This window comes from Eubacterium sp. An3, from assembly GCF_002159465.1.
Classification (GTDB): domain Bacteria; phylum Bacillota; class Clostridia; order Lachnospirales; family Lachnospiraceae; genus Anaerobutyricum; species Anaerobutyricum stercoris.
Map to the genome: position 1 here is coordinate 1 of NZ_NFIR01000002.1, position 115,343 is coordinate 115,343.

The following is a 115,343-nucleotide window of genomic DNA, read 5'->3' on the forward strand; positions in this document are numbered from 1 at the left end:
TACTGTGCTTACATAATCTAAAAGTGCTTTCATAGAAGAACTCCTATCCTTTTTTCTTTGAGTATACCAGAAAATCAGGATGGATGTTCACAATTTATTCATTCATGCGTTTGTCGTGCTTGTGAACTACCCAGTATCTGAAGCCAATAGAATTATGACATCCCTTTTTTAAAAAACTCTTGACATATCCTCTGTATGAATGTATTATTGTACTAAGTTATTAATACAATAACACACTCAATAATTTAAGGAGGTGAGCATATGCCTTGGAACCTTGATTCCAGCCGCCCAATCTACACACAGCTTGTGGAACGGATCCAGCTCGACATCCTCGCAGGCAAATATCAGCCCGGCGCAAGACTTCCGTCCGTCCGGGACCTGGCCTCGGAAGCCGGCGTGAATCCCAACACCATGCAGAAGGCGCTGGCAGAGCTTGAGAGAGAGAACCTTGTACATTCCGCAAGAACAAGCGGCAGATTTATTACAGAGGATACAGCCATGATTGAAAAAATGAGGGAGGAGCTGGCGACAGCTCAAATAAGAGAATTTTTTGAAAAAATGCAGCAGATGGGATTCAGCAGTCAAAAAACCATCGTGCTCATTGAGAAAATGATGAAAGAGGGGAAAGCATGAAAACGATTCTGGAATGTAAGAATTTAAGCAAACGATACGGCCGCACCCAGGCGCTCTCAGGCATTAATCTGTCTCTGAAATCCGGACGGATCATCGGCCTGCTGGGACCAAACGGCAGCGGCAAGACCACCTTGATCAAATTGATCAACGGCCTGCTGATGCCGACCGAGGGTGAGATTCTCATCGACGGCACGGCGCCCGGCGTCAGAAGCAAGTCCATCGTCTCCTATCTTCCGGAGCGCACGTATCTTGACGAATCCATGAGAATAGCGGAAGCCATTGATTATTTCGGGGATTTCTACCGGGACTTCGACCGGAACAAAGCGTTAAAAATGCTTAAGAAAGTAAATCTTGATCCTTCACTGCGCATCAAGACTTTATCGAAGGGCAACAAGGAAAAGGTACAGCTCATCCTGGTCATGAGCCGCCGGGCGAAGCTTTACTGTCTCGACGAACCCATCGCCGGCGTGGACCCGGCCGCCAGGGATTACATTTTAAGTACCATTATCAATAATTATGAACCGGACGCCACCATCCTGCTGTCCACCCATCTGATCAGTGATGTGGAAAATATTCTCGACGAAGTTGTCTTTATCCAGAACGGCCACATCCGGATGCAGGAAGAAGTGGAGACCATCCGCGACAAGGAAGGCAAATCCGTCGACGACTTATTCCGGGATGTGTTCAAATGTTAGGAAAATTATTTAAACACGAATGGATAGCAATATCCAAACTGCTTGTGGTTATCCACGGCTTCATCCTTATTTTTGCCATCCTCTCCCGCATCTTCTTTGAAGTAAGCGGCGGCGTTGATATGGCAATATCCGGGGAGGTCAATGATATCGTGGAAATCATTGCGGCACTGATTATTTTCGCCATCGTATTATTCATCTGCTGCGCCGCCATGTTTACCTCGGTATATATCGCTTACCGATTCTACAAAAATGTATTTACCGACCAGGGATACCTGACCAACACCCTGCCGGTGACACCGACGCAGATCATCGTCTCCAAAGGGCTGACCGCGCTCTTGTGGACCGTCATCGACCTGGCGGTTCTTGCCGTCGCTCTGCTGATCATGTTTGCAAACGGCGAATTTATGTCCGTGCTGCTTCCGGCTCTCGGCCGTGTGCTCTATTATATGGGCGGACTGCCGGCATTCTGCTGGATTCTTCTGGTCATGATCCTGCTGGCTCCGTTCCTGATGATCATCCACATGTACTTCTGTGTGGCCGTGGGCAGCCTCATTCCGAATCACAAGATTCTCGGAGCCATCGGCGTCTACATTGCAAGCTACATTATCATTCAGATCATCTCCACAATCGTGCTTGTGATAACAGGCTTAGGCTTCACGGCCGGCTCCATGGACACCACGGGAATGACCAGCGCAGAAGCATCCTACTATGTGGGAAGCATCCTGACACCGATGTTCCTTGTATCTGTTATATGTGAGATCATCGCAATACTGGTATTCTTCTTTGTGACAAAGTACATTATGACGAAAAAACTGAATCTGGAGTAAGAGAAATCACGCGAATCAGAGCGATGGAACGCTGCTCAGCAATAACAATATTCTTGCTGAGCAGAACGCAGCCTGGCAGTAATGTTATTTTTACAAAAATAAAATAATATAGAAGAAATCCCTGCAGAGATTCAATACATTTGAACTGCTGCAGGGATTTTCTTTTGTCTTATTCTTTATTTTCTTTTTGATATTCCAACGGCTTGCCAGCCGAACATCCTATGCCAGCTGCTCTTTTGCCAGCTCCACAGCTTTTGCCAGGGCGTCTTTGATGCCTGCCGGGTTCTTTCCGCCGGCCTGCGCCATGTTCGGACGTCCGCCGCCGCCACCGCCAACGAGGGCTGCTGCTTCTTTGATAATCTTGCCGGCATGGGCTCCTGCTTTTACTGCGTCGTCGGTGACGGTGACAATGAGGTTCACTTTGCCGCCCATGTCGGAGACAAGTACCACGACGCCGCTGCCGATTTTTTCTTTCAGGTCGTCGCCCAGAGTACGGAGAGCGTTCATGTCCACGTCTTTTACGGATACCGGAAGCACTTTGTATGCGCCGGCTTCCTCTACCTGGCTCATAACGTCTGCCACTTCGCTCTTGGCAATCTGATCTTTCAGTTTCTCGTTCTCAGAGGAGAGAGCTTTCACTTCGTCAAGCAGCGCATGGATTCTCTCGGTGAGTTTATGCGGATCTGCCTTAGCTGCTTTGGCAGCTTCCAGAAGCATCTGCTCCTCATCCTGGTAATACTTCAGCACGTTGTTGCCGGTAATGGCCTCGATACGGCGCACGCCGGCAGCTACGCCGGTCTCGGAGATAATCTTAAATGTCTTGATATCGCCGGTGTTGGATACGTGAGTACCTGCACAGAACTCTTTGGAGAAGTCGCCCATGCTGACCACGCGCACCTTCTCGCCGTATTTTTCACCAAAAAGCGCCATGGCTCCGGTCTGTTTTGCTTCTTCCACGGTCATGATCTGTGTCACAACAGGAAGCTGTGCAGCGATTTCTTTGTTGACAATCTCTTCCACCTGTGCGATCTCTTCCGGTGTCATAGCCTGGAAGTGGGAGAAGTCAAAACGCAGACGGTCTTTATCGTTGTAGGAACCGGCCTGCTCCACATGGCTTCCCAGCACGGTACGAAGTGCTTTCTGCAGCAGATGAGTTGCGCTGTGGTTCTTTCTCGTATCGTTTCTCTGCTCAGTGTTGATGGAAAGGGTTACCGTATCGCCGGTCTTGAACATACCCTTTGTCACACGTCCGATATGTCCGACCTTGTCTCCAAGCATCTTCACCGTATCTTCCACCACGAACTCTCCGTCCTTGCAGCGAATCACGCCGGTGTCGGCATGCTGTCCGCCGCCGGTGGCGTAAAATGGAGTCTCTTCCACGAAGATGGTTCCCACCTGTCCGTCGGTGAGGGCCTCGGTAATCTCCGTATCGGTGGTCATGACTGTGATCTTGGAATCATACTCGTCATGGTCGTAGCCCACAAATGTAGTGGTGATGGACGGATCGATGGACTCGTAAACGGTCACGTCAGCACCCATGTAGTTGGTGGTCTTTCTGGCGGATCTTGCTTTCACTCTCTGCTCTTCCATGCAGGCTTTGAAGCCTTCCTCATCGATGCTGTAGCCTTTCTCGCCGAGGATCTCCTTGGTCAGATCCAGAGGAAATCCGTAAGTATCATATAATTTGAACGCTTCCTCACCGGAAAGCTCTGTCTTACCGCTTTCTTTCAGTTCATTTTCCAGCTCACTTAAGATGCTAAGACCCTGATCGATGGTCTTGCTGAACTTGCTCTCTTCCTGAGTCAGCACATTAAAGATAAATTCCTTCTTCTCTTCCAGCTCCGGATAACCGTCTTTAGAACCTTCGATCACCGTCTTGCTGAGCTCTGCCAGGAACTGTCCGTCAATGCCAAGGATCTTTCCGTGGCGGGCTGCCCGGCGGATAATTCTACGAAGCACGTAGCCGCGACCTTCATTGCTCGGCATGATACCGTCAGAGATCATGAAGGTAGCGGAACGGATGTGATCGGTGATCAGACGGATGGAGATATCGTCCTCTTCTTTCTCTTTGTAAGTCTTATGAGCCATCTCGCAGACTTTGTCTCTCAGAGAGCGGATGGTGTCCACGTCAAAGATGGAATCCACGTCCTGCACAACCACTGCCAGACGCTCGAGGCCCATACCGGTATCGATGTTCTTCTGCTCCAGCAGAGTATAATTGTTATGTCCGTCATTTTCAAACTGGGTAAATACGTTGTTCCACACTTCCATGTACCGGTCGCAGTCGCAGCCTACTGTACAGGTGTCTTTGCCGCAGCCGTATTTCTCCCCGCGGTCATAGTAGATCTCGGAACATGGACCGCAAGGGCCTGCGCCGTGCTCCCAGAAGTTATCTTCTTTTCCAAACTTGTAAATGCGCTCCGGTGCGATGCCGATCTCGTCTCTCCAGATGGCGAACGCCTCATCATCCTCCAGATATACGGACGGATACAGACGATCCGGATCCAGTCCCACTATCTCTGTGAGAAACTCCCAGGACCAGGTAATGGCTTCCTTCTTAAAATAATCGCCGAAGGAGAAGTTACCCAGCATCTCAAAAAATGTACCGTGGCGGGCAGTTTTACCCACGTTCTCAATATCGCCGGTACGGATACATTTCTGGCAGGTTGCCACCCGTCTTCTCGGCGGGATCTCCTGTCCGGTAAAGTACGGCTTTAACGGCGCCATACCTGCGTTGATCAACAACAGACTGTTATCGTTATGCGGAACCAGTGAGAAGCTCTTCATCACCAGATGTTCCTTGGTCTCAAAATAGTCAAGAAACATTTTCCGCAGTTCATTTACACCATATTTTTTCAATGTCTTATCCTCCTACTTTTACGATATATCCCTGCATGCAGGGTAAAGGGTGCTGAATGAAACAATACCTTCTTTGTTTCCTCCAGCACCCGGAAATATCTATGGGACCGTCAGTCGGTTCTCAGCGCTCTGCCCGTCTCTTTTTTCTCTGCAGAAGCTTCTTTCCTGCAAAAATTCCAAGTCCGGCAATGGCGATATAATAAACCGCTGTTAATAAATACTGCATAAATGCCCCAAATACTGCCGACATACCAAAGCCCCCTTTACATTCTACGCTTTTGCCCCTGTCCGCTTATTCTCATTCAAAAGTATACGCGGACAGTACAATGCGGCAACTCTGTGCCTCATTAGTATTCGCAGATATTAACGATTATAGCACAATCGGGGAAAATGTGTAAATATATTTTTGTGATTTCTGTCTTCTATAAAGAATAAGATACCACAATGCATTTATTCCACTTCTTTCCCCTGGCCGCACTTTTTCGCCGCCACCAGAAGCATCATCGGCCGGCGCATTTCATCCTTCATGCCCTCCAGATTCATCATATCTTCCGGCGGCTGCGGCTCAATGACATGCCGGAGAGTAAAACCGTTTTGCAGCAAAGTCTCCAGATAGGTGGTCAGCGTTCGGTGATATTTTACCACATGCTCGCCCAGAAAAACGGCGTCCCGCTGTCCCTCATAGTAATAATTGTCCACCGGAAAATGCAGAATTCTGCCGTCGGCATCATAATACCAGTCCTGGGAGCCGTAAGCCGTGAATGTCGGATGCTCCACCGAAAAGACAAAGTCTCCGCCGGGCTTCAGCCAGCGCCCGATGCGCGCCACCAGCGCCGGAAAGTCCTTCACGTAATGAAAGGCCAGTGAACTGATAACGCAGTCAAAGTTCTGCTCCGGAAAACGCAGGTCTTCCATGGCAGAGAGCTGGTAGGTAATCCTGCTGTCGCTGTTCTTCTGCCGGGCCGTCTCCAGCATCCTGCGGGAAATATCCGTTCCCAGAACGGAAACCGCACCGTTGTCTGCGGCGTATTTACAGTGCCATCCATAACCACAGCCCAGATCCAGCACCTTTTTTCCACGAAAATCCGGGAGAATCTGCTTGAGCGCGTACCATTCACCTGCGCCGACAAGCCCATCCTTTGAGCGGGACATCTCGCTGTATTTTTTGAAAAACTGTTCATCATCGTATCGATTTTCTTTCATACCCTTGCTCCTCATTTATATGTCACTTTAATTATCTTTCGTCACCTTGCACAGCCCGTCTTCCGTCAGTTCATAGACCGTCTCGCACACTTCCTCAATATATTTCCTGTCATGGGAAATACTGATGATCGCGCCGCCAAAGTCCAGAAGTACCTGACGGATCACCGGGTTGGACAGCGGGGAAAAGTTGCGGGTTGGCTCGTCGAGAACCAGTACATTTGCTCCGGAAAGATTCATTTTCAGAAAAAATATCTTCGCTTTCTGTCCGCCGGACAGCTCCCGGATGGCATGCTGCATCTCGTCGGCGGTATATTTCATGGAACCAAGCCAGGTTCGAATTCTGGTGATCTCCTCCTTACCGCCGCTCTCTGACAGATAATCCACCGGCGTCTTGTCAAGCTCCAGCAGGTCCTCATAGTTTTGCGGCATATAGGCGGCGCGGATATCCTGCCGGGGCAGAAGCTCCTCAGCAATGCGTTTCAGCAGGGTGGTCTTTCCAACGCCATTTTTTCCGACGATACAGATTCTTTCCGGTCCCCGGACAAAAAGATGAATATTCCGGGCCAGCACACGGGACGGAGCGGGCTCTGTGCCTTCTCCCTTTTTCTCCTCCGCCAGTCCGGCCCGGCGAAAGTCTGGCTCTGTTTCCCCAGCTACCAGGGCATCCAGATGAAAGTCCAGCACAATCTTTCCGGCCGGCAGGCGGATATCCGGCGAAAATCGCAGCAGGATAGCCTCCTCTTCTTCCGGTCTTTCCGTCATCTGTCCCGCCGCCTTGTCGAAGCGTTTCTCCATGGATTTGACTGCTTTCATCTTCTTTTTGAGAAGCTGGCCGCCGTGGGGATTCTGGCGGGAGATGGCGCTCTGTTCGTGTTCCACCCGCTGCATGATCCGGTTCAGCTTCTCCCGGCGGATCCGCTCCTGCCGCCGCTCGTTAAGCGCTGCCTGCATCTGGTTGTCCATGACATTTTCCCGGTGGGAAAGATATTCCCGGTACGGCATCCGCGCCACGGTGTGGCGGCTCACGGTCTTCCTGCGAATCTGTTCCAGATGAATCACCACATTGGCCGTCCGCTCGATGAGGGTCTCATCATGGGAAATGTACAACACCGGTTGTTCGGATTCTCTGATAAATCGTTCCATCCACAGCAGCGTTGGAATATCAATATCGTTGGACGGCTCATCCAGCAAAAACACATCCGGCTCTCCCAGAAGAAGCCTTGCCATCTGCGCTTTCACCTTCTCGCCGCCTGACAGGGTGTACATTTGCTGTTCTCCGTAATAAAAATCGGTCGGCAGCCCCAGTTCCTGCGCCAATTTGCTAAGCTCCTTCGGACTCCACTGGAAAAACTGTTCTTCCTCACAGAAAAACTCATAGAGCGTCCGCTCTTTTTCTTCTGCGGGCAGCTCCTGAGGCAGATATCCGATTCTGGCGCCGCCCGTGATGCGCTCGCCCTCCGCTTCCACATAATCTTCCACCAGAGCCGGATTCACCAGCCACTTCAGGAGCGTGGACTTTCCATTGCCCTCTTCCCCGATGACGACCGCCTTATCGCCCGGGTTCAGCGCAAAGCTGAAATTCTCAAGAATCGGCCGCAGATCTTTTTTATGCATCAAATGCAGGTTCTTTACCTGTATCATGATAATCCCTCCTCACTGTTTTCCCTTTACAGTGAGTTCCCGGGAAAGAAAAAACGGCTGCCCGATACCGGACAGCCGATGAATGCACCAAAAGAAACCTGATGCAAAAAAACACAGGTTTCACGAAAATGCCATTCTTCTTATCCGGTATCACAAACAAATCCCCTCACTGTAAACGGGATCATTATCGTCTGTCTGTTACCAAATAAGATTATCTGAACATTTCCTCACCTACACATGAAAACATGTGCCTTTCTTTTTTATTCGGTCATAACTATATCATATCTTTGAAGAGGATGCAAGCGAATATATATAATCATTTTCCGCAAAGTCTAAATATGTGCTTCGTTTTTCCAAACATCAATCCCTTCCCTTCTGATGTCTTTATAATATAAATCCTCATTTTTTTCCCAGTCATTGCCTATGACAATATTCAAATCTATATCGGGCAAATCATCTTCCAGTGACGTAAGTTCTGATTTAAGCATATAAATATAGGCTCTGTGTGATTGTATTTCATCCGTATCCTTTAATACCAGCAACAAATCTATGTCATTGTTATAGGTCTGTTCTCCTCTTGCCGCACTTCCATATAATATCAGTTTTTCAACAAACGGCTCTATCCTGGATTTTTTTATAATAGAACAGGCTTTTTGTAAAGAGCGAATACTGCGTTCTTTATTGAACTTTCGAACCTCTTTTGAAGATTTTGATGCAATAATCACATTCATCATCCCCCATTTAAAATATTTGCTTTACTTTATTATATCGGACGAAAAATATATCTGCAAGAAAATCTTCAGGCTACTCTAATACAATGCCTCTCTAATACAGCGCCCGCGGATTCCTCTCTTCCGGTTCAAAGCCTGCGTTCCGCAGCGCCTGAATAATGCTTTTTTTATGTTCTTCGCCGAAGGCTTCCATGGTGATGATCAGCTCCACGGAGCTGTTCCGGTTCACGCTGATAAACTGGTTGTGCTCCAGCTTGATGACATTTCCTTTGGCGTCGGCAATGACTCCGGAGACTTTGTTGAGCTGTCCAGGAACATCCGGGAGCCGTACAGAGACAGTGAAGATTCTGGACCGCTGGATGAGACCGTTCTGTACAACGGAGGACAGGGTGATGATGTCCATGTTGCCGCCGCTTAAGATAGAAACCACCTTTTTGTTTTCCGCCGGCAGATGTTTCAGAGCTGCCACGGTGAGCAGACCGGAGTTCTCCACCAGCAGCTTGTGGTTTTCCAGCACATCAAGAAATGCGACGATGAGCTCGTCGTCCTCGATGGTGATAATGTCGTCAAGATTTTCCTGCAGATACGGGAAAATGTTCTCGCCCGGCGTCTTTACAGCCGTACCGTCGGCGATGGTATCCACCCTGTCAAGGGTCGTCACCGCTCCTGCCCGGAGAGACGCCTGCAGACAGTTTGCTCCCGCCGGCTCCACGCCGATAACGTGAATTTTCGGATTAAGCATTTTGGCCAGGGTGGAAACGCCGGTGGCAAGTCCGCCGCCGCCCACCGGGACAAGGATGGTGTCCACTGTCGGCAGTTCTTTTACAATCTCCATGGCGATGGAGCCCTGTCCGGTTGCCACATCCAGATCGTCAAAAGGATGTACAAATGTATAGCCGTGCTCTTCCGCCAATTCCAGCGCCTTATCACAGGCCTCGTCATAGACATTGCCGTGAAGAATCACTTCCGCGCCAAGACTCTTGGTGCGGTTCACCTTCAGAAGCGGGGTGGAAACCGGCATCACAATGGTCGCCGGAACTCCGAACTTGCGGGCGGCGTAGGCCACACCCTGGGCGTGGTTTCCTGCAGATGCGGTAATAAGACCTCTCTGCTTTTCTTCCTCGCTCAGAGTGCTGATCTTATAATAAGCGCCGCGGATTTTGTACGCGCCGGTGAGCTGAAGGTTTTCCGGTTTTAAATATACTTTATTGCCTGTTGTCTGTGAGAAGAAGTCGCTCTGAATTAAATTAGTCGGCAGGATCACTTCCTGCACCCGTTCATAGGCTTCTTCAAATTTATCAAGGGTCAACTGATTCATTTTTCTTCCTCCTCGGTCCCGCAGCCGTTCCGCCGTGCGGAAGGCTACTCAGTCTTTTCAAATAATGCGTCTACAAATGAATCGGAGTCAAACTTCTGTAAGTCTTCGATATGTTCGCCGATGCCGATGTATTTCACCGGAATTCCCATCTCCGCCTGAATGGCGATGGCGATACCGCCCTTGGCGGTTCCGTCCAGCTTGGTCAGGACGATGCCGGAAATATCGGTCACTTCCTTAAACTGTCTTGCTTGCACCAGCGCGTTCTGTCCTGTCGTTCCGTCCAGAACGATGAGGGTCTCCAGATAAGCCTCCGGGAACTCCCGTTCGATGACCCGGCGGATCTTGGACAGCTCGTTCATCAGGTTCTTTTTATTGTGGAGACGGCCCGCCGTATCACAAAGAAGCACATCGGCGTTTCTGGATTTGGCCGCCTGGCAGGCGTCGTATACCACCGCCGCCGGGTCGGAACCTTCCTGCTGGGCGATGATATCCACGCCCGCCCGGTGGGACCACTCGGTGAGCTGCTCGATGGCCGCCGCACGGAAAGTATCCGCCGCCGCCATGATGACCTTCTTATTCTGCGCCTTTAACTGGGCGGCAAGCTTACCGATGGTGGTGGTCTTGCCGACGCCGTTTACGCCGATGACCAGCACAACGGAAGTGCGGTTCTCGTATTCATAAGCGGTCTCATCCACCGCCATCTGCTCTTTGATAATATCAATAAGAAGCTGACGACACTCCACCGGCTCTTTGATCTTTTCTTCTTTTACTCTCTCCTGCAGATTCTCGATGATGTTCATGGTCGTGTCCACGCCCAGATCTCCCATGATGAGGATCTCTTCCAGCTCCTCGTAGAACTCGTCGTCAATCTTGGAAAATCCGCTGAAAATCGCGTCAAGTCCCGAGGCAATATTCTTTCTCGTCTTGGTCAGACCACTGACCAGACGACTAAAAAATCCTTTTTTCTCTCCCATTTTTATTCCCCTTTATTTATCGGTATAATATACGTCAGAAAAATCCCGTTGATGTCGGTGCATCCGCTCCTTATGAAATCTTCCTGCGCAGTCTGCCATCTTATGGACATCTTCCAGACCATTCCCCTGCGTTTATGCATCCAGCTGTTTGTCAATGAGATCCACGGAAATCAGCGTGGAAACACCTTTTTCCTGCATGGTGATGCCGTACAGCGCCTCCGCCGCGTTCATGGTTCCGCGCCGGTGGGTGATGACGATGAACTGCGTGTCGGCGGACAGTTTCTTGAGATACCTGGAAAAACGCACGATATTGGCGTCGTCAAGCGCCGCCTCGATCTCGTCAAGGAGACAGAACGGCGACGGTTTTAACTTCTGGATGGCAAACAGAAGAGCGATGGCTGTCAGCGCCCGCTCCCCACCGGATAAAAGCATGATGTTCTGCAGCTTCTTTCCCGGCGGCTGCGCCACAATGCGGATACCGCATTCCAGCATATTTTCATCATCCATCAGCTCCAGGTCGGCAGTACCGCCCTCAAACAGATCCCGAAAGACTGTAGTGAACATTTCCCGAATCTGGGCGAACTTCTCTGTAAACTGCTCCCGCATGGCGGCATTCAGCTCGTCGATCATGGTCAGAAGCTTCGCCTCCGCTTCCTTGATATCGTCATACTGTCCCCGCAGGAATTCATACCGTTCGCCGACGGTCTTATATTCCTCGATGGCGCCCACGTTGACAGGGCCGAGCTTTTTAATCTGCTGCCCGATCTCCTTTTTCTCCCTGCGGTACTGGGCCGCAACGTCTGCGCCGATCTCATAATGTTTCAGTTCCAGCGCATAATTATAAGTGAGTTCATACTGCTCCCACATGTAATCCACACGGCTCTCCAGGTCGCCTTCCAGCTTCTCCTTCCGGGCCGCAAGACGGGCGTTCTCCTTCTCAAGCAGCAGCATCCGGTCGTTTTGTTCTTCCAGTTCCCGGAAAATGACCGTATGCTTTCCGGATACCTCTTTCTGCTCCGCTTTCAGGGCGGTGAGTTTCTCCGTAATCTTCCAGAGCTCCTCTGCCAGAGTTTCAATTTCTCCGGAAATGTTTTGCTGTTCCTGTTTTGCTTCTTCATTCTGCCGGAGCAGTTCTTCCTTCTGAACACGATTACTCTCTACACTGCTGTCACAACCCCGGATCTCCTCCTCCAGACGCTCGCAGTCAGACCGGTAAAATTCCACCTGCTGCTTTGCCTGGGAAATCTGCAGAATCCGCTGATTCTCCTCAGTTTCCAGAGTACGTATCTTTTCCTCCAGAAGAGCAATCTCTTTCTCCAGACGCTCCATGGCGTCGCTGTTTTTCTCGTGTATCTTTTCGTGGCTCAGCTGACTTTCCGCCAGCACCTCTTTCTGTGCCCGGATCTCAAGGAGCTGATTCTGCAGAGATTTGTGGTCGTCCTTGAGACTCTCAATACTCTCTTTCAGCTCTTTTTCTTTTTCCAGAAGATCCGGAATCTGGTGGCCGAGATCGTGAAGAGCAAGCTGCAGGGAGGTAACATTGTCCTGTCTTTCCTCCAGACTGCTCTGATTTTCTGTCTTCTCCTTCTGAAGCTCTGCAAGCTTCTCCCGGATCTCACCGCAGGATGCTTTTGCCTGCGTCATCTTCTCCCGGCTTTCCTCCATCTCTCTTCTTCTTCCCAGCAGATTGCCGGAATGGCGGTAGGCACCGCCGGTGATGGAACCGCCGGGATTCAGCAGCTCGCCGCCGATGGTGACAACCCGGAGACTGTAATTATTTCTTCTGGATAAGAGCAATGCATTTTCTATGGTATCGACCACGATGGTACGCCCCAGCAAAAACTGTACCAGCGCCTCAAAGCGGCCGTCCACCTTCACCAGATCACTGGCGATGCCGATCACTCCCTCTTCCTCAAGAATAGACGGATGGATACTGTTATTCCGCCTTCGGATATTGGTCAGGGGCAGAAAAGTCGCCCGGCCGAACCGGTTCTGCTTAAGGAAGGCAATCATCTTCTTTGCCACCTGATCGTCCTCGGTGACCACGTTCTGGAGCGCTCCGCCCAGGGCAATCTCAATGGCGGTCTCATATTTTTTGTCAAGCTCCATGATGTCGGCCACCACGCCAATGATGCCCGGATTATTTTTCTTCTGCTCCATGATGTGCTTGATGGACTGATTGTATCCTTCATAGCGCTCTGTAAAGCCTGCCAGCGTCTCGTAGCGGGAACGGGCCCGCAGGAAATCCTGATTCTCCTGCTCAAGAGCCGTATTCAGCCGCTGCTCCTCCCCGGAAAGCATCCGTTCCTTTTCCTGCAGGGCTTCCAGCGCCGCCAGAGCCTCATCATATTCTTTCTGGGTCTCCTCCAGAGAAGTTTCCAGCCGGGCGGTCTTTCCGTTATATTCTTTCAGATCCGACTGAAGGGCAATGAGCCGGCTGTTATATTCCGCATTACGAATCAGAAGCTGCTCCTCCATGGTATCATAACGGCTTAGCTTTTCCTTGGTGTCGAGCTGGTCGTCCATCATGGAAAAAATAGCGTCCTTCTGAATGGACAGCTTCTCGGCTGCCAGCTGTTTCTGCCCGGTGAGCTGCTCTTTTTCCTCCGTCAGACGGGCCTTTTCCTCTTCCAGCGCGGAGATTTTCTCCTGCTGCCCGGCCAGCTGCTCCTGCTGCTCTTTTCTTTTCGCGATCTTGCTCTCTTTTTCTTCGAGATTCTGACCGATGATTTCTTCGTAGTGGGCAATCATCCGCTGGTTGGACTCCACCTTGTGACCGAGAAGCATATTCTGGCTGTCCAGCTCTTCCTTTCTGGAAGAAAGCTTTGCTCTGTCTGTCTCCGTCTCGTCAATGCGGGCCAGCAGACTCTCGGATTCCTGCTGCAGAGAAGCATTTTTCTCCTTGATCTTATCGTGGGTCTGTCTCGTCTCTTCCAGATCCTTTTCCACGATCTCCAGCCGGCTCCCGTTCTCCTTTAATTCTTCCTGCGTATGTTCATAATCATAAAGAAAGAGATGGATATCCAGCTCCTTCTCTCTGTCTCTTAATTTCAGATATTCCTTTGCCGTGCGGCTCTGTTCCTCCAGAGGGCCGACCCGTTCTTCCAGTTCCCGGAGAACGTCCGTCACTCTCTCCAGATTCTGCCGTTCCTGCTCCAGGGACTTTTCCGTGACGGAACGATTCTTCTTATACTTGGCAATACCGGCAGCTTCGTCAAAAAGCTCCCGGCTGTCCTCAATCTTTCCGCTGAGAATTTTCTCCACCTGTCCCTGTCCGATGATGGAATAGCCTTCCTTTCCGATACCCGTGTCATAAAAAATCTCCACGATATCTCTTCTCCGGCAGGCGGCGCCGTTTATGAGGTACTCGCTCTCCCCGGAGCGGTATACCCGCCTCGCCACCTTTACCTCATCGTAATCCAGGGCAATCTTTCTGTCTCGATTGTCAAAGACAATGGCCACATAGGCAAATCCCAGCGGCCGCCGGCTCTCGGTACCGGAAAAAATAACATCCTCCATCTTGGAACCGCGGAGCTGCTTGGCGCTCTGTTCACCCAGCACCCAGCGCACCGCGTCGCCGATGTTGCTTTTTCCGCTGCCGTTTGGTCCCACGATACCGGTGATCCCATGTGGAAACTCAAACACGATCTTATTGGCAAAGGACTTAAATCCATTGATTTCTATACTTTTTAAATACATCGATGCACCTGCCTGCTGCCATACTTTACTGTTTCTGCTGCTTTTTCAGAAGAAGGATTGTCTGGTAGGCTGCCACCTGCTCCGCCCCCTTCTTTGTCTTGCCCACACCAACGGCATAAGCCTTATCGCCGATATGGGTCTCCACAGTGAACTCCTTGTTATGGTCAGGGCCGGTCTCCCGCACCAGCTTATAATGAAGCTGTCCGTTTCCTTTCGACTGCACCATCTCCTGCAGAATCGTCTTGGCGTCATAAAACAGTGATTTATCTTCCACATCTTTCAGCAGATGATCGCGGATAAACCGTCCCGCCTCCTCGATGCCGCCGTCCAGATAGATGGCGCCGATCAGCGCCTCAAAGGCGTCGGAGAGAATGGAATCTCTCTCCCTTCCGCCGGTCAGATCCTCTCCCTTGCTCAAAAGAAGATAGCTGCCCAGGGAGACGTCCCGGGCACAAATGGCCAGGGTGTACTCACAGACCAGACTGGAACGGAGCTTGGTGAGCTTTCCTTCCGCGTATGAAGGATACTGCCGGAACAGGTAATCGGAGACGGTCACTTCCAGAACCGCGTCTCCGAGAAACTCCAGCCGCTCGTTATTTTCCTTTTTTCGTCCTTTATGCTCATTGGCATAGGAGCTGTGGGTCACGGCCAGCAGCAGTTTGTTCTTATCTGCAAATGTATAGCCGATTTTTTGTTCCAGCTCCGCTAATTTTACAGGCTTCATCTCATGCCTCCCTATCTCGCTCCCTCTCCGGCTTCTTCCTTGGCCGGGGCGAGATATTCCATAATTCTCTCATTTATTCTTGCTTCTTTAAAGGAAACGCACTGCAGGATCGCCGTCTTTGTCTCCTTGGCTGTGGAACTTCCGTGGATTTTTACCACCAGCCCCTTAAGACCGAGAAGCGGCGCGCCGCCATGCTCAGAAGCGTCAAAAGTCTTCAATGTTCTTTTCAGGGACGGCTTCGCAAGAAGTCCGCCGATCTTTCCTGCCAGCGAGGACATCATGCCCTTCTTCACCACAGACATCATGGTCTTTGCCAGACCTTCCTCCAGCTTCAGGATTACATTTCCCACGAAAGCTTCCGTGACAATAACGTCCACGTCTCCCTTCGGGATATCCCTTGCCTCAATGCTGCCCACAAAGTTGATGCCCGGACATTCTTTCAAAAGCGGGTAAGTCTCTTTCACCAGCGCGTTGCCCTTGGCTTCCTCCGCACCGATGTTTACGATGGCAACCTTCGGATTCGGAACGCCCACCACATGTTCCATATAGACGGAACCCATCTGGGCAAATTGTACCAGATGCTCCGGACGGGCATCCACATTTGCTCCGCAGTCGATGAGCAGGGAAATCCCTTTCTCTGTCGGCACGATCGGCGCCAACGGCGCACGTTTCACGCCTTTACATTTGCCGACGATGACCTGTCCGCCCACGAGAATAGCTCCTGAGCTTCCGGCGGATACCACTGCGTCACACTCGCCGTTCTTTACCGCCTTGAGGGCAGCCACCAGAGAGGAATCTTTCTTCTTCTTGATAGCCGCTGCCGGAGATTCATCACAGCTGATCTCCTCCGTGGTATGAACAATCTTTATCTGATCGGAGTCGTAGGTATATTTCCCGAGCTCCTCCTCGATTCTGTCTTTATCTCCATATAACTGAACCTGAATATCTTTTCTTTCATTGATTGCGTTAACCGCACCCTTTACAATCTCTCCCGGCGCATTATCTCCGCCCATGGCGTCCAGCGCAACTACTGTACTGAAACTCATACGAACTCCTTTCTCAAAACCATTTTTCCTTTCGGAAACCTCAAGCCATCATAGCATACTTTCCATTCTTTGTAAATGTTGAGCTCTCACCGTTCTGTCTTTGCCGCAGGCGGACGTCATCCGTCTCCGGCCGCCCACGCAAAGGCCTATGGCATCCTCAATCCACTCTCTCGTCACCCCAGAAAAACAGCGCCACCGTTCCCGGCCCGGTATGACTTCCGATGGTCGCGCCGATCGGATAAATCTCGACGCTGCCGGCCATCTTCGGAAAACGCGTTTCCACCAGATCAGCTACCGCTCTGGCATCCTCCTCACAGAGAGAATGACAGATATAGCATTTGCCGCTGTACTCCACACCTCCCTCAGCGTGTTCTTCCATCTTCTCCACAATCCGCTTTATGACCTTCTTCTTGGTGCGGACCTTCTCCCGCGGAATCAGCTGTCCCAGATGATTGACATTGAGAAGCGGACAGATGTTAAGCATGGTTCCGATAAAGCCCGACGCCTTTGAAATACGTCCGCCCCGGATGAAAAACGTCAAATCCGTGGAAAAGAACCAGTGATGAAGCTGGCGCTTATGCTCCTCACACCACTGATACAGTGCGTCAATATCCATGCCCTCGTCTCTCCTGTCTGCCAGCGCATCCATGAGCAATCCGTATCCGCTGGAAGCCGCCAGAGAATCCACCACATAGATCTTCCGCTCCGGATACTTTTCTTTCAAATCTTCCGCCGCAATGCGGGCAGAATTAAATGTACCGGAAATGCCGCTGGACAGCGTCACGTGAAGGACATCCTTTCCTTCCTTTAAAAATGTCTCAAAATGTTCCGTGTATTCTCCGATGCTCACCTGAGACGTTTTTGTACTTTCTCCTTCCAACATTCTGCGGTAAAGCTCTTCCGGCGGCACCGACGCCCCCAGATCATCCTGGTACTCCGTTCCTCCCAGCTCAAAATGAAAAAACAGATACTTGAGATCTCTCCTCTCAAAATGCTCCTTTGACAAATCGGCTGCGGAGCAGCAGCTTATAACATAAGGTTTCATGGGTTCCTCCTCTTTTATGTGCTTCATGTTTATTATATTCTTTTCAGAAAAATTATAACATAGGGAATCAGGAAGGGGCAATATGGGAGTTATTATCCATTGCCCACCGGCAAAAAAAACCAGAGCCTTTTTTTAAAAGCCCTGGTTTTAAGCTGCTTCTCCAAAATTAGTTAGCAGAAATAATTTCTTTTTTGTTATAGCTGCCGCATGCTTTACATACTCTGTGTGGCATTGTTAATGCTCCACATTTGCTGCATTTTACCAATGTAGGCGCAGACATTTTCCAGTTTGCTCTACGGCGGTCTCTTCTTCCTTTGGAAGATTTATTCTTTGGACAAATTGACATGGTCACACCTCCTCTTGTACAATATCATTGCAGACGTATGAACGTATACCCTTTTTACTCTTGATTAAAGCTTCGAAAGATATCCTGAATTGCTGCCATACGCGGATCCGCCACACGGCGGTCACAGTCACATGTGCCGTGATTCAGATTGGTACCACAGACACTGCACAATCCTTTGCAATCTTCTTTACACAGAACCTTTGTAGGGAGTGCAACCACAATCTCATCAGAGATAAGCTTGTCTACATCCAGTATACATCCGTCCATGAAAGTAATTTCATCTACGTCTTCCGCGCCATCTGTTTCCTCATCAGGATTCCAGCGGCAGTCAATCCGAATAGGAAAGGCTGTATCCACTTCGTCGAGACACCGGTCACAGGGAATCAGAATATGAATCTCCGTCTCTCCGGTGATGTGAAGCTTCTCCTCCTCTTTGGATACGGTCAAAACAAAAGGCGCTTTCCGGCTGACCGGATAGCTGCCGCGCTTCAACTTCAATGTATCAAAGGAAGGCTCCACTGTAAACTCTCGGACCACAGATGGATTGGCCAAGATTTCCGATATATTAATAGTCATAATATCAGCAACCTTTCGTACTCATACTCTTGGTATTATACACAGGTGGTTTTTCTTTGTCAAGTAATTTTTCTTGATTCAAATGTTTTTATCTTGTGCCGTCTTGTGCTATCCTGGCATAAAATCAAGCTCTTCCTATTTATATAGGATTCGTCTTGTGCCGTCTTATAGCGTCTTTGTTCAGGAATTTGTCACATGATTGTCACAGACTCTCAGGATATTCTTATATTTTGGATCGCTGCCTCCCGCTTTTTCTTTTGCTCCTCTGTCAGATGGGTGTAGGTATCTAACATTATTGCCGTTGAATGTGGACACAAATTATTGATCAAATTGATAAACAACTCTTCTCCTTAATATCGATTCAAAATCTCAACATATTTCTTGCACTTTTCTCGCTTCTATGCTATATTGAGGATAGAAAAAGGGAAGCCACAGAAGCGGCCTACCCTCAATAGCAACTAAATTTAACGCTTTGTAGCGTCAGCCGTCAGCTATTCCCAGTAGTTGGCGGCTATTTTCGTTTATCCTTGAGAATCTCGTAAACAAGACCAACAAGGGAGACAATGAATATTAGAAGCTGAATCAGATCAGCATATGTAACATACATTGGCATCGCCCTCCTTTCTTTCGTCTGGAGGGTACGCCCCTCCGAAAAAAGAGGGTAAGCCGCCCGGCTCTGTGGTTTCCCCGTGGCTATATTCTACCATGCCGCTGCCAATTCTTCAATATTAATATTGTTTTTTAATAGATAAAATACTAAAAGAATTTATTCATCGCTTCATCATGTAAAATAATCAAATCATTTTTAAAATACATAGAGCATATCATTTTTTCTCATTTAATAACTGTTTCACCCGCTCTATCGGAAATCTGTCTTCTATATCCACTATCTCAAATACATTCGCTGGCAATTCTTTTTCGCCTATGAATGCAAGATATTCACTGACAGCCCGGCGGTCTATGGCAATTTTGCCATGTCCGTCCCAATGACGGTTACTCTCTGTTTTTTTCAAACCAGAGATCCAGTATTCATCTCCGTTTTCAATATCTACATAATTGGAACAGCTTCCGATTGATCTTTGAAAGGCGTGATCATTAAAATAAATGGTTTTTTTGCTTTTTGAAGTTTTTACATATCCGATCCATGCCGGTCCATCATCGGAATAACCTGTTTTAAGTTCTATATACATCAAATCATGTATCATAGCATTATCCCTCCTGTATGTTCTCATATATATTTTCCATAGGTTATAAATTATGAAATCCACCAATCTCCATCAGCCGACTGATTTAAGCATCCAAGTTCTTCCGAAATCGTATTGCCTGCAAAATTTTTTATGATAATTCGATTGTAATATTTATACTGATCCGTTGCACGACCAGCTGCAACATCCCATCCTTCTTCTACCCATTCTTCTATATAAACTTTTCCGTCCTCTATTAAAATAACGGACTGCTGTTCTTTTAGCGGGAATGAAATTTTATCCGGATAGTAACACCGAAAACCATCCTCTGCTTCCTGACTGATAATGTACAGAGGATTTCCAATAATTATTAAATTATATAAATTTACGTCTTCCATATTTAACTGGACAACCTTTTCCAGAATTTTCTCTGGCATATACCTGTACAAAGTCACTTTTTTACTGTCGTAATCACCCTGTAAAAAATATAGAAATTTCTCCACATATACAGGCGCACCATAGACAGTATTTCTTTTCTTATCAAAAGGTTTATATACATTTCCGGTATGAAAATCATAGAACAACAATTCAGAGCCCCGGTATCCTCCCTGCTCTGCCCACACGATCAAATCATATAAATCCTCATTATCAGATTGGGAATATCCAAATCTGTCCTGTCCATATATTTTTTCTATGTATCTGCCCTCAATTTTATCGAACCTTTTTATCACTTTATGCTTTCCTCAAACTTTCTTGTAAAATGACAGATATCTGGTACCCTGGAATGACAGTTCGCCCTCGTCTCCTTCAGCAAACATTCCATACTCTGAACCAGGCACAGACATCTCTATCCTGTCGCCACTTTCCACCTGAAAAGTAACATAGTATGTAGTATGAACCGTTGTATGATATCCATGCGCACCTGATACATCGCCTGCATTCGGGTGATTGTGATGCGTGGTATTCTGGCGTTTTGCGACAATCTTTGCCGGTACGGTTAAACGCGGAGAGTTATTATTGTCATGCCAGGTCTGAATCCCTTTTGCAAAAGTAAATATAATCATCGCAATAATCAGTATGAACATCACAGGAAATATTATTTCCATTAAATCAAACATGATTGCCTCCCTCCTGAAAAAAATCCTATTATAAAATTTCTCCGGATTTGTCACAGCTTTGTCACAAACCCGGAGATTGAGTTTCCAAAAAAGGCTTATTTATTTTTCAAAGAATAAACGTTAATTAATATTTCCGATATTCCCGAAAATATTTCTACTGAATTCCCGGAATCTTCGGGATACCCGCGAATCCTGCCGCCAGTTCTTCGTCTGTCGGAATGTAGTCACTCATCTCGCCATCGTTGAATCTCTGGTAGGCCACCATATCGAAATATCCGGTTCCGGTCAGGCCAAAGAGAATGGTTTTCTCTTCGCCAGTTTCCTTACACTTCAGCGCCTCATCAATGGCTACCTTGATGGCGTGACTGCTCTCCGGCGCCGGGAGGATTCCTTCGATACGGGCAAACTGTTCAGCCGCCGCAAAAACTTCCGTCTGTTCTACGGCGCGGGCTTCCATAAGACCCTGGTCGTAAAGCTCGGACAGGGTGGAACTCATGCCGTGGAAACGGAGACCTCCGGCATGGTTGGCGGACGGGATGAAACCGCTTCCCAATGTGTACATTTTTGCCAAAGGACAGATCATACCAGTATCACAGAAGTCATACATGTACCTGCCTCGTGTGAAGCTAGGGCAGGATGCCGGTTCTACGGCAATGAACTGATAGTCAGCTTCTCCGCGGAGCTGCTCGCCCATGAATGGAGAAATCAAACCTCCCAGATTGGAACCGCCGCCGGCGCAGCCGATAATCATATCCGGCTTAATGCCGTATTTGTCCATGGCAGTTTTGGTTTCCAGACCGATAATGGACTGATGCAGCAGTACCTGGTTTAACACACTACCCAGTACATAACGATACCCTTCGTTAGTAGTTGCCACCTCAACGGCTTCGGAAATGGCGCAGCCAAGGCTTCCTGTTGTTCCCGGATGTGCTTCCAGTATCTTCTTTCCGACTTCTGTTGTGGTAGACGGAGACGGGGTAACGCTGGCGCCGTAGGTGCGCATCACTTCTCTTCGGAACGGCTTCTGCTCATAGGATACCTTTACCATGTAGACCTTGCAGTCCAGATCCAGGTAGGCGCACGCCATGGAAAGGGCTGTACCCCACTGGCCGGCGCCTGTCTCTGTGGTCACGCCTTTTAAGCCCTGTTTCTTTGCATAGTATGCCTGGGCAATGGCAGAGTTGAGCTTGTGGCTTCCGCTTGTATTGTTTCCTTCAAATTTATAATAAATCTTAGCCGGTGTATCCAGTTTCTTTTCCAGACAGTATGCCCGAACAAGCGGAGCCGGACGATACATTTTATAAAAATCCTGAATCTCCTGCGGAATGTCGATATATGGTGTGGTATCATCCAATTCCTGCTGTACCAGCTCTTCACAGAATACAGGTTCCAGCTCTTCAGCCGTCATCGGTTTGCCGGTCGCTGGATTTAACAGGGGAGCCGGTTTCTTTTTCATGTCCGCACGGACATTATACCACTGTTTCGGCATCTCGTTTTCTTCCAGATAAATCTTGTATGGAATCTCTCTGCTCATAGGTTTCTCCTTTTCTTTTTTATTCCTTTTATAAATATAAACAGGAAAGTTTATTAATTTCATCTATTGATGTAATCAGGTATAAAATCATCAAAACTTTATATACCGGTATCAGTTTACCGCATTAAAGTGTTCCCGTCAAGGTAATCTTCTCATATTCCCTGCTCCGGCTGCATATACATACACAAAGCTGCCACAGGAAGACGCCATGAAAACATCTTTTCTTCTTAAAATCTGCCAGATTGCATGTATCATATCTTTCTTTTTTCTTCTGACCCATTCTTCTCTTGTCCTTGATTATGCGAAATCCGGCCTGTCTTCCTGGGCATTTTCCGTCCTGCCGGTTTTGCTGCCGTTTATTATCCTGTCCAAACTGTGGATATATTATGATGTACCGCAGCTCTTTTACCGTGCCGCCTGCCGGGCGCTGCCAGGTCACAGTCATGCAGCCGTCTGTCTCACAGTTCTTCTTCTGGGTTTATCCTCCGGTTTTCCCGTAGGCGCGATTTTTGTACGGTACTTTTATGAAAAAGGCATCCTTTCCAAGCGGGCCGCAGATGGGCTTCTGCCTCTCTGCTCTTTTGTAAGTCCCATGTTTCTCATCGGATATGTCCGGCCGCTCACTGGATATACCGACGCGGACTGGTATCTGTTTGTGCTGAGTCTTTATCTGCCGCTTCTCTTGTGCTTTGGAAGCCTGCTGGTCAGCCGGGCAGGCCACCACACAAGCAAATATTACCCCGGTGAACGAGCGCCCCACGCAAACCAACACCATCCCGCCCAACAGGCACCCCGCCATGTACCGGATAAAAATGGAAAGACAGCCTCCCCATCCACGATTAGGGATGTGTGGCTGTCTTCTCTGGAAATCATATTTACCATCGGCATCTATATGATGCTTTTTTCCATTCTGTTCGGCATCACTCTCCATGAACCGATGCTCCGGCATACCGTCACGGAGATAACGCTTTCCAATCTGGAAATCACCACCGGCATTGGCTGGCTGTCACGAATGTCGGCCCTGTCCGGGATAGTCCGGGGCGCCGTCATGGCCGCCGTTGTCTCATTGGGAGGGCTATGTACTATGGCGCAGGTTCACAGCGCCACCATCAGCTGTCCCTTCTCCATGAGCCGTTATCTCCTGATCAAAGTGAAATGTGCTCTGCTGTCCGCCGGACTCTTCCTCTTGACGGAACATATGCTGTCATTTTTCTGAGCTCATCCTCTTGTCGGAACAAATGCTGTCATTTTTCTGAACTCATCCTCTTGTCGGAACAAATGCTGTCATTTTTCTGAACTCATCCTTCCAAGCATGGAGGTCTGCGGCGCTGCACCGGCTTTAAGCCTGGGCTCCGCCGTCATCTTTCGCCTCGAAGTCTTCCTTACTCCGTGCGCTTCTGGCACCGCTTCCCAGCTGGAGGTCTATTTCATGTTTATCCTCCAGAATCTGTTTATGTTCTTCTTTCAGCTTGGCCAGTACCGAGTCAAAATACTGCTTTTCCTGCTCAATGATGCTGTTATACATGTATTCAAGGCCGCTTAACATATTCTGTGTATACTGGAGAGCGCCGGTCTGCAGAGTCCGGGATGTTTCCCTGGCATGACTGATGATATCACCGGCTTCCGTCTCGGCGTTGCTGACGAGTTCCTCCGCCCGCATGTTGGCGAGGGCGACAATCTCGTTGTCATCGATCATGACTCCGGCTTCCTTGGCAGCATCCTGCACGATCCTTTCTGCTTTAGCTCTCGCATCGGCAATGATCGATTCTCGTGTCTGTATGATCTGGCGGCTCTCCGCCAGCTCTCTCGGAAGCTGTGTCCGCAGTTCATCCAGCATGGCAAGAAGTTCTTCTCTGTTTACCTTTATCATACTGCCTCCGCTTAAAACGCCAGTGGTTTTGCAGTTATCAATATATACTTCAATTTCATCAATCAACTGATCTATATTCATATGCTCTCCTCCTGAATCCCTTTCCCGGTACATTCCAGGTCATCTGTCTGTCCCGGCTGCCGGACCACATAATCCGGTTTCCTTCTATATATTTTATGATTCTGTCGATCCAAATGTGTCTCTTATTTATCGCCGACTTCCGTACTCCTGTGCTCGCCGATCTTCTCGTAAACCTTTTCCCTCACATAATTCGGTACGAACGGAGAAATATCGCCATCAAACATCGCCAGCTCTCTCACTGTACTGGAGCTAAGGAAAGAATATTTTGCGCTGGTTGCAAAAAACATCGTCTCCACGTCGGGATGCAGCTGTTTGTTGGTCTGCGCCATCATCAGTTCATATTCAAAATCGGAGACGGCGCGGATTCCGCGGACGATCACGTCCGCATGCATTTTTTTGGTAAATTCAATCAAAAGCCCCTGGAAGGATACCACCTCCACATTGGGATAATCCTTTACCACCTCCCGAATCATATCTACCCTTTCCTCAAAATCAAACAGAGGCGTCTTCGTCTGATTCTTCAGCACTCCAACGACCACCTTATCAAATACTTCCGACGCTCTGCGGATAATATCCAGATGTCCATAGGTGATAGGGTCAAAACTTCCCGGATAAACTGCTGTTGCCATAATTTTTCTTACCTTTCTCTTCCTGTAATAAAATGCACGGAAATTATTTTCCGATAAAAATGTGCTGATTTGTCTTATATTTTTTCTGCTTTATAATATGAAAATCCGTCTCTTCCAGGTAAGAAAAATCTGTTTCCAAATCCGCTTCCACTATGATCCTTGTCTCCGAATCACACAAAGATGACTTCTCAAGAAAAAGCAAAACCTCTTTTTCCAGAAGCTTCCCATAAGGCGGGTCCATAAAAATGAACGAAAACGCTTCTCCCTTTTTGTCGAGACGCTTCAGCGCATACATGACATTTTCTTCCATCAGCACAGCACGTTCTGCCAGATGGGTGTGTTCCAGATTCTCCCGGATACACCGGGCAGCCTTCCGGTTATTCTCCACAAAAACAGCCGCCCTTGCCCCCCGGCTCAACGCCTCAATGCCAATGGCTCCGCTTCCGCTGAACAAATCCAGAAAGCGGCTGCCTTCCACATCGTAGGAAAGCATATTAAAAAGGGTCTCTTTAATGCGGTCGGTTGTCGGTCTGGTATTTATTCCTTCTATAGTCTTTAACTTCAAATGTCTTGCCGTGCCGGCTATTACTCTCATCGTTTTCTTCTTCCCATCTGTTTTTTCATAATTGTGCCAATTGTTTAAGCATTACCTTTATTTTATAATATCCTTCACTTTTGTCAAGAAAAACAGCCGCCAATCCACCGTATTTTCTAAAGGCGCCGCACTATACTTTCCTCTCTGTCGGATGATTTGCAATAAATGTATACTAAAGCACCAGCTTCCTGCGAATCTTGCGGATCTCTTTTTTCTTGAGGCCCGCGGATAACAGATAATTTCTGAAGCTTCCATATTCAGTCATTACATGATCGTAGGCGGCGGCAATCCACTGAGGTCTGGAATATTCCAGTTCTTCCAGGCCGTCATGGATCCGAAGTTCCACATGGTCTCTTAAATATGTATGGGAGACCTGGTAATTTGCAATGATATCCTCCCTGGATACTCCGGCAATTCCCAGAAGCAGCATAGCGAGAATTCCTGTACGGTCTTTTCCCGCCTGACAATGAAACAGCACACAGCCGTCCTCATGGGCAAGAATGAACCGGAAAATCTGCGCCGCCATATCCTTGTATTCCACCAGATTAATATAGAACTGTTCCGGCTTAAAGCCTTCCTCTTTCACCGCACGCATGTCAAGTACCGTGTCCGTGATGAACGGCAGATTGATATAGGTCACATCCGGATGCTCCCGGAAAGGATTCGGATAAATGAGCGTCTCCTCTCTGCCGCGCAGATCGATGACCGCCCGGACTCCATATCCCAGAAGGAAATTCTTATCCTCCTCGGTGATATTGGTAAGATTATCTGTTCTCAGAAACTGATGATATTTTGTCACCGAGCCCTTTCTGGCGGCATATCCGCCCAGCTCTCTTACATTAAAGGCTTTTTCCATCGGCAGCCTGTTATAATCCAAAAGTGCATTTCTCTTCATAACTGTGTCTCCCTGTTTTCTCTTTTTAGAATCTCTCTGTGTCCGGGCAGTTTTCCCAATGGACCACTCACAGATTTCTCGCGTAATTCAAATCCTCTTCCAGAGAATACTGATGTATTTTTCTAAAATTATACCCTGACTTTTTCAAAAAGTCGACGGCTTCCGCCGCAGTTTTTAAAATATCCGCGTTTTCGTAAATGTCTCCCAGCGCAAAGTTCATGGTGCCGCTCTGGCGGGTGCCGAAGAACTCGCCCGGTCCCCGGAGCTTCAGGTCTTCGTTGGCGATGAGGAAACCGTCGTTGGACTTTCCAACCACCGACAGGCGTTCCAGCGCCTCCTGCTGTTCTGAGCCGGAGATAAAAATACAGTAGGACTGTTCTTTGCCGCGGCCGACACGCCCCCGGAGCTGATGAAGCTGGGCAAGACCGAACCGCTCCGCATTTTCAATGATCATCACCGTCGCGTTCGGCACGTCGATACCGACCTCCACCACGGTGGTGGAGACAAGAACCTGTATATTTCCCTCAGAAAACTGTTCCATGATCTCGTTTTTCTCAGCCGGGCTCATTTTGCCGTTGAGCGCCTTCACACGGATGGACGGAGGCAGCGCCTGCGCCAGCATACCCGCGTAGGAAGTGACATTTTCCACATCGAGAGTCTCGCTCTCCTCGATCATCGGGCAGATGACATAGGCCTGACGCCCGAGAGCCACCTGCTTCTGGATGAAGTTCCAGGCCGCCGGACGGGCGTTCTGCTTCACCACACAGTTTTTGATGGGCAGTCTCGACGCCGGCAGCTCGTTCATGACGCTGATATCCAGATCCCGATACAGGATCATGGCGAGGGTTCTTGGAATCGGCGTGGCGCTCATGACCAGCACATGAGGCTCCATCCCCTTGTGCATGAGCGCATCCCTCTGCTTCACACCGAAACGGTGCTGCTCGTCAGTCACTGTCAACGCCAGATTCTTAAACAACACATCTTCCTGAATGATGGCATGAGTTCCGATGACAATATCCACCTCTCCGCTCTCGCAGAGCTGTTTGCTCTTTCTTTTCTCCGCCGCCTTCTGAGAACCAATCAGAAGACCGACGCGCACGCCGCGGGGCTCCAGCATCTTCCGGAAGGATTCATAATGCTGTAACGCCAGTACCTCTGTGGGCGCCATGAGCGCGCCCTGGTACCCATTTTTCACTACGGCGTAGAGAGCCGTCATTGCCACGATGGTCTTACCGGAACCAACGTCTCCCTGGATCAGCCGGTTCATGGCGCTGGTTCCCGCCATGTCTCTGCGGATATCCTCAAGCGTCTCCTTCTGCGCGCCTGTCAGCGCATAGGGGAGCGATGCGATGAACTCCTTCACCTCGTCCCCCATGGTGATAACGTAATGATTCAGCGTCTTATGTTCTTTTTCCTGCAGCAATTCCAGAGCGCTGAAAAAGCGGAAAAATTCATCAAAGATAATCCGGCGTCTCGCCTCGATCAGCGTTTCGGACCCCGTCGGAAAATGTATCTCTCTAAGCGCCCGGTCCTCATCCAGCAACGAATAATACTTCTGTACATTTTCCGGAAGAAACTCCTCCGCCCGGTACATTTCAAAGGCCGCAGCCTGCGCCTTGCGCAAAGTTTTATTGGACAGACCGGCTGTCAGAGGGTAGACCGGCTGAAAGGTCTCCATCATCTCTCTGTATTTTGCTTCCGTGCAATATTCCGGCTGTTCCAGCATCACCCGGCCGTTCTTATAGACCGGTGTCCCGGTAAACACATACTTTTGCCCCTGCTTTAATGTGTTGCGAAGATACGGCATATTAAACCATCGCAAAAATATCTGTCCGCTCTCATCGGCAACCAGACAGGTGCATAATTTCAGCCGTCCGGCCGCTTTCAAATGTACCGGCGAAGCAATTTCAGCGAAAATGGAACACCGCACCCCGGTTTTTACCTCATTGACAAAAATGGGTTCCGGGTATGCCATATAGCATCTCGGATAATGATGCACCAGATCCTCGACCGTCTCAATGTGCAGCCGTTTCAAAAGTTTTTCTGTCTTCTCACCGATTCCTTTAATGTTTCTCACAGAAACTCCCATGATCTTCTCCTCATTTTCTTTTGTCAAATAATACCGAATGCTGTCTGCCAAAAAAAGGGAAAGCCGGCATCCCGTGTCAGCTTTCCCTTCCGTGATATTCGTTGTATCTTATTCCACCGATACCATGTAATAATAAATTGGCTGTCCGCCAAAGTTTGTCTCAATTTCCACATCCGGGAACATTTCTTCCACCTTCGCTGCAAGCTCTTCCGCCTGCTCGCCAGTGACATTCTCTCCATAATATAAGGAAATCAGCTCAGAATCCGCGTCCACCATCTGAGACAACAGATCCAGCGTAGTCTGCGCCACGTCAGTGCCCACTGCACGGATTCCTTCGTCATCAATTCCCATGATATCTCCGTTGCGGATGGTCTTTCCGTTGATAGTCGTATCCCGCACCGCATAGGTCACCTGTCCGCTCATGATGTTCTGGTAGCACTCTGTCATACCGTCCTTATTCTCTTCCACATCAACTTCCGGCATATAACCGACCATAGCAGCAATCCCCTGCGGAATCGTCTTAGTCGGCAGTACGATGATGTTCTTCTCTGCCGTCAGCTTCGCTGCCTGCTCCGCTGCCAGCACGATATTTTTATTATTAGGAAGAATGAAAATATTCTCCGCATTGACGTGATCGATGGCTTCCAGCATATCCTCCGTGCTAGGATTCATGGTCTGTCCTCCCTCTATAAGGTAATCGACGCCCAAATCCTTGAAGATCTCACTGAGGCCGTCACCGATGGAAACAGCGATAAAACCAATCTTTTTCGGCGGCTCTTTCTTTGCTTCCTCCTCGGCAAGAGCCTCTTCCTCCCGCTGGCGGGCGGCAACTTTCTCCGCATCCTTGATGAGTTTCTCCTCATGCTCCAGACGCATGTTATCCACCTTCATATTAGAAAGAGGACCGTAAGTAAGCGCTTTCTCAAATGCCTGACCCGGGTGATTGGTGTGAACATGTACTTTACAGATATCCTCATCTGCCACCAGAACCAGAGAATCACCCATGCCAAGGAAATATTCTTTCAGTTCCTTTTCTTCTTCTGATGACAACGGCTTGTTGAGCATGATGATAAACTCTGTGCAGTATCCGAACTTAATGTCTGCCGGCGGCACATAATCTCCGCTCTTTGCAGGAGTTACCGGCACGGAAACTGCCGGTCCTTCCGGAATCACGATCTCCGTTACCTTTCCCGTCAGAGCGTCAAGCACTCCCTGAAGCACTTCCATGAGACCCTGTCCGCCGGAATCCACCACGCCGGCTTCTTTTAATACCGGAAGCATCTCCGGAGTCTTCGACAACACCTCATATCCAAAAGAAACGATTTCTTCGCAATACGGAATCAGTTCCAGATCGGTTTCCGCTAATTCGGCTGCCCTTTCAGCCATTCCTCTGGCAACGGTTAAAATAGTTCCTTCCTTCGGTTTCATAACCGCCTTATAAGCAGTTTCCACCGCACGGTTAAATCCTGCGGCGATCTCTTTTTTGCCAAGACCGTCCGCCTTGGAAACAGACTTGGTAAAGCCGCGGAAAAGCTGAGAGAGGATGACTCCCGAGTTACCTCTTGCGCCCCTCAGAGATCCTCCGCTGATGGCCTTGCAGAGACTGGCGATCGTAGGATTGGAAATCTTCTCCACTTCTTTTGCCGCCGACAGAATCGTCAGGGACATATTTGTTCCCGTGTCACCGTCCGGAACCGGGAAGACATTTAACTCATTGATATATTCTTTCTGTTCATTAATGCGGTTTGCACCGGCTAAAAATAGTTTCTGAAAAGCTTTTGCATCTATGGTGTGCATATCCACAACATTTCCTCCTTAATACACATCAAATAATCTGTATATGTGAACCGTCCGCCGGCGATCAGTCGACAATGCGGACACCCTCCACAAATATATTAATCTTCTCCACGGTCATATCCGTGAACTTCTCCACTCTGTACTTGACACTCTGAATGAGGTTCTCCGTCACAGTGGCGATGGAAACGCCGTAGACCACAATAATATGGAAATCAATATAAATCTTATTATCCTGCAGTCTCACCTTTACCCCTTTTGTGAGGTTATCTCTCTTCAAAAGTCTTACGAGACCGTCCGTCATGTTGACGGAGGCCATACCTACGATGCCAAAACATTCCAGCGCGTTCATGCCGGCATATTTTGCAATTACTTCTTCATCTATTACAACCTGACCTAATTCCGTCTGCATCTGACCTTTCATATAAAATACCTCCATAATAATTAATCCAAAAATCCGCGCGTTTTACTCACCGATTCTTTCATGCGCGCCTCTTCTGGCAACATACATCAGTACACCGGGCGCATCTTTGGATATAGTATACCCTTTTTTATGAAAAAAAGAAACTCTAAAATACATTCTGTTATTATAAAAATCCTCACAGCTTCCCCTTTTTTGCATATCATAAAATGAAGAAAACAATTTGAGGGAGATTCTATGAAAAAGGTTTGCGGTTTTGGTCTTATGTGTTTCTCCCTGGGTTTATTCTTGAGCTGTTTTCTCTCCGGCTTCGCCATAAAATTCATTCTGCTGCTATCCGGCGCCGTCATCGGATATCTTCTGTTTCATGATCATTTCTGCTGAAAATTCACAACACATAAAACACACATGAAATGGCATGAAAAAAGAGGGAATCTGTTCGATTCCCTCATAATCTCACATCTGTATACTTGCTATATGCAATATGTCAAGCATTCATCATATACGGTAAAGGAGAAACTACGCGCGTTCTACTTTGCCGGATCTTAAGCAGGAAGTACAAACGTACATCTTCTTTGCAGCTCCGTTTACCTTCACTTTTACAGACTTGATGTTGGATTTCCACATCTTGTTAGATCTTCTATGAGAATGACTCACTTTGATACCGAAATGAGCACCTTTGTCACAAATAGCGCATCTTGCCATGATAGCACCTCCTTGCGTATATACTTAAGTCCCGTATGCTATTTGCCTGAAAAACAGCACACAAACAGACTTACAACGAGTCTATACTATCAGAAACGGCTTTAAAAAGCAAGAGAAATTTTTAAAAAATTCAAAACTTGCATTTCAGAACTAGCGGTGAATATGAAACGCCGCTTTTCCCGGGTAAACCGCTGACGCTCCCAGTTCCTCTTCAATCCTCAGGAGCTGATTGTATTTTGCCACTCTCTCGCTGCGGCTCGGCGCGCCGGTCTTGATCTGACAGGTATTGAGTGCCACCGCCAGGTCTGCGATGGTCGTGTCCTCCGTCTCGCCGGAACGGTGAGAGGTTACCGCTGTATATCCGGCATTATGGGCCATCTTGATCGCTTCCAGTGTCTCGGATACAGAACCGATCTGATTTAACTTGATCAGGATGGAATTGCCGCAGCCCATCTCAATACCTTTGGAAAGACGCTCAGTATTTGTCACAAACAGGTCGTCTCCCACCAGCTGAACCTTTCCTCCCAGCTCTTTTGTCAGCTGCTGCCATCCTTCCCAGTCTTCCTCATCAAGACCATCCTCGATGGAATAGATCGGATATTTTTCCACAAGAGCCTTCCAGTGATCAATCAGCTCCGCAGAAGTGAACTTCTTGCCGCTCTTTGGAAGAATGTATTCTCCTTTCGCGCTTCCTTTCCACTCGCTGGAAGCGGCGTCCATGGCAAGAACGAAGTCTTCTCCCGGCTTGTAACCCGCCTGTCTTACCGCTTCAAGGATGATCTCAATAGCCTCCTCGTCGCTGCCCAGGTCCGGCGCAAATCCGCCCTCGTCACCGACAGATGTGGCGAGCCCTTTGCTCTTTAAGATGGCAGCCAGCGCGTGGAACACTTCCGTACACCAGCGAAGACCTTCGCCGAATGTCGGAGCGCCCACAGGCATGATCATGAACTCCTGTACGTCCACAGTGTTAGCCGCATGAGCGCCGCCATTTAAAATGTTCATCATCGGCACCGGCAGACGGTTGGCGTTGACGCCGCCTAAGAACCGGTACAGCGGAATATGTAATGCCTTTGCTGCTGCGCGTGCAGCAGCGATGGATACGGCAAGAATCGCGTTGGCTCCAAGACTGGACTTATCCTTCGTGCCGTCAGCTTTGATCATCGCGCTGTCCACCGCATAAATGTCAGAGGCGTCCATGCCTTTCAGCACCTGTGCGATCGTTGTGTTAATATTTTCCACCGCCTTGGATACACCTTTGCCTCCAAAACGTCCTTTATCTCCATCCCGAAGCTCCAGTGCCTCGAACTCACCGGTGGACGCACCACTTGGCGCCGCTCCGCTTCCAATGGTTCCGTCAGTCAGCCAGACCTCTGCTTCCACAGTAGGATTGCCTCTGGAATCAATGATTTCTCTTCCGATTACTTTTTCAATCTCTAAATATGCCATAATTTTACCTAAATCCTTTCCCACGGATCCCTTCTGCCCCGTGTGCTCCTGTGAGGCAGAAGGAGTAACCATGATTCTTTCACACTGGTTAGTATGTCCTAACCATCACTAGATTATCATAATACACCAAGAAAAGTCAACGGCAAACCATGATTTTTTTCTTACTTTATTCTTACGGTCTGTGGCGCACTGAACGCACCGTAAATTTTCTTTCCGTTTTTCTTCTTCTCAAAAGCACGGACACGGAACATATACGACGAACCGGCTTTGATCCTTCTCGACCAGAATGTCTGTTTTTTCACCTTCGCGACAGCCTTATACTTTCTTGTTCTGAAATTATATTGGTAGATCTTGTATCCATCCGCCCGGACGGACTTCTTCCATGTAAGAAGCACTCTGCCCCGGTCATAATTCACGTCTGCTTTTACCTTCGGTCTTGCCGGCACGGCAGGAGCAGGATCTGAGAATTCTCCGTATATTTTGCTGCCCGCCGCGTCCGTCACAAAAGCACGGACCTTATAGTAGTAGATTTTGCCATCTTTATGCTTCACTTTTTTGCTGTTCCTGCGGGCGCTCACCCGCTCTTTGAGCGTGTAGTTTCCGTTTTTCTTCTTGCTTCGCCAGATCTCATATCCGTCTACGCCAGCTGCAGCTTTCCAGGAAACAATCGTTTTTGACATATTTTTATAAACAGCAGAAACGCCTGTCACCTTTGTCACGGCTGCTGCTCCCGTATCCTGTCCCTGATCCGGCGTTGTTGACGGCTCTTCTCCTTTATCCGGCTGAGCCGGTTTTTGCTGCACATATTCCACAGAAACCGGCGCCGCATTATTCAGGAACAGCGTTTCCATGGAAATGCCGCTGCTGTCCACGTACTGCACGACCGGCTGGACATCTCCGTCTTGCTGTTCATTTCCTGTCTCCGCGGAATCCTCACCGGCAATGCCTGCCTCGGCAGTGAAATCCTTTCCGTCTTCCGGCGTCAGAACGAGGGTTCCGATGACGGCGTCTTCGCTTCCCTGGAAAATATCCTGCTTCTGTTTGCCGGACAAAATCAGATCCACCACGTAGTTTCCTTCTTCGCCCTGGCTGACGGCAGCGTCCTGTACTTCACTGGTCAGCCCTTCCGCAAACCGAAACGACGGTTCTTTCATCTCCCCGCTCTTTACGGAAACGTACAGTTTCAGCCGAAGAGATGTGATAGTCTCTGTCTTCCCTTCCAGAAGATGCAGCGCCACAGTCACCTCATTGCCGTTCACCGTCAGATCAGCCGACGTGTCTGCCTGTACATTTACTGTAAAGGCAGAAAAAGCAAAAAGAAGGATAAATATACCAAACAGATTTTGTATTTTCTTTCTCATATTTACCTCTCTTCCGTAAATGTAATGGATGGAAGATCCTGCGGCACAGTAAGCGGCAGCGTATCGCTGACCACCCGCTCGCCTTCCAGGGTCAGAGCGTTATCCACGCGGTACAGCTCGCCCCGCACGGTGAGTCCCTTCACATCTTCTTCCTTCCATTTTCCAGGCTCCACATAGTAGACCCAGGTTCCGTTGGAGACCTCTCCCAGATTGCCATGCTCCGGCACATCGGCAAAGATCACTTGCTCCGCCTCCACGGACGGTTCTGTGCCAGCTTCCTCGTCTCCGTCACTGGCACCGATGATATTTCCTTCTTCGTCGTAGAGCATCACAACGTTATAGGCCGGATTACCCTTGTACGTTCCGGTAAATACGAGGGAACCTTCCGGTATCACATCTTTTTCACCGTCTCCGTAAGTATAATCCTCTGCCAGCACGCCGACCGCCGGCTTGCCGTCCCCTGTGGTCATAAATTCCAGATTATCTCCGCTCGGACCGCAGATTCCAATCTCATTGATGGTGACGTTTTCCGTCTCCGGCATGGTCAGCCGGATATATCTGGCGTCGTAGGTTCCGATCCAGGACGTTCTCTCGGATTCCTCCACAGCGTCAAACCAGATGGTCGTATATGCATCCGTGCTGCTTTCTGCCACACTGCCGCCTGCTGCGCTGTCATTCGAAGCAGCGACTTCGGTCTCTTTCACTGTTGTCCAGCTCTGACCGTCCCCGCTGACTTCCACGGTCAGCTTCGCAATATCCGAACCCATATATTTCAGTGCGGTAACTTCTTCCAACTTGTGCATATCAATGGTGATCTGCGGGGTATCCGCGTCTTTCTTTCCGGTATAAACGGCATCTTCTCCGGAGATATTATTATCAATAATCCGCACAATGCTCTTCACCTTCTCATGCTCCGCCTTGGACGGGTCTGAATAATAGCCGCTGTCCGGATCGTCATCCGAATGCTCGATCTCCACGTCAGCTTCGGAAACCATGTTTGTTTTCACCGTCCAGCCGTCTTTGGCAAGAAGTCCGTCGGTCTCAATCTTGACGGAGCCCGCTGATGTGACCGCTGCGTAATTTAAAAACTTATCAACGGCCTTCACCTCATACTGCATCACACGGTTGTTGATCGTCGATACCGTATCGACAAAGGAAGCCGTTCCGTCGTCGTTCGCCTCCACGAACCCCACCGGACAGGATTCTTTCTGACCGTTGCTGGTCATGGTCCGTATGATCTCATAGCCGAGGATCGCGTCGGTATTCACGCCGGCTTTCGGATTGATCGTGACGGTGGCTCTGTTATCTGTTGCGCTTACTTCCGCATCCGCCACGTTTTGTCCTGCCAGAGAAAGCTCGTCTTCCTCTGACTGATGATTCACTCTGTAATCTCTGGCGTCATCATTGACATAGTAGAGCGCCTTCTCCTCCGCCTCACCGTAAAGGGCGGCGTAAGCCTTTGTTGTCTCATCCGGCGTCATGCCCCAGCGCTCGAAGAACGGAAGAAGGTTTTTCTCCGCCGCGGCGCATGCCAGGCGCATCAGATTCTGATCCGCGTCATTTCCCAGGGTCAGAGTGCCCTTCGGCGCCTTGCCCGGATTTCTCGCGTAGGTATCCACTCTCGCGAAGAACAGATTATTCCACTGATCGTTGTAATCATCATAGATAGCTCTGTCATTCGTGTTGTCATCATAAGCCAGATGCAGCTGCCAGTAGAGAGCCAGCTGTACCGCCTCGCTGGACGCCCTTCCGACGGTACCGGAAGTTACCTTTTTGTAAACGTCCTCGTAATTAAAACGGGTTCCTTTTTCATCTTTCGTCAGAAGCTGCGCAAAGTAGTTGTTGGTAATCTCCGCGATGGCGTAACTATTCTGATTGATATTGTGGCCAATCTCATGGGCGATGCCCCAGCCAAAATCATCCCAGCTTTCTGCTCCTGTCAGAGTTGCCGAACCCCATTCCACGCCAATGTGATTGCCTGCCGCATACATAAACGCACCGGCAAACATCCGCATGTACCGGATATTAAGATGCTGTGACGGAAGAGCATTATTTCCCTTTTCCTTTACAGCCTCATTACTCAGACCTTTATGCTGATAGAACAGTGTCATGGTATTTTCCATGGCTTGAAGCGCCGTATCAAGAGCTTTCGCTTTTTCTTCAGTGGTTGTTCCCTTATCCTGAATGGTCGCCCATACCTGAGTGGCCGGAAGGGAGTACATCATCTTGTCCATCATAATGTCGGTGGCATTGAGAATACAGTTTTGCTCGTCGTATGTATAAGCCACAGAATTGCTGGTTTCTGCCTCGTGGAGATTCTCATGCTTGGTGGAAATCCCTCTTTGATACTCTTCCAGATCTTCTACATATTTCTTAATGGCGTCGGTTCTCTCCTGTCCGGTCTTCTTATACAGATCAAGAACCGGAATATCATTGCCGCCGTTGACCCGCACCGCGTAATTATCAGCGTCATTGTTTCCCGTGTAGACGATATAAAGCTGCCCGCCTTTTTCAAAATTATTGCTGGTAAGCTGCGGAATTGTAATTTCATTTTTACCCACCGTAAGATTCACAGTTTTGGAAACACTGGCAGATTCCGCGTGCTGCTGGGTCACAACCAGCTGCAGTTCCGCACGCTCTCCATTCTGTTTGGTCGGATGACCCACAATCACCTGGACGCTTTCTCCGGCATAGGCGGTCTTGCCCAGCGGCTGCCATGCATTCAGTCCGGTAAATCCCAGATGCGCATCCTTCTTGGCCGTGATCTCCGGATGTACTTTATATACCGGACTGAGAGTATTATTCAATAAAGCTCTGGCCGTCTGCAGGTCAAGCTTCAGTTCACTGTACAGCGGATGCTTTTCTCCTGTGGCCGCATCCGACTCTTCCAGTCTCTTTTCCAGGTCGGCAATAGTCTGTTCCTTCACAGCTTCTTTCAATGTGGTATGCGTTTCATCGGCATAAATGTCATTGATATCTCTTTCCAGATCATCGTATTGGTGGAAATGTATCTCTCCCACTTTCATGGCCGACATGTCCCACCAGTCTCTTCCGAGGCGCATGTGAATCTTGTTGGCTGTGATCGGATGGCTGAACCGTACAATGTAATATTTATTATTATTGGCGTCCCGTTTTTCAAGAAGCTGCGCCCGCACGCTCTGCTCCTCTGAGCCATGAGTATCGTTCCAGTAACGTACCTTAACCAGATTCATGCCGGTCTTCTGGTCCACGGCGCCAAAAGTGAAGTAACTCATCTCGTATTCTTGATCCAGGGTGACTGTCATGCCGTTGGCCAGGCTCCCGGTATTATAGGCGCCATCATCCCAGTTTTCAAGAATCCAGTAAGACTCATAATTATCATCTACCAGTCCAAGACCTCCCTTGTTCTTTCCTTCATCCAGAGGACTTCCAACCATTTTTGCACCATAGACGCCGCCGATGGTCGCATCTTTGATATGCGCGGTCAGCTTCCCAGGACCGTTGGAATTGTTGATCAGATGATAAGCAGGAAGAACCGGAGGAACGCTTTCCATGGTGGAGGCAGTCACAGTCAGAGAAGGCTGTCCCCATCCAAGCTCGTTCCAGCTTTTTACATAGATTTCGTATTCTGTGTTGTTGGAAAGATCAGTGATGGTACGGGAAGTCTCTTTGATACAGTTAGTTCCATTTTGGTCCTCCACAAAGCCGTCTTTAACCGGCTGGAACTGCCCTTCCCCTTTCTTTCGGTAATATACCATGTATCCGTTGGCGTCATCCATGGCCTTCCATTTAACTGTTATGGTGGCGTGGCCGCCCTCGGCCGTCACATTGTCCGGAGGCGCTGGAAGACTCTGCGGCGCAGGGATTCCTGTTACCGGATCGGACCACGGACTGGTCCAGTCTCCGTTTACAGAACGCACCTTGATGGTGTACTCGCCGTAATTCTTCAGCTTCTTTCCATTGATGGAAGTGATACGATGGGTGATATCCGCCACGCGCACGATCTGTTCCTCTACATTTTCCTGATCCTTTACAGGACCGGAGATAGAAACCTCATATCCCGTCACGTTGGTCTCTCTGCTCCAGGATACGGTCAACGCCTCATTGTCTGCGTCCACACTCCGGATCTCAGGCACATCAAGCTCCGGCGCCGGGATACGGCTTGCCATATCGTTGACAAATTCTACTTTTGCAATCTCCATCAGGCTGGAATTTTTCTTTGTGGTTCCGGTAATCCTGATGCTGACTCTCTTGACGGCAATCTGGGTGCCGAAATTAATATTCAGAGAACCGTTTTCATCCACTGTCACCTTGGCCCCGCCAAGATCAGAGGCCCGCAGGACATTTACCGCTGCTTTCGCGCGGCTGTTCCGGGCTGTGACACTGGCAATGTTCTCTTTGGCCGACGCCTTCGCGCCGCTTCTCGCTGCCGCTCCGGACTGTTTCGGCATATCTTCACCGCCCGTATTTTCCGTGGCGATAGGAATCTCATACTCCCCTTCCGATCCGTCTTCCCGCACGTAAGTCAGGGTGATATTTCCCTCGGCGATATTGTTGACCACATCGCCGTTCTCCTGCTCCACCGGCGCCTGAATGGTGATTCCCTCCATGACCGGTGCTTCCTCCTCTTCGCCCGCCAGGGTAAATTCCAGGCCCACCGGGTTGGCCTCAGAAATCTCGCCGCCGGCAGCAGAACGGATGGTGACGGTTCCGCCGTCTTTTATGAGATTATCCAGGTCTCCTTCCACATGAGTCCCCACTGCCGCAGCAGGAACGGAATTCAGCAGACTCTCCACGGTAGAGAGCTGATGCTCTCCGAGGCTCTGCACCAGATACTGCAGATCCATCAAATCTACCGCCTGATTGCTGTTCAGATCCGCTGCCGCCTCATATCCGCCAGCATGAAGGTTATCAAGCACCTTCTGTTTGTCCTGGTCATTAATCGTCTTATCGCCATTGACATCCCCGAGCATAATCCAGCCGGGATGGGCGTCGCTGCCCGTATGTACCTGTGCGGAATACACCTGGATTCTTGCGATCCGGTCTTTCTGCACCTCCACCTTCTGGGTGTAATCCGCAAACTTTCCGGCAGATACCACCACTGTATATTCTCCAGCCGGCATCTGCTCAAAACGGGCGGTCTCCGATGAAATACCCTCTCCGCCCACGCTCAGAGATTCGGTCCTGGAATAATCATTCTCACCGGACACCGAAACCTTTACGTTGCTCAAAGCCTGAATCGGAAGAGCGGAAACAACCCGCACCTCAAGGATTCCGTCAGTCTTCTCCTGTGTCCCGGCATCCTGTCCGATTATGCCGTCAATACTTTCTTCCCGGATTCCGGCGTCCTCTTTCACCACGCTGCCGGTATTTTCTTCCGGAACTCCGGCATCCTCTTTCGCCACGCTGCCGGTATTTTCTTCCGGAACTCCGGCATCCTCTTTCACCGCGCTGCCGGTATTTTCTTCGCCGGAAGCCTTCCCGTCATCCTCCTGTTTATCGGCATCATATCCTGTGATACCTTCGGGCTCATCCTTATTTCCTTCCATGCCGCTCCAATCATCCATTATGATCATATCGGTTTCTTCCGCCAAAGCTGGAAGAGCCGTGCCGGGCAGCATTTGCAGCATCAGGCACAGGACAAGCACCCATGCCAGTTTCTTTTTCATACATTTCTCCTTTCTTCTATCTGATATTTATGGTAATGGACCCGGCCAAAACCTGCCCAATATCCATCTTTGATACGCCTGTCCGGCTTTTACTTTTTGAGCGTATCGCGTCACACTATATCATATCTGTATATAAAATACAAGCAAAGGAAATAATTACCTGTTTGACAGGGCACCGTTCTCCATGTAACAAAGAGTTCTGCTCGGCAGAACTCTTGCGCCGAGCGCGGTCGCTTTAGCGACAAAGTTCGTTTGCGCGCGAGTGCACATCCCGCCCGGAGGGCTTTTATATTATAGGAATTTCAGCGGAATTTCCTATAATATAAAAAAATGCTCTCTTTCAGAAAGGACAGCTCCATGTCTGTCCACACACCGAAAGAAAGCATTTTCCTTTATCTTAAAGATCTTCTCTTACAGAATCATTTTGCGCTTCTTCGTCCACCGCTTTTTTAACGACCGGATCCTCTTCCCCGCCGCCTCCTTTAATGATGGAGGAAACTTTGTTCACCGCCTCCGGAACCATATCAAGCACCTTCGTGATCGCATCCTGATTTCTCACATTAACGAGTTTTGTCTGTCCGTTTTGTATCACAAGAATCGCACTTGGGGACATCTTTCCACCGATGCCTCCCGCACCATTATTGGAATTATCTTTGCTGAACGCACCTGCACCCATGCCAAAAGAGACATCCACCAACGGCAGAATAATCGTATCGCCGATTACCTGCGGCTCGCCGACCACCGTCTTTGTGGAAATCACATGATCGAGTCCCTGAAATAATGATTGTACCGTCTGGTCAAAATTGTTGTTTGCCATAATTCCCTCCTGTTATAGTATCCTATAGAATCCTATCGTCATCTTTATATCACTGTAATACCTGCCGGACATCCTGTCATAACATCTTTCTGATAAGATTGCGGACATCCCGGTTCATAAGAGCTGTAATGCCTGTATACAGAAAAAAACCTAAATGAATCCTTCCCTTTCCCTGACAGTCCGCCGCGAAACACTGCTGCTGAAAATCAGGTTCCAAAGTGAACGAATTCTGATACTTCGGATAAAATAAAGCAGCTGCACCTGTCACCACGCCCGTTGCCGCCGGATCATCAAAGCCAAACCGGATGTACCCCCGGAGTTTTCTTGGCAGGATATGCCTCGCTATCTTTATTATAATCGTTTTTGCAAAATCCATCAATTGTTTCCCATTGTATTCTTTCCACACAGCTTTCAGTTTCTCTATTTTCTTTTTTAATGAAATCAACCGGCTTTCTTTCTGTGTTTTTTTCTTTTTTCGGGAAACATCCGAATCCTTCCGTGGCTTTGCCTTCTTTTCCGCATTATCTTCTGTCTTCCGGACATCGCTCTGTACCGGCTGCTGCTCTTTTTCCTCCGTGTCAGTCTTCTCCGGAAGGGAGACTTTCCCCAGCTCCTCCGGTTCCGACGTCTGATTTTGTTTATCGGACGGACTATTCTCCTGCTGATCTGCTGTTATCTTTTGTTTTTCCTCTTTCTGCTTCTTTTTATCTTTTTGTCGCTTGTCTTCCTGTCTCTTTTTCTTTCTTTTATCTCTGTCTTTTTTTTTCTGCTTTTTCTCCAAAAACTCTTTCTGGTTGCCCAAAATCTGATATCCGAATATTCTGACCCGGTAATCAAACACTTTATCTATGTAACTGGCCTTTATATACAAAATCGCTAAAAGCCATGTTACCTTAACCTGTCCTCCGGGAAAAGTATCTTCATCTATATTAAACCGGAAAGAATACCGGATCGGCATTGCCAATATGAGAATTATCAGACCTACCGCCAAAGCCAGAAGAATCCCTATTATTTTCAGCAGAATGAGTAATACATATAACAAATTCTTCCTCCCATGACTTTAAATCATTTCCAGATACTGTTTCATATTAAATATATCACCTTTATTATACCCCTTCTGCACAAGATTTAAAACAATCTTCCCGGCTTCTTCCCTCGAACCGGAGAGCCCCAGGAGCCTCAGCTCACTTTTCAGATAAAAAGAATGTCTTAATTCCAAACCGCTCAGAATGTACATCAGATTTTCATTTTCCACCGCTGTAGTAATGCCGTACCATACGGGATATCCACAGGGCTTCTGCTCGCGGATGGACTGCAGAATGCTGTCCGCCCGATAGGCGATGCTTTCACCGATAATGATATTGTCAGAAATCGTCACGGATATCCTCCCCTTTTTATCGTCTTGTCCTGTTGTAAATATTACGCCGTTTCCGGTATAACGCCGCAGGACCTTTTTCACCCTTACGACTCTCCCATACGAAAGACCCGGATCATATTTGTTGTATACGGATTATTTTCCTTTGCAGCAATACCTGCCGTCATGATGCAGACATCTCCATCCTTCACAAAAGATTTTCGTCCTGTTTTTTCTACCGCGGAGAGAATCAGATCGTCCGTGGTGGTGATCTCCCGGATCTTTACCGGATAGACGCCCCAATACAGCTGCATCCTCCGCATCACCCATTCATTGGGAGTGACGCCGGCGATAACACAGGGCGGCCGAAAGTTGGACAGATACCGCGCCGTCGTTCCGGTCATGGTCGCCGCGATGATGCAGGAAGCCTCCAGCTCCTCGGCAGCCCGCACAGACATATGGGCGATAGTACTTGAGATGGTCACCCGGGATTTGATATCCCGCTGCCGCTCCAGAAGATGCCCGCTCAAATGCTGCTCTGTCTCCTCCGCGATCTTCGCCATCATATTTACAGACTCCACAGGAAACTTTCCCGCTGCCGACTCACCGGACAGCATCACTGCATCGGTGCCGTCGTAGATGGCGTTGGCGACGTCCGCCGCCTCTGCCCGGGTCGGACGGGGATTACGCATCATGGAGTCAAGCATCTGCGTGGCGGTGATCACCGGCTTCATTTTAAAGTTACATTTCTCAATGATTTTTTTCTGGAGATACGGAACCTCCTCCGCCGGAATCTCCACTCCCAGATCACCCCGGGCGATCATGATTCCGTCGGCACTGTCTATAATCTCATCGATATTCTCGATGCCCTCTTCATTTTCGATCTTTGCGATGATAAATACATTTTTGCCAGCGCTGTCACAGATGGCGCGGATGCTCTCGACGGCTTCCCGCCCCCGGACAAAGGAAGCGGCAATAAAATCAATGCCTTCCTCCAGACCGAACCGGATGTCCTCTTCATCCCTCTCTGTGATTGCCGGAAGATTCACCTTCACGCCGGGTACATTTACTCCCTTGTTGGACTTCAGTTCCCCGCCGTTTATCACCCTGCACAAAAAATAATCCTTCCCCGTCTCTTCTACTTTCAGCCGGAGAATCCCATCGTCAATGAGAAGCAGCGTCCCTTCCTTAACCGCATCCGGGAGGGGTTTGTAACTGACGGAAAAACATTCCGCTGTCCCCATCCTGTCATCCGTCGTGACGCGGACCACCGTGTCTTCCCGCAGGGTGACGGAGCCGTTCTCCATCTTTCCGGTGCGGATCTCGGGTCCCTTCGTATCCAGAAGAACCCCGACAGGAACTCCCAGCTTCTCACCTGCCCGTCTTACCATGGCGATCCTTCTGTGATGGTCTTCCTTTGTGCCATGGGAAAAATTCAGCCTGGCAATATCCATCCCAGACTGAATCATTGTCATTAACACCGGCTCCTCATCGGTAGCCGGACCCAAAGTGCAGATGATCTTCGTCTTCTTCATAGATGCTCCTTTCCAAAAACGGCGGAACAAAAAGACAGAAAACTCATCTCCCTTATGCACTCTTTACTTCACATGGGTATGTGTGAAAAGATGCTCATTGCAGTATTCGTAATTGCCGTTACATTTGGAGCAGTACCTGAATTCCAGATTCGGATCGTCAAGCTCTGTCCTGTGGCAGACCGCACACCGATGTCTGGCGCCTCCCGCATTCCGGGACACCTCTCTCTTATACTTAATCTTCCTGTGCACTTCCTTCGGAGACACCCTTCTGTAATTTCTCGTGGAGAAATAGAACAGAAGGAAATTAAGAAGACCGACCACGATAGCGATTCTCGTGCCAACGCCTCCCTGTATAAAAGAACCTGCCAGCAGAACCACATCCAGAATCGCCAGCCATTTAACCTTGACCGGGATGATACCGTAAATGTAGACGCGCATCTCCGGAAAGATGGCCGCATACGCCAGGAACATGGACAGGTTCACATAGTAGGTGTCCATGAAAATGAACGGAGACCGGGTAACCGCATAAGCAATAAAAGCTCCTGCAATCGTACCCAAAACTCCCACTAACACATACATATTAAACTTAAACGTACCCCACACCTGTTCCAGCGACTGGCCGATGGAGTAATAAAACAACAGCACAAATACAAGAAAAATAATGTTTGTAGTTGGCGCCGCCACAAGGAATGTGACGATTCTCCATGGCTGTCCGTGCAGAATCAGATACGGGTTCAGACTCAGATACTGATAGTAAAATGTCCCACGGGACATAATGTTGAGAACCGCTCCCACGGCATACAGCATCACGATATACAACGGCAGATTGGTTATGGCATATTTTCCAAATTTTCGTTCCAGCCGATATAACCAGTTCAATATCAATTCCTCCTCTATTATGTTCTTACTTTCATTGTTTTATTCCTGCTATGTTGACATATACGGATCCTCCAGGCCGTCCGCCTTTATTATCCTAAAACAAAGAGTTCTGCCAGGCAGAACTCTCTCCGGGCGCGGCCGTCTTAGCGACATCTGTCAACACGTTAATGTACTGACACATTCCTCCGCATGCGAATGTGCCAGTACATTAGCGAAACCTTTTTGTTCTTCCGATAAAAATTCCAGCTATGAGAGTCACTATCAGAGACAGTCCGCAGATAATCCAAAAACCAAGGGGATGCGTGGACAGCGGAATACCTCCCACGTTCATTCCGAAAGCACTGGTAATAATATTAGGTATTGTCAGCACAATCGTAATAATCGCCAAAAACTTCATGGCAATGTTCAGATTGTTGGAAATCACGGAAGCGAAGGCATCCATCATTCCGGTCATGATATCACTGTATATTTTTGCCATCTCAATGGCCTGCTTATTTTCGATAATAACATCCTCCAGCAATTCCTCGTCATCCTCATATCGCGGGATAGATGTGTTACGCATGAGCTTCTCAAGTACCACTTCATTTCCCCGCAGAGATGTGGAAAGATAAATCAGACTCTTTTCCAGCTCCAGCATCTCTATAATCTCCTGATTTCTCTGAGAAATGTGAAGACGCTTTTCCACCTCATCGCTCTTCTTCTCAATGATACGCAGGAACTGCAGAAACATAGCTGCATTACGATACAGCATCTGATAGAGGAACCGGGTTCTCTTCTGTGTTTTGAAGTTGCGCATCCTTCCATCCATGAACACTGCCAGAATCGGTGTATCAACGAGACAGACTGTAATGATATTCTCATCGGTAATATAAATACCAAACGGGATAGTGTAAAAGTATTCCTTCCCCTGCCTCTCTTCTGTTGTTGGTATATCGAGAATGATCAATGTATAATTTTCTTCCACTTCGATACGCGAACGCTCTTCTTCATCGAGAGGTCCCTTTAAATCGTCCAGATCAATCAGAAAATGTTCTGAAATATTGATCAATTCATCCTGGGTCGGATTCGTCAACGCAACCCAGCTTCCTTCCTCTGCCGCAGGAATCTTCAGGACCTTCCCATCCACTGTTTTAAATATTCTTATCATGAGATTTCCCTCTTTCAGCGTTTGTCTGTTTTACGGCAATACAACAGGAGGGCCCGTCTGAACTCCTCACATCATGGAAACCGCTGGTATCATTATAAAGAATATAATATCCTTTGTCAAACCCGAAAAAGCAAAAAAGAAGGAACCGTTCCCCTCTGTCAGATTCCGGTTCCTTCTATATTATATAGTGTATTTATTCTGCTGTATTTATTGGTTATATCTTAGTAGTTCTCTTTTCTCACTTCAAAGAAGCTCTGAGAATATTTACATACCGGACATACCTCCGGAGCTTTCTTTCCGATTACAAGATGTCCGCAGACACGGCACTCCCACATGGTCTCTTCGGATTTCTCGAAGACTTTCTGCATCTCTACATTATTAAGAAGTGCAAGATAACGCTCCTCGTGCGCCTTCTCGATAGCTCCGACTTTACGGAAACGCTCTGCAAGATCATGGAAGCCTTCCTCATCAGCTTCCTTAGCCATACGATCATACATATCTGTCCACTCATAGTTCTCGCCTGCTGCAGCAGCTGCAAGGTTCTCTGCTGTAGTTCCGATGTTGCCAAGCTCCTCAAACCATACGCGGGCATGTTCCTGCTCGTTGCGGGCTGTTTTTAAGAAAATCTCAGCCAGCTGGTCGTAACCTTCACGGCTTGCCACATTTGCAAAGTATGTGTATTTATTTCTTGCCTGGCTCTCACCGGCAAAAGCTTCCATCAGGTTCTTCTCTGTCTTTGTTCCTGCATAAGGATTCTTAGATTCAGCCGGAGCCTCCTCCTCGATCTTCTCAAAAACAGATGCCGGCTGTTTACATAAAGGACATACGAAATCCTCCGGCAGTTCACCTTCATAGATATAACCACAGATTGTACAACGATATTTTACCATAGTAAGTTCCTCCCTGTTTTTCTTTCCGTTTTACGGTTCCCTTAACAATAATGAGAATCGTTACTATTATATTACCACAGGAATTTGACTTGTCAAGATTTTTTTCCTGTTATTTTCTGGCAGGGAGGAAGCTTTCCATATTTTATGACTTTATCTTTTCTGCAGGAACCAGTAAAATTGTCCCCGGACGAAGCGTAAGATTAGAAAGAACTTTATTCACCCTCGCCAGTTCTTCAAATGACATGGACAGATTCTTTAATATATCGCCGACAGTTTCATTTTGTTTTACCACATACGGGCGGAATCCAATCTGTCCCGGCGTCTGATCGGACGGTATACAGATTTCATCTCCCGGCTGCAAATTATATATATCAACAAAGGGATTCAAATCCAGAAGAACGCGAACTCTCGTATGATGCTTCCTGGCTATTCCATACAGAGTGTCTCCCGGCTCCACCACATGCACAGGGCCGGAGCAGCTTTTTTTGTTGCACATACTTAAATAGATTTTCTTGTTCAAAACAATCCCCTCCATCTTTCTTTACATTAATGTATGTCGCAGGGATGATTTTTGTCACAGAGTATTTTTTTCGAATTTTGTTGTATTTTAAAAAAACTTCGTTTATAATAATTCCTTGAATCACAGACAGAAACTTTCAAACATGTTATATACATTTTATTTTTTAAAGGAGTTGACAAGGATTAATGGATTATTCATTAGGAATTGATATTGGCTCTACCACTGTAAAAGTCGCTGTCATCGACAGCGGACATAATATTCTTTTTTCTGATTATAAAAGACATTATGCCAATATAAAAGAGACTTTGCAGGAGCTTCTGACAGAAGCCCGGAAGCAAGTTGGAAACGAAACTGTTCACCCAACGGTAACCGGATCCGGCGGTATGGCGATTTCTGAATATTTACATATTCCGTTCTGCCAGGAAGTTGTCTGCGTGTCTCACGCATTACAGGACTACGAGCCAAAGACAGACGTGGCCATCGAACTTGGCGGCGAGGACGCCAAGATCATCTACTTTACCAACGGCATCGAGCAGCGGATGAACGGCGTCTGCGCCGGCGGAACCGGCTCTTTCATCGATCAGATGGCGAGCCTTCTGCAGACGGACGCTTCCGGCCTCAATGAGTATGCCAAGGGTTATGACACCATCTATCCGATTGCCGCACGCTGCGGTGTATTTGCAAAGACTGACATTCAGCCACTGATCAACGAGGGAGCCACCAAGGAGAATCTTGCAGCCTCCATCTTCCAGGCTGTGGTGAATCAGACTATCAGCGGTCTTGCCTGCGGAAAACCGATCAAAGGTCACGTGGCCTTTCTGGGCGGCCCGCTTCATTTTATGCCGGAGCTTAAAAATGCTTTTATCCGCACGCTGCATCTGGACGAGGAGCACATCATCGACCCGCCGCACTCTCATCTTTTTGCGGCTGTGGGCGCGGCTCTTAATTCCAAACAGTACTGCGCCATGGATTTTGATGAGCTTCTGGGCTATTTTGAATCGGAAATGCATCTGGCCGTGGAGGGAGAACGTCTGGAACCGCTGTTTAAAGATCAGGCGGAATACGATGCTTTCATCCAGGAACACAACCGTTTTAACGTAAAGAAAGGCGACCTGGCTTCCTATAAAGGAAAATGTTATCTGGGTATCGACGCCGGCTCCACCACCACCAAACTGGCGCTGGTGGGCGAGGACGGTTCCCTGCTGTGGCGTTTTTACGATAATAATAACGGAAGTCCGCTAAAGACTTCCATCCGCGCCATGGGCGAGCTGAAAAAGGTGATGCCAAAGACAGCCAGGATTGCCGGTTCCTGTTCTACCGGATACGGCGAAGCGCTGATTAAGGCAGCCTTCAATCTGGATCACGGCGAAGTGGAAACCATGGCTCATTATTATGCGGCCGCTTTCTTTGAGCCGGATGTGGACTGTATCCTGGATATTGGCGGACAGGATATGAAATGTATCAAGATCAAAAACAACGCTGTGGATAACGTCATGCTGAATGAGGCATGTTCTTCCGGCTGCGGTTCCTTTATCGAGACTTTTGCCAAGTCTCTGGATTACTCTGTGGAAGACTTCGCCAAAGTGGCGCTGTTTGCCAAAGCTCCGATTGATCTTGGTTCCCGGTGTACCGTTTTTATGAATTCCAAGGTTAAACAGGCGCAGAAAGAAGGTGCCAGCGTCGGCGATATCTCCGCCGGTCTTGCCTACTCTGTCATCAAAAATGCCATTCTGAAGGTTATCAAGCTGACAGATCCGAAACAGCTGGGCAATAAGATCGTCGTACAGGGCGGAACATTTTATAATGACGCTGTTCTTCGTACCTTCGAGAGAATCTCCGGCTGCCATGCAGTCCGTCCGGATATTGCCGGCATTATGGGCGCTTTCGGCGCCGCGCTGATTGCCAGAGAACGGGCGGATGAAACCGGCCCGACCGGCATGCTTTCCATGGATGAGATTCTGAAGCTTAATTACGACACGACCATGAGCCGGTGTCCGCACTGTAACAACCATTGTCTTCTGACCATCAATGACTTCGGCAACGGACGCAATTTCATCTCCGGAAACCGATGTGAGCGCGGTCTCGGCATGGAGCGTAATCACGAGCATGTACCGAATCTTTACGATTATAAATATAAACGGATCTTCGGATATAAATCTTTAAAAGAGGAAGAAGCGCCGAGGGGCGTTATCGGTATCCCGCGGGTATTGAACATTTACGAAAACTACCCGTTCTGGCATACTTTCTTCACAAACCTCGGATTCCGGGTAGTGATCTCCCCGAAATCTTCCCGTAAGATTTACGAGCTGGGCATTGAATCCATTCCGAGCGAATCAGAATGTTATCCGGCAAAGATCGCCCACGGCCATGTGATGTGGCTGCTGCAGAAGGGCATCAAGACCATCTGGTATCCGTGCGTGCCTTACGAACAGAACGAAACGCCGGACGCCAACAATCATTACAACTGCCCGATCGTTACTTCCTATGCGGAAAACATTAAAAACAACATGGAAGAGCTGCGTGACTCCGACATTCTTTTCATGAATCCGTTCCTGGCTCTCGACAATGAGGAAGCTTTAAAAGTCCGTCTTTTTGAAGAGCTGAGCCAGCATTATGACGTGACGAAGGAAGAAATCACCGAAGCCGTGGATGCCGCCTACAAGGAGGCTGCGCAGGTACGTCAGGATATCCGCACCAAAGGTGAGGAAACCCTTGCTTACCTGGCGGAAACCGGCAAGATGGGCATCGTCCTCTGCGGACGCCCGTATCACATCGACCCGGAGATCAACCATGGTATTCCGGAGCTCATTAACTCCTATGGCATCGCCGTGCTGAGCGAGGATTCCATCTGTCATCTGGGCAATGTGGAACGGCCGCTTATCGTATCGGACCAGTGGATGTATCATTCCCGTCTGTACGGCGCCGCCAACTATGCTAAGAAAAATAAACAGCTTGAAGTGATTCAGCTGAACTCTTTCGGATGCGGACTGGACGCCGTCACCACCGACGCGGTCAACGACATTCTTTCCAATTCCGGACGAATCTACACGGTACTGAAGATCGACGAGGTCAACAACCTGGGAGCAGCAAGAATCCGCATCCGTTCCCTGATCGCCGCCGTGCGCATCCGGAACAAAAAGAATATCGAACCGGAGATCGTTCCTGCAAACATTGAAAAGGTGGAATTTACCAAAGAAATGCGCAAGGATTATACGATCCTGGTACCGCAGATGTCGCCGATTCATTTCGACCTTCTGGCACCGGTATTCCGCCATTGCGGCTACAACGTGGATGTGCTGCCGCAGATGGGCAAAAAGGCAGTGGATACAGGGCTGAAATACGTAAACAACGACGCCTGCTATCCTTCCCTCATCGTTGTGGGACAGATCATGACCGCCCTTACTTCCGGTAAATACGACCTGAACAAAACGGCTGTCATCATTTCCCAGACAGGAGGCGGCTGCCGGGCAACCAATTATATCGGTTTCATCCGCCGTGCCTTGGCCAAAAATGGCTATGGACATATCCCGGTAATCAGTATCAGCGTACAGGGCATCGAGAAGAACGAAGGTTTCAAGATCACGCCTGCCCTTCTGATCCGTATGCTTCAGGCAGTAGTCTACGGCGACCTGTTCATGCGCGTTCTTTATCGTGTCCGCCCGTACGAGAAGGTGAAAGGTTCTGCCAATCATCTCCACGAGGTATGGCAGAAACGCTGCATCAAGTCGTTACAGAAGGCCCGTTACGGAGAATTCCGGAGAAATGTAAAACAGATCATCCGCGACTTCGACACCCTGCCGATCACGGAAGAGCGTCGTCCTCGTGTCGGTATCGTCGGCGAGATTCTGGTGAAGTTCCTCCCGGACGCCAACAATCATCTGGTTGAGTTACTGGAAGCGGAAGGCGCAGAGGCTGTGATGCCAGACCTTCTGGACTTCATGTTCTACAGCCTGTATAACGCCAACTTCAAGTCGGAATACCTGGGCAAGTCTTCCTGGACCGCCAAGTTATGCAACGCCGGCATTCAGGCCATCGAGCTGTACCGCGGATTCCTGCGCAAAGAGCTGGAGAAGAGCAATCGCTTTGATCCGCCGCCGCACATCAAGGATCTTGCAAGATACGCTTCCCCGATCGTCTCCCTGGGCAATCAGACCGGCGAAGGCTGGTTCCTTACCGGCGAGATGGTCGAGCTGATCGAGGGCGGCGCGCCGAACATCGTCTGCACCCAGCCGTTTGCCTGCCTGCCAAACCATGTAGTGGGCAAGGGCGTTATCAAGGAACTGCGTAGAAAATACCCGCAGTCCAATATCGTCGCCATTGACTATGACCCGGGCGCCAGCGAAGTAAATCAGGTCAACCGTATCAAGCTGATGCTTGCAACCGCCCAGAAGAATCTGGACGAACAGATCGCAAAGGAAAAGAAAAAAGAAGCAAAGAAGAAAAAACCGGCAAAACGGGCTGCCCTGTAGCAGCCTCCTGCCGGAGCCAACCATCTATTTCCATAAAAAGAAGCCGCTGAGGAATTCACTCCAGCGGCTCTTTTTATGTGCTATTATTCAAATATTTGCTGCGATTCCTGGCTGATCATCGCCTTTCAGGCAAATCAGCCGGAATCAATTTTCTTCGCAGATCTTACAGAAACTATTTTCTCTCCTCGCGGATCTTATTGAGACGTTTCATTACATCATTTTCTCCGGTTCCGAAGTATTTATGTAAGGTCTTGTACTCCTCGTAAAGCTTATCGTACACTTCTGTGTTGTCCGGATTCGGTGTATAAACCTTATCTTCCACCTGACCGATCTTCTGTGCGATCTCGCTGGCGTTCTTGTATCCGGTCACCTGCTCGGATGCTGCTGCAGCGCCGAGGATGGCTGCGCCCAGAGCGCTGGCCTGTGTGGTGGCGGAAATGCGGATATTCTTCTTACAGATATCAGCGTACACCTGCACCAGCATGTGGTTCTTCACCGGGATACCGCCGCTCAGTACGATGGAATTTACCGGCACGCCGGCATCTTCAAAGGATTCGATGATCATTCTTGTGCCGTAAGCGGTCGCCTCGATGAGTGAAAGGTAGATCTCTTCCGGTTTGGTAAGCAGGTTCATTCCCATGATCATTCCGTTTAAATTAAAGTCCATGAGCGGGGAACGAACGCCGTTAAACCAGTCAAGGGCCAGCAGACCGCTCTGTCCTGCCTTGTAATCTTTCAGACGGTCGGTGAGCAGCTGATGAACGGAGATTCCTTTTTCTCTCGCCTCCTGTGCGTAGCTTTCCGGTACGCAGTTGTCCACAAACCATGCGAAATGGTCGCCCACACAACACTGTCCTGCTTCGTAGCCGAAGTAGCCCGGCATAATACCGTCTTTTACAAGGCCGCCGACACCCGGGATACCTGCTTCCGTCTCTGAGAGCATCATATGACAGGAAGATGTTCCCACAATGATCATCATCTCGCCCGGCTCGCCGATACCGCAGCCCGGCAGAGAGGAATGTGCGTCAATGATTCCGGTTCCCACAGGAGTTCCTGCCAGCAGACCAAGCTGTCTTGCCATGGACTCGCAGAGGTATCCGGCTGTCTCACCGATGGATTTGATCGGCGCATCCATTTTCTCCTCAATAAAATGTTCCATCCGTGAATCGAGGGCTTTAAAGAAATCATTGGAAGGATAACCGGTATCATGGCGGTAAAAAGCTTTATAGCCGGCGCCGCAGGCGCTTCTTGTTTCTTCGTCGGTCATCTCCCAGATAATCCAGTCCAGAGCCTCCATCATCCGGTCTGCTTCCTCATACACCTTCGGAGCATGACGCAGTGTCTCAAGAACCTTCGGAATCATCCACTCACTGGAAACCTTGCCGCCGTAGAGGGACAGCCAGCTCTCTCCTCTTTCTTTCGCGATCTTGTCGATGAGCAGCGCTTCCTCTTCCGCACCGTGATGCTTCCAGAGCTTGACATAAGCGTGCGGCTCATCCTTAAACTGTTCCAGATGACATAACGGCGTCTTATCTGCCTTCACCGGAAGAATTGTTGAGGAAGTAAAATCGACGCCGATACCCACTACCTCTTCCGGGAACGCTTTTTTCTGTGCCATCACATTGCGGACGGTGATGATCAGTCCCTCCAGATAATCCTGCGGATCCTGCAGCGCCCAGCCCGGCGCCAGCCGTTGACCCGACGGAATGTGCTCCTCCATAACACCGTGCGGATACTCGTAGATACTCGTAGCCACCTCTTCTCCTGTGTGGATATCCACCATCAATGCCCGCACAGACAGTGTCCCATAGTCCACTCCAATTGCATACTTACTCATGTTCCTTCTCCTTTCGCTCACGCTAATATATTGCTTTATTTTACCATTTCAGGCTTCACGCCGTCCATGTTTTCTTTTGGTGTGTCATACTGTTTTTTAGTTCCCGGCTGCATCCATTTGCATCAGTTATCTCATGCTGTCTTCTGTGCAGACTCCTGTCCCCGGTACGTTTCCTGCCCGGCTGAAAAATACGCCGCCACTTTCTCCGCATACTCTTCCAAAAGTCCCAGATCCCAGAGTACCTGCAGAATCGTGAAGCGGTTGCGCACTTCCTTAGCGAGGATAACTGCATCTTTCACCAGTTCCGGAGAAATGCCAAGCTGCTGCGGATTGACCGGCTCTCCCAGAGACGCCATCATTTTCTCCAGCTCTTTTCCGGATGGAATCTCCTCCCGGATCAGCTCCCGGATCTGTGTCCATTTTTCTTCCATGATATCCAGTCGTCTGTTCCGGTTCTCCACGCTGTTTTTGCCACAGCTTTCCTCCAGCTCAAGAATTCCAGGCGCTGCGTCCTTATAGCAGTCGCACACTTTTTTCTTCCAGCTCTCGTAATCCGGCTGCCGTTTTTTTGCCGCTGCAAAGTCCGGCGCTTCTTTCTCCAGCATTTCGTACATTTTTATAACAGCCAGCATACCGACGCCCACCTTGATTCCATGGAGGATCGGTTTCTTTCCTTCCATCTGGAACTGCATTTCCCAGTAATGGGACAGATGATGCTCGCTTCCGGATGCCGGGCGGGAATTGCCCACAAAACTCATGGCAACTCCTGTCAGTACCAGAGCTTCCATCAGATGCTTCACTGCCTCCTGGTTTCTCTGCTTAATTCCATCGCTCTCTTCCACCACGATCTCAATGGACTCCTTCACCATCTTGTCGATGACCTCACAGTAATATTCGTCTTCAATGAGATGGGCCATCTTCCAGTCCACCAGACAGGTATACTTGCCTAAAATGTCTCCCAGACCTGCCACGATCATCTCCATAGGTGCCTTTGCCAGAATCTCCGGGTCTCCCAGCACCGCCACCGGAACATGGGCCTGATAAGTTGTCTTCACATGGTTATGAATCAGCGCGGCTCCCACAGAAACAAACCCGTCCATAGACGGCGCAGTGGCAAAAATCATATAGTCAAGATTTAACTGAAAACTTACAAACTTGCAGAGGTCGTTGAGCGTTCCGGATCCAACCGCCAGCAGCAGATCCGTTCCCTTCTGATATACTTCCATCACTTTGCCCACGGCCTGCTCGTCAGGAACCAGCTCCTCATCCGGCAGCACCAGCGTATAATAATCCAGGCCCGCAGCCCCTAATTCCCGCTCTGCGGCTTTGCCCGCAGCCTCCCAGGTATTCACGTCGCACACCACAAAAATATTCTTATATCCAAATTCTTTGATGTGCTGCGGAAGACGGGAAAGCGCCCCCTCTTCAATATCTATTCTCCTGAGATTCGTGCTGTGGGTGTGACCACAGGAACAATGGATTTCCTTTTCGAGATACTGTGAAAGATTATTGCTTGCTGCCATAGTGATTCCTCCTTCTGATTGCTGCAAATTATTCTCGGACATGGCGTGGTTTCCGGAATCCCATGCTCTGTCATCCTGTTGTCATACATTCTACCTGAAAAAATTTTTTCGTCAATATGCCGGAAAAGCGCTGATTACTAATCAAATCTATAATAAAATTAATCAAAAATCTGATTAATTTTTCTCAGAAAAAAAGACGGCGTTTCCACCGTCTTTTGATTACTAATCAAAGAAAATCTCCGCATTTCCACTCTGCTGATTAATTTTTCAGATTTGATTACCTGACATTTACCTGGCTGGAAAATAAACTGCGTACTACCAGGAAGAATCATTGTTTTTTCTGTAAATGTGGCGGTTCCCGCCGTCATCTGCTATACTGTTCATAACATTAGCAAAGGAGATCTTCCATTTATGCCAGATAAAAAGAAACCTACCACCAGAGACATAGCCAAAGCCTGCTTCGTCTCTCAGTCCGCTGTGTCCATGATCTTAAGCGGCCGGACTGATATGCATTTTTGAAAGAAACTGTGGAATTGGTGCAGCGTACCGCCACGGAAATGGGATATGTGTATAAGCCGAGAAACCGGCGTGCAAAAACAGATATGAAGTCCACCATTATGATCATGTGCCCGTCTCTTTCCACTCAGTATTATACCACGCTGATTCAGGCCATCACCCAGGCGGCCCAGAGTATGGGGCTTTATGTCCTGATCGCCTACACAAACCGTCTTGAGGAGCAGGAGACCTACTATCTTCATATGGCGGAGGATAATGAATACTACGGAATCATCTATACATTTGCTCCGAAGGCGGTCTCTTTTCTGAGCCGGCTGCACCGGAAGATTCCCGTCGTCATGATCAATGATTATAATCCGGAATTAAAGCTGGAGCTTCTGGAGCTGGACAGCAAGAAGTCCGGACACCTGCTGGCCAGACATCTGCTGGAGCTTGGTCACCGGAACATCGCTTACGTGACCACGCCGCTCAATCCGGCGGAAGTACCCCGCCTGCGCCGTCTCCAGGGTATCCGTGAAGAATACGAACAACAGGGCCTGCCTTCCTCGCTGGTACACGTTCTGGAAGCCAGAACAGAGGAAGAGCAGAGCTCTGCCGTGAGCAATAAACATTATGAGACCGGTTATCAGCTGATTCTGAATTATTTCCACGGTTCCCCCGGCGATATCACCGCTTTCGTGGGCACCAATGATTTTGTGGCCATCGGTATCATAGACGCCCTGAAAAAACTGGGATACTCCGTACCCGGCGACTATTCCGTCTGCGGCTTTGACAACACGCTGGTATCTTCCTTCTCGGGCATCTCCCTGACTACCATCGATCACTGCATCGATGAGAAAGGCGCACAGGCCGTACAGATGCTCCTCAATCAGAAAAAACGCCTGAAGGACGGCCCCCAGAAGAAGACGCCGCTCATGCGGCTGGAATACGAGCCGCAGCTCATCATACGCCGCTCCACCGGCAAGCCGCGGAAAATGTAGCGGCGGCGCTGCAGCTCCATTCAGGCCCAGAGCAGACCGCCAAGCGGACGAAATTCCCTCCGGTTTCCACAGCAGCAAGCCACCCGGCCGCTACAGCCGCATCGGGATTCCCCGTCCGGACAGATACCGTTTCAGATCCATGATCTCAAGCTCCTTAAAGTGGAACAGGGACGCAGCGAGGGCGGCGTCCGCCCTGCCCTCCTCAAAGGCGTCGTAAAAATGTTCTTTCGTTCCCGCGCCGCCGGAAGCGATGACCGGGATATTTACATTTTCAGAGATGATACGGGTCAGCTCCAGGTCGTAACCGGCTTTGGTGCCGTCGCAGTCCATGCTGGTAAGAAGAATCTCACCAGCTCCCAGCTTCTCCACACGCATGGCCCACTCCACGGCGTCCATCTTCATATCTATCCGGCCGCCGTTTTTAAAGATATTCCAGCCGCTGCCGTCTTCCCGCCGTTTGGCGTCGATGGCAACCACCACGCACTGGCTGCCGAACTTGTCCGCCGCCTCGCTGATCAGTTCCGGACGCATGATGGCGGAGGAATTCACGGAGACCTTGTCGGCCCCCTCCCGGAGGATGGCGCGGAAATCATCCACTGTGCGGATGCCGCCGCCCACCGTAAACGGGATAAACACCTTTTCCGCCACCCGGCGCACCATGTCCACCACAGTATTTCTCGCATCGGAGGACGCCGTAATATCCAGAAAAACCACCTCGTCGGCCCCCGCCTTATCATAGGCAGCCGCAATCTCCACCGGATCCCCGGCATCCCGGAGATTGACAAAATTCACACCTTTTACCACCCGTCCCTCGTGTACGTCAAGACAGGGAATAATTCTTTTCGTAAACATTATATCCTCCTATCTGTTTTCCAGATGAATAAAGTTATCCAGTATCTTAAGACCTACTTCACCGCTCTTTTCCGGATGGAACTGGCAGGCAAAAATATTCTCGTGCTCCACAGATGCGTGAATCTTCGTAGAATAAAACGTTGCAGCCGCCACATCCTCCTCATGTTTTGCAGACAAATAGTAAGAGTGAACGAAATACACATATGGATGTCCTTCAATTCCTTTAAATAAAGTGGCGCCTTCCCGAATATCCAGAGAATTCCATCCCATATGAGGAATCTTCAATCCTTCTCCATCCGGAATCCGCCGAATGCCCCCGGGAAGCAGCCCGAGACCTTTCACGCCCGGCGTCTCGTCACTGTCCTCAAACAAAAGCTGCAATCCCAGACAAATACCGAGAAACGGAGTTCCCTGCCGTACGGCATCCTGAATCACCGATTCCAGCCCATAACTTCTTATCTTACCCATGGCATCTCCAAAAGCTCCCACCCCCGGAAGGATGACCCGGTCGGCTGACAAAATCTCTTTTTGATCCCTTGTTATCTTTACTTTCTGACCCAGATACTCGAGCGCCTTTTCCACACTCTTAATATTGCCTGCGTCGTAATCAATGATCGCAACTGACATTATACTTATCCTTTCTCTTTTCGTTATAATTAATCCGGTTACATCAAATCATCTGTCTTCTGTCCCAGCTCTGTCACATAGATAAACTTGAATATATATTATAATCTTGTTGTTTTTATAATATTTATGCACTATTCTTCTATCTCTATTTCAGTGAGACTGCCATTTTTACCCTATTTATTCTAGTAGATTTTCATAAATTATGCAATATTAATGTATAGGATACTTACAAAAAAACGAATCCTAAATTATTTATTGATTTTTCAGCAGGATTGTAATATTATAGTGATAACAATAATATAATTTTTTAATTATTGTAGTATGAAAGGGGAATTTCAAAATGAAATCAACACTCAATGTACAGTTTGGTGGCAACACAGTTGAAAGCAAAGAAATCATCGCCGCTGCAAAAAAAGTCTGGGTAGATGAAGGCAACCAGAACCGCAAAGTAAAAGACTTATTAAAATTGGACCTCTATGTAAAACCAGAAGAAAACGCAGTATACTATGTATTTAACGATGACGAAAGCGGAAGCTTTCCTTTATATGCAGAATAAAGGCACAATGACACAACGATAAAATACCCTTCGCGGATACATTCCACGAAGGGTATTTTTTATCTCAAAAGCAGCACTGCCGCCTCACAGCTGTCCAGCGTCAAACATCCGCTGCAATCTGTCTCTTCTTTCTTCACTGTCTCTTTTCCCATATTGGACAACAGCACTTTCTCACATCCGCCTGCCAGCATGAGCGTCTGCGGCTCCTTTTCATAGTTTGCCGCCACAAGGACATCCTGCCCGGCTTCAGAAATTCTGTGAAACGCAAATACGTCACCGTTCTCCTCATAATCCGGAACAAATCTGCCATAAGTCAGCGTCTCTTTGTATTCCGGATGCTTCTTAAGGGCCGTGAGCGCCTTATAATAAGATAACAGGGAATCACTCCTGCCGGCCTGTTCCTCCACATTGATCTCCCTGTAATTTGAGTTCAGCGCCAGCCACGGCTCTCCTTCCGTGAATCCTGCATTTCTTCCGGAACTCCACTGCATCGGCGTTCTGGCATTATCCCGGCTGTTCTCAAAACAGACCTCCATAGCTCTCTCTTTCGTACATCCCGCCACGAGAGCTTCCCGGTACTGGTCTTTTGTACTGATATCGTCATATTCCGATATATCTTCTCTGCGGCAGTTTGTCATGCCAATCTCCTGTCCCTGATAAATAAAAGGAATACCATAAAGCAGAAGCGACGTGGTGGCAAGCATTTTCTTTCCCGCCTCATTTCTGGCGTGCTCCGGCAGGAAACGGCTTGCTCCTCTCGGTTCATCGTGATTCTCAATGATGTTGGCTGCAAAACCCACCTTCTGCAGCTGAAGCTGCGATGCAAAAATAGTATCTCTCCACCCTTTGAAATCAAACGTCTTATTCTCATACCAGCCCTTCTCGCCCTGCATCAGTGTGTGGGCGCTGAAATCAAACATGGTGGAGAAATGTCCGTCATCTCCGATGAACTCTGTCAGCTCATCCTCTTTCATATTAAATACCTCTGCCACGGTAAACGCATCGTATTTTGCAAATGTATTGCGTTTGATATCCTCAAAATAATCACCGACGCCACCCACTTCTTCCACCATTTTAATGCAGGAAGCAAGACCGTCCGGCCCATCTGGTTCAAAAGACGGAAAACGCAGATCCTTCTTGATATTGATAATTGCATCAATACGGAAGCCGGCGATCCCTTTTTCCAGCCACCAGTTGATCATCTTATAAATCTCCTGGCGAAGCTCCTGATTCTCCCAGTTCAGATCAGGCTGTTCCTTCGCGAAAAAATGCAGATAATACATGTCCGTTCCCGGCACCGGTTCCCAGACGCTGCCTCCAAAATAGGAACGCCAGTTATTTGGCACTCTTCCGTCTTTTCCTTTCACGAAGTGAAAATATCCGGCATATTTCCCGTAAGGATCCTTCAGTGCCTTCTGAAACCATTCATGTTTGTCAGAACAATGATTCACCACCAGATCCATGACCACATACATATCCCGCTTCTTTGTCTCCGCCAAAAGTTCATCAAAGTCCTCCATGGTGCCAAATTCTTCTCCGATATTATAATAATCTGAGATGTCATAGCCCTGATCCACAAAAGGGGACTGGTAGATGGGAGAAAGCCATATGATATCAATCCCCAGTTCTTTCAGATAATCAAGCTTTGTGATCACGCCACGAAGATCTCCGATACCATCTCCGTTAGTATCCAGAAAACTTTTCGGATAGATCTGATACGCGATCTTGTCATGCCACCATTTTTTCTTCATAAATTTTTCCTCTCTCCTCTTTTCTTTTACGCCGCCGGCCGGACGCCGACATCAGCAATACCGGTATCAGCGGCATCAACAGCATCAGTTCCCGCAGTCCAGATCAAAGTAGAAGTCCACGCCGTTTTCCTGATTGCTCACGCCGAACTTCTTACCATGGGCATTCATAGTAGCCGCCACAATGGACAAACCGATACCGCTTCCACCGTATTCCCTCGTTCTTGCCTTATCCACTTTATAAAACTTGATCCAGAGTTTTTCAAGCTCCTTCTCAGGAATCAGGCTGCCGTCATTATAAACATGAATCCGCAGATCTTTTTCCTTACGTTCAAACCAGATACGAATCTCTCCATCCTGAAAAACGTGATTCAGCGCGTTGGACAAATAATTACTGAACACCTCTTCAATCATAAACTCATCCGCCCAGACGTAGACTGGTCCCTTCTCCTCAAAAACGACCGTATTATTTTTTTTGGCAAAAAGAATCTGCGTGGATGCCAGTTTATTCCGGATCATTTGACAAATATCAAATCTCTGCATATTAAGCTGCTGGTTGCCGAATTCAATCTGATTAAGGGTCAGAAGCTTCTTCACCATGGTATTCATTTTCTGCGCTTCGTCGGCAATAACCTCACAGTAGAAATCCCTGCTCTCTTCATCATCCGTAATATTCTCCTTCAATCCTTCCGCATAGCCCTGAATGAGCGCAATCGGCGTCTTCAGCTCATGACTGACATGGGAGAGGAATTCCTTCCGCATCTCATCAATCTGCTCTTTTTTCTCAATATCCTTCTGGAGTTCAAGGTTAGCCGCCTTCAGGTCCGCAATGGTCGATTCCAGCTTCTCAGACATCTGATTCATAGAATTGCCCAAAACTTCCAGTTCATCTCCGGTATCCACATGAACTTTGGCGTCAAAATCCAGATGCGTCATCCGGTTTGCCACAACCGCCATATCCTTAATCGGTCTGGTAAATCTTGTGGAAACAAAAAAGATAATGATACTTCCGATGAGAATACCCGACATACCGGTATAAGTAAGAAATCGGCTGCTGATCTCCGCACTATCCTGAATTCCTTCCAGCGCAACCCGCATGGCAATAAGATAATTATCATCGGTGAAGCCAAAAAGATAAATTCCTTTCTGCCCGCTGGCGCGGTCTGTCAGCTGCGTCACAAAATATCCTTTTTGGATGAGCGTTACAAAATTATCCTCTTCTCCATCTGCCTGTCCCGGAAAAATCCTCTTTCTTGCCATATATTCATCAAAAACGCCTTCTTCTCTGCCGAGAATCACCTGACTTCGAATTTGATCCAGATAACCAAGAATCTCCTCATAGGTTTTGCTGCCATCGATCAGATTACTGAAAATAACCACCTGTGAAAAATAATAGTCGCTGGACTGGGCGATCATCATCTTAATATTGGTGCTGTTGGAAATCTGCTCCAGCTCTTCATTTACCATCGTCTGACTGTCACTATCCCCCAGCACATTCTTTACCTCCTGAAATGTGCTGACAATGTTCGCTTTTTCTGAAGCAATATAATACCTTTCCGCAAAGGCGTGATTCAAAAACCAGGTAAAATAAATCACAAAACCGACGATGAAAATCAAAATTGCCGTCAGCTTGAAACGTATCGAATAGTATTTCATATCATCATCCTAATCCACTTCAAATTTGTAACCCATTCCCCAGATGGTCTTAATGTATTCTCCTTTGTCACCCAGCTTGCTTCTGAGCTTCTTTACGTGGGTGTCGATGGTTCTGGCGTCGCCGAAATAATCGTAATTCCACACGTTATTCAAAATCTTCTCTCTGGAGAGGGCCACGCCCTGATTCATAACAAAATAGGTGAGGAGCTCAAATTCTTTAAAACTTAAGGAGATCGGCTTTCCATCAATCTTCACCTCATGGGCGGCGATATCGAGCTCGATGCCGCCCGCCTCCAGCACCTCGCCGGCTGCCAGAGAATTACTTCTTCGCAGGATCGCCTCCACCCGTGCCACAAGAATCTTCGGGCTGAACGGCTTGGCGATATACTCGTCCACGCCCAGGTCAAATCCATTGAGCTCATCGCTCTCCTCGCCCTTGGCCGTCAGCATGATGATCGGCACCTGAGAATACTGTCTTATCTCCTTGACTACTTCAAAGCCGTCAATCTTCGGCATCATCACATCACAGATGACAAGACTGATACTCTTGTCTTCAAAAAATATATCCAGCGCCTCCTCACCGTCGGCTGCCTCAACGACTTCGTAACCTTTCTTTTTTAAAAAGTCTCCGACCAGCTTGCGCATTCTGCTCTCATCGTCCACCACAAGTATTTTTAATTTCTCCATATATATCCTCCATCCCACAGCATATTTTACTTTAAAATTTAGTAACAATTCAGCCATGACATCCCGGAAATTCGCAGCTAACGCAGCTTACCAGACGCCTGGCTGAACTGTTACAGATATAATAGTCATCTTCTATGAAAATAATGTGAAAATATGACCGGAAATCTTATCTTTTTGTCACCCTCTTCACAACACGCCAGACTGCCAGAATAATCTCCCGGGCAACCGCGAATACCACAAACATCAGCAGAAATCCCACAAGACCGAAGATGACATCGTCCAGATCCATGGTTCCGCTGCCGGAATACCACTGACCAATCTCGATGGCAAAGGTCAGGACCAGAATCAGGGTAAATACATAAATAAATACAATGACCAGCACATGATTCCGGCTCAGTAATTTAAATAACGGATAAATGACCAGTACCAGCGCCATGCCGATGAGGCCGATCACCAGAAAATGCAGCTCCTTATCCGTAAAGCTTTTCTCATAGGTATCGTTCAGCGATAAAATATAACTGTGCGACTTCGCAATGAGAACCATCAGGCTTTCCAGAATTGATTCCATATTTCTTCCTCCTATTCTATGGCGTTCTCCGACGCACATTTTGATCCGCCGGAATAAAACCATTTTCTTTTATGTCCATGGACAAAGTGCAAATACCCGTCCGTTAAAATAAAACAGAAAAAAGCAGGTTTACACCTGCTTTCCAGTATAGTATAGATGCTTTGTCTCAGTCAAACTGTTTTATTTTCGCGAATCTGACAGTTTCTTCACACGCCGAAAAAGCTGATAGAGGAAATCAAGCAGCGCCGACATGAGACAAATTCCCACTGCCAGTCCGAGCGCGTACATGATAAGTTCCGAGCCATAGATTCGGCTCACCGCCCAATGCTTTTGTACGGCGTTGCTCATCATATAGTACAGTGAACCTCCCGGAATCAGAGGAATCAATGTGATGATCACATAGAGATTCGCCGGACAGTGCCGGATTCTCGCCAGCAGTTCCCCGTACAGCACAGAAAAAAAGCTGGCACATAATGTTGCCGAAAAGATATCTCCTGTGGAAGCCTCCAGATTATAAAAAATTATCCATCCGAACATACCTCCGGCCGCTGCCAGAAACAGATGCCTGGGCCTCATATTAAATACCATGCCAAATCCCAGAGATCCAAGAAATGCCGTTACTGTTTTAATAATCGCTAATTCATCCATAACCACGCCTCCTTACCATACGCCTGTGATCCAGACAGAAAGTACAAATCCACAGGCGATGGCGCCCGCCCAAAGTATTGATTCGACAAGACGCATGAGACCGGAGATCGTATCTCCGATCAACACATTCCTCACCGCATTGGTGAACGGCACTCCCGGTATAAGCAGCATGATGTCTCCTATCATAATCTTATCCACATGCACCGGAAGAAACCAGGACAAAACGCAGATAATCAGGCCTGCAAGAAAAGAACAAAACAGATTAAAAATCACAGTATTCATGCAAAGCGGCGCCAGCCATTTCTGCATGGCGCAAATGCATACCGCAACAATTGCTGCCATGAGCGCGTCCGTTACATTTCCTCCAAAAAAAACGGTAAGTCCTCCGGCCGCCAGTATACTGCCGCACAGAAGATAAAAACTGTTCTGCCCGCCATCTCTGATTCTGTGTACTTCCGCCCGGAGTTCCTCTACTGTTAAAGGTTCCTCACAGCACCTGCGGCTCAATGCATTCAGATCTTCGATTTTCCTGAAATCCGTGCCTCCTGACGTACGGATCCGCCTCGTTTGTGTAAGCATCTCGCCATCAGGGAAAGTCATAGTCACCACAATACTTGAAGTAATGACAAAAACATCTGTCTCTTTTGCTCCGTATGCTTTTCCCATGCGGCTTATGGTTTCCTCAACCCTTCTTATCTCGGCGCCGCTGATGAGCAGAAGTTCACCCACATGCATCAACTGATGCAGCATCCTATTCTCCGTATTCATTTCTCTTCTCCCAGATACATTTCCTGTATATTATTTATCCCACTGCGTGAGATTATATGTATTGATCACTCTGCTGAGCTGACTCACATAGGAACCGGAAGTTGCGTAGCCGCCGTTTTTTATGATCTGCAGCTGCCGCTTGTAGCTTTTTGTATCAGTCAGTCCTGCATAGCGTTTTCGGCTGCCGTTTCTGGCATTCAGCAGATAGGCGGAGTGGTCTTCGATAGAATCCTCAATGCAGGAATACTTGCGGAACTTGGCCGTAATGCTGTACCGGCCGCCGGAACCGTATTCATATGTACGTTTTTTATAATAATTCACGCCGTCCCAGGCAGAACCGCTCCAGGTATTGCCTGACAGATTCATCTTCATACCGAAGAGATTGTTGCCGTTCTGCGCCAGAGTGGACTGCCCCCATCCGCTCTCCAGAATGGCCTGCGCCATGGTGACAGAAGCAAGAATTCCTGTCCGTTTATAGTTCTCCCTGGCGATCGGTCCGATTTTTTTGATGAAAGACGACTGCGATATGTTCTTCGCCTTGGTGGCCGTTTTGGAAATGCCCGGACGAACCTGCAAAGTTACGGTTTTTGACTTTCCACTGTATGAATATTTCAGTCCGAAAAAGGAAGCCGCCTGATTCACCGGCACCAGAAGATCTCTGACGTCGCTCTTCTGGAAAGTAACAAAATACGGCTTCACTTTGAGTTTCATCTTCGTACCATTGACCTTAGCATATTTTTTATTGGCATAAAAAATGACCTTTCTGGCGCCATAGCGCAGGGTCACTTTACTGCCGTCCGCACTGTAGGAGGCGCGGATTCCATTATCGGAAAATAAAGTTTTACATGGAACATATATGGTCGAACCGATTTTCACCGAAGGGGCTTCCTGAGAATCAGAAGCCATGGATACTTCTTCGCCGCTGTATCTGATATTAACAATTGTTCCTTTCAGACTGGTTGCATTACCGTTTTTGATGACGGGAATCCTTGCCGCCGATGCAGGCACAGCCTTCCACGTCATGCTCATGGCGGCTGCAGCCAGAATTATAATTAATTTTTTCTTCACAGTATTTCTCCTCTCGACAAAATTTGTCTTATCTTTTGACACATTTTCATTATTAAAACACATTCTCCCCGGAATATATTACAAAAGTATTATATATTGGAAATATGTCCGTAATAAGTTTTTTTCAAATTTTATCGGGAGGAGTATCCTGCCTGATCAGATCAAATCAGATCTGATCCAATGCCTGAGCCAGATCTGCAATCAGATCGTCTGCGTCCTCAATGCCGCAGGAATAACGGATCAGATCCGGTTTTACTCCGCATGCCTCAAGCTCTGCGTCATTCATCTGGCGATGAGTTGCACTGGCCGGATGGAGACAGCAGGTTCTGGCATCCGCCACATGAGTCTCGATTGCTCCCAGCTGCAGATGCTTCATAAAGTTCTCCGCCGCTTTTCTTCCGCCTTTTACACCGAAGCTTACCACGCCGCAGGAACCATTCGGCAGGTATTTCTGCGCCAGATCATAATACTTATCGCCTTCCAGACCGCAGTAATTTACATATGTCACCTTCTCATGATTCTTTAAGAACTGAGCCACTGCCATGGCATTTTCACAATGACGTTTCACTCTTACATGAAGACTCTCCAGGCCCAGATTCAAAATAAAGGCATTCTGCGGAGACTGAATGGAACCGAAGTCTCTCATGAGCTGCGCTGTCGCTTTCGTGATGTACGCGCCCTCAAGGCCGAAACGTTCTGTGTAGATCACGCCATGATAACTGTCATCCGGCGTGCAGAGTCCCGGATACTTATCCGGATATTTGGTCCAGTCAAACTTGCCGCTGTCGACGATGCAGCCGCCGACTCCTGCTCCGTGTCCATCCATATATTTGGTGGTGGAATGAGTAACGATATCTGCGCCCCACTCAAACGGACGGCAGTTGATCGGCGTAGCAAAAGTATTATCCACAATCAGAGGTACGCCGTGAGCATGAGCTGCTTTTGCAAACTTCTCGATGTCCAGCACAGTGAGAGCCGGATTGGCTATGGTCTCTCCAAAAACAGCCTTTGTATTCGGGCGGAACGCTGCGTTCAGTTCTTCTTCCGTACAGTCAGGATCAACAAAAGTGAACTCAATGCCCATCCGCTTCATTGTCACGGCAAACAGATTGTAGGTTCCGCCGTAAATGGACGCGGAAGAAACCACATGGTCACCGCAGGAGGCAATATTGAACACAGAGTAGAAAGATGCTGCCTGTCCTGAAGAAGTCAGCATGGCTGCGGTTCCTCCCTCCAGTTCACAAATCTTCTTTGCCACATAATCGTTGGTCGGATTCTGCAGTCTTGTATAGAAATATCCCTCTGCTTCCAGGTCAAAAAGCTTGCCCATGTCCTCGCTGGTGGCATATTTAAAAGTCGTGCTCTGTACAATCGGAATCTGACGGGGCTCTCCGTTGCCCGGCGTATACCCTCCCTGTACACATTTGGTATTTAATGAGTATTCTTTCATGTTTTTCCTCCTTCAATGTATCGTCACTGGCAGGTACTTCCACCTGCCGCTGCCAATTATACTATCATGTTCCCGGCAAAAAATCCAGCTTCGAGAGCGGAATCCGCCGGTCTTCCTCAAAATACATATAAAAATCTGCCGGACACCAGGGCATCTTATAAATCCGCTCGAACACCGGATAGAAAATGCAGTCTTCATATACGTCAAGCTGCTCGTGAAGAAAACGGTCGTGCTCCTCATGTTCCCCGTCTCCAAAATCTGTAAATGCAAAGGAATATTTTCCTTTAAATCTTTCTGCCTGCTCCTCGTCCAGCCTTTTTAGCACCTTATAATAATTATAGAGAAGAAAAAGCTTGGACACCGGCACAAAGCGTTTCCCATTCTTCGTCATCAGAAGCTTCGGCGCGCGGCCGTCATAATGAAAGTTCTCTGTTCCGATAGCCTCCAGCTGCAGGAGTCCCTCCTCTATCTTTCCGTCCAGCAGATGTATAACGCTCTCGTAGGCGCGCCTGATATTGGCGTAGGGCAGATCATGCGGCAGATGATAATAACATTTTCTGATCATCTGCATATTCCAGCGGCTGTACTCTGAAAGCAGCCCTTTATAATCCGCAAGGCATCCCGGCCGCACCGCATACTCCCAGAGAAACGCCAGCATGTTCTCATACATGACCACATCCCGGTCGTCATAATTAAGCCGTCGCAGACAAGTATCGTAACCTTCCCGGTCAAAGTTTTTTTCTTCTGTAAAATGCACTGCCTGTTCCATAAATACCTCCTTCTCAGAAATCCCCCTCACACCGGTAACTGCCAAGAATCTTCAACTCCTGCGTCTCCTGCGAAAGCTGAAACAGCAGGGCGCGGATTTCTTTTGTGTCCATATTGGCGGACAGTTCCGCAAAAAAACGATAATTCCAGGTATCGCCCTGCCGGAACGGACGGGAATGGATCTCTGTCATATTTACGCCGTAATCAGAAATCATAGACAGAATACTGCTTAAACTTCCGCTTCTGTTCGGACAAGTAAACATGATCTTTATGCGGTTATGCTCCGGCAGAACCACAAGTTTTCCGGCAAAAATGACCATCTTGCGGCGAACGCCTGCCGCGTCTGTCTGCACGCGGCACTCTGTAATATAGAGTCCTTTATCCAGCAAAAGCTGATGCATCTCATCCGACACGCCTGCGCCGACTTCTTCTATGATGCCCATTCCGGCATCTGCCTTGCCGCTTTTTATCATTTCTCCCACGGACTCATAGGAGTCTACCGTCAGCACATCGTCTTTGGAACATGTCTCGCAGAGATAAAGTTCTTCTTTCACCATGCACAGACGTCTGGCGGCTTCAGACTCTCTCTCATAAAAAAACGGGAAACAATCTCTAAGCTCCATAGTCCGCCCATATTGATATTTGCGGCTGACTTCCATGATCCTTTTGATGAGCGCCGTATATTCTCGCACCAGCCGCGGTTCCATCCCTTCCGTCTGCTTCCTGATGATGGCGTCTTCCCGGTCCGGCTTATAAATCTCATCTTCCGTTTCCGCCTTAATACATGCCACCTGATCGGCCAAAGACATTCTTTCCACAAAAAGCTTCCGAATCTCTCCGTCCACCCTGTCAATATTTTTTCTTACTTCTGATAATTCCATCTGATACCTCACTTTTTATATTAGTGCAATTGATGCATCCATCTGCTGCTACATATAAGAAAACAGAGGCCGCATCGACAAATGCCCTCTGTCAATGGCAGCCTCTGTTTATTATATAATGTTTTTTTGAATCTGAAAACATGGAAATGCAAAACTTATATTGATGCATATCAGCTCATTGCGCTTAAAATTTCAATAGCATTTCCGTCAATCATTCTTCTTCCATGTTCCTCCAGGTACGCTTCCTCAAAACCGAGCTCACCGGCCTTTCCTCCGTATTCCTCTGCGGTGATCATAAAAGCAACCGCCTGGGCATCCGACTCACACTGGGAGAAATCCACTAACAGCACATACTCCTCATCCGCTTTGTACAGGGTAGAATACAAATGCGCTCTCTCACCCAGCAGAGAACAAAACTGAACCAGCCTGGAAAAATCTCCAAACACCAGTTTTCTCGGAGGAAAATCAGCTCCTCTCTTTTCGCCTGCATCTTTATCAGAAACGGCAGCGTCCGCTCCGCCGCCGGTCGTCGTCTCCTGCTCTTCCACATCGACTTTTCCCATGCAGACTTCCTGAAGATCTCTGGAAATCTCCTCAAAAGCCTTCTCCTTTTCTTCTCCGGAAAGGGCGTACACCTCCGCCAGTCTCTCATCCGTTATTTTTTTATTTAAAGCGGAAGTCATTTTTTTAATCTGGTCCAGGTCCCTGTCAATGGCAACATCTGGAAATGTACAGCTGATGGTCACCAACAACTGGTCTGCCGGCAGGGATCTGGCGATGTAATTCTGTATACCATTCTCCGTGTGCCAGTCAATATAATTCTGTGAGCTCTTTACAATCGCGTTGAGAAATTCTTCCATTTGCTTGCTGTCTGTACTCAACGTCTGTAAGTCAAAACCCATACTGTCGATTTCTTTCTTATGAATCAGACAGCGTATCGTTTCGTCGTCAATCTTCCAAAAAAACATCGTATCCCTCCTTCCTTCCCTTTATTATAGCAAAATTATTAGCCATGTCAACACTCGAGTGCTAATTTCTCTTTTCCTGCTTGTCCTTATAGAAATATATTTTTTTAATTATATCATAATTTATCTGATTTTGTTACCGCACATCTGTAAATTCACAAAATATTTTTTCTATTTCGCATTTTTAACTGAAAACACAAAAGACAGAGGCGGCCATACATCATATTATGACCGCCCCTGCCGGGATAGTATCTTATTTTTTGATTATTTATCCATATCTTTTTTTGATTTCTTCTGTCCATAGGAGTTGTTGAATACGTCCACCATTTTCTCCATCTCCGCATCGTCCAGAAGTACCGGTTTTCCGATCATTCTTGCTTTCACATAGACCTCTGCACAGCCTTCGATCTGTTCCGCTATGTTGAAAGCATTTAAAATATCTTTTCCTCCGGTGATGAGACCATGATTTGCCATGAGCGCGGCATTTCTGTCTTTCATGGCATCAAAAGTAATCTCTGCCAGTTCCGGTGTTCCGAAAGACACATAATCTCCGCAGCGTACATTAGGACCCCCGGCAAAAGCAACCAGATAGCTGGATGCCGGCAGTTCCTCCCGAAGAACGGCAAGTACAGTGCTGTAAACGGAGTGAGTATGTACCACAGCATTGATATCGTCACGTTTCACATAGAAAATCCTGTGCAGTTCATGCTCACTGGATGGTTTTCTTTTTCCATCTACAACCTCGCCCTTCAGATTCATTACGACCACATCTTCCGGCTCTGTCTCAAAATAATCAATTCCGCTCGGGCTGATGGCAAAGAGTCCTTCCTCGCGGTTAAAAATACTGATGTTTCCGCCGGTTCCTTTCGTCAGTCCGTGCTCTATGAGCATTTTACAATATTTTACAACATCTTCTCTTTCTTTTTGTAATAACATAATAAACTCCTTTCATCGGCAAACCGTATTTTTTTCTATTTTATCACATTTTATACTCATATAACATCGGCCTTCCCTCGATAAACCGCTGTACATCCGCCACAATCTGCTTTGTATGATTTGACAGCACATCATCGGTGGCGCCGGCGATATGCGGCGTGATGACCACATTATCAAGCTCGGTGATATATGGATGATTGCTGGCAATCGGCTCTTTTGCGTATACGTCAAATGCAGCGCCGGCAATCCGTTTTTCACGGAGAGCATCAATGAGCGCCTCTTCATCGAGGATGGCTCCTCTGGAGCTGTTGATAAAATACGCAGTCGGTTTCATGAGAGCAATCATTTCTCTGCTGATGATACCTGTGGTCTGAGGTGTAACCTTCATGTGACAGGTGATAAAATCAGAATTTTTCATCAGATCTTCCAGTTTCTCTGCTTTTTTCACGCCAACCTCTTCGATGTCGATAGGGCAGAGGAACGGATCGTAAATGAGAAGCTCCATGCCGATCGCGCGGGCAATCTTACCTACCCGGCGGCCGATACTTCCATAACCGACGATACCAAGAGTTTTACCTTTTAACTGTGTTCCCTTAAATACCACATATGGAGATCCCGGTTTCATATCCCATACCATATCCACCTTCAGTCCCTCTTTGGTCGTTTTTACCGCGTTCGGGTCCGCTGTAAACCGCCCTTCTTTGAGCGCCTTATATGCCATCGGAATTCTCCGGGCGATGGAGAGCATAAGGCCGATCGTCATCTCCGCTGTGGTATCTGAATTGCGGCCCGGCGTATAGATAACCGGGATACCTCTTTCTTTTGCCGCCTGCATATCCACGTTGACCGGTGTAGCGCGCGTACAGGCAATAAGCTTAAGATTCGGCGCGTTCTCAATAACCTTCCTGGTGATGTCATCATAGCTGGTGATGATAATGTCAGCGTCTTTGGATTTTTCCATCAGCTCTTCTTCTTCCATTTTTGCCAGTCCGACAGCCCAGCCGTCTTTTACAACCTCGCCAATCTCATACAAGTCTTTTAATTGTTCTTCATCGTATTCTGCTGTAAAAAATATTTTCATCTTATTTCCTCCCAAATGAACAGTTTCTGGTCATATCACAGACGCCGCAAATTCTGTTCACCTTTTCTTCCATATTACCGGTTTATCTTTTTCATTAATTTCGCACGGTCTGTCCACAAATCAGCCAGAGATACGCGGACTCCTTTGTATAAAGTATAGATATCTTCATAGACCGCGCTCTCTTCTTCTCTCGGACGATAGACACATTCTGCCCGGCACGCCTTCGCTGCCGCGTCATCGTAGTCTTTGTATTCACCTACGGCAATGCCAAGCATCATGGCCGCGCCCTTTGCGCCAAATTCATTTCCGGCGGAAACTACGACTTCCATGCCCAGCACATCTGCAATCATCTGTGCCCAGACAGGACTCTTTGCTCCGCCGCCGGCCAAATAGATCTTGCTGTCAGTTTTCGCATTCTGCAGACAATCCTTAATAGAAAGGCTTATGCCCTCGTAAACAGCATGAATCAAATCTGCCCGTGTTGTGTTCGCGGATATTCCAAAGAAATTGGCTTTGGCATATGGATGATAAAAAGGCGCCCTCTCTCCTGCGGCGCTTACATACGGATGGTAGATCACGCCATGACTGCCGGCCGGCACTTCAGAAATTATCTTGTCTATCTCATCAAAGTCTGAAGTTTTGGCAATTTCTTTCAGCATCCAGTCAATATTAGGCGTACCGTTCATAGTAGGCATAAGATTTACAAATAAATCTCCCACAGCATGTTTTTCATATCGTGTTCCTTCTTCTCCGAACACACATGCCTCTTTTTTCTTAAATATTTCATTGGCACAGGTGGTTCCAAGAATCACACAGATATCTTTATCTGTCACTGCACCGATTCCCACTGCGGAGGCAATGACGTCAATGGCTCCCGCCACAACCGGCGTGCCATGGGCAAGGCCCAGTTCATCTGCCACCTCGTCCAGAACATTTCCCACAATGGTATCAGACGCCACTGGCGGTGCAATGATATCAACATATTCACCCAAATCTAATTTCTTTAATAAATCCACGGCTATGGTTCCTGCTTTTGCATCCATCAGAGATGTGCCGGAATCGCTGAGATCTCCGTAAATAGTTCCGGTCAGCTTATAACGCACCCAGTCTTTACAGAAAAACATCGTCGACGCCCTGTCAAGTACGTCCTTCCTGTTATTTTTCATCCATTTCAACAGCATAAGCTGTGTTCCGGTCAGCGGAGGCGTTCCGGTAGTCTCAAAAACCATTTTCCCCAACTCCGGATTTGTCTCCGTCACATTTTCTACTTCATCAACGGCTCTTCCATCACACCACAGAATGGCATCCTGCACAGGCTGTCCTTTGTCGTCCATCAGCCAGATTCCCTCTCCCTGGGCGGTCACCCCGATTCCCAGAATGTCCTCCTTGTCTGCCGGTCCGTTCTTTACGAGATTCTTCACGCAAAGAGCAACTTTGTCCCAGAGGACATCCATGTTCTGCTCTACGTCGGTATCTCCTATGTATACCGGCTCATTTTCCAGAGATTCCACCAAAAGTTCCTGACCGCTGCAATCAAACAAAACTGCTTTCACACTGGACGTACCTGCGTCAATGCCAATAATGTACTTCATTAAATTCCTCCTCCTGTTATCGCCAGTCTGCCACAGCCATGTATTTCATTATGATATTTTGAGTGTTTTCACAATCCTTTCCGCCGACAGATCATCAATGATCAAAATGTCTACAACCCCCGAATTTAAACAGCCAATGATTGCATCTGTCTTATCCGCGCCCCCTGCGACAGCGATCACATTGGGGATATTTTTCAGAATGTCCATTCCCGCTTTGTTTAAACGATTTTCCATACAGTTATCATCCCAGCTTCCGTCCAGCCGGACATGATTCATGCATATATCTCCTACAAAACCATCTTCCTGAAGCTGGCTGATATCTTTCTCCTTCAAGAAGCCTCTCTGAAACATCGTAGACTCCTTTGTAAGCTGTCCGATACCAAATAATCCAACATCACATTGTTTCATCCATTCATAGGACTTCTGAATGGTCCGTTCCTTCATGAGCATGGTCTTTGTTTCGGGATGATCCACCACTGTCGGTGCATAGAACATATAGCATGCGCAGTCCAGCTTATTGGCCAGAGAGCGGGCTATCTCGTCCGATTTTAACATTCTGTCTCCTGTAATATTCTGCGCGCCAACCATCTGAACAACAGTGCAGTCGCTGCGCCGTTTGTAAGGCAGTCTGGAAATTACCGCCGCCAGCGTTTTCCCCCATGACACTCCTATGGTCATATCCGTCTGGAGAAAGGATTCCAGAAACTGCGCGGCACGGTCAGCCAGCGTCGGCAGGAAATCATTCTCCATATCATAGGATTCCGCAATGATTACCCGGCGGATATGAAAATACTCTTCCAGGGCACTCTCATAACTCACATGACTTGTGTTATACCCATTTACCGTAATTGACACAATTCCCTGGTCTACCAGCGAATTGATAATCCTGTTCACCTTTTGTCTGGTGAAAGACAATCGTTTCGCTATCTCATCTTGTGTCATTCCCAACGTGTAATACCAATGTGCTATTTTGATATACAAATTTTTTTCTTCCATCTGCTATATCCTCCGTTCTTTCAGGATTCATCAAATAGCGTTGCATTACATTTGGAATTTCAAATTACATTTGTATCATAACCCTTCTTGTTACATTTGTCAAGTAAAATTACATTTTCTCATTTTTTAGATTTAATTTGAAATTCCATGCAAATTTTTCTCTCTTTTGTTGAAAAAAATCCTCTGTAACACCTCTGCCATTTTGAAAAAAACTTTATTCCACACAAAAACCGCCCTACAATGCATATAAATACACTGTAAGGGCGGTTTCTGTCATTCTATGCTAGCTGTATGAAATTCGTTTCACGCTTTCCACAGACCATGCAGGTTGCAGTATGCGTATACAGCCTCAACTGTTTCTCCCTCGCACAGAGAGAAGCATGCCTGCGGCTTGTCTCCCGGATTCAGCACTTTATGCTGGAATCCCTGGGATGTCTGCACATCAATCCACTCGATATAATGTTCTTCTACCATCGGATGTTCTACAGAGCCAACCTGTACGCTGACTTTATTGTCTTTTACTTCGTAAACCGGCACATGTTTTTCAACAGCCGCATCGGTTGTTCCAGCTACAAGCTCGTTCATCTTCTGTCCACAGCACATAACCGGTACTTTGGAATCTTTTAACTTTGTGATAATGTTTCCGCAATGTTCACAGATATAGTATTTCAGTTCCATGATTCTATCCCTCCTGTTTTCTTTGTGCAGATTATGCTTCTGCCCTATGTGATATTTTGCCTGAACGCCGACTATAGTGTATGTAACTGTTCTATAATTATGCATCCCGGCAAAAGCATTATATCATATTGTCATCAAAATTTCCATCTATTCCCTTACTTTATCAAAATTTTTATGAAATCTTCAGTTTCTGCGAAAAATTTATCATAGACTCCACTGCCCCGTTGTGATTATAAAGAAATAAATCAGATAAATCACGAAAACGGCGGCTCCGTCAATCCGCCTGATTCTTCCCCGCACCATCATCGGCGTCAGCGCAATGACAGACAGCAGGATGCACACAGGCATATCAATCTGCGCCATCTGCGGCGCTACCGAAAGAGACTCTCCGGTGATCAGCGTGCATATCGGGAGAATAAAGGCCGTATCAATAACATTGGCTCCCACAATATTTCCCACTGACAAAGAGGACTCTTTTTTTACGATGGCTGTAATCGTTGTGACAAACTCTGGCAGAGAAGTTCCCATGGCCAGAATGGTAACAGAAATAATTTCCTCAGAAATGTGGAATTGCCTTGCCAGCACACATGCCGAATCAATCAAAAGTTCAGAACCGGTCACCACGCAGGCCGCCCCAAAGAAAAAGAAAAAAATCCGGCGCCGGAGTTCCTTTTTGTCAACAGGGACCGCCTCTTTTTCCAGACGTCCTGTCATAGCGTTTTTCACATTCATGATAAGGAACAAAACTCCGCCAAGCAGCAGGAAAACGCTGTCACCCGCATCGAAAATCCTGTCCCTAAAAGCAATGAACAGAAGAATCAGAGAACCAATGTACAAAATATTTTTGGTCAGATATTCCTTCCTCTGAATCACTGCAGGCAGACAAAACAGACTCACTCCGAGAATAATTCCCGTGTTGGCAGATACAGAGCCCACCGCATTGCCCATGGCCATCACTGAACTTCCCTTCAGGGCAGCCGCCACCGATACCAGTATCTCCGGCATAGTTGTGGCAAAACTGACGATCGTCGCACCAATGATGTATTTTGGAATTCCAAACGCCCTGGCAATAAAAGATGCGGCGTCCACGAACCAGTCGCCACCCCTGCAAATCAGCAGCAGGCCAACAAAAAAAGACATATAAATCATATTGCAACCTCCGTCGTATATAACTTAAATATGTCTTTCTTTCAGAAATTATACCTTTATTCATTCTCCGCGCCATAGTATACAACGCTGTTTTTTGATATCATACGGCAGACTTCGCGGCTTTACGCCTCCTCCTCCGAGTATTTCAGCTGTTCAATCCGCTTTCGGATGTCATCCATTTTGGTGTCCAGCCTGGCACTCTCGTCCGCGCACTCTTTCAAATCCTCCGTGAGCTGCTCAATCTCCAGGTTTTTCTTATATTTCAGTTTATGCTCCAGACTCGCCCAGAAATCCATGGCGATGGTCCGCAGCTGCACCTCCACCTTCATCATCCTCTTATGGGAGCCCAGAAAAATCGGCGTTTCCACAATGAGGTGCAGACTTCTGTATCCGTTTGGTTTTGGATTGGCAATATAATCCTTTTTTTCAATGAGGAACACATCATCCTGCCCCAGCAGGCAGGAGGCCAGGAAATAAATATCTTCCTGGAAAGAACAGATGACACGGATTCCTGCGATATCTGTGAGATTCGCCTCGATGCTCTCCGCCGAAAACGGAATCCCCTTCCGGTGCATTTTCTCAACAATACTGTCCACACTTTTAAGTCTTGTCTTAATGGACTCGATGGGATTACGGTCATGCTGCAGAGAGAACTCCTCGTTAAGTACCCGGAACTTCGTCTCTATCTCCATCAATGCACACTTATAATACGCCATCAGAGAATTAAATGGCTCCACCTGATTTCTGAGAAGCTCTCCGATTTCCTGATTGCTCAGCTCCTGAAACAATCTTTGTCTGACCTTTTCCCCGAAAGAAGATTTCAGCATTTCCTCCACTGCATTGAACACTTTTTTCTTCTGCTCCATATATTCTTGAAACTCCTTTTCTATTACATTTCTTTTCTGACAGTTATCCTGTCCGTCAGGCACATCTTCACTTATTTTACTACAAACTTCTTTTGATTACAAACCGCTGACCCACGGGAATTTCTTACTATTTTTTAACAAATGGACAAAAAAGCGGCGCAAAATATTTTTCCGCCTTTCCAGCCCATGGATTCTATGCTATAATACGGAGCAAATGTAACACTTTCGACATATCTTATAATAATTTCGACATATTCAGGAGGTCAGATTTTTTGAAACTATATGCTCTTTTCTTTGTCTTTTTAGGTCTTTTGTTATCTTTCCAACCGGTATATGCTTTCGAACACGGCTATACGGTCAATTCTGACGCAATTTCTGCCACAGTACGGCACGACCTGGCGGTCTGTCATTCCATGGGAGGAGACTTTAAAGAATATATTCCATCTTTCACCGGTATAACCGCCGTGCGGGTTTCCGATTCCTGGTACGAAGTCGAGTATGAGGATAATTCCGGCAGAAATTACGGATATGTGACAAGAGAGGATTTTCTCTATAACTGTCTTGTCTATGACGGACGTGAGAAACAGCTTCTGGCCGATGGAAGCTATGTGTTCCGCTATTATCACTCTGCCTCCTCCGGCGTTGCCGCCCTTCGTTTCGTAAATCAGACCAGCGGACAGACAGGCGCAGCTTTTACCTGCCGGATCACCTGCGTCGGCGACAACTGTTTTCAGATCCGCCGCAGCGATACGGGACAGTATCTTCTGTCTGACCGACTCTTCGCATCTTCCGGTTCTTCTTCCCTCTGGGGCAGCTCCGAGGGCGCCGGCACTTTCCGTTTTACCAGAAAAGGTGACTTCTACGGAATACAGGATGTATCCACCAACCGCTATTTCGGTCACAACGCCGCCGGTCTTCCGGCGTTCACCAGCCGCCCTGATATTTCCTGGCGGTTAAACCGCACCCAGAAGGCCGTGGGCAAAAACAGCCTTCGCGTCTTCACACAGTTTGACGCCGACTGGGCGGACGTTTATTACGGCAAAGGAGAGAATCCTGACCCGTCCACCAACAACTTCTGCACCTCCGGCTGCGGCGTCTTTGCGGTCATGAATTCCATCTATTCTCTGACCGGACAGTACGCCAATCCAAGACAGCTGGCCGACTACGCCGTAGATAAACATTACCGCATCGAAGGCTACGGGACCGACAGCGGTTACTTCCGGGCTGCCGCCGAAGAATTTGGCTACAAGTACGGGTTCCGCTACGATGGCAGCGGAGAGTCTCTCACACAGCTAAAAAAGAAACTGAACCAGGGCAGTACGGCTATCGCCTACGTACCCGGTCATTATGTGACTATCGTAGACTACGATCAAAAAAGCGGAACATTTCTTTTGCTCGATCCCCATTATCTGCCAAAGCGCGGCACCAGCTCTTTCGGCGACTGGGTCAGCGAAAAGGATCTGACGGAAGGTAATCTGTATGCGCAGATGTTTTATTATTATGAAGCGATGGATTACTAAAAGAAGAAACTGCCGCGATACAGATCATCTGCTTCGCGGCAGCCAAAAATGAATTACAGATTACGGCGGCACTATTTTTTCAATCTTTATAAATCAGCGCCATAAAAACGAGATCTTCTGTTTCTGACGTATTCTCAATAGAATGACATTGTCCCGGTAGTATCGTACAGACATCTCCCGGCCCTACGCTGGTACGGCTCTTATCATCATCAATAAAAACACCCTGTCCTTCCAGAATATAATAAGGTTCCGTTTCGCCCACATGCCGGTGCCATCCGACGGTGGAACCCGGCTTCAGACATACTTTGGCATACATTCTTCCGTGTCCGTACAATTCTTCTTCCGGCACAATATAGTGTACTTCGGCAGATCCTTTTCCGCCGCCCAGTCCTGTTTTGTTTATAACATTTGCTTTTCTTACCATATGCTTCCCTCCTCCAATCTGCTTCCGATCAAATATATTGTAATTAAAATATGTTTCATCTGGAGTATAATAAAGTGCAGCAAAAATGTCAATGCGTTTCCCTTTTTACCAAAAAATTCATGAAAATTCCTTGTAAAACAGTTTCCCTTGCTGTATAATTTAACTATATGTTAAGAATTTTGTAATCATCTATTGTAATGGGGGCGGCCATGAATCTGACACAGATCAATCTTCTCTGGGAAGAATACAAAGCAAAATATGACATCGACAGCGATGCAAAGATCACTGCTGTCCGATATGACACGGACAAGTATGTGGAAGGATGTTTTAATCTTCTGGAACTGATGGACGGACAGTATATCCTTCATCTGAATCCCAACGTTCATCTGTATTCAGAGAGTTATGTGAAGTTTATTCTTTTCCACGAATTCACGCATTTTTATGATTTTATCAAATGTCCGTATACAGAGAAGCTCCCGATCATCATGTGGATGAACGCATACTCGGAATATCACGCCTGCCGTGTTACCCTGGCGCGTTTTATTGAGTCGCTCACTCTCACGGCGGTACATATGGATAAGGCACAGCTGCCGGGACCGTACCGGGAGATATCCATCCGTCATCTCCTTATTGAGAGCGTATACCGCACCAAGTTTTATTTTGACGCTTTTTTTAAAGAGTATCATCTTTCTGATTTTGCCGGCGGTTTCCGCAATCTCATGTACCTGTTCGGATATCTTTCTCTTTTCCAGAACGATGACAAGATGGTGGACGAGACGCTGACGGCGCTGCATATCAACGATGAATTGTTTCATACAATGTACAAGGCACTGAAGGATATGGATTTTGACAAGGTGATCGAAATGTATCAGGCCATCACGGACAAGGCTACTCTCACCTATCTCAAAGCCATGTTCCGCCGCTATTATCCGCCGCAGATTCTCTCGGATGAAGAGATTGACGGGATCACCCTCGACAATTACCGGGATCATGTCAAGCGACTTGATCAGAAGATGCGCGAGCTGCATGTGTTCTCTCCGACTAAGGAACAGGAACAGATGCTCAGCGCAGAAGCGGCGTTGGCGCAGCTGTATTTTTAAATTAGATATATCATTTTAGAAGTTTCTTCTATTCTTTATCATCTATTTTTTCTTTTTTGAATAATCCCTTCTGAACGGCCGGAGTATTTCCGGACTGTTTCAGAGGGGATTATTTATATTCAGTTTTTTCTCCGGATAATTTTTCCATAAAATTTTGTTGACATTTAGATATCAAAATGATATCATCCAAGTATCAACATAACACTTGATGATTTTACGTTGGAGCCAGACTTTTTCTAACTAAACATACGCGGCTCTTCAAAAAGGAGGTTTTATTCATGAAAGAAAAAATCATAGGCACAAAAAAGAACGGGATGCTGATGCTGCTTCTCACACTGTTACTCTATGTATTGGCTATCTTTTACTGTGGTATCAGTATTGCAGGCTCCGCTCTCGGAGGCAATGTTGTTTTAATCACTGTCAGCATCATCTGGATTGCTCTGGGCTGGATCTTCTTCTGCGGACTGAAAGTGTTAAAGCCGCAGGAAGCACTGGTTCTCACCCTCTTCGGTAAATATGTGGGAACCTTAAAGGGCGAAGGCTTTTACTTTGTGAATCCTTTCTGCTCCAGCGTCAATCCGGCAGCGAAAACAAAACTGGGACAGAGCGGTGATGTGGACGCAGGAAACCGTAAGAGCAGTCTTTCTCTCTCTTTAAACAATGAGGGTGCTTCCGCCAACATGGATCTCGGCAGCAAAAAGATTTCTTTAAAAGTGATGACATTAAACAATGCCCGCCAGAAGATCAACGACTGTCTCGGCAATCCGGTGGAGATTGGCATCGCTGTCATGTGGAGGGTAACCGACACTGCCAAAGCAGTATTTAACGTGGATAATTACAAAGAATATCTTTCCCTGCAGTGCGACAGCGCAGTCCGGGATATTGTAAGAATCTACCCATACGATGTGGCTCCAAATGTGGATACCACCGGCGACGGACAGGCGGACGACGGCTCCCTGCGTGGTTCCAGCGAAGTAGTCGTACAGCGTATCAAAAAACAGCTTCAGGAAAAAGTTACTGACGCCGGGCTGGAGATTCTGGAAGCACGGATCACTTATCTGGCTTACGCTCCGGAAATCGCCGCAGTCATGCTGCAGAGACAGCAGGCTTCCGCCATTGTGGACGCCCGCAAGATGATCGTAGACGGCGCGGTAGGCATGGTGGAGATGGCACTGGAACATCTCAACGAGAGCCATATCGTAGATCTGGATGAAGAACGTAAAGCCGCCATGGTCTCCAATCTGCTGGTCGTTCTCTGCGGACATCATGAAGCGCAGCCTATTGTCAACGCCGGCTCTCTTTATTAATAACAGGATGTGATGATATTCTGATATGAATGAAAAAAAGAAAAAACAGGTTCCTCTCCGGCTTTCGGAAAAGCTCTACAATGATATTGCCGCCTGGGCGGAAGACGATTTTCGTTCCGTAAACGGACAGATTGAATATCTTCTTACCGAATGCGTCCGACAGCGCAAAAAAAATGGCAAATATGTTTCCGAACACCTGGATGAACCGCTGGATATTACTATCGAATGAATTTTTACAAAAAAACCAGCTCCGGCAAGGAGCTGGTTTTTTTCAATCTACTTCTATAGCATTTGGATAAATTTTTTGCAGCCGGGCGTCATCAAAATGTTCATCCATCCATTTCTGCCACTGATGTTCCGCAGGAATCTGCTCGGATCTCTGATCACTGCGGATGAGCGCCAGTCCGGACACCGACATATTGACAACAAAAAATAAAACCAGAATCCAGGTAAGCACTTTTCCGGCAGCCAACGGTATCTTCTCTATCCAGCCGGAAAATACCGGATACAATCCCTTCATCCAGACCACTGCCGCGATTCCCCAGAAAAAACAATACAACAGATTAATTCTTCCGCCCAGATTAAACATCATTTTACTGTAATCCCAGAATACTTTTCCAAACACCAGCTCGGAAAGTACGCTGCAAAGGTATTCGTAAGCTCCGCCGAGGAAAGTTCCTGCCAAAAAAAGAAATCTGTCAGATCGATCCCTGTATTTGTACAAAAGCAAGGAAGCCGCCGCAATGGCTACACCCCACACAAGGCTGAACGGTCCCCACACGAGGCTGCTTCTGCTCATCCAGACTCCCATCTTCAGCCGGCAGAAAATAGTTTCCACTATATCTCCCAGCAATGAACCGATAACGAGAAGCCAGAACAGTTTATAAAAACCACAGCCGGCAGCAAATACTCCCGCCGTTTCTTTCTCCTCTTTCTTTTTATGTATCACATTGGGATAAGCCCGTCGGATTCTCCGGTCAGTAAAGCCATAAATCACACGCCCCAGCCGGGAGCTGATTCCTGACAGCCACGAATCCACTTCCTCCCACTGCTCCATTCTCCGGCTTCGCCCTGACAATATAACCAGAGTCGCCGCGATATCGAGAATCAGCACTGCGGACAGAACACCCAGCAGTACTTTGCCAGGCAGGGATGGAATCATCCCGAACAGATCTGCGAACAGCGGATTTCCCCATTCCAGCGCAGCAACAGACAGAAGGCCCCATCCAACGGAAACCGGAAGGCTGATGTAACCATCCAGGTTCCATTTCATCTTTGAGTAGTCCCACCATCTCTCGTGATACATTTTTTCTATCAGGTGTCCTGCCGTCCACTCAATCAGCGTGGAAACAATGAAACCTGCCGCAAACAGCCAGACGCCATGCAGTTCTCCAAAAAAAATCGTGAGAACCACGGCAGATATTCCATAGATGACACAGAGAGGCGCATTGACCAGTCCCCGGTTGACAAACTTCTTCTGACGCAGCGCGGCGGAAAGAGTTTCCAGCACCCATCCCAGAAAGCTGTAGACAAAAAACAGCCAAATTATCTCGTATCCTGTATATTGCATCTCTTTTCTCCTTTGTTTTTCTCTGCTTTTCTGCCTGACATATTTGAAATTATATCCGCATTATATCGAATGCAGAAAGAGACGGACACACCGTCTCTTCCAAAATCCTCATCTTATCGTATCTGCCCGTTGCCCCGGATAATATATTTGTAGCTGCACAGCTCTTCCAGTCCCATCGGGCCTCTGGCATGAAGTTTCTGGGTGGAAATCCCCATTTCACATCCAAGTCCGAACTCTCCCCCATCTGTAAAACGGGTGGTCACATTGACATAGACAGCGGCGCTGTCCACTCTTTTTGTGAAATACTCGGCAGCATCCTCACTTTCCGTGACAATGGCTTCGCTGTGTCCGCTGGAATGAGCCGCGATATGCGCTACGGCATCTTCCACGCTGTCCACAACTTTTACCGCGAGAATGTAATCCAAAAACTCCGTATCAAAGTCTTTCTCACCAGCCGGCGTACCGTCGATGACAGCCGCAGCTCTCTCACAAAGCCGCAGCTCTACCGGCACCTTTCCCGCCGCCTCGCGGTCATCCACCAGGCGCTTTTTCAGCATCGGCAGGAATGTATCGGCAATATCTTTGTGAACCAGACACACTTCCTCAGCGTTGCAGACGCTCGGGCGGCTGGTTTTTGCATTTTCTATGATATTGAGAGCCATTTCCGGTTTTGCCGTGCTGTCCACGTATACATGACAGATTCCGGTTCCCGTCTGAATACACGGAACCTTCGCCTGATCCACGCACGCCTGAATAAGTCCGGCCCCGCCTCTTGGAATCAGCAGGTCCACATAGCCCACAGCCTTCATCAGCTCTGTTGAGCTCGCCCTTGTGGTATCCTCAATGAGACTCACACAGCTTTTTGGCAGCCCGGCTTCCTCCAGGCCTTTCTGCATGGCGTCCACCACTGCCCGGGCGCTCTTCCAGGCTTCCTTTCCGCTTCGAAGCACACAGGCGTTGCCACTCTTGATACAGAGCGCCGCCGCGTCGCTGGTCACATTCGGACGGCTCTCGTAAATAATAGCAATAACCCCCAGCGGAATAGCAGTCTTTTCTATAACCATTCCATTCGGGCGGGTAATGGACTTAAGAATTTTTCCCGCCGGATCCGGCAGATCGATCAGCTCGCGGATTCCCTGAGCCATACCGGCGATCCGGTCCTCTGTCAGAAGCAGCCGGTCCAGCATCACATCGGAAATCTTGCCCTTTGCCTGCTCCATATCTTCCTGATTTGCAGAGAGAATCTGCTCCGCCGACGCTTCCAGATGTTCTGCCATCAGCTCCAGCGCACGATTTTTTGTCTGTTCATCCGCAGCATTGATGGCGCTCTTCGCTTTTTTTGCCTGCTCCAATATTTCTTTTGTTGTCATAATGTATTACCTCCCCTTATGACTCCATGCGTATTTCTATTTTTTTCCACGGAACTTTGTTCCGACCTTCTCCCCGTCAAGGATGCGATACAGATTCTCCGGATGCTTTCCATTGGCTATGATCATATCAATCCCTGCCTCCATGGCAATCTCCGCCGCCTTTATTTTTGTCACCATGCCGCCGGTGCCGAGCTTCGTGCCTTTTGTTCCCGCCAGCTCATAGATTTCCGGCGTTATGGAAAATACCACATCAATAATATCTGCATCCGGATCTTCTCTCGGATTAGCCGTATAGAGTCCGTCAATATCGCTGAGTACGATCAGAAGATCTGCATCTGCCTGTTTGGCCACAATAGCCGCCAATGTATCATTATCTCCCACGGAGATCTCATCGGTGACAATGGAATCGTTCTCATTAATGACCGGCATCACATTGAGCTCCAGAAGTCGGTTTATAGTATTTTTGATATTACTGCTGCTGGTCTCATTCTCAAAATCTGCGCCGGTGAGCAAAATCTGCGCCACGATATGATTATACTCCAGAAATTTTTTGTCATACAAATACATCAGCTCACACTGGCCGATGGCTGCAGCCGCCTGTTTTGTAGGCATATCCTCCGGTTTTTCCTTGAGATTCAGTTTGCCGACTCCCAGTCCGATCGCTCCCGAAGAGACCAGTACCAGCTCATGTCCGGCATTCTTTATGTCACTCAATATTTTGCATAATGCCTCAATTCTCCGGATATTAATCCGCCCGCTTTCATGGGTCAGTGTGGATGTGCCCAGTTTTACTACGATTCGCATATGTTCCTCCTGCAAAAAGGGCTGCGCAAAATATTTACACATATTCCGCTGCAGCCCCTACTCCATTCATTTCTATAACACTTTACTCAAAAAGCTCTGTGTTCTCTCATTCTGCGGATGGTCCATGACCTCCTCCGGTGTTCCCTGTTCCATGATCACGCCCTGATCGATAAAGAATACCCGGTCAGCAACGTCGTGGGCAAATCCCATCTCGTGGGTTACCACAACCATGGTCATACCTTCTGCCGCCAGTTCTTTCATAACGTCAAGAACTTCGCAGACCATTTCAGGGTCCAGAGCAGAAGTCGGCTCATCAAAAAGCATGATATCCGGCTCCATGGCAAGGGCGCGCGCAATAGCCACACGCTGCTGCTGTCCGCCGGAAAGCTCCTTCGGTTTCGCGTCCGCCTTATCAGCCAGACCGACTCTCTGAAGAAGTTCCATGGCTTTTTTCTCCGCTTCTTCTTTGGTTTTAATCTTAAGCTCTACCGGAGCCAGCATAATGTTCTCTTTTACCGTGTAATGCGGGAAAAGATTAAACTGCTGAAATACCATTCCGATGTGACGGCGGATCTTGTCAATATCGCTGTTCTTTCCGGTAATGCTCTCGCCATCCACCAGGATCTCTCCTTCCGTAGCCTCCTCCAGACGGTTCAGGCAGCGAAGGAACGTAGATTTACCCGAACCTGACGGTCCGATAACGCAGATTACTTCACCGGTGGTGATCTCCGCGTCAATTCCCTTTAATACATGAAGAGAACCAAAACTTTTCTTCAGTCCTTTTACTTTAATTTTAATATTGTTCTCCATTATGCATTAATCCTCCTTTCAACGGCTCTTGAGATAAACGACAGAATCGTAACAATCAGGAGGAAGAAAATAGCTACCCACGTATAGGTCGCAAAAGACTCCATGGTTCTTCCTACATAAATCTTTGCGTTGTACATAATCTCCGACAAACCGATGGCATAAAGAATCGTGGAATCCTTCAGCGTGATGATAAACTGGTTTACCAGAGACGGAAGACAAATGCGCACCGCCTGCGGAAGAATGATCTTCTGCATGGACTTGGCATAATTTAATCCCAGACTTCTCGCAGCCTCCATCTGCCCTTTATTGACAGACTCGATGGAACCACGGAAAATCTCGGAAATATACGCCCCCGCATTGAGCGTCAGGGTTACAAGACTGGCGGTAAATACCGTAATTCTGAACTGAGAGCCGGTGATGGACTGAATCAGCTGCGGCATGGCAAAGTAAAAATAAAAAGCCTGCACCAGCATTGGAGTTCCACGGATCAGCCAGATATAAAACTTGGCAATGCCGCGCAAAACGACATTGTGGGAAATATTCATCAAACATACAAAAATGCCCAGCACCATGGCGATGAGCAAAGACAATACTGTAATCTGGACAGTCATACCCAACCCGTTGAGAAGGGTTGGGTAGACTTCACTAAAAACCTGAAATAAATTCATTATGAATCATCCTTTTCATTATTCAGCGGAAGTATATTTTGCAATAATCTCGTCGTAAGTTCCGTTTTCTTTGATGTTGGCAAGACCTGCGTTGAACATCTCAAGCAGCTCTGCGTTCTGTCCTTTCAGAACAGCGAAACCATATGGTGTGGAGAAGTTCTCTTTCTCTTCTGCCACGATCTTAAGACCGTTGCCCTGGGAGATACCATACGCCATAACCGGCTGATCTTCGAAACATGCCACAGTGTTGCCTGTGATAACATCCTGATACATCAGGGAAGACTCATCAAAGTACTGGATATCGAAACCATACTCTTCTTTTAATGTCTCCGCACATTCAGCGCCCTGTGTTCCTGTCTTTGCTGCCACAGTCTGGCCTCTCAGGTCTTCCAGTCCCTGGATATCGCTGTTTTCTGCCGCTGCGATTGCAACGTAAGAATCATAGTAAGTATCGGAGAAATCGTATTTCTGCTGTCTCTCCTCTGTGATAGACATACCCGCGATAACGCCGTCACTCTGTCCGGACTCCAGAGATGCCACTGCCGCATCGAATCCAAGAGGGGTCAGTTCATATTTAAATCCCTGGTCTTCCGCGATGGCTGCGAGAATATCCACGTCAATTCCGACGAATTCATTATTCTCATCAGAAAATTCAAACGGTGCAAAAACGGTATCTGTTGCAATTACGTAGGTTTTATCTGATGATGCGCTGTCGGATCCTGTGCTGTCTGCCTCATTGTTTGCATTACTTCCACATGCAGCCAGTGATAACGTCATCGCTGCAATCAAAGCCATTGATAAGAATTTTTTCATGTGAATTCCTTCCTTTCTAATCTTTCTTTTTTCACATTACTTTTCTATTATATCTATTTCGCATATAAAATGCAAGAAACTTTCAAAAAACATACATTTTGCCCTCATATCTGCTTAAAGACCACAGCTCCGGCATAGACCAGCGAACTGTCTCTCTGAAAAAAAATCCGTCCTTTTTTTGGCGCGGTGATCTCTTCGGAGACCTCGCCGTTATAAGGGTCAATGATTTCTGCCAGCAGTTCCCCTTTCTCCACCATGTTCCCGGTCTTCACAAAGGTCCTGAGCAGCCCAGCCTGCCGGCATTGAATCACAGACAATTCTCTCTCCCATAAAATGCAGGATTTTTCCTGAAAACTGCCGGCGTTACGTAGAATTCCCTGCTCTGTCATAAAAGCGAGAACCGCCTCCACTCCTTTCTCCGCCGATACATAGTCAATACGTTCAGTTCCTCCTGTATATACAGAAAATGCCGCTGTCTCCCATATCTGCCAGTTATAATTCAGCGTCGTTGTGTCATAAGGTTTCGGTTCGCGAATGATTACATAAGGGAGACCAAATTCCCGGGCTAAAGAAATATCTTCAAAACCTGTATGCATGATCCTCACATGAGGAAGATAATTTCCTTTTGTATATGAGCTGCAGAAATGTATTCCGTATTTATAATGACGTATCGGCTCAAAAATTCCCGCGGCAATCCGCTGCGTTGTCTCCCCCAGCGCATAACCGGGAAACATGCGGTTGATATCCGTATTATCTGACGGCCAGAATCTCTTTCCCACGTTGATAGAATATAGATTCGCAGCAGGAATAACAAGGATTTCCTTTCCCGGACATATCCTGCCCTCCCTCTCCATTTGTTTCAATCGTTTGTTCAATTGAGAACAAATATAGAGCTGCTGAATCTCATCTCCCCGAAGCGCGCCCATAATACACAGAGCAGGTTCTCCTTTTCCATAAAAATATCCGGTCACCTTCATATTATCCCTGTACAGGGAATTAAGCTGGTAGATAGTCTGCTTTCTCATGATCTTCCTTCTTTCTTTAATATTCTGGCGATTAGCGATCCTTCATTTACCACTGGATATTCCCGTATGGTGAACAGGATGCCTTCATCCGGTGAATGCAGTTCTGCCCGCACGCTTCCGTCAAGGGGATTCACGATCTTCCCTATGACCTCATCCTTTTTCACATTTTTTCAATGGGCAGCTTCCGGCAGAAAAATCCCCGCTGCCGGCGCATTGATAAATATAATCGTCATCCACCCACCGGTCATTGGTCGGGTCTATCTCATACCATGTTCCCGTACTCTGGTCGCATACGCTGACCCAGGCGTGAGAGGCACCCTCTCCCATCATGTAGCCGGCCACGTAGGCCGCCGGAATCCCCATTCTCCGGCAAAACGCGATCATGATATGCGCATAGTCCTGGCACACCCCTTTTTTCATGGCAAAAGCGCTGCCAGCCGTGGTGGTGACTGTCGTGGCGGACGGTACGTATTCCATATGGCAGAAAACAGCCTCCATTAAATTTTTCATGCTTTTTCGAAAAGAAAGCGACTGTTGTTCTGCCCTCAATTTTGAAGGCATCAAAGCAGCTTCTTTCATTTCCGGCCATCGCTTCCAGAAATTCATCAGAAATCGTTCCATCTCCTCCGTACAGATCGTGAGCGCTGTCGGGAAACGATACAGCATTTCTCTGGCCGCTTCTTTTTTATATCCTGCTCCGCTGCTTACCCGGGCAGTCCCTTCCACTTCCACAGAAAACGCAGTGTGCGGTGCAGAGATTCTTCCATATATATACTGGTTCCCAGCCGCATCCTTTCCCGAAGCAGTCCAGTCGCCGGACACTTTCCCGGCAGCGATACGCTTATAAAAAATCATAACATCCTGCGTTGATTCTGATGAGGGAATACATTTCAGCGTAAAAGAATGATCTGTGATGGGATCCGAAAAAAGAGAAGACATGCGATAATAAAAATGTAATTGTTTCATCCATCCACCAGCGTCTCCAGCACCGAGATCATTCTGCGGCGCAATTCCTCCTCGTCCGTCTCCGGATGATCTTCTTTTTCACACTGCAGAAGATACGCAAAACGGACAAAAGCCAATCTGTGATAATCGATTCCTGATCTGTCAATTCTCCCGCTCAGTTTCTGATATTCTGACAGAAGCTCTCTTTTTCCAATACCCAGACGCAGATACAGATCAATTCTCTCAATACTTCTTCCGGTTTTTATGAGGTTCCTCGTCTCTGATTCCACCACATAGTCATCGGCACAGGCCCAGAAAGCCAGAAGCATATCAAGCACTCCCTGCAGTTCCATCAGAGGCGCAGCCTGATGCATAGTCTTCTCCATAGTGGAAAGACCCAGCTGCAGGTACGCCATCGTCTCTGTTCCTATTTCATCCCTGAGTACAACAGCGTTATCATATGCCCGCAAAAGATTGGAGAGTACGGAATCCGGGTTTGTGCTGTCGTAGAGATAACGGCTGATAAAATCCTCATTCGACGTATAAATAACAGGAATATTTAGTTTGGAGCAGAAATCAGAAAATTCATCTGTCTCACTTTCAATCATCTTATCAAATTGCAGATAAAACATCCGCAGTTAATAAATTTATTAAAAATCTGAAAAACATTATTAAAAAAGTTTTTAGATTTGTATATTGAAAAAAGGATTGACAAAAATTGCATTATCGCATATAGTGAACTGGATTTCACCGAGCGAAAAGAAAGACATTTTTAAGAAAAGGAGAACACAAAGATGAAAACTTTTACCGTGAAATTTGATACTGTTGACAACGCAGCATCTTTTGTAAAAGCAATCGAAGATTTCCACAGCCATTTTGATTTAATCTATGGAAAGTACGTGGTTGACGCACAGTCGCTCCTGGGCGTGATGACCATGAATCTCCGGGAGGCAGTTGATCTGCGTATCATGGAACGCGATGGAGAGATGGAAAGAATCATGGCTGCCATTGCGCCGTATATCGCCGCCTGAATTTCAGAATATCACAAGCATAATTTTCATTAAACCATTTATATTGACGTTTTTTTAACAATTATTTATTGCTATCTACTATGAATTATGCTATATTAATGAGGTGTCCTGTGCATGTGCATTGGGCACTTTTCCTGTTTTTTAGGGATTTTTTGATTTTCCAATTGTTTTAAACTCAAAATATATAGGAGGACAATATTATGTGGTTTGACGAAGCAGTAGTTTATCAGATTTATCCCCTGGGTTTGTGTGATGCCCTTGACAAAAAAGATTCCGATCATCGGATCCTACGGATCCTTGACTGGGTAGATCACATTAAAAAGACCGGCGCTACCTGCGTTCTTTTCAACCCTCTCATGGAGAGCGACTACCACGGCTACGACACCAGAGATTACCTGATTCCTGACCACCGTCTTGGCACAGAAGAGGACCTGCAGAAAGTCTGCAAGGCAATCCATGACGCCGGCCTCAAGATCATGTTCGACGGCGTTTTCAACCATGTGGGACGGGGATTCTGGGCTTTCCGGGATGTGCAGGAGAAGAAATGGGATAGCCCTTACTGCGGCTGGTTCCATATCAATTTTGACGGCAATACCAATTACAACGACGGTTTCTGGTACGAAGGCTGGGAAGGTCATAACGAACTCGTCAAATTGAATCTGGATAATCCGGAAGTGCGGCAGCATCATTTTGACGTTATCAAAAAATGGGTGGAACTCTATGACATTGACGGTCTTCGTCTGGACGTGGCTTATTGTTTAAGCGACTTTTATCTTCGCGAACTCAGAAATTTCACCAATCAGGTAAAACCGGATTTTGTGCTGATGGGCGAAACTCTCCACGGAGATTATAATATGTGGATGAGTGATGAAAAATGTCATTCTGTGACTAACTATGAATGTTACAAAGGTCTTTATTCCAGTTTCAACAGCGCCAACATGCATGAGATCAGCTACAGTCTGAACCGTCAGTTTGGCTATGAGAACTGGTGCATCTACCGTGGAAAACATCTGCTGAGTTTTGTGGATAACCATGATGTGGAACGAATCGCCAGCATCCTCACCGATAAAAAGAATCTCCCTGTCATCTATGGTCTCCTCTTCGGCATGCCGGGCGTTCCATCCATCTATTATGGCAGCGAATGGGGCATGGAAGGCTGCAAAAAGGACGGCGACGAAGTCCTTCGTCCGGCCCTTGAACGACCGGAATGGAACGACCTGACCGACGCCATCGCATCATACGCAAAACTCCACACCGGGCATCCGGCACTCTATGACGGCGGTTACCGTAACCTTCATGTGTGGAACAAGCAGCTTGTCTTTGAGCGTGCCTGCGACAGCGAAAGAGTTCTTGTGGCAGTAAACATTGATGATGAACCGTACTTTGCGCCATTCGACGCCCAGGCGGCAAATGGCACCGACCTGCTCACCGAAGAAACTGTCACCTTTGACGGAGGACGGGAGCTGCCTCCGCACAGTGTGGCTTTCTGGAAAGTCTGAAATCATTTTTTTATTGACTTCTGTCTTTATCTCTATATAATGAAGACAGAAGTCAATTTTATTGCCATTTATCAGAACAACAATCTTTGGTTCTTCATCACTACAGGGAGGGCTCTCCTTTATCATTATCGTTCTGGAGGATAGATATGGTCACTTTAACCCCGGCGGAACTGGAAGAAATTCATGCTCATCTTCATAATTACATGCACACAGAAGAAGCCCAATCCATGAAAGGTTTCTGTCAGCACGGCGCAGTGAGTACCTATGACCATGTGATGAACGTGGTCAGACTGAGCTATTATCTTAACAAACGATTCAGGCTGGGCGCCGACATGCGTTCTCTTGTTGTGGGTTCCTTTCTTCATGACTTTTATCTGTATGACTGGCATGATAATGACGGCACCCACCGTCTGCACGGATTCACCCATCCGCAGCGGGCCCTTTCCAACGCCAGCCGCCTTTTTGCACTCAACGAAAAAGAGCAGGCAATCATCCGCCAGCATATGTGGCCCCTGACCTTCCGGGCGATTCCGTCCTGCCGGGAATCGATGATTGTCTGCCTGTCCGATAAAATCAGCTCTGCAATAGAGACTCTATTTCATCGCAAATAATCTTTTTACTTTTTTATTCTGTCTTTTGCGAGATTCCCATGGCAAAGTCCGGCTCTCATCCCGGGATATCTCCCACACCATTTAACACCAGTCGCGGACGGTACGGATACCGTTCGATGATGTCCGGCGTCGTAACTCCGGAGAGAACGAGAACCGTATCAAGACCGGTCTCAATGCCGGAAATAATATCGGTATCCATTCGGTCTCCGATAATAGCCGCATTGGCAGAGTGGACATTTAACAGGCGAAGTCCTGTGCGCATCATCAGAGGATTTGGTTTACCGATAAAATACGCCTTTTTCTCTGTTGCCAGCTCGATAGGAGCAATCAGCGCACGACAAGCCGGTGCGATCCCGGTTTCCGTCGGCCCGGTCAGATCCGAATTAGTTCCAATCAGTTTGGCTCCGGCATTGACCAGACGGATTGCCTTCGTAATCTGCTCCAGATTATAACAGGAGGATTCGCCCACCACCACATAATCCGGATCCACATCATTATACATAATGCCCTTGTCATAAAGAGCATTCAGGATACCATGTTCTCCTACCACATAAGCGCTGCAGCCCGGGGACTGTGTGTCCAGAAAGCAGGCTGTCGCCAGCGCGCTGGTGTAAAAGTGCGTCTCATCCACGTCCAGCCCCATCCTTGCCAGCTTATTCTGCAGCTCTCTCGGAGTATACTGGCTGGAATTGGTCAGAAACAGAAAATTCTTTTTATTCTCTGTCAGCCAGTTCACGAACTCTTTCACTCCCGGCAGAAGACGGTTGCCGTGATAAATCACGCCGTCCATATCGCAGATGAACCCTTCTTTATTTCGTAATGTTTCCATATATGGCATCCTCCTGTATCGCGTCTTTTTATATTCTGTCCTTTTTAGTTTCTTCTCTATGATACCCGATATTTCTGCATTTCATTAAAATGTACGTCATCTTAAATGTACCGTAGCTTTCCGTCACACTTCCGGGTAACACCGTAATCATAACAGACGCCGGATCGTCCTGCAATCCTGCCAGTGTAAAGTTTCGGTATTCTCTGCGTAAACCGTTACCGTTCACGCAGCCAGTGCGCGGCCCGGGCCTGAAATTAAATATTCGGCATCTTCGCCGTCGGCATCATAAGTACCTTCCCGGTTCCCCGATATACGTTTACCAGCCCTTCTCCTGAAGCGGCGGAACCGATCAGCGACTTGCCGGAACGCTCCACTGTAAAATCCAGACTGCCGCTCCAGGCAATGGCATAGTTCCCGTCAATCTTCAGCACATCATTTTCCAGGGTGATCTCCACCAATTCCTCCATCGGACACTGTGACTCAATACAGAAAACTCCGGAACCGTTCAAACTCAAATTAAACAGACCTTCTCCTCCGGCCACAGCAGAAGAAATATTAGAACGCATTACAGCCTTATGTTTCAGCCTGGAATCACATGCCAGAAACAGTCCGTCATCCAGCACAACAGAACCGCCCCAGTCCGCGGCATCCATGAGAATCAGATGTTTGTAGGTCGGCTCCAGAACCAGCAGTCCGCTTCCCGTATATTCCGGCTTAATAGCAGACTCACCGCTGGCCTTGCCCCGTACTGCTTTTCCAAAGAAATCTCCAACGCCTTTAATTCCCGTGGTAGCATTCACATCTCCCAGCATCCACTGCATAGCCCCTGCCTGCAGTGTAATCTGCGCTTTGCTCAGATCGCAGATGACCTGACGCTTGCGGACATTCATCTCAGCACAATAATACGCAATAATGGCAGAATCCGGCGCAATACTTAAATCTCTCTGATATTCGATAACTGTAAAGGCTCCTTTCTGATCGAGAATCTTCACATCATCATTGTCTGTAAAATTCTTTACCTGAAACATCGTTTCCCTCCCTCTTTTCACAGTGGCAGCCGGCAGACCGGCCGCAAATCTGTCAGTAAAATCAAAAATTTTTCTAAAATGTACAGAAAAATCTTTCTATTTTACTATATCACAGTCGTGAAAAGTTCACAACATAAGATACGGCAAAGAATCCCCCCGCCATCTGCGCCGGGCAGAGGAAACTTTCCCGCACTCATATACATTTCTCCTCACCGGTCCACGGCCACCAGATCGTATACCTTTTGCAGTAAAATCGTTTCTTCACCGATCCGCAGTCTCCCGAAAGCATCCACTCCCGAAAATACTCCGGTCAATGTCCGGTATTCTCCCTGCGCATAATATAAAACCTCTGCCCTGTCGCCGGGCTCCAGCTCCATAAGCTTCCGGTTCAGCTCCTCCAGTGCTTCCTCCGACAGCTCCCGCCGGGGAAGCGGTTTTTTCTCTCTTCTCGCCAGCGCTTCAGGATATCCTTTCAGCGCCCCAAAGGGCATAAACTGTTTGGCTCTCTCTTCCCTGCTCATCTTAGGCGCCACTCCTATGACCTCCTATCTGACTGTTGCGTTCTATGGTTGTCGCACCATCCTGAAAATCCATTCCTCTCAGCACAGCATTTTTCCCGAATCGATGCTTGATATCCAAAACTGCCTTCTGCAGCCGTCTTTCTTTTTCAACCTTTGACGGACTGGAAAAAATATCATACTGACAGTACATTTCCGGTTCCACATGATTATAAGAAAGGGAAACCCTCCGGATCCCCGTTTTCGCATCCACGATCCGCCGGTACAAAACTTCCGCATGCTCCATAATCCGGCGGGACATGTCCGTAGCTGCCGGAAGACGAATAGTTCCGTGGGCAGACTTCTTCCCTGCGCTTCTCTCATAGCTCACATGCAGGGTGATGGAGTCAGTGACCAGACTTTTATCCACCAGTTCCTGACAAAGAACGTCCGCCATCTCCTTGACGATCAGGACTCCCTCTTCATAGCCATACGCTCTGGGCAGAACCTGCCCATTGGAAATGGAGTGCATTTTCGGGCGGTAAGCCTTAATATCTGCCATGGTAACCGGCTCTCTGCCCCACGCATGGTCGATCAGCAGCTCCGCGTCTACACCAAAAGCCTTATACAGTGCCCTCTCATCAGCCGACGCCACCTGCTCCATAGTACTGATGCCCATACGCGCGAGCCTCCGGACTGTCCCTTCTCCGATACGCCAGAAATCTGTCAGCGGACGGTGTCTCCACAAAATCCGCCTGTAACTCTCCTCATTAAGGACACCGATAAAATCTGCCGCCTTCTTTGCGATGATATCCAGGGCAATCTTCGCCAGATAGAGATTCGTTCCCACTCCGGCTGCCGCAGGGATTCCTGTACGCTCCCGAATATCCCGGACAATGACCGACGCCAGATCGCGGGCGCTCATGTGATACAAACGGAGATAATCAGTCACATCCATAAAAACCTCATCAATGGAATATACATGAATATCTTCACTGGAAACATACCGGAGATAAATGTCATAAATCTCCGCTGAATAATCAATATAAAGCTGCATCCTCGGCGTCGCCATGATATAGCGGATACCCGGCGGTATCTCAAACACCCTGCACCGCCCCGGGACGCCCTTCGCTTTCATGGACGGGGAAACAGCCAGACAGATCGTCTTCTCTGTCCGCTCCGAATCAGCCACCACCAGATTCGTCGTCATGGGGTCAAGTCCCCGTTCCACGCATTCCACCGACGCATAAAAAGATTTTAGATCGATACAAATATACTGCCTGTCTCTTTTCACTGCTTTCGCCTCTTTTCCTGCATATCTTCCATGCTGCACATTCTGCACATGAAACTGCCCGTATTACGCCGATATCGCGGGGCAAAAAACAAACGTTTGTTCTTTTTTTATTTTATCAGAACAAACGTTTGTTTTCAATGGTAATTTATTCCGGCAGATACCGGATTTTGAGAGACCGGATATTTTTTATTCCGGCAGTTTTGTATCAAACTTTCTGTCATAAAGCAGTGCGGCAATCAGCACGACAAAACAGGAGCCCGCATTATGCACCAGCGCTCCGGTAGTCGGGGTCAGCACTTCCATGAGCGACAATACGATCGCCGCAAAGTTAATGCACATGGACAGCGTAATGCTGACTTTAATGGTATGGACAGTCGCATTGGACAGCCTTTTCAAATACGTGATCTTTGAAATATCTTCGCTCATCAGGGCAACATCTGCCGCTTCCACCGCTATATCGCTTCCCATACTTCCCATTGCCACGCTTACATCGGCCGTTTTCAGGGCCGGCGCATCGTTGACGCCATCGCCGATCATACAAACCTTATGATTTTCTGCCTGCAGATTTTCAATACTTTTCACTTTTTCTTCCGGCAGCAATTCTGCCCGGACATCAGAGATTCCTGCCTGCTGTGCAAAATAACCGGCTGTTTTTTGATTATCGCCAGTGAGCAGAACAGTTCGGGTATTCATGTCTGAAAGACGGGAAATCATCTCTTTTGCTTCCGGGCGAAGCACATCGGAAAGCGCGATGACGCCAATACATTTTTGGTCAGCGGCCACAAGTATCGAAGCCTTTCCCTCTGTTCGCAGGCGTTCCAGTTCAGATCGTACGCCGCTATCAATGACAATCCTGTTCTCAGCGAAAAATTTTTCATTCCCGCAAAGCAGCCGGAATCCTCCTGTCTCTGCGGAAATTCCTTTGCCCGCAGTCATTCTGAAGGCGTTTGCCTCGATCAGAAGAACTCCCTTTGTCTTTGCGTACGCCACAATTGCTTTTCCCAGCGGATGTTCGCTTCTGGCTTCAGCCGAAGCCGCCAGAGAAAGTAATTTTACTTCAGAGATAGTTTTGTCAAATGAAATGATGTCGCTGACATCTAAACAGCCATAGGTTAAAGTCCCGGTCTTATCGAAAGCAATCGTATCTACTTTTCCCATTTTTTCAAGAGCTTCTCCGGACTTGATGATCACGCCATGCTTTGTCGCCTGACCAATCGCCGCCATAATAGCCGTAGGGGTTGCCAGCACGAGAGCACAGGGGCAAAACACAACTAACACTGTTACGGCTGTAACGATATTTCCCGTGAATACATAAGACAAAATTGCGATGAGCAGAGCAACCGGCACCAGCCAGCTTGCCACTCTGTCGGCAATTCTCTGCATGGGCGCCTGTTTATTTTCCGCTTCCTGTACCATGCGGATCAGTTTTTGCAGAGAACTGTCCTCTCCCACTTTTGTCGCTGAAATATCAATCGAACCAAAGCGGTTGATGGTACCGCAAAAAACCTCTTCTCCTGTCTCTTTATCCACCGGCAGGGATTCTCCCGTCATGACAGACTGGTCAACCGATGTTTCTCCCCTTACAATTATGCCGTCAACCGGAATAGTCTCTCCCGGCAGAATACGCAAAAGATCTCCCTGCCGTATTTCCTCTGCCGGTATCATTTCTTCTTTTCCATCGGTTAATCTGCGACCTTTCGCCGGAGCAAGGTTAATAAGCTTTTTCAGTCCTTTTTTGGCGCGGTCGGTGGTAGCCTCCTCCAAAAGCGCACCGACCGCCATGATAAACACAACCTCTCCCGCCGCAAACAAATCTCCGACCGCAACAGCGGCGAACATCGCAATACAGATTAAAAGTGCGGACGATATTTTACTGATTCCCGGATTATAAATAATTCTCCATATCGCCAGATATAACAGCGGAAGACCGCTGATAACGATCGCTGCCCATGCGGGATCAAACGGCAGAAAAGCAAGCCTCACCGGTTCTCTTCCAAATTCCTCCGCCAGGTGAGGGATTAAATCCAACAGCAGAAATACGCCGGCCACAATTGTCATGGGAAGTCCGGCCAAAAAATCATTGATCTTCTTTAACATAATGAATCCTCCAATCCGCACGATATTCCAAACAGATTTGTCCTTGACACTCATTTGCACTTTCCGTACAATAAATTTGATAACAAACACTTTGTTCTTTTTATTGTAAGAAGTAAACAAACGAAATGCAATGGATAATACCGTCTCCATGTTCCGTATGGAACACTTTTGAAAAATTGTACGAAAGGAGTTATCATGGACAGACGACAACAGAAAACAAGGGCAGCCATTTTTGCTGCATTCAGCACTCTCCTGGCCGAAAAAAGCTATGACAAAATTACAGTACAGGAAATTATCGATACCGCAAATGTGGGACGAACAACATTTTATGCTCATTTTGAGGCCAAAGACGATCTGCTGAAAACTTTATGCGAAGAACTTTTCGGACACATCATCAGCAGCACCTTGGATTGTACCCACACTCACGGATTATATTCTGAAAAAAACGCGCCGGAATCCGTATTTTGCCACTTACTGCAGCATCTGCAGGAAGATGAAAATAATATTCTTGAATTACTTTCCTGTGAGAGCAGCGAACTGTTTCTGCGATATTTCAAGAACAGCTTAAATGAATTGGTACAAAACCAATTTGTCACTCAAAACAGAAAAAATAACACTGATATTCCTCAGGATTTTTTAGTAAACCATATTTCCGGCAGTTTTGTGGAAATGGTATTATGGTGGATCAAAAGCCGAATGAAACAAACGCCGGAAGAATTAGACCGGTATTTCCGGGCGGTCATTGAACCGATTCTGTAGGACCCGGACCACCCGGCCGGAAAGACAAATCTTATTTATCATTCTTTATAACTTTCAAAAGCGTTTTCATACTCCTGCCATTTTTCATACCAGAACAGACAGGCTTCCGTATACTGCTGCTCCAGTGCTTCGTATTCTTCCTGCCAGCGGCGGCGGGCCTGTATCCGGGCGGTGAGAATCTCCATGGAGGTATCATGTTTTGATAATTCTTCACCGAACGGCAGCTGTTCTCCCAGAAAATGTTCCACTGCTGCGGCGGCTTTTGCCAGCTGTTCTCCCGCCAGCGTAAGCTGCCAGTCAGTATAAGACTGTTCTGTGGAAAAACGGGCGCTCTGCATCCGGGTTTTCTCCGGCACTTCTTTAAGCCCTTCGATGAGGCGGGTATTCTCCACAGCGACGGCCTCCGCGCCTGCCCAGCCGTATTCCTGTTTTTTGCGCAGATGCTCCACGTAATGTCCGTAGCCAAATGGATAATAAGATACCCCGTTCTCTCCGAAGATCAACAGCGCATCCGCCACTTCTTTTATAAAATACCTGTCATGGGATATGAACAGCATGGTGCCGGTGTACGCCTGAAAGGCGGATTCCAGCGTTTCCTTCGCCGGAATATCCATATGGTTGGTGGGCTCGTCCAGTATCAGCAGGTTGGGACGGCTTTCCAGAATCTCCGCCAGCACCAGACGGCTTTTTTCTCCGCCGGAGAGCTCGCTGACCTTCTTCCCTGTGTCTGCATCCCGGAACAGATAATGTCCCAGGATGGTTTTCACCTCTTTGATAGTGAGCGCCGGGTGCCGGTCGTGAAAATAATCAAACACCCTTTTTTCCGACTGCAGTTCACCGCTGTGCTGGTCAAAATATCCGATTTCCACATTGTTGCCCATCTGCATTTTGCCGGACAGCGCCGGAATCTGTCCCGATAAGGTTCTTAAAAATGTAGTTTTGCCTGTTCCGTTGGCTCCGATAATGCCGATCTTCTGCCCGCGACGGATACGCAGGGTGATCTCCTGCAGGCAGATTTCATCCGAAGGTGTTTTTTCAGATATATTGTCCGTTATCTGTTGTCTCCCGAAATCTCCTTTTTCTGTTCCCGGCACACTTCCTGCCTGACCGTGATACCCGATGCGCAGCTTATCGGCGTCCAGCACCCATTTGCTACCCGGCGCCCTCGGCGTAATAGCCTCCGTGAAGATATGCGCGCCTTCTTCGGAGGGCCGCTCGATTTTTTCCATCCGCTCCAGCACCTTTTTCTTGGAGCGGGCCATGGCCGCCTTTCTGGGCTTGTGTTTGAACTTCTCAATGAGAGCGGTGAGACGCTCAATCTCCTGCTGCTGTGCCTGATAACTCTTCATCTGACTCTGCCGCCGCTTCTCCCGCTGCCTCCGGTACTCCGTGTAATTGCCCGCATAACGGGTCAGCCGTCCGTTTTCCAGCTCATAAACCACGTCGGCCACCGAATCCAGAAAAAACCGGTCGTGGGATACGATGACCACCGCCCGGCCGTACTCCCTGATATAATCCTCCAGCCATTCCACCGCCTGCACATCCAGATGGTTGGTCGGCTCATCTAAAAGCAGAATATCCGGTTTCGTGAGCAGAAGCCTTATCATGGCAATCTTCGTCTGCTCTCCGCCGGAAAACTCCCGCAGTTTTTTCTTCTTTTCTTCTCTCCGAAATCCCAGACCGGTAAATATCCGGTCATATTCCTGCTCAAAATCGTATCTCTCTCTGGAATACGGATCGTCGGCAGGACAGATCTCCAGAAGCAGCTCTTCCACCGTCCGCTCTTTTTCCTCCTGCGCCACAGTCTGTCGAAGCATCCCCACGGTGGTATTTCCTGCCAGGAAAATGCCGGGCTCAAACCGTTTGTCGTCTCTGTCCAGGGACAGTTCCCCTGCAATCAGGCGAAGGAGCGTCGTCTTGCCCGCGCCGTTTTTCCCAACCAGGGCAATCTTTTCATTGCCCCGGATCTCAAAGTCTATATGATCAAGTACCGTCTCGCCCTGCAGGGAGACGGTACCGTTTTTTATCTGATATCGCATGGTGTCACAAATACTCCTTTTCATTTACTGAGGCTGCTGCCGTATGTTTTTGCTATTGTACCTGTTTTTTGATTTCCATGTTCTCATGACATAAGTATAATACAAACCGCCATTTTTGGCTACATTAACCCTCTGCCTGCAGTCAGCCTTCTGCTCACAGATTTTCAGTTCCACATCGTCCACATAATTTCTCCACGGCATCTGTTTACTCTTCTACAATCAAATTGTATAATAAAAGTATAAAAAATCGTATGCAGCGCAGGGTTGCAACTGCCCGTTGCGGAAAAGAAACCGCATTTTGGTGGTATGCCGTCGGCAAATATTGTATGCTGACAGCGAAAGGAGGAGCACAACAATGACCTTTGGAGAAAAAATCCAAAAGCTGAGAAAGGAAGCCGGACTATCCCAGGAGGAGCTTTCTTATCAGTTAGGAGTATCCAGACAAGCCGTCAGCAAATGGGAGCGCGATAACGGATACCCCGAAACCGAAAAAATCGTCCGAATCAGTAAATTGTTTCAGGTATCTTTGGACTATCTTCTTAACGACGAAGATGCGGAAAAACCGGAAATGCGCCCGGATGAAAACGGCCTCTATGTCAGCCGGGAAATGGCGGATGGTTTTCTGGCTTACCAAAAAAGAAAAATGCTGAAAATCGGCGTTGCCGTCGGCCTGCTCGTCGGCAGCTTATCTCTTTCTTTTTGGAACGCCGAGATCAGTATGCTGCTATTCATGATCATCGTCATTGCAGGGATCATTCTTTTGCTCTCTGTAAAGCTGGCAGACAATCCGTATCGCAGGCTTTGGAAAGAAAATTTATCCTTTGACAAGACGGTGAAATCCGAATTGGCCTCTGCTTATTCCGACAAAAAGAAAGCGGCGCACATTCTTAATCTCACCGGAGCTGCCCTGATTGCCATTGGATTTTTCCTTTTCCCGATAATCGTCTCTGCAGAAATGTATGTCTTAGACAACATTATCTTTGCCTGCGGAATGATATTGGCCGGCGCAGGAGCCTTCCTGTGTGTATACGTGTCCGGAATCGTCCGGGCATACCGGTTACTGATTATGAATGAAGAATATCACGAAAAAAGGAAGTGAACTTATTTATGAAAAGAATTTTTTTGATAATAACAGCAATTTTGACGCTTCTCCTTGGCGGCTGCCAGGCGAAGGACGAAACAGATATCTCTGCTTACAGCGACGATATTGCAAAAGCACAGGAAATCTCGGTAGTTTCCGCTGCTTCATCAGAAGTCCTTGAAACGATTTCTTCCAAAGATGATATAGAACATTTTATTCAGACACTGGATCTGGAAAAATGGAAATTTACAACATTGCCTGACAATGCAGCAGAGATTGGCTCTTTCCGTTTCGCACAGGAGGAAACAATCAAATATACACAGACGGATACCGACGGAGAACTTCATACCGTTGCCACTATTACCCTGTATGACGGCTCTTACATCGGTTTTGAGACTGGCAATTTGAATATGACTTTTAAAGTGAGCGAAGCTGCCGCAGAGTATCTGAATGGGTATTTTGTGTAGTTTTCTTCTCACTTTCTCGCGCACTCTCCATCGCGTCCCGTGAGAATCCGGATGCCGTGATCCAGCTGGTCGAGCACCAGGTCGAGGCACTCTTTCACAGCCTTCGGGCTGCCCGGCAGGTTGACGATGAGAGTTTTGTGGCGGATGACAGATGCTTCCCGGGAGAGCATGGCCCGCCTTGTAATCTGCATGGAACCGGCGCGGATAGCCTCGGCGATGCCCGGGGCGTTCCGTGTAGCCACCGCCAGGGTAGCTTCCGGTGTGCAGTCCCTCTCGGAAAATCCGGTACCGCCGGTGGTGAGGATCAGGTTCACCTGGCGCTGGTCGGAAAGACGGATGAGCTGCGCTTTTATCTTTGTCACATCGTCAGGCAGAAGCAGTGTTTCGATTACTTTATAGCCTGCCTTTTGCAGTTCTTCCACAATGACCGGGCCGCTCTTATCTTCCCTCTGTCCGGCAGCTCCCTTATCACTCAGGGTAATGACCGCCGCAGTGAGAGGCCGCTCCGGGTCTTCCGGCAGGAGAATGACCTCGTCACCCACCCGGATGTGGCCGGGCTTTCGCACCTCGGCAAAGACGCCTTCCCGGGGCATGATGCAGTCGCCCATGGTCTGGTAGATGGCGCAGTGGCTGTGACATTCCTTGCCGATCTGGGTCATCTCAAGTTCCGCTTCCCCAATCTGAAAACGGCTGCCCACCGGTAAACTGGAGAAATCAAATCCTTCCACGATGAGGTTTTCTCCAAAAGCGCCAAAGTTCACATCGGCGCCTTTCTCCCGAAATGCTTCTATTTTTTCCAGGGAAAGAAGGCTCACCTGGCGATGCCAGTTTCCGCCGTGGGCGTCTCCCTCAATGCCCCAGTTCACTTTTAAATCCGCCTCCGGCACCTCAGTTTTCTGAGTCCCACGGCGTTCGCTGATACATATTCCTCTGATAATTCCCATATTTTCCTCCGATACTTTCTCTGTCAGCCGCCAATAGATATCATCTTTTTATTTTCCGTAATCTCGTCGGCACGCTCAAAACAGTGAGCCTGCGGCTTCTGGTAGATGGCTTCCGCCAGCAGATTCTTCAGTTCTGCCGGCGGCTGCGTCCCCTGTTGCAGCCGCGAAGGCTGTCCCGCCGCAAATTCCTTCCGCAGCGCCCGGCGCAGGTCCACGGAGGTTCCGTAGCACAGACAGGGCTTGATCTCTCCCTGGGCGCTCATGCGGATGCGGTTACAGTGATTGCAGAACTTTCCATGCATGGCGCTGATAAAACCGATGCCGCCCGCAAATCCCGGGATGGAGTAATAGCAGGCCGGGCCGTTGCCGTGAATAGAAATGTCTTCTTTTAAGGCAGGATATTTTTCCCGGATGCGGCGAAGAAGTTTTTCGTTGGAGACACCGGAGTAGGTCTTTCCCGCTCCAATCGGCATGATCTCGATGAACCGCACATCCACCGGATGGCTGCGGGCGTAAGAAATCATCTGCTCCCAGCCGTCTTCATTGACTCCTTTCAGGAGAACCGTGTTGATTTTTACCTGAAGTCCGGCGTCCACCGCCGCCTCAATACTTTCCATAACCTGCGGGAAAGCGTCCTGCCCGGTTATCTGCCTGTAAAGCGTCCGGTCCATGGTATCAAGGCTCACATTAACGCTTTTTAAGCCGTTTGCCAGAAGATCCGGCAGATACTTTTTCAGCAGAACTCCGTTGGTGGTCAGCGTCACGCTGTCGATGCCGGGGATATCCCGGAGCATGCCGATGAGCGCCGGGGCTCCCCGCCGCACCAGCGGCTCCCCGCCGGTCACCTTGATCTTACGGATGCCAAGTTCCGCCGCTGCGGTGCAGACCTGCACCATCTCCTCAAAGGTCAGAAGATGAGACATGGGAACGATCTCCACACCCTCCGGCATACAGTACCGGCACCGGAGATTACATTTATCCGTAATAGAAATGCGCATATAGTCAATCTCTCTGCCATACTGGTCTTTCATACCTTCGCCCCCCTGCCTGTCAATCTTCTCATTTCCTCTTCTGCTCTCAGAACGAAAAATCCCCGCTCTTGCCGCCGGTCTTCGTACACAGATGAATACTGTGCATTTCCATCCGCTTGTCGATGGCCTTGCACATGTCATAGATAGTCAGGAGAGCCACCTGCACGCCGGTGAGCGCCTCCATCTCCACGCCGGTCTTCCCGGTAGTTTTTACCCGGCAGAAGGCCGTGATCTCGTTTTTGTTCCCGTCGCTCTCAAAATCTATCTTTACGCTGGTCAGCTGCAGCAGGTGGCAGAGAGGAATCAATTCGGAAGTCTTTTTGGCTCCCATGATTCCGGCAATGCGCGCCGTCCCGAGGACGTCGCCCTTCGCCATATGCCCTTCCATCACTTTCCGGAAGCACTCTCTGCTCATGCGGATAACTCCCTGGGCCACTGCCTCCCGCTCTGTCTCTTTTTTGCCGCTCACGTCAACCATCACCGCGTTGCCGTCGGCGTCAAAATGACTGAATTCCATATCTGTTTCTGTCCTTTCTCAATTTTTCTCCGGCCGCCCTGCTCATTTTCCAAATCCGCAATTAGGAAATGTACAGACATCACAGTTCAGGCACAGGCCGCCCTGTCCAAGCGCCGCCAGCTCGTCCGCCGTCACCGGATCGTCCGCCATAAGCCTTGGCAGAATCAGGTCAAAAATCGTCCGTTTCGCGTACATGACGCAGCCCGGCAGTCCCACCACAGGAATCGTTCCGTTATAGTAGCTTAACAGGAACATGGCTCCCGGCAGCACCGGCGCACCGTAAGAAACAATGCGTGCTCCTGTGTTTTTGATGGCCAGCGGCGTCCGGTCGTCCGGATCCACGCTCATGCCGCCAGTGCAGATTACCATGTCGGCACCGTTTTCAATGTGCGTGAGAATGGCCGCTGTGATCTTTTCGTGGTCGTCGTCGCAGAGAATCTGCCCGATGACCTCCGTATCAAACTCTGCCAGTTTATCAAGGATGACCGGGGTAAATTCGTCTTTGATTCTGTGGTGATAGACTTCGCTTCCGGTGGTCACAATGCCCACTTTTTTATGAACAAAGGGCAGGAGCTGGAAGATTGGCTCATCCCCGCACATTTCCTTTACCTTTTCCATTTTTTCTTTTTCAATGACCAGCGGGATAATGCGGGTGCCCGCCAGCTTATCCCCTCTGTGTACTATAAAATCACCGTGGCGGGAGGCGATCATCATCTGTCCGAAACCGTTGACAAGACGCATTTTCGTATCGTCCACCTTTAAAAGTCCGTCGATATCCGCCACCAGCTCAATTTTTCCCTCTTTCACCGGAGTCGGGTGCATATGATTCCCTTTACATATCTCGTAAAGCACCTGCGCCGCGTCATTTTCATGCAGCATATTTTCGTCGTTTTCCCAGATATAGACGTTCTCCTTACCCACGCTCAGCAGCACCGGGATATCTTCCTCCCGGATCACATGTCCTTTGCGAAATACGGCGTCTTTGGTCACGCCCTTGATGATCTGTGTTATATCGTGGCACAGAACCTGTCCCACCGCGTCTTCTGTCCGCATCAATTTCATTCTATCCACTTCCTGTCTGTTATCATTATATTTTATCCGAGGCCGCACTCCGCGCCCAGATCCTCGATCAACACATCCATATTTCCACCGCATGCCATACCGTCCCTGGCCGCCACGTCGGCGTCCATCACAAAATGGTACAGACAGGATCTTCCCGTACCTGCTATGTCCGCCGCCCGCCGGATGACCTGGCTTTCTCCCAGTCCTCCGCCGATGGTGCCGCGGATGCTGCCATCGGCAAAGACCAGCATTTTAGCGCCTTCTTTTCTCGGCGTGGAGCCGGAGGCGCGAATGATGGTCGCCACCGCCGCCGGTTCCAGGCAGGAAGCAATCTCTTCCACGATGGACGGTTCCAGATCGGTCTGGATACTATCTTCTCTCCGGTCGATACGTTTGACCAGAATCAGCTCTGCCAGAATGGAAACAGCGATCTCCTCCGGCGTGACCGCCTTAATATCAAGACCGATGGGCGTATGGACAAAGTCCAGCCGTTCCTGGGGCACGCCCTCTTTCCGGAACATGGCAAACTGCGCCTGCACCCGCCTTCTTGATCCGATCATTCCAAGATACCCCGGCAGTTCCCGTTCAAGAAGATAACGCAGACAGTCTCCGTCACAGCTGTGTCCTCTGGTTACGATGACCACGTAATCACAGCTCGCCACCTGCACGCCGGCTAGCGCTTGCATAAAGGGTGCACATATGACTTTCTCCGCGTCCGGAAACCTTGACGTGTTGGCAAACTCTTCTCTCTCATCAATGACCCACGGTGTAAAACCTGTTTTTGCCGCGAAGGAACAGAGTTCTTTTGAAATATGCCCGCCGCCTAAAATGATCAGCCGGGCCTTTGGTCCCGCCGGCTCACAAATCCGGATCTCCGACTCATTTTCCTCCATAACGGGAACAAGGGAGAAAGACGCATCTTTCCCCCTGAGAATGTATTTATCGCAAACTGCCTGTTGTTCCGGTCTGTTTTTGCCAAGTACTGTCATCAGCCGGCACGTTTCACCTGCGCGAAGCGCCGACGCCAGTTCTTTATAACAATCTTTTACCATAGTTCTCCTTATCATTTTACCTGAAAATACATTGTATCACAGCCGTTCCATATCATACCTGGTAATTATTGTACTTCTTTCGGCAGTTCCCGTCAAATATATATTTCTTCTGATTTTCTTTATTTCTGAATCATCTCTCCTGCCATGGCAAGCATTTCCTGTGGACTGACATCTGTATCAAAGCCCTGAATCATATAGGAGACTCCATCTTTTTCCCACTGTACAGACGAAGACTCCCGTACCTCCACCTTATCATTTCCATAGGAAATGTAATAATTGCCGGCTGCTTCCAGATTCTTATCTTCTGCAGTGGCCTGATAATCTGCCGGCACAAATTTATAGGTGGATTGGAAAAATTCCACTGTAATACCGTCATATTCCGCTGTCAGATCTGCCGCCCTGTCGTCTGCCATACGCTCATCTGCCGCATGAATACTGCAGTTTAATTCTTTTCCTGACGCATTTTTATAAATGACGCCCAGTTCTTTTACTTTAAATATCTTATTTCCGTCTTCATCCAAAGCATTAAAAGCGTCGGTATTAAGTTCCGTATACCGGTAGCCGTTGGAAAAGCTCTCTACTGCGTCGGTCTCGATTCCTACTTTCTTTTCCATGCTGTCCAGATCATTCCAGTCTGTGGAAGTCTTATAATCTGCTATATTGGTTGTGGATACGTAGCTGACAGCTGTGCCTCCCGCAAAGATTCCCGCCGGAACCAGCAGACAGATGCATGCCGCCGCTGCTATATATTTTTTAAAATGTGATCTCTTTTTCATGGTTGATTCCTCCTGTCTCGCCGTTATCTCCATATCAATTCTTGTTTTCAAAAAATCTGAAACTCCGATGTGCTCGGTTTCCCTTTTTAATTCTTTTCGGAGCAGACTGTCAAATCTATCCTCTTTCATAAATTATCCTCCCTGTCTCTTCCTCTCCGGCATCAGATAGCATTTTTTTCAACTGCCTTCTGGCAAAATGCAGCCGGGACTTCACGGTTCCTTCCAGACAGCCGGTGATCTTTGCAATCTCATGTACACTCAGCTCATCATAATAATAAAGAACAATGACCAGCCGATGTTTTTCCGAAAGCCGGCGTACCGCCTTCGTGAGCTCTCCTGAGAATTCTCTGGCAATAGCTTCTTCCAGCGGTTCTCCAGATGTTTTTCCGGAAAATGTACTTTCCAGATACCGTTCTCTCTCCAGATGCAGCTCCATCTGTTCTTCCGGCATCTCTTTTTTCTGCTTCTTCATCAGTTTCCATCCGGTACGGACCAGACATTTTAACATCCACGGCCGGAACCGACTCTCATCCTTCAGCTCCTGAATGTGAAAATAACACTGTACGAAGGTCTCCTGCACAATATCCTCACTGTCCGCCAGATTATGACAAAGAAGCCACGCCGTCCGCATTGCCGTCTGCCTGTACCGCTCATACATAGCGCTAAAGGCGTCCTCATCGCCCTCTTTCCATTTTCTGATCAATTCAACGTCTGTCTCCATGCTTACCACCTCCCTGTGTCTTTTTGACGCGTCTATCTATAAGAGCACAGTTCTTCTGTTTTGGTTCAAATAATTTAAAAAAATCTGCAAGCTGCTTTTCCGGTTTTCTGTCGGCCACTGCTTTGTCGGCCGCCGTATTCTCTCCCTGGACGTAAAAACAGCCGGCCGCTTTTTTAAGCCGACCGGCTGTTTCTGTACTGTATCCTTCTTATTCAAATATATTCCCGTATTACGTCCGCAATCCTCTTATGTTCTTCATAAAGCTTGCTGACCTGGCCGTCCAGGCCGTCGAGCCCTTCCGGCTGTTTGTCTCTGGTGCTCTCCACGATGGGTACGTCAAGCTCATACAGCTGCCTCATGCCAAGATTGGTATATACGCCTTTGAGCGTGTGAGAATGGAAAAATACGTCCTCCACATTATGCTTCCGGAAAGCGTCAACAAGCTTGTCTATCTGGGTATCTTCCGCAAACAGACCGAGAAGTTCCACGTACAGCTCTTCCATGTTCATACATCGTGTCAGGGCATCCTTCACATCGCATTGTTCTTTTTCCATCGCCTTAATGATTCTGTTCATACTGTATTCCATTCGCTTTCTTTTTAATCGCCTGAATTTCCTTTATTTACATAGAAGTATATCAAAAAATTTTGAAAAAACAAAGGTTTTTCGACAAAAAAGTACTTCCATATTTTTACAGAGAACAAAAATGTCTCAGAAAATGCATTAGCCATCTTCCGGATTGTGGAAACCGCCGCCATGTCAAAGGATTGTCCGCTCTATCTACAGCAGCCGCTCCAGATGAGGGAACACTTCCACGCTTCTCTTCAGGATTCCATGCATGTGGGCGATGGCGATACCGTAGTTAGTGATCGGTACCTTCTGATCTTTGGCACATTTCATCCTGTACCGGACCTCCCGTTCATTCAGCATGCAGCCTCCGCAGTGGATGACCAGCGCATAGGAGGAGAGGTCTTCCGGAAAACTCTGCCCGGAACAGGTGGCAATGGTGAGATTCTTCCCGGTATGTTTTTTCAGCCAGTTTGGAATCTTCACCGTTCCGATATCATCGCACTGACGGTGGTGGGTACATCCCTCAGCAATGAGGACAGTATCGCCGTCTTTTAGATCGTCAATGGCAGCCACGCCTTCCACCGCCGTATCAAGAAGGCCCTTATATCTTGCCATCAGAATTGAAAATGAAGTCAATAAAATATCCTCCGGCACATCAGCGGATACTTTTCCGAAAGCCTGGCTGTCCGTTATGACCATGGCAGGTTTTTCTGAAAGCTTCGGAAGAATTTCCGGCAGTTCCGTCTCCTTTACACAGATCGCCGCCCCGCCGGCTTCCAGAATATCCCGGATCACCTGCTGCTGCGGGAGAATAAGCCTCCCCTTAGGCGCTGCGCTGTCGATTGGAATCACTAAAACCACCAAGTCTCCAACTTTGATCAGGTCGCTGGCCAGTGGGCGCTCCGTACCGGCGTTTTTTCCGATTTGCGCGATTTTCTCTTTTAATTCATAAATGCCCTTCCCCTCCAGAGCGCTGACAAATATTTCATTGTCTTTGGCCGCCGGCACAGTTTCCAGAAGGTCTTTCTTATTATATACTGCCACATAAGGAATCTCCTTCTCCTCAAATAAGGAGATCAGCTCCCGGTCGCAGTCGGTGCAGCCTTCCGCCGCGTCCACTACCAGCACCGCCACATCTGTGCGGTTTAAAATCTGTCTTGTTTTCTGTACTCTTTTTTCTCCCAGAGTTCCTTCATCGTCGTATCCCGGCGTATCGATGATCATGACCGGACCGATGGGAAGAAGCTCCATGGCCTTTTTCACCGGATCGGTAGTGGTTCCCTTTGTCTCGGAGACCACCGCCATATCCTGTCCGGTCACAGCGTTCACAAGACTGGACTTTCCTGCGTTCCTTCTTCCAAAAAATCCGATATGTACTCTCTCTCCGGACGGCGTATCATTTAATCCCATAATATTTTCACTTCTTTCTTTCCATTATTGTCATCGTACAGGCCGCATAGTTTTTGATAGTTCTGTTACTTTACGGCCCGCGCGGATTTTCTCCGTTTATTATAAGGAAGCTCCCTTCTTTTTTCAAGGCTGAGGGAAAAAGAGCTGAGAAAAGAAAGTGAACAAACCTGTCAGCTGAACAAAAAAAGGCGGCTGTTCTGATACAGCAGACTTTTACCGCCCGCAGCATCAGAACATGCCGTCCAGTTTTTTACAGACTCTCCTGCTTCTCACAGGATCGTACAAATATATTTTTTATTTTCTGATCATCAATGTAGCCACAGGCCTTGAGACCTTTTTCCACCACATTACGCCACTTTTCATCGCTGAGCTGGCAGATTTTATTGTCATCAAGTTCTACAGTGCAGACATTTCCAGCCCCATAGGGGTTATCACAGGAAACACGATACATATTTCTCCGGCTGATAGCGCCGATTTCTTCCAGCGTGTTGATCATCCGGTAGACGGTGGCTGAGCCAATGCCGCTGTCTTCTTCCAGGGCTTTGTAATATATTTCCTTGCAGCAGGAACAGTCTTCTTTCAGAATAATATCCAAAAGCATTTTCCGCTGCTTTGTGATCCGGCAGCCATTTTCCCGTAATCTTTCTATGATAATTTCTTTCTGCATTTGTGTCCGCTGATAACAATCATCAGAAGATAACTTTTTATCGCGCATTTGCCATGCCTTTCATATTTACGCCAAGAGTTTTACTTTCTTTGTACGGCCGGAAGAGCAGGTAAACGAAGCCGATGATCAGAATCACCGCCACTACCGTTCCGATTCCGAATCCGCCGCCTGCCACGAGGGTTCCGATCTGGTAAATGCAGAGGGAAACTACATAAGCAAGCAAAGTCTGATATCCTATGGCGATAAAGAACCATTTAATGTTGTTCATCTCTCTCTTGATGGCACCCATGGCAGCAAAACAAGGTGCGCAGAGAAGGTTAAACACAAGGAAGGAATACGCTGCCACCGCCGTCATACTGCCGGCAAGCTGCCCCCAGATCTCCGCTCCATCTTCCGCGACTTCCGCGAATCCGAAGAGAATACCAAAAGTACCTACTACATTCTCTTTTGCGATCAGTCCGGTAACCGCTGCCACTGCCATTTTCCAGTCGCCCCATCCAAGCGGTGCAAAAATCGGTGCAATCACGTTACCGATGGCTGCAAGAATACTGCTGTCAAGCTGCTCTGCTTCCAGCATGGTAAACCGTCCGTCCACCCATCCGAAGCCCTGCAGGAACCAAAGTACAATGGTTGATAAAAGAATGATCGTTCCAGCTTTTTTAATGAAGGAATACCCGCGCTCCCACATGCTCCGCAGTACATTTCCCACGGTCGGCAGATGGTAAGCCGGAAGCTCCATGACAAACGGAGCAGGGTCGCCTGCAAACAGCTTTGTTTTCTTTAAAATGATACCGGAGCAGATGATGGCCGCGATACCTACAAAGTATGCGCTCGGAGCCACCCACCATGCGCCGTCAAACAGCGCGCCGGCGATCAGCGCGATAATCGGCAGTTTTGCGCCGCAAGGCACAAAAGTTGTCGTCATAATCGTCATCTTGCGGTCTCTGTCATTTTCAATGGTACGGGAAGCCATGATTCCCGGAACACCGCAGCCGCTTCCAATGAGCATCGGAATGAAAGACTTTCCGGAAAGACCGAATTTACGGAAAATACGGTCCATGATGAAAGCCACACGCGCCATATATCCGCATCCTTCCAGGAATGCCAGGAAAATAAACAGTACGAGCATCTGAGGAACAAAGCCGAGAACGGCTCCTACACCGGCTACAATACCATCCAGAATAAGACTCTGCAGCCATCCGGCACAGCCGATGGCGTTCAGTCCGCCTTCAATAATCGCCGGGATGCTTGGCACGAAAATGGACTCGATGCCAAAAAGATGCCAGCCGTCTGCAAACACGCCGTCGTTAACCCAGTCTGTCGCCCATGTTCCCACGGTTGTCACAGATACGTAGTATACGATGAACATGACCGCCGCAAAAATCGGCAACGCCAGAAACCTGTTAGTTACGATCTTATCAATTTTATCTGAAGTTGTTAATTTTTCACCTTTTGCCTTTGTGACACAGTCATGGATAATGGATGAAATGTATGTATATCTCTCGTTGGTTATAATACTTTCCGTGTCGTCATCGAATTTGTCTTCCAGCATTTTAATCTGTGCGGAAACATCCGGAACTCTGGAAAGCTGCTCTCCTATTTTATCATCTTTCTCCAGAAGCTTTATGGCAAAGAAACGTTTCTGTTCTTCCGGCACCTGACTGCCCAGCAGAGCAGCTACATCTTCGATGATGTTCTCCACTTCGGAGTCAAAACTGTGTACCGGCATTGCCGCCTGTTTCTTCTGAGCCAGATGGACAGCTTTCTCGGACAGTGTTTTTATTCCGGTTCCTTTCAGCGCAGAAATCTCAACAACCTCACAGCCCAGCTTGTCAGCCAGCTTATTGGTATAGATCTTATCTCCGCTTTTTTCCAGAATATCTATCATGTTTACCGCCATGATCACCGGAATCCCCAGTTCCATCAATTGCGTGGAGAGATACAGGTTACGCTCAATATTGGTACCGTCGATAATATTGATGATGGCATCCGGTCTCTCGCCGATGAGATAATTACGGGCCACCACTTCCTCCAGCGTATATGGGGATAAAGAATATATTCCCGGTAAATCCATGATCACAACATCTTTATGTCCTTTTAATTTTCCTTCTTTTTTCTCCACTGTAACGCCCGGCCAGTTTCCTACAAACTGATTGGAACCAGTCAGCGCGTTAAACAATGTCGTTTTTCCGCAGTTAGGATTACCTGCTAACGCAATTTTCAATGACATTTTCATGCTCCCTTTCTCGATAGATTATTCATACTTAGAATAGATTGTTCATACTTTAATTAGTATATTCTAACCTCTGCGTCAAAAAAAATCAGCCAATCAAAATCATATCGGCGTCAGCTTTCCGCAAAGACAGCTCATATCCGCGGACGGTTATTTCTACCGGATCTCCAAGCGGCGCAACCTTACGGACATATATGTCCACACCTTTTGTAATTCCCATATCCATAATTCTCCGCTTTACCGGCCCGTCGCCTGTCAGCTTTATCACTTTGACCGTCTGCCCTATTTTTGCGTTACGCAAAGTTTTCATTCCAACATTCTTTTCCATTCATCCAGTCTCCTATCCAGTAATTAAGTTCCAGAGAATCTTATTCCGCCACAGCTATATCATAATTTTTGTGGCCATATCTTTTCCAATGGCAACTCTGGAATCTTTCACATTGACAATGACATTTCCTCCCACTCGTGAAACAAGAGTGATGGTTCCTCCCGTCACAAATCCAAGATTTTCCAGAAACTTGCGGGTTTCTTCCTTCCCGCCCACACGTTTGATTGTAATTGGTTTGCCGACATCGGCCATAGTCAGTGGCATCATCTCATCCTCTTTCTTTTCTGCATTTTATCTGCAGTTGCTTTTTCTCACAAAGTTAGTATATGCTAATCGAAATAAGTTGTCAATAACATAATTGAGAAAAATTATCAACAAACCGCAGACTACATCTGAGCCATCTGTTTTCCGAGAGATTTCAGTTCGTCAACGGCCGCATCATCCGGCATCTCCTGGCAGATAAAGCCTTCTCCGTTAACAAGCTCCGCGCCGGCGCCGCTCATTCTCTCTTCCCAGTCTCTCATCCACTGTCCATCTCCCCATCCGTAGGAACCAAACAAAAGGATCTTCTTTCCGGAAGCAAATCCTTCCACCTCTTCCACGAACGGCTCCATTTCCATTTCCTCAAGAACCTCCGCTCCCATGGCCGGGCAGCCCAGCGCAAATACCTTTGCTTCTTTCAGATCATCCATGGATGCGCTTCCCACTTCCACAACAGCCGCTTCTTTGCCCGCCTCGCTGATGCCCTCGCCGATGGCCTCTGCCATGGCCTGTGTATTTCCTGTCTGAGACCAGTAAACAACATATAATTTTTCCATTAATTCATCCTCCTGCTACCTGTATTAATTCCTGAATTTCCTTTCCATCAAAGATGGCGCGAATCAGACGCTCCCTGGCCAGTTCAAACTTCTGAAACAGACTTAATTTAGCCGCAGGATCCGCGTATACCTGCCAGTATCCCGTACAGAGGTAGTTTCTTCCCTTATTCTCCATGTATCCCTGAACATCTTCCGCCGGATAGCCCAGAAGTAATCCCAGTTCATGGGGGAAATCTCCCTTTTTCCCTATATAAGAACGATATTTCTCTTTGACGGAATGGAGCACTTCATAAAATCCTTTTCCTTCATAACCCAATACGCAAAGAAGGCGGATTACTTCTTCGCTGGCCAGATATTCTTTCAGCCACCTCTCATGATAAATGAGCATGGTTGTTTTTTTATCCATACGCGCCAGGCGGACACAGGATATTCTGGTTCCATTGAGAATCTTTCTGGCGTCCTCCTCATTCTCGCTGGCAATAATCAGCAGATTCGACGCCTTCAGCCCGGCGATCATCGGCGCGCATTGAAGGAGAAGCTGAACCTCCAGAGATTCCCGGTCTAATTTCTGTACGATTTTTAAAGTCTCTCTGTTCATATGTTTTCCTCCTGGTTAGGTATTTCTAACTCAAATTAAATATACCTAATCAAAGAGAATTCGTCAATACCTGTTGTTGAGAGTTTTTTTCAGAAAAGGGCAGATCAGCAGGAAAGAGAGAGCGTATCTGAGAATCTGACGGATTCGCGCGCTTTTGCCCGCACCAAAATTGGTGGAGATAACTTTTCTCCCTCTCAAAAAATTTTCTTTGCACCAGTCAGAGCAACAAAAAAAGCCGGATAAAGTACGGACGTCTCAGTCCGTGCCTTTATCCAGCTCCTCATTTCCAGCGAATGATTCACCCTCCGGGCAAGTGCTACTATTCTAGCATATCA

At 48.0% G+C, this 115,343-nt stretch carries 108 protein-coding genes; 17 read left to right on the top strand and 91 right to left on the bottom strand.

Annotated features, from left to right (window positions below):
• The first annotated feature begins 261 nt into the window (after positions 1 to 261).
• Genes B5F87_RS02400 through B5F87_RS02410 form a run of 3 tightly spaced genes read left to right on the top strand, consistent with a single transcriptional unit; the run spans position 262 to position 2,155 of the window.
• On the top strand, positions 262 to 633 hold the full coding sequence (locus B5F87_RS02400; RefSeq protein ID WP_087276219.1) for a GntR family transcriptional regulator: 372 nt from the start codon (positions 262 to 264) through the stop codon (positions 631 to 633).
• Positions 630 to 1,328: an ABC transporter ATP-binding protein gene (locus B5F87_RS02405; RefSeq protein ID WP_087276221.1), complete on the top strand. Its 699-nt coding sequence runs from the start codon at positions 630 to 632 to the stop codon at positions 1,326 to 1,328. The genes B5F87_RS02400 and B5F87_RS02405 overlap by 4 nt, the downstream gene beginning before the upstream one ends.
• Positions 1,322 to 2,155 carry a hypothetical protein gene (locus B5F87_RS02410; RefSeq protein ID WP_087276224.1) on the top strand — a complete coding sequence of 278 codons (834 nt, stop codon included), beginning with the start codon at positions 1,322 to 1,324 and terminating at the stop codon, positions 2,153 to 2,155. Before B5F87_RS02405 ends, B5F87_RS02410 begins: the two co-directional genes overlap by 7 nt.
• Before the next feature lie 219 nt (positions 2,156 to 2,374).
• On the opposite strand, the gene alaS is transcribed toward B5F87_RS02410, so the two are convergent.
• From alaS to B5F87_RS02490, 17 genes are all read right to left on the bottom strand, one after another.
• Positions 2,375 to 4,981 (bottom strand): alanine--tRNA ligase, encoded by a 2,607-nt coding sequence (gene alaS, locus B5F87_RS02415; RefSeq protein ID WP_343215723.1) that lies wholly within the window; start codon positions 4,979 to 4,981, stop codon positions 2,375 to 2,377.
• Positions 4,982 to 5,135: 154 nt separating this feature from the next.
• The gene (locus B5F87_RS20630) at positions 5,136 to 5,264 is read right to left on the bottom strand and encodes a vanadium nitrogenase (RefSeq protein WP_139109045.1); all 129 of its coding nucleotides are present in this window, start codon (positions 5,262 to 5,264) and stop codon (positions 5,136 to 5,138) included.
• A 200-nt stretch (positions 5,265 to 5,464) separates the two neighbouring features.
• A complete protein-coding gene (locus B5F87_RS02420) occupies positions 5,465 to 6,217 on the bottom strand; it encodes a class I SAM-dependent methyltransferase (RefSeq protein ID WP_087276229.1) in 753 nt (250 codons plus the stop codon).
• Positions 6,218 to 6,244: 27 nt separating this feature from the next.
• A complete protein-coding gene (locus B5F87_RS02425; protein WP_087276231.1) occupies positions 6,245 to 7,858 on the bottom strand; it encodes an ATP-binding cassette domain-containing protein in 1,614 nt (537 codons plus the stop codon).
• Between the two features lie 332 nt (positions 7,859 to 8,190).
• The gene (locus B5F87_RS02430) at positions 8,191 to 8,583 is read right to left on the bottom strand and encodes a nucleotidyltransferase domain-containing protein (RefSeq protein ID WP_158096924.1); all 393 of its coding nucleotides are present in this window, start codon (positions 8,581 to 8,583) and stop codon (positions 8,191 to 8,193) included.
• A 100-nt stretch (positions 8,584 to 8,683) separates the two neighbouring features.
• Positions 8,684 to 9,907, bottom strand: coding sequence for a threonine ammonia-lyase (gene ilvA, locus B5F87_RS02435; protein WP_087276237.1), 1,224 nt, complete (start codon positions 9,905 to 9,907; stop codon positions 8,684 to 8,686).
• A gap of 44 nt (positions 9,908 to 9,951) precedes the next feature.
• On the bottom strand, positions 9,952 to 10,881 hold the full coding sequence (gene ftsY, locus B5F87_RS02440; protein ID WP_087276240.1) for a signal recognition particle-docking protein FtsY: 930 nt from the start codon (positions 10,879 to 10,881) through the stop codon (positions 9,952 to 9,954).
• 132 nt (positions 10,882 to 11,013) lie between these two features.
• A complete protein-coding gene (gene smc / locus B5F87_RS02445) occupies positions 11,014 to 14,580 on the bottom strand; it encodes a chromosome segregation protein SMC (protein WP_087276243.1) in 3,567 nt (1,188 codons plus the stop codon).
• A gap of 25 nt (positions 14,581 to 14,605) precedes the next feature.
• Positions 14,606 to 15,304, bottom strand: a complete 699-nt coding sequence (rnc, locus tag B5F87_RS02450; protein WP_087276245.1) for a ribonuclease III — start codon at positions 15,302 to 15,304, stop codon at positions 14,606 to 14,608.
• Positions 15,305 to 15,315: 11 nt separating this feature from the next.
• Entirely contained in the window at positions 15,316 to 16,350 is a 1,035-nt protein-coding gene (plsX, locus tag B5F87_RS02455; RefSeq protein ID WP_087276249.1) for a phosphate acyltransferase PlsX, read from the bottom strand.
• Between the two features lie 157 nt (positions 16,351 to 16,507).
• Complete coding sequence (locus B5F87_RS02460) at positions 16,508 to 17,395, bottom strand: DegV family protein (RefSeq protein WP_087276251.1); 888 nt, start codon at positions 17,393 to 17,395, stop codon at positions 16,508 to 16,510.
• Between the two features lie 166 nt (positions 17,396 to 17,561).
• On the bottom strand, positions 17,562 to 17,741 hold the full coding sequence (rpmF, locus tag B5F87_RS02465; protein WP_087276255.1) for a 50S ribosomal protein L32: 180 nt from the start codon (positions 17,739 to 17,741) through the stop codon (positions 17,562 to 17,564).
• A gap of 54 nt (positions 17,742 to 17,795) precedes the next feature.
• Positions 17,796 to 18,317, bottom strand: a complete 522-nt coding sequence (locus B5F87_RS02470; protein WP_087276258.1) for a DUF177 domain-containing protein — start codon at positions 18,315 to 18,317, stop codon at positions 17,796 to 17,798.
• A gap of 824 nt (positions 18,318 to 19,141) precedes the next feature.
• Positions 19,142 to 19,522, bottom strand: a complete 381-nt coding sequence (locus tag B5F87_RS02475) for a mannose-1-phosphate guanylyltransferase (RefSeq protein ID WP_087276260.1) — start codon at positions 19,520 to 19,522, stop codon at positions 19,142 to 19,144.
• A gap of 50 nt (positions 19,523 to 19,572) precedes the next feature.
• Positions 19,573 to 20,088, bottom strand: coding sequence for a hypothetical protein (locus B5F87_RS02480; RefSeq protein ID WP_242964226.1), 516 nt, complete (start codon positions 20,086 to 20,088; stop codon positions 19,573 to 19,575).
• Between the two features lie 156 nt (positions 20,089 to 20,244).
• Complete coding sequence (locus B5F87_RS02485) at positions 20,245 to 20,619, bottom strand: DUF2500 domain-containing protein (protein ID WP_087276265.1); 375 nt, start codon at positions 20,617 to 20,619, stop codon at positions 20,245 to 20,247.
• 154 nt (positions 20,620 to 20,773) lie between these two features.
• A complete protein-coding gene (locus B5F87_RS02490; RefSeq protein WP_087276268.1) occupies positions 20,774 to 22,153 on the bottom strand; it encodes a TrpB-like pyridoxal phosphate-dependent enzyme in 1,380 nt (459 codons plus the stop codon).
• A 208-nt stretch (positions 22,154 to 22,361) separates the two neighbouring features.
• Between B5F87_RS02490 and B5F87_RS02495 the strand changes: the two genes are divergently transcribed.
• Positions 22,362 to 23,369: a hypothetical protein gene (locus tag B5F87_RS02495; protein WP_087276272.1), complete on the top strand. Its 1,008-nt coding sequence runs from the start codon at positions 22,362 to 22,364 to the stop codon at positions 23,367 to 23,369.
• Between the two features lie 123 nt (positions 23,370 to 23,492).
• On the opposite strand, the gene B5F87_RS02500 is transcribed toward B5F87_RS02495, so the two are convergent.
• The 19 genes from B5F87_RS02500 to B5F87_RS02595 all read right to left on the bottom strand — a co-directional run bounded on the left by B5F87_RS02500 (position 23,493) and on the right by B5F87_RS02595 (position 46,829).
• Positions 23,493 to 24,104, bottom strand: coding sequence for a hypothetical protein (locus B5F87_RS02500; RefSeq protein WP_087276275.1), 612 nt, complete (start codon positions 24,102 to 24,104; stop codon positions 23,493 to 23,495).
• 122 nt (positions 24,105 to 24,226) lie between these two features.
• Positions 24,227 to 24,733, bottom strand: coding sequence for a pantetheine-phosphate adenylyltransferase (coaD, locus tag B5F87_RS02505; RefSeq protein ID WP_087276277.1), 507 nt, complete (start codon positions 24,731 to 24,733; stop codon positions 24,227 to 24,229).
• Between the two features lie 43 nt (positions 24,734 to 24,776).
• Positions 24,777 to 25,328 (bottom strand): 16S rRNA (guanine(966)-N(2))-methyltransferase RsmD, encoded by a 552-nt coding sequence (rsmD, locus tag B5F87_RS02510; protein WP_087276280.1) that lies wholly within the window; start codon positions 25,326 to 25,328, stop codon positions 24,777 to 24,779.
• Positions 25,329 to 25,500: 172 nt separating this feature from the next.
• Positions 25,501 to 26,223: a tyrosine-protein phosphatase gene (locus B5F87_RS02515; RefSeq protein WP_087276284.1), complete on the bottom strand. Its 723-nt coding sequence runs from the start codon at positions 26,221 to 26,223 to the stop codon at positions 25,501 to 25,503.
• A gap of 67 nt (positions 26,224 to 26,290) precedes the next feature.
• A complete protein-coding gene (recG, locus tag B5F87_RS02520; RefSeq protein ID WP_343215718.1) occupies positions 26,291 to 28,363 on the bottom strand; it encodes an ATP-dependent DNA helicase RecG in 2,073 nt (690 codons plus the stop codon).
• 57 nt (positions 28,364 to 28,420) lie between these two features.
• Positions 28,421 to 30,115 carry a DAK2 domain-containing protein gene (locus B5F87_RS02525; protein WP_087276290.1) on the bottom strand — a complete coding sequence of 565 codons (1,695 nt, stop codon included), beginning with the start codon at positions 30,113 to 30,115 and terminating at the stop codon, positions 28,421 to 28,423.
• A gap of 58 nt (positions 30,116 to 30,173) precedes the next feature.
• A complete protein-coding gene (locus B5F87_RS02530) occupies positions 30,174 to 30,530 on the bottom strand; it encodes an Asp23/Gls24 family envelope stress response protein (protein ID WP_087276293.1) in 357 nt (118 codons plus the stop codon).
• 516 nt (positions 30,531 to 31,046) lie between these two features.
• Positions 31,047 to 31,232: a 50S ribosomal protein L28 gene (gene rpmB, locus B5F87_RS02540; RefSeq protein ID WP_087276298.1), complete on the bottom strand. Its 186-nt coding sequence runs from the start codon at positions 31,230 to 31,232 to the stop codon at positions 31,047 to 31,049.
• 150 nt (positions 31,233 to 31,382) lie between these two features.
• The gene (gene eno / locus B5F87_RS02545; protein WP_087277281.1) at positions 31,383 to 32,678 is read right to left on the bottom strand and encodes a phosphopyruvate hydratase; all 1,296 of its coding nucleotides are present in this window, start codon (positions 32,676 to 32,678) and stop codon (positions 31,383 to 31,385) included.
• 161 nt (positions 32,679 to 32,839) lie between these two features.
• Positions 32,840 to 34,039: a hypothetical protein gene (locus B5F87_RS02550; protein WP_087276301.1), complete on the bottom strand. Its 1,200-nt coding sequence runs from the start codon at positions 34,037 to 34,039 to the stop codon at positions 32,840 to 32,842.
• A gap of 2 nt (positions 34,040 to 34,041) precedes the next feature.
• Positions 34,042 to 39,687 (bottom strand): fibronectin type III domain-containing protein, encoded by a 5,646-nt coding sequence (locus tag B5F87_RS02555; RefSeq protein WP_087276303.1) that lies wholly within the window; start codon positions 39,685 to 39,687, stop codon positions 34,042 to 34,044.
• 397 nt (positions 39,688 to 40,084) lie between these two features.
• Positions 40,085 to 40,504 carry a GerW family sporulation protein gene (locus tag B5F87_RS02560; protein WP_087276306.1) on the bottom strand — a complete coding sequence of 140 codons (420 nt, stop codon included), beginning with the start codon at positions 40,502 to 40,504 and terminating at the stop codon, positions 40,085 to 40,087.
• Between the two features lie 76 nt (positions 40,505 to 40,580).
• The gene (locus B5F87_RS02565; protein ID WP_087276309.1) at positions 40,581 to 41,546 is read right to left on the bottom strand and encodes a DUF2953 domain-containing protein; all 966 of its coding nucleotides are present in this window, start codon (positions 41,544 to 41,546) and stop codon (positions 40,581 to 40,583) included.
• 18 nt (positions 41,547 to 41,564) lie between these two features.
• Complete coding sequence (locus B5F87_RS02570; protein ID WP_158096925.1) at positions 41,565 to 41,882, bottom strand: hypothetical protein; 318 nt, start codon at positions 41,880 to 41,882, stop codon at positions 41,565 to 41,567.
• 83 nt (positions 41,883 to 41,965) lie between these two features.
• Complete coding sequence (pyk, locus tag B5F87_RS02575) at positions 41,966 to 43,393, bottom strand: pyruvate kinase (protein ID WP_087276316.1); 1,428 nt, start codon at positions 43,391 to 43,393, stop codon at positions 41,966 to 41,968.
• A 63-nt stretch (positions 43,394 to 43,456) separates the two neighbouring features.
• The gene (locus B5F87_RS02580) at positions 43,457 to 44,272 is read right to left on the bottom strand and encodes a hypothetical protein (protein ID WP_087276319.1); all 816 of its coding nucleotides are present in this window, start codon (positions 44,270 to 44,272) and stop codon (positions 43,457 to 43,459) included.
• A 208-nt stretch (positions 44,273 to 44,480) separates the two neighbouring features.
• Positions 44,481 to 45,419: a magnesium transporter CorA family protein gene (locus B5F87_RS02585; RefSeq protein ID WP_087276321.1), complete on the bottom strand. Its 939-nt coding sequence runs from the start codon at positions 45,417 to 45,419 to the stop codon at positions 44,481 to 44,483.
• A gap of 221 nt (positions 45,420 to 45,640) precedes the next feature.
• Positions 45,641 to 46,309, bottom strand: a complete 669-nt coding sequence (rbr, locus tag B5F87_RS02590) for a rubrerythrin (RefSeq protein WP_087276324.1) — start codon at positions 46,307 to 46,309, stop codon at positions 45,641 to 45,643.
• 142 nt (positions 46,310 to 46,451) lie between these two features.
• The gene (locus B5F87_RS02595; RefSeq protein WP_158096926.1) at positions 46,452 to 46,829 is read right to left on the bottom strand and encodes a LysM domain-containing protein; all 378 of its coding nucleotides are present in this window, start codon (positions 46,827 to 46,829) and stop codon (positions 46,452 to 46,454) included.
• 185 nt (positions 46,830 to 47,014) lie between these two features.
• Between B5F87_RS02595 and B5F87_RS02600 the strand changes: the two genes are divergently transcribed.
• A complete protein-coding gene (locus B5F87_RS02600) occupies positions 47,015 to 51,298 on the top strand; it encodes a 2-hydroxyacyl-CoA dehydratase (protein WP_087276328.1) in 4,284 nt (1,427 codons plus the stop codon).
• A 172-nt stretch (positions 51,299 to 51,470) separates the two neighbouring features.
• Here B5F87_RS02600 and B5F87_RS02605 read toward each other — a convergent pair whose 3' ends face one another.
• A complete protein-coding gene (locus B5F87_RS02605) occupies positions 51,471 to 53,135 on the bottom strand; it encodes a ribulokinase (RefSeq protein WP_087276331.1) in 1,665 nt (554 codons plus the stop codon).
• Between the two features lie 131 nt (positions 53,136 to 53,266).
• On the bottom strand, positions 53,267 to 54,658 hold the full coding sequence (locus B5F87_RS02610; protein ID WP_087276334.1) for a sn-glycerol-1-phosphate dehydrogenase: 1,392 nt from the start codon (positions 54,656 to 54,658) through the stop codon (positions 53,267 to 53,269).
• Positions 54,659 to 55,173: 515 nt separating this feature from the next.
• On the opposite strand from B5F87_RS02610, the gene B5F87_RS02620 reads away from it, so the two are divergent.
• Positions 55,174 to 56,154 (top strand): LacI family DNA-binding transcriptional regulator, encoded by a 981-nt coding sequence (locus B5F87_RS02620; protein ID WP_087276341.1) that lies wholly within the window; start codon positions 55,174 to 55,176, stop codon positions 56,152 to 56,154.
• Positions 56,155 to 56,244: 90 nt separating this feature from the next.
• Here the strand turns inward: B5F87_RS02620 and hisF are convergent, their stop codons facing one another.
• On the bottom strand, positions 56,245 to 57,006 hold the full coding sequence (gene hisF / locus B5F87_RS02625) for an imidazole glycerol phosphate synthase subunit HisF (protein ID WP_087276344.1): 762 nt from the start codon (positions 57,004 to 57,006) through the stop codon (positions 56,245 to 56,247).
• Positions 57,007 to 57,015: 9 nt separating this feature from the next.
• Positions 57,016 to 57,633 (bottom strand): imidazole glycerol phosphate synthase subunit HisH, encoded by a 618-nt coding sequence (hisH, locus tag B5F87_RS02630; protein ID WP_087276346.1) that lies wholly within the window; start codon positions 57,631 to 57,633, stop codon positions 57,016 to 57,018.
• 340 nt (positions 57,634 to 57,973) lie between these two features.
• On the opposite strand from hisH, the gene B5F87_RS02635 reads away from it, so the two are divergent.
• Entirely contained in the window at positions 57,974 to 58,189 is a 216-nt protein-coding gene (locus B5F87_RS02635; protein WP_087276348.1) for a DUF6465 family protein, read from the top strand.
• Positions 58,190 to 58,248: 59 nt separating this feature from the next.
• On the opposite strand, the gene B5F87_RS02640 is transcribed toward B5F87_RS02635, so the two are convergent.
• From B5F87_RS02640 to B5F87_RS02725, 18 genes are all read right to left on the bottom strand, one after another.
• Positions 58,249 to 59,940 (bottom strand): alpha-glucosidase, encoded by a 1,692-nt coding sequence (locus B5F87_RS02640; RefSeq protein ID WP_087276350.1) that lies wholly within the window; start codon positions 59,938 to 59,940, stop codon positions 58,249 to 58,251.
• Between the two features lie 84 nt (positions 59,941 to 60,024).
• Positions 60,025 to 61,593: a HAMP domain-containing sensor histidine kinase gene (locus B5F87_RS02645; RefSeq protein WP_087276353.1), complete on the bottom strand. Its 1,569-nt coding sequence runs from the start codon at positions 61,591 to 61,593 to the stop codon at positions 60,025 to 60,027.
• Between the two features lie 9 nt (positions 61,594 to 61,602).
• Complete coding sequence (locus B5F87_RS02650) at positions 61,603 to 62,280, bottom strand: response regulator transcription factor (RefSeq protein WP_087276356.1); 678 nt, start codon at positions 62,278 to 62,280, stop codon at positions 61,603 to 61,605.
• Between the two features lie 166 nt (positions 62,281 to 62,446).
• Complete coding sequence (locus B5F87_RS02655; protein WP_087276360.1) at positions 62,447 to 62,848, bottom strand: hypothetical protein; 402 nt, start codon at positions 62,846 to 62,848, stop codon at positions 62,447 to 62,449.
• 180 nt (positions 62,849 to 63,028) lie between these two features.
• A complete protein-coding gene (locus B5F87_RS02660; protein WP_087276363.1) occupies positions 63,029 to 63,496 on the bottom strand; it encodes a threonine/serine exporter family protein in 468 nt (155 codons plus the stop codon).
• Between the two features lie 12 nt (positions 63,497 to 63,508).
• Positions 63,509 to 64,264 carry a threonine/serine exporter family protein gene (locus tag B5F87_RS02665; RefSeq protein WP_087276366.1) on the bottom strand — a complete coding sequence of 252 codons (756 nt, stop codon included), beginning with the start codon at positions 64,262 to 64,264 and terminating at the stop codon, positions 63,509 to 63,511.
• A gap of 30 nt (positions 64,265 to 64,294) precedes the next feature.
• Entirely contained in the window at positions 64,295 to 65,332 is a 1,038-nt protein-coding gene (locus B5F87_RS02670) for a glucosaminidase domain-containing protein (protein WP_158096927.1), read from the bottom strand.
• A 166-nt stretch (positions 65,333 to 65,498) separates the two neighbouring features.
• Complete coding sequence (locus tag B5F87_RS02675) at positions 65,499 to 66,782, bottom strand: O-acetylhomoserine aminocarboxypropyltransferase/cysteine synthase family protein (RefSeq protein ID WP_087276373.1); 1,284 nt, start codon at positions 66,780 to 66,782, stop codon at positions 65,499 to 65,501.
• A 64-nt stretch (positions 66,783 to 66,846) separates the two neighbouring features.
• On the bottom strand, positions 66,847 to 67,551 hold the full coding sequence (locus B5F87_RS02680) for a hypothetical protein (protein WP_087276377.1): 705 nt from the start codon (positions 67,549 to 67,551) through the stop codon (positions 66,847 to 66,849).
• Positions 67,552 to 67,564: 13 nt separating this feature from the next.
• Complete coding sequence (locus B5F87_RS02685; protein WP_087276380.1) at positions 67,565 to 68,431, bottom strand: chorismate mutase; 867 nt, start codon at positions 68,429 to 68,431, stop codon at positions 67,565 to 67,567.
• A 170-nt stretch (positions 68,432 to 68,601) separates the two neighbouring features.
• Positions 68,602 to 69,399, bottom strand: coding sequence for an adaptor protein MecA (locus B5F87_RS02690; protein WP_087276383.1), 798 nt, complete (start codon positions 69,397 to 69,399; stop codon positions 68,602 to 68,604).
• A 261-nt stretch (positions 69,400 to 69,660) separates the two neighbouring features.
• Positions 69,661 to 70,332 (bottom strand): L-fuculose-phosphate aldolase, encoded by a 672-nt coding sequence (locus tag B5F87_RS02695; RefSeq protein ID WP_087276387.1) that lies wholly within the window; start codon positions 70,330 to 70,332, stop codon positions 69,661 to 69,663.
• A 43-nt stretch (positions 70,333 to 70,375) separates the two neighbouring features.
• Entirely contained in the window at positions 70,376 to 71,413 is a 1,038-nt protein-coding gene (locus tag B5F87_RS02700) for a 2-hydroxyacid dehydrogenase (protein ID WP_087276390.1), read from the bottom strand.
• A 74-nt stretch (positions 71,414 to 71,487) separates the two neighbouring features.
• On the bottom strand, positions 71,488 to 73,005 hold the full coding sequence (locus tag B5F87_RS02705) for an FGGY-family carbohydrate kinase (protein WP_087276393.1): 1,518 nt from the start codon (positions 73,003 to 73,005) through the stop codon (positions 71,488 to 71,490).
• A gap of 48 nt (positions 73,006 to 73,053) precedes the next feature.
• Entirely contained in the window at positions 73,054 to 74,001 is a 948-nt protein-coding gene (locus B5F87_RS02710) for a sugar-binding transcriptional regulator (protein ID WP_087276396.1), read from the bottom strand.
• A 303-nt stretch (positions 74,002 to 74,304) separates the two neighbouring features.
• On the bottom strand, positions 74,305 to 74,679 hold the full coding sequence (locus tag B5F87_RS02715) for a desulfoferrodoxin family protein (RefSeq protein ID WP_087276399.1): 375 nt from the start codon (positions 74,677 to 74,679) through the stop codon (positions 74,305 to 74,307).
• 204 nt (positions 74,680 to 74,883) lie between these two features.
• Complete coding sequence (locus B5F87_RS02720; RefSeq protein WP_087276402.1) at positions 74,884 to 75,828, bottom strand: calcium/sodium antiporter; 945 nt, start codon at positions 75,826 to 75,828, stop codon at positions 74,884 to 74,886.
• A gap of 122 nt (positions 75,829 to 75,950) precedes the next feature.
• Complete coding sequence (locus tag B5F87_RS02725; protein ID WP_242964227.1) at positions 75,951 to 76,694, bottom strand: GTP pyrophosphokinase family protein; 744 nt, start codon at positions 76,692 to 76,694, stop codon at positions 75,951 to 75,953.
• A 272-nt stretch (positions 76,695 to 76,966) separates the two neighbouring features.
• On the opposite strand from B5F87_RS02725, the gene B5F87_RS02730 reads away from it, so the two are divergent.
• Entirely contained in the window at positions 76,967 to 78,214 is a 1,248-nt protein-coding gene (locus B5F87_RS02730) for a C39 family peptidase (protein WP_087276403.1), read from the top strand.
• Between the two features lie 79 nt (positions 78,215 to 78,293).
• On the opposite strand, the gene B5F87_RS02735 is transcribed toward B5F87_RS02730, so the two are convergent.
• Positions 78,294 to 78,638, bottom strand: coding sequence for a cupin domain-containing protein (locus B5F87_RS02735; protein ID WP_087276406.1), 345 nt, complete (start codon positions 78,636 to 78,638; stop codon positions 78,294 to 78,296).
• A gap of 209 nt (positions 78,639 to 78,847) precedes the next feature.
• Here B5F87_RS02735 and B5F87_RS02740 point away from each other — a divergent pair, with 209 nt between their 5' ends.
• The 3 genes from B5F87_RS02740 to B5F87_RS02750 all read left to right on the top strand — a co-directional run bounded on the left by B5F87_RS02740 (position 78,848) and on the right by B5F87_RS02750 (position 81,274).
• Positions 78,848 to 79,738 (top strand): hypothetical protein, encoded by an 891-nt coding sequence (locus tag B5F87_RS02740; protein WP_087276411.1) that lies wholly within the window; start codon positions 78,848 to 78,850, stop codon positions 79,736 to 79,738.
• Positions 79,739 to 80,016: 278 nt separating this feature from the next.
• The gene (locus B5F87_RS02745; RefSeq protein ID WP_087276414.1) at positions 80,017 to 81,045 is read left to right on the top strand and encodes an SPFH domain-containing protein; all 1,029 of its coding nucleotides are present in this window, start codon (positions 80,017 to 80,019) and stop codon (positions 81,043 to 81,045) included.
• A gap of 25 nt (positions 81,046 to 81,070) precedes the next feature.
• Entirely contained in the window at positions 81,071 to 81,274 is a 204-nt protein-coding gene (locus tag B5F87_RS02750; RefSeq protein WP_087276418.1) for a PTS ascorbate transporter subunit IIC, read from the top strand.
• A 42-nt stretch (positions 81,275 to 81,316) separates the two neighbouring features.
• On the opposite strand, the gene B5F87_RS02755 is transcribed toward B5F87_RS02750, so the two are convergent.
• The 10 genes from B5F87_RS02755 to B5F87_RS02795 all read right to left on the bottom strand — a co-directional run bounded on the left by B5F87_RS02755 (position 81,317) and on the right by B5F87_RS02795 (position 89,658).
• On the bottom strand, positions 81,317 to 82,615 hold the full coding sequence (locus B5F87_RS02755) for a putative ABC transporter permease (RefSeq protein WP_087276420.1): 1,299 nt from the start codon (positions 82,613 to 82,615) through the stop codon (positions 81,317 to 81,319).
• Between the two features lie 113 nt (positions 82,616 to 82,728).
• Entirely contained in the window at positions 82,729 to 83,985 is a 1,257-nt protein-coding gene (locus tag B5F87_RS02760) for a glutamate-5-semialdehyde dehydrogenase (RefSeq protein WP_087276422.1), read from the bottom strand.
• 36 nt (positions 83,986 to 84,021) lie between these two features.
• Positions 84,022 to 84,789 (bottom strand): glutamate 5-kinase, encoded by a 768-nt coding sequence (gene proB, locus B5F87_RS02765; protein WP_087276425.1) that lies wholly within the window; start codon positions 84,787 to 84,789, stop codon positions 84,022 to 84,024.
• A 72-nt stretch (positions 84,790 to 84,861) separates the two neighbouring features.
• Positions 84,862 to 85,599, bottom strand: a complete 738-nt coding sequence (locus tag B5F87_RS02770) for an amino acid ABC transporter ATP-binding protein (protein WP_087276428.1) — start codon at positions 85,597 to 85,599, stop codon at positions 84,862 to 84,864.
• A complete protein-coding gene (locus B5F87_RS02775; protein WP_087276431.1) occupies positions 85,599 to 86,267 on the bottom strand; it encodes an amino acid ABC transporter permease in 669 nt (222 codons plus the stop codon). Before B5F87_RS02775 ends, B5F87_RS02770 begins: the two co-directional genes overlap by 1 nt.
• An 18-nt stretch (positions 86,268 to 86,285) precedes the next feature.
• Positions 86,286 to 87,080 (bottom strand): transporter substrate-binding domain-containing protein, encoded by a 795-nt coding sequence (locus tag B5F87_RS02780; protein WP_087276434.1) that lies wholly within the window; start codon positions 87,078 to 87,080, stop codon positions 86,286 to 86,288.
• A gap of 104 nt (positions 87,081 to 87,184) precedes the next feature.
• Positions 87,185 to 88,105, bottom strand: coding sequence for a M14 family metallopeptidase (locus B5F87_RS02785; RefSeq protein ID WP_087276437.1), 921 nt, complete (start codon positions 88,103 to 88,105; stop codon positions 87,185 to 87,187).
• A complete protein-coding gene (locus B5F87_RS20895) occupies positions 88,102 to 88,269 on the bottom strand; it encodes a hypothetical protein (protein WP_158096928.1) in 168 nt (55 codons plus the stop codon). Before B5F87_RS20895 ends, B5F87_RS02785 begins: the two co-directional genes overlap by 4 nt.
• The gene (locus B5F87_RS02790; RefSeq protein ID WP_087277287.1) at positions 88,256 to 88,960 is read right to left on the bottom strand and encodes a transglutaminase family protein; all 705 of its coding nucleotides are present in this window, start codon (positions 88,958 to 88,960) and stop codon (positions 88,256 to 88,258) included. Before B5F87_RS02790 ends, B5F87_RS20895 begins: the two co-directional genes overlap by 14 nt.
• 107 nt (positions 88,961 to 89,067) lie before the next feature.
• On the bottom strand, positions 89,068 to 89,658 hold the full coding sequence (locus B5F87_RS02795) for an alpha-E domain-containing protein (protein ID WP_158096929.1): 591 nt from the start codon (positions 89,656 to 89,658) through the stop codon (positions 89,068 to 89,070).
• Positions 89,659 to 89,844: 186 nt separating this feature from the next.
• Here B5F87_RS02795 and B5F87_RS02800 point away from each other — a divergent pair, with 186 nt between their 5' ends.
• The 3 genes from B5F87_RS02800 (at position 89,845) to B5F87_RS02810 (ending at position 92,191) form a co-directional block, all read left to right on the top strand.
• Positions 89,845 to 90,081 (top strand): HPr family phosphocarrier protein, encoded by a 237-nt coding sequence (locus tag B5F87_RS02800; protein ID WP_087276443.1) that lies wholly within the window; start codon positions 89,845 to 89,847, stop codon positions 90,079 to 90,081.
• Between the two features lie 200 nt (positions 90,082 to 90,281).
• Positions 90,282 to 91,580 (top strand): alpha-amylase family glycosyl hydrolase, encoded by a 1,299-nt coding sequence (locus B5F87_RS02805; RefSeq protein ID WP_087276446.1) that lies wholly within the window; start codon positions 90,282 to 90,284, stop codon positions 91,578 to 91,580.
• Between the two features lie 146 nt (positions 91,581 to 91,726).
• Positions 91,727 to 92,191 carry an HD family phosphohydrolase gene (locus B5F87_RS02810; RefSeq protein WP_242964229.1) on the top strand — a complete coding sequence of 155 codons (465 nt, stop codon included), beginning with the start codon at positions 91,727 to 91,729 and terminating at the stop codon, positions 92,189 to 92,191.
• Positions 92,192 to 92,246: 55 nt separating this feature from the next.
• Here the strand turns inward: B5F87_RS02810 and B5F87_RS02815 are convergent, their stop codons facing one another.
• The 5 genes from B5F87_RS02815 to B5F87_RS02835 all read right to left on the bottom strand — a co-directional run bounded on the left by B5F87_RS02815 (position 92,247) and on the right by B5F87_RS02835 (position 97,936).
• Complete coding sequence (locus B5F87_RS02815) at positions 92,247 to 93,020, bottom strand: HAD-IIA family hydrolase (protein ID WP_087276449.1); 774 nt, start codon at positions 93,018 to 93,020, stop codon at positions 92,247 to 92,249.
• Positions 93,021 to 93,274: 254 nt separating this feature from the next.
• Positions 93,275 to 94,048: an AIM24 family protein gene (locus B5F87_RS02820; RefSeq protein ID WP_087276454.1), complete on the bottom strand. Its 774-nt coding sequence runs from the start codon at positions 94,046 to 94,048 to the stop codon at positions 93,275 to 93,277.
• A gap of 209 nt (positions 94,049 to 94,257) precedes the next feature.
• Positions 94,258 to 94,581, bottom strand: a complete 324-nt coding sequence (locus B5F87_RS02825) for a YolD-like family protein (protein WP_242964231.1) — start codon at positions 94,579 to 94,581, stop codon at positions 94,258 to 94,260.
• Positions 94,571 to 95,839, bottom strand: a complete 1,269-nt coding sequence (locus tag B5F87_RS02830; protein ID WP_087277294.1) for a DNA repair protein — start codon at positions 95,837 to 95,839, stop codon at positions 94,571 to 94,573. The genes B5F87_RS02825 and B5F87_RS02830 overlap by 11 nt, the downstream gene beginning before the upstream one ends.
• 186 nt (positions 95,840 to 96,025) lie before the next feature.
• Entirely contained in the window at positions 96,026 to 97,936 is a 1,911-nt protein-coding gene (locus tag B5F87_RS02835; RefSeq protein WP_087276460.1) for a cation-translocating P-type ATPase, read from the bottom strand.
• Positions 97,937 to 98,131: 195 nt separating this feature from the next.
• Between B5F87_RS02835 and B5F87_RS02840 the strand changes: the two genes are divergently transcribed.
• Positions 98,132 to 98,695 carry a TetR/AcrR family transcriptional regulator gene (locus tag B5F87_RS02840; protein ID WP_087276462.1) on the top strand — a complete coding sequence of 188 codons (564 nt, stop codon included), beginning with the start codon at positions 98,132 to 98,134 and terminating at the stop codon, positions 98,693 to 98,695.
• Positions 98,696 to 98,733: 38 nt separating this feature from the next.
• Here the strand turns inward: B5F87_RS02840 and abc-f are convergent, their stop codons facing one another.
• A complete protein-coding gene (gene abc-f, locus B5F87_RS02845; RefSeq protein WP_343215719.1) occupies positions 98,734 to 100,758 on the bottom strand; it encodes an ABC-F type ribosomal protection protein in 2,025 nt (674 codons plus the stop codon).
• Positions 100,759 to 100,935: a hypothetical protein gene (locus B5F87_RS20900; RefSeq protein WP_158096930.1), complete on the bottom strand. Its 177-nt coding sequence runs from the start codon at positions 100,933 to 100,935 to the stop codon at positions 100,759 to 100,761.
• A gap of 154 nt (positions 100,936 to 101,089) precedes the next feature.
• On the opposite strand from B5F87_RS20900, the gene B5F87_RS02850 reads away from it, so the two are divergent.
• Together B5F87_RS02850 and B5F87_RS02855 are read left to right on the top strand one after the other, a co-directional pair.
• Complete coding sequence (locus B5F87_RS02850) at positions 101,090 to 101,833, top strand: helix-turn-helix domain-containing protein (RefSeq protein WP_087276470.1); 744 nt, start codon at positions 101,090 to 101,092, stop codon at positions 101,831 to 101,833.
• An 8-nt stretch (positions 101,834 to 101,841) separates the two neighbouring features.
• A complete protein-coding gene (locus B5F87_RS02855; RefSeq protein ID WP_087276473.1) occupies positions 101,842 to 102,282 on the top strand; it encodes a hypothetical protein in 441 nt (146 codons plus the stop codon).
• An 8-nt stretch (positions 102,283 to 102,290) separates the two neighbouring features.
• Here B5F87_RS02855 and B5F87_RS02860 read toward each other — a convergent pair whose 3' ends face one another.
• The 15 genes from B5F87_RS02860 to B5F87_RS02935 form a co-directional block, all read right to left on the bottom strand.
• Positions 102,291 to 103,226, bottom strand: a complete 936-nt coding sequence (locus B5F87_RS02860) for an MOSC domain-containing protein (RefSeq protein ID WP_087276476.1) — start codon at positions 103,224 to 103,226, stop codon at positions 102,291 to 102,293.
• A 23-nt stretch (positions 103,227 to 103,249) separates the two neighbouring features.
• On the bottom strand, positions 103,250 to 104,257 hold the full coding sequence (gene moaA, locus B5F87_RS02865) for a GTP 3',8-cyclase MoaA (RefSeq protein ID WP_087276479.1): 1,008 nt from the start codon (positions 104,255 to 104,257) through the stop codon (positions 103,250 to 103,252).
• 46 nt (positions 104,258 to 104,303) lie between these two features.
• On the bottom strand, positions 104,304 to 104,774 hold the full coding sequence (moaC, locus tag B5F87_RS02870) for a cyclic pyranopterin monophosphate synthase MoaC (RefSeq protein ID WP_087276482.1): 471 nt from the start codon (positions 104,772 to 104,774) through the stop codon (positions 104,304 to 104,306).
• A 42-nt stretch (positions 104,775 to 104,816) separates the two neighbouring features.
• A complete protein-coding gene (locus B5F87_RS02875) occupies positions 104,817 to 105,836 on the bottom strand; it encodes a molybdopterin-binding protein (RefSeq protein WP_087276485.1) in 1,020 nt (339 codons plus the stop codon).
• Positions 105,837 to 105,868: 32 nt separating this feature from the next.
• On the bottom strand, positions 105,869 to 106,888 hold the full coding sequence (locus B5F87_RS02880) for an XdhC/CoxI family protein (RefSeq protein WP_158096931.1): 1,020 nt from the start codon (positions 106,886 to 106,888) through the stop codon (positions 105,869 to 105,871).
• A gap of 119 nt (positions 106,889 to 107,007) precedes the next feature.
• Entirely contained in the window at positions 107,008 to 107,793 is a 786-nt protein-coding gene (locus tag B5F87_RS02885) for a DUF4179 domain-containing protein (RefSeq protein WP_087276491.1), read from the bottom strand.
• Positions 107,780 to 108,385, bottom strand: a complete 606-nt coding sequence (locus tag B5F87_RS02890) for an RNA polymerase sigma factor (RefSeq protein WP_087276494.1) — start codon at positions 108,383 to 108,385, stop codon at positions 107,780 to 107,782. Before B5F87_RS02890 ends, B5F87_RS02885 begins: the two co-directional genes overlap by 14 nt.
• A gap of 212 nt (positions 108,386 to 108,597) precedes the next feature.
• Positions 108,598 to 108,960, bottom strand: a complete 363-nt coding sequence (locus B5F87_RS02900) for an Hpt domain-containing protein (RefSeq protein WP_143405181.1) — start codon at positions 108,958 to 108,960, stop codon at positions 108,598 to 108,600.
• 204 nt (positions 108,961 to 109,164) lie between these two features.
• The gene (gene hydF / locus B5F87_RS02905) at positions 109,165 to 110,364 is read right to left on the bottom strand and encodes a [FeFe] hydrogenase H-cluster maturation GTPase HydF (protein WP_087276502.1); all 1,200 of its coding nucleotides are present in this window, start codon (positions 110,362 to 110,364) and stop codon (positions 109,165 to 109,167) included.
• A 250-nt stretch (positions 110,365 to 110,614) separates the two neighbouring features.
• Positions 110,615 to 111,031, bottom strand: coding sequence for a transcriptional repressor (locus B5F87_RS02910; RefSeq protein WP_087277297.1), 417 nt, complete (start codon positions 111,029 to 111,031; stop codon positions 110,615 to 110,617).
• A gap of 37 nt (positions 111,032 to 111,068) precedes the next feature.
• Positions 111,069 to 113,261 (bottom strand): ferrous iron transport protein B, encoded by a 2,193-nt coding sequence (gene feoB, locus B5F87_RS02915; RefSeq protein WP_087276505.1) that lies wholly within the window; start codon positions 113,259 to 113,261, stop codon positions 111,069 to 111,071.
• Between the two features lie 91 nt (positions 113,262 to 113,352).
• Positions 113,353 to 113,574 (bottom strand): ferrous iron transport protein A, encoded by a 222-nt coding sequence (locus B5F87_RS02920; RefSeq protein WP_087277300.1) that lies wholly within the window; start codon positions 113,572 to 113,574, stop codon positions 113,353 to 113,355.
• Positions 113,575 to 113,646: 72 nt separating this feature from the next.
• On the bottom strand, positions 113,647 to 113,859 hold the full coding sequence (locus B5F87_RS02925) for a FeoA family protein (RefSeq protein ID WP_087276508.1): 213 nt from the start codon (positions 113,857 to 113,859) through the stop codon (positions 113,647 to 113,649).
• Between the two features lie 119 nt (positions 113,860 to 113,978).
• Positions 113,979 to 114,410 carry a flavodoxin gene (locus tag B5F87_RS02930; protein WP_087276512.1) on the bottom strand — a complete coding sequence of 144 codons (432 nt, stop codon included), beginning with the start codon at positions 114,408 to 114,410 and terminating at the stop codon, positions 113,979 to 113,981.
• Positions 114,411 to 114,414: 4 nt separating this feature from the next.
• A complete protein-coding gene (locus B5F87_RS02935; protein ID WP_087276515.1) occupies positions 114,415 to 115,008 on the bottom strand; it encodes a DUF3793 family protein in 594 nt (197 codons plus the stop codon).
• Between the last annotated feature and the right edge of the window lie 335 nt (positions 115,009 to 115,343).

What these genes read in the sequence shown, in the direction of transcription:
- B5F87_RS02400 (WP_087276219.1), top strand. Translation starts at nt 262, where the DNA reads ATGCCTTGGAACCTTGATTCCAGCCGCCCAATCTACACACAGCTTGTG.
- B5F87_RS02405 (WP_087276221.1), top strand. Translation starts at nt 630, where the DNA reads ATGAAAACGATTCTGGAATGTAAGAATTTAAGCAAACGATACGGCCGC.
- B5F87_RS02410 (WP_087276224.1), top strand. Translation starts at nt 1,322, where the DNA reads ATGTTAGGAAAATTATTTAAACACGAATGGATAGCAATATCCAAACTG.
- alaS (WP_343215723.1), bottom strand. Translation starts at nt 4,981, where the DNA reads ATGTTTCTTGACTATTTTGAGACCAAGGAACATCTGGTGATGAAGAGC.
- B5F87_RS20630 (WP_139109045.1), bottom strand. Translation starts at nt 5,264, where the DNA reads ATGTCGGCAGTATTTGGGGCATTTATGCAGTATTTATTAACAGCGGTT.
- B5F87_RS02420 (WP_087276229.1), bottom strand. Translation starts at nt 6,217, where the DNA reads ATGAAAGAAAATCGATACGATGATGAACAGTTTTTCAAAAAATACAGC.
- B5F87_RS02425 (WP_087276231.1), bottom strand. Translation starts at nt 7,858, where the DNA reads ATGATACAGGTAAAGAACCTGCATTTGATGCATAAAAAAGATCTGCGG.
- ilvA (WP_087276237.1), bottom strand. Translation starts at nt 9,907, where the DNA reads ATGAATCAGTTGACCCTTGATAAATTTGAAGAAGCCTATGAACGGGTG.
- ftsY (WP_087276240.1), bottom strand. Translation starts at nt 10,881, where the DNA reads ATGGGAGAGAAAAAAGGATTTTTTAGTCGTCTGGTCAGTGGTCTGACC.
- smc (WP_087276243.1), bottom strand. Translation starts at nt 14,580, where the DNA reads ATGTATTTAAAAAGTATAGAAATCAATGGATTTAAGTCCTTTGCCAAT.
- rnc (WP_087276245.1), bottom strand. Translation starts at nt 15,304, where the DNA reads ATGAAGCCTGTAAAATTAGCGGAGCTGGAACAAAAAATCGGCTATACA.
- plsX (WP_087276249.1), bottom strand. Translation starts at nt 16,350, where the DNA reads ATGAGTTTCAGTACAGTAGTTGCGCTGGACGCCATGGGCGGAGATAAT.
- B5F87_RS02460 (WP_087276251.1), bottom strand. Translation starts at nt 17,395, where the DNA reads ATGAAACCTTATGTTATAAGCTGCTGCTCCGCAGCCGATTTGTCAAAG.
- rpmF (WP_087276255.1), bottom strand. Translation starts at nt 17,741, where the DNA reads ATGTCAATTTGTCCAAAGAATAAATCTTCCAAAGGAAGAAGAGACCGC.
- B5F87_RS02470 (WP_087276258.1), bottom strand. Translation starts at nt 18,317, where the DNA reads ATGACTATTAATATATCGGAAATCTTGGCCAATCCATCTGTGGTCCGA.
- B5F87_RS02475 (WP_087276260.1), bottom strand. Translation starts at nt 19,522, where the DNA reads ATGATACATGATTTGATGTATATAGAACTTAAAACAGGTTATTCCGAT.
- B5F87_RS02485 (WP_087276265.1), bottom strand. Translation starts at nt 20,619, where the DNA reads ATGTTTGATTTAATGGAAATAATATTTCCTGTGATGTTCATACTGATT.
- B5F87_RS02490 (WP_087276268.1), bottom strand. Translation starts at nt 22,153, where the DNA reads ATGAGCAGAGAGATTCCATACAAGATTTATCTGGAAGAAAACGAGATG.
- B5F87_RS02495 (WP_087276272.1), top strand. Translation starts at nt 22,362, where the DNA reads ATGAAAACATCTTTTCTTCTTAAAATCTGCCAGATTGCATGTATCATA.
- B5F87_RS02500 (WP_087276275.1), bottom strand. Translation starts at nt 24,104, where the DNA reads ATGAATATAGATCAGTTGATTGATGAAATTGAAGTATATATTGATAAC.
- coaD (WP_087276277.1), bottom strand. Translation starts at nt 24,733, where the DNA reads ATGGCAACAGCAGTTTATCCGGGAAGTTTTGACCCTATCACCTATGGA.
- rsmD (WP_087276280.1), bottom strand. Translation starts at nt 25,328, where the DNA reads ATGAGAGTAATAGCCGGCACGGCAAGACATTTGAAGTTAAAGACTATA.
- B5F87_RS02515 (WP_087276284.1), bottom strand. Translation starts at nt 26,223, where the DNA reads ATGAAGAGAAATGCACTTTTGGATTATAACAGGCTGCCGATGGAAAAA.
- B5F87_RS02530 (WP_087276293.1), bottom strand. Translation starts at nt 30,530, where the DNA reads ATGAAAGGTCAGATGCAGACGGAATTAGGTCAGGTTGTAATAGATGAA.
- rpmB (WP_087276298.1), bottom strand. Translation starts at nt 31,232, where the DNA reads ATGGCAAGATGCGCTATTTGTGACAAAGGTGCTCATTTCGGTATCAAA.
- eno (WP_087277281.1), bottom strand. Translation starts at nt 32,678, where the DNA reads ATGGCATATTTAGAGATTGAAAAAGTAATCGGAAGAGAAATCATTGAT.
- B5F87_RS02550 (WP_087276301.1), bottom strand. Translation starts at nt 34,039, where the DNA reads ATGAGAAAGAAAATACAAAATCTGTTTGGTATATTTATCCTTCTTTTT.
- B5F87_RS02555 (WP_087276303.1), bottom strand. Translation starts at nt 39,687, where the DNA reads ATGAAAAAGAAACTGGCATGGGTGCTTGTCCTGTGCCTGATGCTGCAA.
- B5F87_RS02560 (WP_087276306.1), bottom strand. Translation starts at nt 40,504, where the DNA reads ATGGCAAACAACAATTTTGACCAGACGGTACAATCATTATTTCAGGGA.
- pyk (WP_087276316.1), bottom strand. Translation starts at nt 43,393, where the DNA reads ATGAAGAAGACGAAGATCATCTGCACTTTGGGTCCGGCTACCGATGAG.
- B5F87_RS02585 (WP_087276321.1), bottom strand. Translation starts at nt 45,419, where the DNA reads ATGATAAGAATATTTAAAACAGTGGATGGGAAGGTCCTGAAGATTCCT.
- rbr (WP_087276324.1), bottom strand. Translation starts at nt 46,309, where the DNA reads ATGGTAAAATATCGTTGTACAATCTGTGGTTATATCTATGAAGGTGAA.
- B5F87_RS02600 (WP_087276328.1), top strand. Translation starts at nt 47,015, where the DNA reads ATGGATTATTCATTAGGAATTGATATTGGCTCTACCACTGTAAAAGTC.
- B5F87_RS02605 (WP_087276331.1), bottom strand. Translation starts at nt 53,135, where the DNA reads ATGAGTAAGTATGCAATTGGAGTGGACTATGGGACACTGTCTGTGCGG.
- B5F87_RS02610 (WP_087276334.1), bottom strand. Translation starts at nt 54,658, where the DNA reads ATGGCAGCAAGCAATAATCTTTCACAGTATCTCGAAAAGGAAATCCAT.
- hisF (WP_087276344.1), bottom strand. Translation starts at nt 57,006, where the DNA reads ATGTTTACGAAAAGAATTATTCCCTGTCTTGACGTACACGAGGGACGG.
- hisH (WP_087276346.1), bottom strand. Translation starts at nt 57,633, where the DNA reads ATGTCAGTTGCGATCATTGATTACGACGCAGGCAATATTAAGAGTGTG.
- B5F87_RS02635 (WP_087276348.1), top strand. Translation starts at nt 57,974, where the DNA reads ATGAAATCAACACTCAATGTACAGTTTGGTGGCAACACAGTTGAAAGC.
- B5F87_RS02640 (WP_087276350.1), bottom strand. Translation starts at nt 59,940, where the DNA reads ATGAAGAAAAAATGGTGGCATGACAAGATCGCGTATCAGATCTATCCG.
- B5F87_RS02645 (WP_087276353.1), bottom strand. Translation starts at nt 61,593, where the DNA reads ATGAAATACTATTCGATACGTTTCAAGCTGACGGCAATTTTGATTTTC.
- B5F87_RS02650 (WP_087276356.1), bottom strand. Translation starts at nt 62,280, where the DNA reads ATGGAGAAATTAAAAATACTTGTGGTGGACGATGAGAGCAGAATGCGC.
- B5F87_RS02655 (WP_087276360.1), bottom strand. Translation starts at nt 62,848, where the DNA reads ATGGAATCAATTCTGGAAAGCCTGATGGTTCTCATTGCGAAGTCGCAC.
- B5F87_RS02660 (WP_087276363.1), bottom strand. Translation starts at nt 63,496, where the DNA reads ATGGATGAATTAGCGATTATTAAAACAGTAACGGCATTTCTTGGATCT.
- B5F87_RS02665 (WP_087276366.1), bottom strand. Translation starts at nt 64,264, where the DNA reads ATGAATACGGAGAATAGGATGCTGCATCAGTTGATGCATGTGGGTGAA.
- B5F87_RS02675 (WP_087276373.1), bottom strand. Translation starts at nt 66,782, where the DNA reads ATGAAAGAATACTCATTAAATACCAAATGTGTACAGGGAGGGTATACG.
- B5F87_RS02680 (WP_087276377.1), bottom strand. Translation starts at nt 67,551, where the DNA reads ATGGAACAGGCAGTGCATTTTACAGAAGAAAAAAACTTTGACCGGGAA.
- B5F87_RS02685 (WP_087276380.1), bottom strand. Translation starts at nt 68,431, where the DNA reads ATGGAATTATCAGAAGTAAGAAAAAATATTGACAGGGTGGACGGAGAG.
- B5F87_RS02690 (WP_087276383.1), bottom strand. Translation starts at nt 69,399, where the DNA reads ATGTTTTTTTGGAAGATTGACGACGAAACGATACGCTGTCTGATTCAT.
- B5F87_RS02695 (WP_087276387.1), bottom strand. Translation starts at nt 70,332, where the DNA reads ATGTTATTACAAAAAGAAAGAGAAGATGTTGTAAAATATTGTAAAATG.
- B5F87_RS02700 (WP_087276390.1), bottom strand. Translation starts at nt 71,413, where the DNA reads ATGAAAATATTTTTTACAGCAGAATACGATGAAGAACAATTAAAAGAC.
- B5F87_RS02705 (WP_087276393.1), bottom strand. Translation starts at nt 73,005, where the DNA reads ATGAAGTACATTATTGGCATTGACGCAGGTACGTCCAGTGTGAAAGCA.
- B5F87_RS02710 (WP_087276396.1), bottom strand. Translation starts at nt 74,001, where the DNA reads ATGGAAGAAAAAAATTTGTATATCAAAATAGCACATTGGTATTACACG.
- B5F87_RS02715 (WP_087276399.1), bottom strand. Translation starts at nt 74,679, where the DNA reads ATGGAACTGAAATACTATATCTGTGAACATTGCGGAAACATTATCACA.
- B5F87_RS02720 (WP_087276402.1), bottom strand. Translation starts at nt 75,828, where the DNA reads ATGATTTATATGTCTTTTTTTGTTGGCCTGCTGCTGATTTGCAGGGGT.
- B5F87_RS02725 (WP_242964227.1), bottom strand. Translation starts at nt 76,694, where the DNA reads ATGGAGCAGAAGAAAAAAGTGTTCAATGCAGTGGAGGAAATGCTGAAA.
- B5F87_RS02735 (WP_087276406.1), bottom strand. Translation starts at nt 78,638, where the DNA reads ATGGTAAGAAAAGCAAATGTTATAAACAAAACAGGACTGGGCGGCGGA.
- B5F87_RS02740 (WP_087276411.1), top strand. Translation starts at nt 78,848, where the DNA reads ATGAATCTGACACAGATCAATCTTCTCTGGGAAGAATACAAAGCAAAA.
- B5F87_RS02745 (WP_087276414.1), top strand. Translation starts at nt 80,017, where the DNA reads ATGAAAGAAAAAATCATAGGCACAAAAAAGAACGGGATGCTGATGCTG.
- B5F87_RS02750 (WP_087276418.1), top strand. Translation starts at nt 81,071, where the DNA reads ATGAATGAAAAAAAGAAAAAACAGGTTCCTCTCCGGCTTTCGGAAAAG.
- B5F87_RS02755 (WP_087276420.1), bottom strand. Translation starts at nt 82,615, where the DNA reads ATGCAATATACAGGATACGAGATAATTTGGCTGTTTTTTGTCTACAGC.
- B5F87_RS02760 (WP_087276422.1), bottom strand. Translation starts at nt 83,985, where the DNA reads ATGACAACAAAAGAAATATTGGAGCAGGCAAAAAAAGCGAAGAGCGCC.
- proB (WP_087276425.1), bottom strand. Translation starts at nt 84,789, where the DNA reads ATGCGAATCGTAGTAAAACTGGGCACATCCACACTGACCCATGAAAGC.
- B5F87_RS02770 (WP_087276428.1), bottom strand. Translation starts at nt 85,599, where the DNA reads ATGGAGAACAATATTAAAATTAAAGTAAAAGGACTGAAGAAAAGTTTT.
- B5F87_RS02775 (WP_087276431.1), bottom strand. Translation starts at nt 86,267, where the DNA reads ATGAATTTATTTCAGGTTTTTAGTGAAGTCTACCCAACCCTTCTCAAC.
- B5F87_RS02780 (WP_087276434.1), bottom strand. Translation starts at nt 87,080, where the DNA reads ATGAAAAAATTCTTATCAATGGCTTTGATTGCAGCGATGACGTTATCA.
- B5F87_RS02785 (WP_087276437.1), bottom strand. Translation starts at nt 88,105, where the DNA reads ATGAGAAAGCAGACTATCTACCAGCTTAATTCCCTGTACAGGGATAAT.
- B5F87_RS02790 (WP_087277287.1), bottom strand. Translation starts at nt 88,960, where the DNA reads ATGATTTTTTATAAGCGTATCGCTGCCGGGAAAGTGTCCGGCGACTGG.
- B5F87_RS02795 (WP_158096929.1), bottom strand. Translation starts at nt 89,658, where the DNA reads ATGATTGAAAGTGAGACAGATGAATTTTCTGATTTCTGCTCCAAACTA.
- B5F87_RS02800 (WP_087276443.1), top strand. Translation starts at nt 89,845, where the DNA reads ATGAAAACTTTTACCGTGAAATTTGATACTGTTGACAACGCAGCATCT.
- B5F87_RS02805 (WP_087276446.1), top strand. Translation starts at nt 90,282, where the DNA reads ATGTGGTTTGACGAAGCAGTAGTTTATCAGATTTATCCCCTGGGTTTG.
- B5F87_RS02810 (WP_242964229.1), top strand. Translation starts at nt 91,727, where the DNA reads ATGGTCACTTTAACCCCGGCGGAACTGGAAGAAATTCATGCTCATCTT.
- B5F87_RS02815 (WP_087276449.1), bottom strand. Translation starts at nt 93,020, where the DNA reads ATGGAAACATTACGAAATAAAGAAGGGTTCATCTGCGATATGGACGGC.
- B5F87_RS02820 (WP_087276454.1), bottom strand. Translation starts at nt 94,048, where the DNA reads ATGTTTCAGGTAAAGAATTTTACAGACAATGATGATGTGAAGATTCTC.
- B5F87_RS02835 (WP_087276460.1), bottom strand. Translation starts at nt 97,936, where the DNA reads ATGTTAAAGAAGATCAATGATTTTTTGGCCGGACTTCCCATGACAATT.
- B5F87_RS02840 (WP_087276462.1), top strand. Translation starts at nt 98,132, where the DNA reads ATGGACAGACGACAACAGAAAACAAGGGCAGCCATTTTTGCTGCATTC.
- abc-f (WP_343215719.1), bottom strand. Translation starts at nt 100,758, where the DNA reads ATGAAAAGGAGTATTTGTGACACCATGCGATATCAGATAAAAAACGGT.
- B5F87_RS20900 (WP_158096930.1), bottom strand. Translation starts at nt 100,935, where the DNA reads ATGCCGTGGAGAAATTATGTGGACGATGTGGAACTGAAAATCTGTGAG.
- B5F87_RS02850 (WP_087276470.1), top strand. Translation starts at nt 101,090, where the DNA reads ATGACCTTTGGAGAAAAAATCCAAAAGCTGAGAAAGGAAGCCGGACTA.
- B5F87_RS02855 (WP_087276473.1), top strand. Translation starts at nt 101,842, where the DNA reads ATGAAAAGAATTTTTTTGATAATAACAGCAATTTTGACGCTTCTCCTT.
- B5F87_RS02860 (WP_087276476.1), bottom strand. Translation starts at nt 103,226, where the DNA reads ATGGGAATTATCAGAGGAATATGTATCAGCGAACGCCGTGGGACTCAG.
- moaA (WP_087276479.1), bottom strand. Translation starts at nt 104,257, where the DNA reads ATGAAAGACCAGTATGGCAGAGAGATTGACTATATGCGCATTTCTATT.
- moaC (WP_087276482.1), bottom strand. Translation starts at nt 104,774, where the DNA reads ATGGAATTCAGTCATTTTGACGCCGACGGCAACGCGGTGATGGTTGAC.
- B5F87_RS02875 (WP_087276485.1), bottom strand. Translation starts at nt 105,836, where the DNA reads ATGAAATTGATGCGGACAGAAGACGCGGTGGGACAGGTTCTGTGCCAC.
- B5F87_RS02880 (WP_158096931.1), bottom strand. Translation starts at nt 106,888, where the DNA reads ATGGTAAAAGATTGTTATAAAGAACTGGCGTCGGCGCTTCGCGCAGGT.
- B5F87_RS02885 (WP_087276491.1), bottom strand. Translation starts at nt 107,793, where the DNA reads ATGAAAGAGGATAGATTTGACAGTCTGCTCCGAAAAGAATTAAAAAGG.
- B5F87_RS02890 (WP_087276494.1), bottom strand. Translation starts at nt 108,385, where the DNA reads ATGGAGACAGACGTTGAATTGATCAGAAAATGGAAAGAGGGCGATGAG.
- B5F87_RS02900 (WP_143405181.1), bottom strand. Translation starts at nt 108,960, where the DNA reads ATGAACAGAATCATTAAGGCGATGGAAAAAGAACAATGCGATGTGAAG.
- hydF (WP_087276502.1), bottom strand. Translation starts at nt 110,364, where the DNA reads ATGGGATTAAATGATACGCCGTCCGGAGAGAGAGTACATATCGGATTT.
- B5F87_RS02910 (WP_087277297.1), bottom strand. Translation starts at nt 111,031, where the DNA reads ATGCAGAAAGAAATTATCATAGAAAGATTACGGGAAAATGGCTGCCGG.
- feoB (WP_087276505.1), bottom strand. Translation starts at nt 113,261, where the DNA reads ATGTCATTGAAAATTGCGTTAGCAGGTAATCCTAACTGCGGAAAAACG.
- B5F87_RS02920 (WP_087277300.1), bottom strand. Translation starts at nt 113,574, where the DNA reads ATGAAAACTTTGCGTAACGCAAAAATAGGGCAGACGGTCAAAGTGATA.
- B5F87_RS02925 (WP_087276508.1), bottom strand. Translation starts at nt 113,859, where the DNA reads ATGATGCCACTGACTATGGCCGATGTCGGCAAACCAATTACAATCAAA.
- B5F87_RS02930 (WP_087276512.1), bottom strand. Translation starts at nt 114,410, where the DNA reads ATGGAAAAATTATATGTTGTTTACTGGTCTCAGACAGGAAATACACAG.
- B5F87_RS02935 (WP_087276515.1), bottom strand. Translation starts at nt 115,008, where the DNA reads ATGAACAGAGAGACTTTAAAAATCGTACAGAAATTAGACCGGGAATCT.